96 protein-coding genes and 1 pseudogene (1 of these 97 running past the window's edge) are annotated in these 112118 nt (G+C 74.1%); 47 read left to right on the top strand and 50 right to left on the bottom strand.

Annotated features, from left to right (window positions below):
• The 5 genes from ACZ6Z8_RS16495 to ACZ6Z8_RS16475 all read left to right on the top strand — a co-directional run.
• On the top strand, positions 1 to 3096 hold the 3' portion of the coding sequence (locus ACZ6Z8_RS16495) for a hypothetical protein (protein WP_465610262.1). Its footprint begins 1974 nt before the window's first position; 3096 of the gene's 5070 nt are visible here — the last part of the coding sequence; the start codon falls outside the window, past its left edge; it ends in the stop codon at positions 3094 to 3096.
• Complete coding sequence (locus ACZ6Z8_RS16490) at positions 3093 to 4247, top strand: ATP-binding protein (RefSeq protein WP_465610260.1); 1155 nt, start codon at positions 3093 to 3095, stop codon at positions 4245 to 4247. Before ACZ6Z8_RS16495 ends, ACZ6Z8_RS16490 begins: the two co-directional genes overlap by 4 nt.
• A gap of 2 nt (positions 4248 to 4249) precedes the next feature.
• A complete protein-coding gene (locus ACZ6Z8_RS16485) occupies positions 4250 to 7984 on the top strand; it encodes a DUF5682 family protein (RefSeq protein WP_465610258.1) in 3735 nt (1244 codons plus the stop codon).
• Entirely contained in the window at positions 7981 to 10035 is a 2055-nt protein-coding gene (locus ACZ6Z8_RS16480) for a hypothetical protein (protein ID WP_465610256.1), read from the top strand. The genes ACZ6Z8_RS16485 and ACZ6Z8_RS16480 overlap by 4 nt, the downstream gene beginning before the upstream one ends.
• 218 nt (positions 10036 to 10253) lie before the next feature.
• Entirely contained in the window at positions 10254 to 10706 is a 453-nt protein-coding gene (locus tag ACZ6Z8_RS16475) for a MarR family winged helix-turn-helix transcriptional regulator (RefSeq protein WP_402815603.1), read from the top strand.
• A 45-nt stretch (positions 10707 to 10751) separates the two neighbouring features.
• On the opposite strand, the gene ACZ6Z8_RS16470 is transcribed toward ACZ6Z8_RS16475, so the two are convergent.
• The 5 genes from ACZ6Z8_RS16470 to ACZ6Z8_RS16450 form a co-directional block, all read right to left on the bottom strand.
• The gene (locus tag ACZ6Z8_RS16470; RefSeq protein WP_030280204.1) at positions 10752 to 11327 is read right to left on the bottom strand and encodes a GTP-binding protein; all 576 of its coding nucleotides are present in this window, start codon (positions 11325 to 11327) and stop codon (positions 10752 to 10754) included.
• 87 nt (positions 11328 to 11414) lie between these two features.
• The gene (locus ACZ6Z8_RS16465) at positions 11415 to 11798 is read right to left on the bottom strand and encodes a DUF742 domain-containing protein (RefSeq protein ID WP_465610254.1); all 384 of its coding nucleotides are present in this window, start codon (positions 11796 to 11798) and stop codon (positions 11415 to 11417) included.
• The gene (locus ACZ6Z8_RS16460; RefSeq protein WP_465610252.1) at positions 11795 to 12229 is read right to left on the bottom strand and encodes a roadblock/LC7 domain-containing protein; all 435 of its coding nucleotides are present in this window, start codon (positions 12227 to 12229) and stop codon (positions 11795 to 11797) included. Before ACZ6Z8_RS16460 ends, ACZ6Z8_RS16465 begins: the two co-directional genes overlap by 4 nt.
• The gene (locus ACZ6Z8_RS16455; protein ID WP_465610250.1) at positions 12229 to 14394 is read right to left on the bottom strand and encodes a sensor histidine kinase; all 2166 of its coding nucleotides are present in this window, start codon (positions 14392 to 14394) and stop codon (positions 12229 to 12231) included. The genes ACZ6Z8_RS16460 and ACZ6Z8_RS16455 overlap by 1 nt, the downstream gene beginning before the upstream one ends.
• 414 nt (positions 14395 to 14808) lie before the next feature.
• A complete protein-coding gene (locus ACZ6Z8_RS16450; RefSeq protein ID WP_465610248.1) occupies positions 14809 to 16173 on the bottom strand; it encodes an acyl-CoA dehydrogenase family protein in 1365 nt (454 codons plus the stop codon).
• A gap of 430 nt (positions 16174 to 16603) precedes the next feature.
• Between ACZ6Z8_RS16450 and ACZ6Z8_RS16445 the strand changes: the two genes are divergently transcribed.
• The 3 genes from ACZ6Z8_RS16445 to ACZ6Z8_RS16435 all read left to right on the top strand — a co-directional run bounded on the left by ACZ6Z8_RS16445 (position 16604) and on the right by ACZ6Z8_RS16435 (position 22078).
• The gene (locus ACZ6Z8_RS16445) at positions 16604 to 17680 is read left to right on the top strand and encodes a GAF domain-containing protein (RefSeq protein ID WP_465610246.1); all 1077 of its coding nucleotides are present in this window, start codon (positions 16604 to 16606) and stop codon (positions 17678 to 17680) included.
• A gap of 359 nt (positions 17681 to 18039) precedes the next feature.
• The gene (locus ACZ6Z8_RS16440; protein ID WP_465610552.1) at positions 18040 to 19668 is read left to right on the top strand and encodes a lipase maturation factor family protein; all 1629 of its coding nucleotides are present in this window, start codon (positions 18040 to 18042) and stop codon (positions 19666 to 19668) included.
• Between the two features lie 205 nt (positions 19669 to 19873).
• Entirely contained in the window at positions 19874 to 22078 is a 2205-nt protein-coding gene (locus ACZ6Z8_RS16435; RefSeq protein ID WP_465610244.1) for a hypothetical protein, read from the top strand.
• A 114-nt stretch (positions 22079 to 22192) separates the two neighbouring features.
• Here the strand turns inward: ACZ6Z8_RS16435 and ACZ6Z8_RS16430 are convergent, their stop codons facing one another.
• Together ACZ6Z8_RS16430 and ACZ6Z8_RS16425 are read right to left on the bottom strand one after the other, a co-directional pair.
• A complete protein-coding gene (locus ACZ6Z8_RS16430) occupies positions 22193 to 23215 on the bottom strand; it encodes a transglycosylase SLT domain-containing protein (protein ID WP_465610242.1) in 1023 nt (340 codons plus the stop codon).
• Between the two features lie 57 nt (positions 23216 to 23272).
• Positions 23273 to 24163, bottom strand: a complete 891-nt coding sequence (locus tag ACZ6Z8_RS16425; RefSeq protein ID WP_465610240.1) for a helical backbone metal receptor — start codon at positions 24161 to 24163, stop codon at positions 23273 to 23275.
• Positions 24164 to 24316: 153 nt separating this feature from the next.
• On the opposite strand from ACZ6Z8_RS16425, the gene ACZ6Z8_RS16420 reads away from it, so the two are divergent.
• Genes ACZ6Z8_RS16420 through ACZ6Z8_RS16410 form a run of 3 tightly spaced genes read left to right on the top strand, consistent with a single transcriptional unit; the run spans position 24317 to position 27324 of the window.
• Positions 24317 to 25390 carry an ABC transporter substrate-binding protein gene (locus ACZ6Z8_RS16420; RefSeq protein ID WP_465610238.1) on the top strand — a complete coding sequence of 358 codons (1074 nt, stop codon included), beginning with the start codon at positions 24317 to 24319 and terminating at the stop codon, positions 25388 to 25390.
• A 3-nt stretch (positions 25391 to 25393) separates the two neighbouring features.
• Positions 25394 to 26485, top strand: a complete 1092-nt coding sequence (locus ACZ6Z8_RS16415; RefSeq protein ID WP_465610236.1) for a FecCD family ABC transporter permease — start codon at positions 25394 to 25396, stop codon at positions 26483 to 26485.
• Complete coding sequence (locus ACZ6Z8_RS16410) at positions 26482 to 27324, top strand: ABC transporter ATP-binding protein (RefSeq protein ID WP_465610234.1); 843 nt, start codon at positions 26482 to 26484, stop codon at positions 27322 to 27324. The genes ACZ6Z8_RS16415 and ACZ6Z8_RS16410 overlap by 4 nt, the downstream gene beginning before the upstream one ends.
• Here the strand turns inward: ACZ6Z8_RS16410 and ACZ6Z8_RS16405 are convergent.
• From ACZ6Z8_RS16405 to ACZ6Z8_RS16390, 4 genes are all read right to left on the bottom strand, one after another.
• The gene (locus ACZ6Z8_RS16405) at positions 27309 to 28313 is read right to left on the bottom strand and encodes an L-tyrosine/L-tryptophan isonitrile synthase family protein (protein ID WP_465610231.1); all 1005 of its coding nucleotides are present in this window, start codon (positions 28311 to 28313) and stop codon (positions 27309 to 27311) included. The two genes, ACZ6Z8_RS16410 and ACZ6Z8_RS16405, sit on opposite strands and share 16 nt — an antisense overlap.
• 101 nt (positions 28314 to 28414) lie before the next feature.
• Complete coding sequence (locus ACZ6Z8_RS16400; RefSeq protein WP_465610229.1) at positions 28415 to 29857, bottom strand: cytochrome P450 family protein; 1443 nt, start codon at positions 29855 to 29857, stop codon at positions 28415 to 28417.
• Positions 29858 to 29899: 42 nt separating this feature from the next.
• Positions 29900 to 31195: an MFS transporter gene (locus ACZ6Z8_RS16395; RefSeq protein WP_465610227.1), complete on the bottom strand. Its 1296-nt coding sequence runs from the start codon at positions 31193 to 31195 to the stop codon at positions 29900 to 29902.
• 355 nt (positions 31196 to 31550) lie between these two features.
• A complete protein-coding gene (locus tag ACZ6Z8_RS16390) occupies positions 31551 to 32114 on the bottom strand; it encodes a sigma-70 family RNA polymerase sigma factor (protein ID WP_465610226.1) in 564 nt (187 codons plus the stop codon).
• Positions 32115 to 32208: 94 nt separating this feature from the next.
• Between ACZ6Z8_RS16390 and ACZ6Z8_RS16385 the strand changes: the two genes are divergently transcribed.
• Positions 32209 to 32475, top strand: a complete 267-nt coding sequence (locus ACZ6Z8_RS16385; RefSeq protein ID WP_465610224.1) for a zf-HC2 domain-containing protein — start codon at positions 32209 to 32211, stop codon at positions 32473 to 32475.
• Between the two features lie 337 nt (positions 32476 to 32812).
• Here ACZ6Z8_RS16385 and ACZ6Z8_RS16380 read toward each other — a convergent pair whose 3' ends face one another.
• Entirely contained in the window at positions 32813 to 33739 is a 927-nt protein-coding gene (locus ACZ6Z8_RS16380; protein ID WP_465610222.1) for a hypothetical protein, read from the bottom strand.
• 226 nt (positions 33740 to 33965) lie between these two features.
• Between ACZ6Z8_RS16380 and ACZ6Z8_RS16375 the strand changes: the two genes are divergently transcribed.
• A complete protein-coding gene (locus ACZ6Z8_RS16375) occupies positions 33966 to 35225 on the top strand; it encodes a cytochrome P450 (RefSeq protein WP_465610220.1) in 1260 nt (419 codons plus the stop codon).
• Positions 35226 to 35315: 90 nt separating this feature from the next.
• Here ACZ6Z8_RS16375 and ACZ6Z8_RS16370 read toward each other — a convergent pair whose 3' ends face one another.
• A complete protein-coding gene (locus ACZ6Z8_RS16370; protein WP_465610218.1) occupies positions 35316 to 36008 on the bottom strand; it encodes an N-acyl homoserine lactonase family protein in 693 nt (230 codons plus the stop codon).
• Positions 36009 to 36213: 205 nt separating this feature from the next.
• On the opposite strand from ACZ6Z8_RS16370, the gene ACZ6Z8_RS16365 reads away from it, so the two are divergent.
• Together ACZ6Z8_RS16365 and ACZ6Z8_RS16360 are read left to right on the top strand one after the other, a co-directional pair.
• Positions 36214 to 37641, top strand: a complete 1428-nt coding sequence (locus tag ACZ6Z8_RS16365; RefSeq protein WP_465610216.1) for a CoA transferase — start codon at positions 36214 to 36216, stop codon at positions 37639 to 37641.
• A gap of 144 nt (positions 37642 to 37785) precedes the next feature.
• The gene (locus ACZ6Z8_RS16360) at positions 37786 to 38430 is read left to right on the top strand and encodes a DUF6461 domain-containing protein (RefSeq protein WP_465610215.1); all 645 of its coding nucleotides are present in this window, start codon (positions 37786 to 37788) and stop codon (positions 38428 to 38430) included.
• A 50-nt stretch (positions 38431 to 38480) separates the two neighbouring features.
• On the opposite strand, the gene ACZ6Z8_RS16355 is transcribed toward ACZ6Z8_RS16360, so the two are convergent.
• The gene (locus ACZ6Z8_RS16355; RefSeq protein WP_465610213.1) at positions 38481 to 39080 is read right to left on the bottom strand and encodes an HdeD family acid-resistance protein; all 600 of its coding nucleotides are present in this window, start codon (positions 39078 to 39080) and stop codon (positions 38481 to 38483) included.
• A gap of 148 nt (positions 39081 to 39228) precedes the next feature.
• On the opposite strand from ACZ6Z8_RS16355, the gene ACZ6Z8_RS16350 reads away from it, so the two are divergent.
• Positions 39229 to 41151, top strand: a complete 1923-nt coding sequence (locus ACZ6Z8_RS16350; RefSeq protein WP_465610211.1) for an NAD-binding protein — start codon at positions 39229 to 39231, stop codon at positions 41149 to 41151.
• Between the two features lie 146 nt (positions 41152 to 41297).
• Here ACZ6Z8_RS16350 and ACZ6Z8_RS16345 read toward each other — a convergent pair whose 3' ends face one another.
• The 4 genes and pseudogenes from ACZ6Z8_RS16345 to ACZ6Z8_RS16330 form a co-directional block, all read right to left on the bottom strand.
• The gene (locus tag ACZ6Z8_RS16345; protein ID WP_402815578.1) at positions 41298 to 42083 is read right to left on the bottom strand and encodes an enoyl-CoA hydratase; all 786 of its coding nucleotides are present in this window, start codon (positions 42081 to 42083) and stop codon (positions 41298 to 41300) included.
• A 353-nt stretch (positions 42084 to 42436) separates the two neighbouring features.
• Positions 42437 to 42760 (bottom strand): annotated as a pseudogene (locus ACZ6Z8_RS16340) (pyruvate dehydrogenase (acetyl-transferring), homodimeric type); the annotation flags it as partial.
• Between the two features lie 76 nt (positions 42761 to 42836).
• Positions 42837 to 43895 carry an enoyl-CoA hydratase/isomerase family protein gene (locus ACZ6Z8_RS16335; protein ID WP_465610209.1) on the bottom strand — a complete coding sequence of 353 codons (1059 nt, stop codon included), beginning with the start codon at positions 43893 to 43895 and terminating at the stop codon, positions 42837 to 42839.
• A 199-nt stretch (positions 43896 to 44094) separates the two neighbouring features.
• Positions 44095 to 44763 carry a TetR/AcrR family transcriptional regulator gene (locus ACZ6Z8_RS16330; protein WP_465610207.1) on the bottom strand — a complete coding sequence of 223 codons (669 nt, stop codon included), beginning with the start codon at positions 44761 to 44763 and terminating at the stop codon, positions 44095 to 44097.
• A gap of 110 nt (positions 44764 to 44873) precedes the next feature.
• Between ACZ6Z8_RS16330 and ACZ6Z8_RS16325 the strand changes: the two genes are divergently transcribed.
• The gene (locus ACZ6Z8_RS16325; RefSeq protein ID WP_465610205.1) at positions 44874 to 45647 is read left to right on the top strand and encodes an SDR family oxidoreductase; all 774 of its coding nucleotides are present in this window, start codon (positions 44874 to 44876) and stop codon (positions 45645 to 45647) included.
• A gap of 133 nt (positions 45648 to 45780) precedes the next feature.
• Here the strand turns inward: ACZ6Z8_RS16325 and fahA are convergent, their stop codons facing one another.
• From fahA to ACZ6Z8_RS16300, 5 genes are all read right to left on the bottom strand, one after another.
• The gene (fahA, locus tag ACZ6Z8_RS16320; RefSeq protein WP_465610203.1) at positions 45781 to 47001 is read right to left on the bottom strand and encodes a fumarylacetoacetase; all 1221 of its coding nucleotides are present in this window, start codon (positions 46999 to 47001) and stop codon (positions 45781 to 45783) included.
• Positions 46998 to 47900 carry a hypothetical protein gene (locus tag ACZ6Z8_RS16315; protein ID WP_465610201.1) on the bottom strand — a complete coding sequence of 301 codons (903 nt, stop codon included), beginning with the start codon at positions 47898 to 47900 and terminating at the stop codon, positions 46998 to 47000. The genes fahA and ACZ6Z8_RS16315 overlap by 4 nt, the downstream gene beginning before the upstream one ends.
• On the bottom strand, positions 47897 to 49099 hold the full coding sequence (locus ACZ6Z8_RS16310; protein ID WP_465610199.1) for a cupin domain-containing protein: 1203 nt from the start codon (positions 49097 to 49099) through the stop codon (positions 47897 to 47899). Before ACZ6Z8_RS16310 ends, ACZ6Z8_RS16315 begins: the two co-directional genes overlap by 4 nt.
• A 169-nt stretch (positions 49100 to 49268) precedes the next feature.
• Complete coding sequence (gene hppD, locus ACZ6Z8_RS16305; RefSeq protein ID WP_402815571.1) at positions 49269 to 50483, bottom strand: 4-hydroxyphenylpyruvate dioxygenase; 1215 nt, start codon at positions 50481 to 50483, stop codon at positions 49269 to 49271.
• A 270-nt stretch (positions 50484 to 50753) separates the two neighbouring features.
• The gene (locus ACZ6Z8_RS16300) at positions 50754 to 52124 is read right to left on the bottom strand and encodes a phosphoribosyltransferase family protein (RefSeq protein ID WP_465610197.1); all 1371 of its coding nucleotides are present in this window, start codon (positions 52122 to 52124) and stop codon (positions 50754 to 50756) included.
• Between the two features lie 352 nt (positions 52125 to 52476).
• On the opposite strand from ACZ6Z8_RS16300, the gene ACZ6Z8_RS16295 reads away from it, so the two are divergent.
• The 3 genes from ACZ6Z8_RS16295 (at position 52477) to ACZ6Z8_RS16285 (ending at position 54321) form a co-directional block, all read left to right on the top strand.
• The gene (locus tag ACZ6Z8_RS16295; protein ID WP_465610195.1) at positions 52477 to 53274 is read left to right on the top strand and encodes a hypothetical protein; all 798 of its coding nucleotides are present in this window, start codon (positions 52477 to 52479) and stop codon (positions 53272 to 53274) included.
• 120 nt (positions 53275 to 53394) lie between these two features.
• On the top strand, positions 53395 to 54057 hold the full coding sequence (locus tag ACZ6Z8_RS16290; RefSeq protein WP_465610193.1) for a hypothetical protein: 663 nt from the start codon (positions 53395 to 53397) through the stop codon (positions 54055 to 54057).
• 57 nt (positions 54058 to 54114) lie between these two features.
• Entirely contained in the window at positions 54115 to 54321 is a 207-nt protein-coding gene (locus ACZ6Z8_RS16285; RefSeq protein WP_465610191.1) for a hypothetical protein, read from the top strand.
• A gap of 166 nt (positions 54322 to 54487) precedes the next feature.
• On the opposite strand, the gene ACZ6Z8_RS16280 is transcribed toward ACZ6Z8_RS16285, so the two are convergent.
• A complete protein-coding gene (locus tag ACZ6Z8_RS16280) occupies positions 54488 to 56584 on the bottom strand; it encodes a sensor histidine kinase (RefSeq protein ID WP_465610189.1) in 2097 nt (698 codons plus the stop codon).
• A gap of 344 nt (positions 56585 to 56928) precedes the next feature.
• Here ACZ6Z8_RS16280 and ACZ6Z8_RS16275 point away from each other — a divergent pair, with 344 nt between their 5' ends.
• A complete protein-coding gene (locus tag ACZ6Z8_RS16275) occupies positions 56929 to 57624 on the top strand; it encodes a response regulator (RefSeq protein WP_465610187.1) in 696 nt (231 codons plus the stop codon).
• A 116-nt stretch (positions 57625 to 57740) separates the two neighbouring features.
• Here the strand turns inward: ACZ6Z8_RS16275 and ACZ6Z8_RS16270 are convergent, their stop codons facing one another.
• Positions 57741 to 59441: an acyl-CoA dehydrogenase family protein gene (locus ACZ6Z8_RS16270; protein ID WP_465610185.1), complete on the bottom strand. Its 1701-nt coding sequence runs from the start codon at positions 59439 to 59441 to the stop codon at positions 57741 to 57743.
• A gap of 175 nt (positions 59442 to 59616) precedes the next feature.
• Positions 59617 to 60219, bottom strand: a complete 603-nt coding sequence (locus tag ACZ6Z8_RS16265; protein WP_465610183.1) for a PadR family transcriptional regulator — start codon at positions 60217 to 60219, stop codon at positions 59617 to 59619.
• Between the two features lie 186 nt (positions 60220 to 60405).
• Between ACZ6Z8_RS16265 and ACZ6Z8_RS16260 the strand changes: the two genes are divergently transcribed.
• Positions 60406 to 60903: an SPW repeat protein gene (locus tag ACZ6Z8_RS16260; protein ID WP_465610181.1), complete on the top strand. Its 498-nt coding sequence runs from the start codon at positions 60406 to 60408 to the stop codon at positions 60901 to 60903.
• A gap of 90 nt (positions 60904 to 60993) precedes the next feature.
• On the opposite strand, the gene ACZ6Z8_RS16255 is transcribed toward ACZ6Z8_RS16260, so the two are convergent.
• Both ACZ6Z8_RS16255 and ACZ6Z8_RS16250 read right to left on the bottom strand, forming a co-directional pair.
• A complete protein-coding gene (locus ACZ6Z8_RS16255) occupies positions 60994 to 62400 on the bottom strand; it encodes a class II fumarate hydratase (RefSeq protein ID WP_465610179.1) in 1407 nt (468 codons plus the stop codon).
• 207 nt (positions 62401 to 62607) lie between these two features.
• Positions 62608 to 63360: a carbon-nitrogen hydrolase family protein gene (locus tag ACZ6Z8_RS16250; RefSeq protein ID WP_465610177.1), complete on the bottom strand. Its 753-nt coding sequence runs from the start codon at positions 63358 to 63360 to the stop codon at positions 62608 to 62610.
• A gap of 356 nt (positions 63361 to 63716) precedes the next feature.
• Between ACZ6Z8_RS16250 and ACZ6Z8_RS16245 the strand changes: the two genes are divergently transcribed.
• Entirely contained in the window at positions 63717 to 65687 is a 1971-nt protein-coding gene (locus ACZ6Z8_RS16245; protein ID WP_465610175.1) for a cholesterol oxidase substrate-binding domain-containing protein, read from the top strand.
• A gap of 162 nt (positions 65688 to 65849) precedes the next feature.
• On the opposite strand, the gene ACZ6Z8_RS16240 is transcribed toward ACZ6Z8_RS16245, so the two are convergent.
• Positions 65850 to 66443, bottom strand: a complete 594-nt coding sequence (locus ACZ6Z8_RS16240) for a helix-turn-helix domain-containing protein (protein ID WP_465610173.1) — start codon at positions 66441 to 66443, stop codon at positions 65850 to 65852.
• 166 nt (positions 66444 to 66609) lie between these two features.
• Here ACZ6Z8_RS16240 and ACZ6Z8_RS16235 point away from each other — a divergent pair, with 166 nt between their 5' ends.
• Both ACZ6Z8_RS16235 and ACZ6Z8_RS16230 read left to right on the top strand, forming a co-directional pair.
• A complete protein-coding gene (locus tag ACZ6Z8_RS16235; protein WP_465610171.1) occupies positions 66610 to 67371 on the top strand; it encodes an AzlC family ABC transporter permease in 762 nt (253 codons plus the stop codon).
• Positions 67371 to 67679, top strand: a complete 309-nt coding sequence (locus ACZ6Z8_RS16230) for an AzlD domain-containing protein (protein WP_465610550.1) — start codon at positions 67371 to 67373, stop codon at positions 67677 to 67679. Before ACZ6Z8_RS16235 ends, ACZ6Z8_RS16230 begins: the two co-directional genes overlap by 1 nt.
• Positions 67680 to 67799: 120 nt before the next feature.
• Here ACZ6Z8_RS16230 and ACZ6Z8_RS16225 read toward each other — a convergent pair whose 3' ends face one another.
• On the bottom strand, positions 67800 to 68114 hold the full coding sequence (locus tag ACZ6Z8_RS16225; protein ID WP_465610169.1) for a hypothetical protein: 315 nt from the start codon (positions 68112 to 68114) through the stop codon (positions 67800 to 67802).
• 141 nt (positions 68115 to 68255) lie between these two features.
• Here ACZ6Z8_RS16225 and ACZ6Z8_RS16220 point away from each other — a divergent pair, with 141 nt between their 5' ends.
• The 6 genes from ACZ6Z8_RS16220 to ACZ6Z8_RS16195 all read left to right on the top strand — a co-directional run bounded on the left by ACZ6Z8_RS16220 (position 68256) and on the right by ACZ6Z8_RS16195 (position 74255).
• Positions 68256 to 69443 (top strand): acyl-CoA dehydrogenase family protein, encoded by a 1188-nt coding sequence (locus tag ACZ6Z8_RS16220; protein WP_465610167.1) that lies wholly within the window; start codon positions 68256 to 68258, stop codon positions 69441 to 69443.
• Between the two features lie 96 nt (positions 69444 to 69539).
• Positions 69540 to 69917 (top strand): hypothetical protein, encoded by a 378-nt coding sequence (locus ACZ6Z8_RS16215; RefSeq protein ID WP_465610165.1) that lies wholly within the window; start codon positions 69540 to 69542, stop codon positions 69915 to 69917.
• Positions 69914 to 70717, top strand: a complete 804-nt coding sequence (locus ACZ6Z8_RS16210) for an ATP-grasp domain-containing protein (RefSeq protein ID WP_465610163.1) — start codon at positions 69914 to 69916, stop codon at positions 70715 to 70717. Before ACZ6Z8_RS16215 ends, ACZ6Z8_RS16210 begins: the two co-directional genes overlap by 4 nt.
• Before the next feature lie 163 nt (positions 70718 to 70880).
• Positions 70881 to 71759 (top strand): alkaline phosphatase family protein, encoded by an 879-nt coding sequence (locus ACZ6Z8_RS16205; protein WP_465610161.1) that lies wholly within the window; start codon positions 70881 to 70883, stop codon positions 71757 to 71759.
• 438 nt (positions 71760 to 72197) lie between these two features.
• Positions 72198 to 72680 (top strand): hypothetical protein, encoded by a 483-nt coding sequence (locus ACZ6Z8_RS16200; RefSeq protein ID WP_465610160.1) that lies wholly within the window; start codon positions 72198 to 72200, stop codon positions 72678 to 72680.
• 222 nt (positions 72681 to 72902) lie between these two features.
• Complete coding sequence (locus ACZ6Z8_RS16195; RefSeq protein ID WP_465610158.1) at positions 72903 to 74255, top strand: multidrug effflux MFS transporter; 1353 nt, start codon at positions 72903 to 72905, stop codon at positions 74253 to 74255.
• A 134-nt stretch (positions 74256 to 74389) separates the two neighbouring features.
• Here the strand turns inward: ACZ6Z8_RS16195 and ACZ6Z8_RS16190 are convergent, their stop codons facing one another.
• The 11 genes from ACZ6Z8_RS16190 to ACZ6Z8_RS16140 all read right to left on the bottom strand — a co-directional run bounded on the left by ACZ6Z8_RS16190 (position 74390) and on the right by ACZ6Z8_RS16140 (position 86208).
• On the bottom strand, positions 74390 to 76444 hold the full coding sequence (locus ACZ6Z8_RS16190; protein ID WP_465610156.1) for a glycosyl hydrolase family 18 protein: 2055 nt from the start codon (positions 76442 to 76444) through the stop codon (positions 74390 to 74392).
• Positions 76445 to 76766: 322 nt separating this feature from the next.
• Complete coding sequence (locus ACZ6Z8_RS16185) at positions 76767 to 76988, bottom strand: hypothetical protein (RefSeq protein ID WP_465610154.1); 222 nt, start codon at positions 76986 to 76988, stop codon at positions 76767 to 76769.
• Between the two features lie 175 nt (positions 76989 to 77163).
• A complete protein-coding gene (locus ACZ6Z8_RS16180) occupies positions 77164 to 77745 on the bottom strand; it encodes a hypothetical protein (RefSeq protein ID WP_465610152.1) in 582 nt (193 codons plus the stop codon).
• A 186-nt stretch (positions 77746 to 77931) separates the two neighbouring features.
• Positions 77932 to 78879, bottom strand: a complete 948-nt coding sequence (locus ACZ6Z8_RS16175) for an ABC transporter substrate-binding protein (RefSeq protein WP_465610150.1) — start codon at positions 78877 to 78879, stop codon at positions 77932 to 77934.
• Positions 78880 to 78930: 51 nt separating this feature from the next.
• Positions 78931 to 79608 (bottom strand): ABC transporter permease, encoded by a 678-nt coding sequence (locus tag ACZ6Z8_RS16170; RefSeq protein WP_465610148.1) that lies wholly within the window; start codon positions 79606 to 79608, stop codon positions 78931 to 78933.
• The gene (locus ACZ6Z8_RS16165; protein ID WP_465610146.1) at positions 79605 to 80273 is read right to left on the bottom strand and encodes an ABC transporter permease; all 669 of its coding nucleotides are present in this window, start codon (positions 80271 to 80273) and stop codon (positions 79605 to 79607) included. Before ACZ6Z8_RS16165 ends, ACZ6Z8_RS16170 begins: the two co-directional genes overlap by 4 nt.
• On the bottom strand, positions 80263 to 81465 hold the full coding sequence (locus ACZ6Z8_RS16160) for an ABC transporter ATP-binding protein (protein ID WP_465610144.1): 1203 nt from the start codon (positions 81463 to 81465) through the stop codon (positions 80263 to 80265). The genes ACZ6Z8_RS16165 and ACZ6Z8_RS16160 overlap by 11 nt, the downstream gene beginning before the upstream one ends.
• 282 nt (positions 81466 to 81747) lie before the next feature.
• On the bottom strand, positions 81748 to 82125 hold the full coding sequence (locus tag ACZ6Z8_RS16155) for a rhodanese-like domain-containing protein (protein WP_402815546.1): 378 nt from the start codon (positions 82123 to 82125) through the stop codon (positions 81748 to 81750).
• The gene (locus tag ACZ6Z8_RS16150; protein ID WP_465610142.1) at positions 82119 to 82709 is read right to left on the bottom strand and encodes a cysteine dioxygenase; all 591 of its coding nucleotides are present in this window, start codon (positions 82707 to 82709) and stop codon (positions 82119 to 82121) included. Before ACZ6Z8_RS16150 ends, ACZ6Z8_RS16155 begins: the two co-directional genes overlap by 7 nt.
• A 185-nt stretch (positions 82710 to 82894) precedes the next feature.
• On the bottom strand, positions 82895 to 82972 hold the full coding sequence (locus ACZ6Z8_RS16145; protein ID WP_101948289.1) for a putative leader peptide: 78 nt from the start codon (positions 82970 to 82972) through the stop codon (positions 82895 to 82897).
• A gap of 125 nt (positions 82973 to 83097) precedes the next feature.
• Positions 83098 to 86208 carry a hypothetical protein gene (locus ACZ6Z8_RS16140; protein WP_465610140.1) on the bottom strand — a complete coding sequence of 1037 codons (3111 nt, stop codon included), beginning with the start codon at positions 86206 to 86208 and terminating at the stop codon, positions 83098 to 83100.
• A 457-nt stretch (positions 86209 to 86665) separates the two neighbouring features.
• Here ACZ6Z8_RS16140 and ACZ6Z8_RS16135 point away from each other — a divergent pair, with 457 nt between their 5' ends.
• From ACZ6Z8_RS16135 to ACZ6Z8_RS16120, 4 genes are all read left to right on the top strand, one after another.
• Positions 86666 to 87508: a nitrilase-related carbon-nitrogen hydrolase gene (locus ACZ6Z8_RS16135; protein ID WP_465610138.1), complete on the top strand. Its 843-nt coding sequence runs from the start codon at positions 86666 to 86668 to the stop codon at positions 87506 to 87508.
• Positions 87509 to 87519: 11 nt separating this feature from the next.
• Entirely contained in the window at positions 87520 to 88950 is a 1431-nt protein-coding gene (hydA, locus tag ACZ6Z8_RS16130; protein ID WP_465610136.1) for a dihydropyrimidinase, read from the top strand.
• 120 nt (positions 88951 to 89070) lie between these two features.
• A complete protein-coding gene (locus ACZ6Z8_RS16125) occupies positions 89071 to 90084 on the top strand; it encodes a TIGR03842 family LLM class F420-dependent oxidoreductase (protein ID WP_465610134.1) in 1014 nt (337 codons plus the stop codon).
• A 26-nt stretch (positions 90085 to 90110) separates the two neighbouring features.
• Entirely contained in the window at positions 90111 to 91655 is a 1545-nt protein-coding gene (locus ACZ6Z8_RS16120) for an NCS1 family nucleobase:cation symporter-1 (RefSeq protein ID WP_465610132.1), read from the top strand.
• A 79-nt stretch (positions 91656 to 91734) separates the two neighbouring features.
• On the opposite strand, the gene ACZ6Z8_RS16115 is transcribed toward ACZ6Z8_RS16120, so the two are convergent.
• Entirely contained in the window at positions 91735 to 92976 is a 1242-nt protein-coding gene (locus ACZ6Z8_RS16115; protein WP_465610130.1) for a glycosyltransferase, read from the bottom strand.
• Positions 92977 to 93161: 185 nt separating this feature from the next.
• Here ACZ6Z8_RS16115 and ACZ6Z8_RS16110 point away from each other — a divergent pair, with 185 nt between their 5' ends.
• Positions 93162 to 93428, top strand: a complete 267-nt coding sequence (locus ACZ6Z8_RS16110; protein WP_030280319.1) for a GlsB/YeaQ/YmgE family stress response membrane protein — start codon at positions 93162 to 93164, stop codon at positions 93426 to 93428.
• Between the two features lie 136 nt (positions 93429 to 93564).
• Here the strand turns inward: ACZ6Z8_RS16110 and ACZ6Z8_RS16105 are convergent, their stop codons facing one another.
• From ACZ6Z8_RS16105 to ACZ6Z8_RS16090, 4 genes are all read right to left on the bottom strand, one after another.
• A complete protein-coding gene (locus ACZ6Z8_RS16105) occupies positions 93565 to 94470 on the bottom strand; it encodes an ADP-ribosylglycohydrolase family protein (RefSeq protein WP_465610128.1) in 906 nt (301 codons plus the stop codon).
• A 201-nt stretch (positions 94471 to 94671) separates the two neighbouring features.
• A complete protein-coding gene (locus tag ACZ6Z8_RS16100) occupies positions 94672 to 95259 on the bottom strand; it encodes a TetR/AcrR family transcriptional regulator (RefSeq protein WP_465610126.1) in 588 nt (195 codons plus the stop codon).
• Between the two features lie 83 nt (positions 95260 to 95342).
• Positions 95343 to 96356: an aldo/keto reductase gene (locus ACZ6Z8_RS16095; RefSeq protein WP_465610124.1), complete on the bottom strand. Its 1014-nt coding sequence runs from the start codon at positions 96354 to 96356 to the stop codon at positions 95343 to 95345.
• A gap of 214 nt (positions 96357 to 96570) precedes the next feature.
• Positions 96571 to 97353, bottom strand: coding sequence for a class I SAM-dependent methyltransferase (locus ACZ6Z8_RS16090; protein WP_465610122.1), 783 nt, complete (start codon positions 97351 to 97353; stop codon positions 96571 to 96573).
• Positions 97354 to 97596: 243 nt separating this feature from the next.
• Here ACZ6Z8_RS16090 and ACZ6Z8_RS16085 point away from each other — a divergent pair, with 243 nt between their 5' ends.
• The 8 genes from ACZ6Z8_RS16085 to paaE all read left to right on the top strand — a co-directional run bounded on the left by ACZ6Z8_RS16085 (position 97597) and on the right by paaE (position 105903).
• Positions 97597 to 98925, top strand: a complete 1329-nt coding sequence (locus tag ACZ6Z8_RS16085) for a sensor histidine kinase (protein WP_465610120.1) — start codon at positions 97597 to 97599, stop codon at positions 98923 to 98925.
• Complete coding sequence (locus ACZ6Z8_RS16080) at positions 98922 to 99581, top strand: response regulator (protein WP_465610118.1); 660 nt, start codon at positions 98922 to 98924, stop codon at positions 99579 to 99581. The genes ACZ6Z8_RS16085 and ACZ6Z8_RS16080 overlap by 4 nt, the downstream gene beginning before the upstream one ends.
• Before the next feature lie 649 nt (positions 99582 to 100230).
• Positions 100231 to 101580 carry a M20 family metallopeptidase gene (locus ACZ6Z8_RS16075; protein ID WP_465610116.1) on the top strand — a complete coding sequence of 450 codons (1350 nt, stop codon included), beginning with the start codon at positions 100231 to 100233 and terminating at the stop codon, positions 101578 to 101580.
• A 290-nt stretch (positions 101581 to 101870) separates the two neighbouring features.
• Entirely contained in the window at positions 101871 to 102869 is a 999-nt protein-coding gene (gene paaA / locus ACZ6Z8_RS16070; RefSeq protein ID WP_465610114.1) for a 1,2-phenylacetyl-CoA epoxidase subunit PaaA, read from the top strand.
• A 2-nt stretch (positions 102870 to 102871) separates the two neighbouring features.
• Positions 102872 to 103165 carry a 1,2-phenylacetyl-CoA epoxidase subunit PaaB gene (paaB, locus tag ACZ6Z8_RS16065; RefSeq protein ID WP_030234269.1) on the top strand — a complete coding sequence of 98 codons (294 nt, stop codon included), beginning with the start codon at positions 102872 to 102874 and terminating at the stop codon, positions 103163 to 103165.
• A complete protein-coding gene (gene paaC / locus ACZ6Z8_RS16060; protein ID WP_465610112.1) occupies positions 103149 to 104084 on the top strand; it encodes a 1,2-phenylacetyl-CoA epoxidase subunit PaaC in 936 nt (311 codons plus the stop codon). The genes paaB and paaC overlap by 17 nt, the downstream gene beginning before the upstream one ends.
• A 53-nt stretch (positions 104085 to 104137) precedes the next feature.
• The gene (gene paaD, locus ACZ6Z8_RS16055) at positions 104138 to 104719 is read left to right on the top strand and encodes a 1,2-phenylacetyl-CoA epoxidase subunit PaaD (RefSeq protein ID WP_465610548.1); all 582 of its coding nucleotides are present in this window, start codon (positions 104138 to 104140) and stop codon (positions 104717 to 104719) included.
• Between the two features lie 2 nt (positions 104720 to 104721).
• Positions 104722 to 105903: a 1,2-phenylacetyl-CoA epoxidase subunit PaaE gene (paaE, locus tag ACZ6Z8_RS16050; RefSeq protein ID WP_465610110.1), complete on the top strand. Its 1182-nt coding sequence runs from the start codon at positions 104722 to 104724 to the stop codon at positions 105901 to 105903.
• Between the two features lie 189 nt (positions 105904 to 106092).
• On the opposite strand, the gene ACZ6Z8_RS16045 is transcribed toward paaE, so the two are convergent.
• Together ACZ6Z8_RS16045 and ACZ6Z8_RS16040 are read right to left on the bottom strand one after the other, a co-directional pair.
• Positions 106093 to 107220 carry an NAD(P)-binding domain-containing protein gene (locus ACZ6Z8_RS16045; RefSeq protein WP_465610108.1) on the bottom strand — a complete coding sequence of 376 codons (1128 nt, stop codon included), beginning with the start codon at positions 107218 to 107220 and terminating at the stop codon, positions 106093 to 106095.
• A 152-nt stretch (positions 107221 to 107372) separates the two neighbouring features.
• Positions 107373 to 107744: a YbjQ family protein gene (locus tag ACZ6Z8_RS16040; RefSeq protein WP_465610106.1), complete on the bottom strand. Its 372-nt coding sequence runs from the start codon at positions 107742 to 107744 to the stop codon at positions 107373 to 107375.
• Positions 107745 to 107869: 125 nt separating this feature from the next.
• On the opposite strand from ACZ6Z8_RS16040, the gene ACZ6Z8_RS16035 reads away from it, so the two are divergent.
• The 3 genes from ACZ6Z8_RS16035 to ACZ6Z8_RS16025 all read left to right on the top strand — a co-directional run bounded on the left by ACZ6Z8_RS16035 (position 107870) and on the right by ACZ6Z8_RS16025 (position 110334).
• Positions 107870 to 108799, top strand: coding sequence for a hypothetical protein (locus ACZ6Z8_RS16035; protein ID WP_465610104.1), 930 nt, complete (start codon positions 107870 to 107872; stop codon positions 108797 to 108799).
• Positions 108800 to 108867: 68 nt separating this feature from the next.
• Positions 108868 to 109467, top strand: a complete 600-nt coding sequence (locus tag ACZ6Z8_RS16030) for a hypothetical protein (RefSeq protein WP_465610102.1) — start codon at positions 108868 to 108870, stop codon at positions 109465 to 109467.
• A gap of 138 nt (positions 109468 to 109605) precedes the next feature.
• A complete protein-coding gene (locus tag ACZ6Z8_RS16025) occupies positions 109606 to 110334 on the top strand; it encodes an aminoacyl-tRNA hydrolase (RefSeq protein ID WP_465610100.1) in 729 nt (242 codons plus the stop codon).
• A 106-nt stretch (positions 110335 to 110440) separates the two neighbouring features.
• On the opposite strand, the gene ACZ6Z8_RS16020 is transcribed toward ACZ6Z8_RS16025, so the two are convergent.
• Entirely contained in the window at positions 110441 to 111187 is a 747-nt protein-coding gene (locus tag ACZ6Z8_RS16020) for a hypothetical protein (protein ID WP_465610098.1), read from the bottom strand.
• 23 nt (positions 111188 to 111210) lie between these two features.
• Positions 111211 to 111951, bottom strand: a complete 741-nt coding sequence (locus ACZ6Z8_RS16015) for a hypothetical protein (protein WP_465610096.1) — start codon at positions 111949 to 111951, stop codon at positions 111211 to 111213.
• Positions 111952 to 112118 lie beyond the last annotated feature (167 nt).

The following is a 112118-nucleotide window of genomic DNA, read 5'->3' as shown; positions in this document are numbered from 1 at the left end:
TCCAGCCGGCCGGAGCAGACCTTCGAGCTGGAGGGCCCGAGGATCGCCGGGTACTACTACGGCGAACGCCACCCGGAGGCGCCGTCCCTCCCCGTGGCCGGCGGCGGCCGCACCACCGGCACGCGCCCGCTGCACCCCGGCGACACCCGGCTGCCCGAGGAGCACCCCGTCCTCGGTGACGGCACCGGCCACTGGACGGTGCGGCACGCCCACGACGGCCCCGTCCTGCGCGAACTCGACCCGGCCACCGGCACCCTGGGCCGCACCGCCGAGCCGCCCCTGATCGCCGCCACCGCCGAGGCCGGCCGACTCGTCCTCGACAGCACCCGGCTGCTGCCGCTGCAGCCCGGCCTGGAGAGCACCCCGCTCGGCACCGACGGCACCGTGCTCGGCAGCTGGGTCCGCACCGAGCCCGGCCGCGCCGTCACCACCTTCACCGCCGACGGGCAGCGCATCGTCCTGCCGCTGAACGGCCGCGACGACACCCACGTCCTCCCGGTCGGCCGGCTCGCCCTGCCCGGCGCGCACGGCCCGGTGGTCAGCCGCACCGGCGAGCACCTCGCCCTCAACCTGCCCGACCCCGCCGACCGTTCGGACCGCACCACCGAGCTGCACTCCTGCCGGGCGGGCGGCCTCGCCGCCGCCGGTACGGCGCTCGTCCCGCCGTACGACCACTGGCACGCCCTGCGGCCCCGCGACGAGGCCGGCTCCCGGGTGCTGCGCGCCCTGACCACCGAGCAGGCCGCCCGACTGATCGACCTCGCCTGGCCCGCCGACACCGAACCCGTCCCGGAGGACGAACAGCGCTGGCTGACCGTCCAGGGCATCCGGCGCCCGCTCGCCCAGCGCGGCGAGGCCCGCAACAGCCTCCCCGTCGAGGCGGTCGGCGCCGCCCTGCCCGGCGTCACCCACCCGCTGCTGCTCGCCGGTGTCGCCGGTCTCGCCCGCGCCGCCGCCGACCTGCTCGACCGGGCGGCCCGGTTCCTCCCGCAGCCCGACGCCGAACGACCCGCCGAGGCCGAAGCCGCCGAGTACCGCCCCGAGCGCGGCCGCGACCACGAACTGCGCGCCGCCGTCGACGCCGTGCTGCCCGGAACCGGCGGCTTCGGCGGCTGGGGCAGCACCGACCGCTACTGGACGCTCAACAACCTGCGCGCCGTCAGCGCCGTCCTCGCCGATCCGCCCGCCGCGAGCGGCGAAGGCTGGAGCACCCCGGCGACCGTCACCGTGCGGGGCGGCGACGCCAACCACGGCTGGCTGCACCTGCTCGGCCGCCTGGACGTCCTGGCCCACGCCGCCGCCGCGCCGCTCACCGAACAGGCCCACCGCTCCTCGCTGGTGCTGCTGCTCGGCGAACTGACCAAGGGCCCGCTCGCCGACCGCGGCGCCACCCTGCGCGAGATCGTCCTCGCCGAACCGGCCGACACCACCAGGGACAGCCGGCCGGCCGGCCACCGCGCCGGAGAGGTGCTGCGCCGCGGCGACCGCACCGTGGTCATCCTCGGCCACCGCCGCCAGTTCACCGACGGCACGGTGCACTGGCTCGCCGTCGACCACGACCCGAGCGGCGAGTTCGGCCCGGTCGCCCACTTCACCACCGTCATGGAGCGCGGCACCGAGGAACGGCTCAGCGCCGCCTGGACCACCAAGTTCTGGCGGCTCACCATCCTGCGCCGGGCCGTCCCCTGGGACGAGTCCCGTGCCGCCGCCTTCGCCGAACTCACCGGCATCGGCACCGCCCGCGCCACCCTGCTGCTCAGCCCGCCGCCGGGCCTCCTCCAGTGGGGCAACGCCCAGGTGCCCGCCGAGTACGGCCTCAAGCCCGCCGAGGTCAAGGCCGCCCAGCACTGGCTGCGCGGACACGACCACGACGGCATCGCCGCCGTCTGGGGCGCCCTGGTGCCCGGCGACGACCCGAAGCGGCTGTGGACCGAGGGCCCCGACCTCGCCGCCGGCGCCGAGGCCTGGATCCGCCACTTCGGACGCCTCGTCACCCTCCCCGAGGACGCGCAGGCCACCGTCCAGGGCGTGCCCATCACCACCATCGAGGCCGTGCTCAACCCCGGCCACACCCCCTGGCTGAACGGCACCACCACCTTCCGGCTCACCGACGACGGCCACGGCACCCCCCGACTGGCCCCCGAGGACGCCTCCGCCGTCCCCGCCTCCGGCGCCCTGGACACCACCATCCGCGCCCTGCGCTGGCTCGCCTACCACCTGCCCGCCGACAGCCCGCTGCGCCCGCTGATGCCCCGGGCCGCCACCGCGCTGCGCGAACGGCTCGCCGATCCGGAGCTGCTGCTCGACCTCGACCTCGTCCGCACACCCAAGGGTGCCTCGCTGGCCGCCGTGCTGCGCCCCCACTTCGGCCTGCCCGCCGAGGGCGGCGCCGACCCGGACGGCCTGGTCCGCTGCGGCCCGGCGCTCGTCCTCACCCCGTACCACAACGAGTTCGAGCGGGTCTGGCTGCGCCCGGCCGCCCTCACCGGCCCGGACGACCCGCTGCTCGAACTGCTCGACGGGCTCTCCGACAGCTACTGGTTCGGCACCGAGCGAGCCTCGATCCAGTCCGTCCTGCGCGGCGAACCGGAGCGCCTGGCCGCCTCCGCCGCCGCGCTGACGGCCACCGGTGACGGCCCGGCCTGGCTGCAGAACCCGCAGCTGTCCGCCCCCGAGCTGGTCGCCGAAGCGGCCCGCACCCACGGCCTCGGCGAGGACGCGGCCGCGCTCCACCTCCAACTGCTCGCCCTGCCCGACCCGACCGACCGCAACACCGCCCGCTGGACGGGCTGGAAGCCCGCCCGGCTCAAGCGCGCCCGCGCCGAACTCGCCGCCAGCGGACTGGTTCTGGAGGCCAAGCGGGCCCGGGCCGGCCGCAGCCTCTTCCTGCCCGGCGGCTGGCAGGAGGCCAAGTCGCCCGCCCTGCCGGTGGAGACCTGGAAGGCCGGCCTCTACGAACTGCCCACCCACCAGCCGGTGCTGCCGCACCTGCCCGTCCCGGAGCTGTTCGCCCTCGCGTGGCAGCGCACCGTCGACGGCGACGCCCCCGGCTACGAAGAGCTCCAGACCGGCAAGCGCAGGAAGGCCCGCCGATGACCACGACGACCACCACCACCGCCACCGACTCCCCGGTCCGGCAGATCGTCCCGCCCGAGGAGAAGTACGCCGCCGAACTGGAGTTCCTGGCCGCCCACGACGGCGGCCCGCGCCCGCCCGGCTGGCGCCTCACCCCGCGCGCCGCCGTCACCTTCGTCATGGGCAGCGGCGGCGAGAAGCTCAAGGCCGGTCGCCGCAGCCTGGCGATCGAGCCCAAGTTCGTCGGCGAACGCGCCCTGGTCGAACGCTGCGTCGTCACCCTCGCCGGAGAGCGCGGCCTGCTGCTCGTCGGCGAACCCGGCACCGCCAAGTCGATGCTCTCCGAGCTGCTCGCCGCCGCCGTCTGCGGCACCAGCGCGCTCACCGTCCAGGGCACCGCCGGCACCACCGAGGACCAGCTCAAGTACGGCTGGAACTACGCCCTGCTGCTCGCCAAGGGCCCCAGCCGCGAAGCCCTCGTCCCCTCCCCGGTGCTCACCGCGATGACCACCGGGGCCGTCGCCCGGGTCGAGGAGGTGACCCGCTGCCTGCCCGAGGTGCAGGACGCCCTGGTCTCCCTGCTCTCCGAACGGCGCATCGCCGTCCCCGAGTTGGCCGGTACCCCGGACGGACAGCTGCACGCCGCCGCCGGCTTCACCCTGATCGCCACCGCCAACCTGCGGGACAAGGGCGTCAGCGAGATGTCCGCCGCCCTCAAGCGGCGGTTCAACTTCGAGACGGTCGGCCCGATCAGCAGCCTCGCCGCCGAGGTCGAACTGGTCCGGCGCCAGTCCACCACCGCCGTCGCCCGGGCCGGCGCCGGCTACGCCGTCGACGACGCGGTCCTGGAAGCCCTGGTCACCGCCTTCCGCGACCTGCGCACCGGCCGCTCCACCGAGGGCTGGGACGTCGAGCGCCCGTCCACCGTGATGAGCACCGCCGAAGCCGTCTCCGTCGCCACCGCGCTCGGCGTCACCGCCGCCTACCTGCCCGACGGCGGCGACCTCCTCGGCCGCCTCCCCGGTCAACTCCTCGGCGTCGTCCGCAAGGACGACCCGGCGGACGCGGCCCGGCTGCTCGGCTACTGGGACGGCCCGGTCCGCCGCCGCGCCGAACAGGGCGCCGCCACCTGGCGCACCCTGTGGGACCTCCGCTCGGCGCTGGAGGCCTGACGATGACGAGCAGCGCGGTGAAGCCCACCCCGGACGGCCCCCTCGGGGCCGGCGCACGACCTGCCACCGACCTCGACGTCCGCGCCGAGGCCGACCGGCTGGCCGGCTCCGGCACCGACCGTCCCGGGCCCTACCTGATCGGCGTGCGTCACCACGCGCCGTCCCTCAGCGCGGTCCTCCCCGCGCTGCTCGACGCCGCCCGTCCCGAGGCGGTCCTGGTCGAACTGCCCGCCGAGTTCCAGCCCTGGCTCGACCGGCTCGCCGACGAGGCCACCGAGGCCCCGGTCGCCCTCGCCGCCGCCCCGGCCGGCCCGGACGACTCCGGCCGGCTCGCCTTCTACCCCTTCGCCGACTTCTCCCCGGAGCTCGTCGCCCTGCGCTGGGCCCGGCGCAACGGCGTCGAGACCATCGCCTGCGACCTCCCGCTCGCCCACCGCACCGGCCCCGGCGGCCCCAGCGGCCCCAGCGGCCCCGGCGGCCCGGGCGGTGCGGGCGGCGCGGACGGTGCCGCCGGCGCGCGCGACCGCCGTCAGGGCGAGGGCCCGGGGGCTCCGGGCGTGGCGGACGCCCTGCGCCACCGCCTCACCGGCCGCGACTCCGACGAGGACCTCTGGGACCGCCTGGTCGAGACCGCCGCCCCCGGCTCCACCCCGGACGCCGTCCGGCGCGCCGCCCTCCTGGTCGGCTGGGCGCTGCGGCACGACGCCGAGACCGGCCCCGGAGTCGACCCGTACGACCTGCGCCGCGAGGCCTGGATGCGCGCCCGCATCCGGGCCGCCTCGGCCGACGGACGCCGGGTCGCCGCGGTCGTCGGCTCCTTCCACGCCCCCGCCCTGCTGGACGGTCCGATCGCCCCCGAGGCGTCGCTCGGCCCCGAGGACGCCGGGCACGTGCTCTCGCTGATCCCGTACACCTACCCGCTGCTCGACGCCCGCTCCGGCTACCCCGCCGGCATCCGCGACCCGGAGTGGCAGCACACCGTCCTCGACGCCGGCGGCGACCCGGAGCGCCTCAGCGAGGCGCTCACCGCCACCGCCGTCCGGATCTGCGCCGCCCTGCGCACCCAGGACCACCCCTCCGGCCCGGCCGACGCCCGCGAGATCGTCCGCCTCACCGGCGACCTCGCCAGGCTGCGCGGCCACGCCGCCCCCGGCCGCGGCGAACTCGTCGAAGCCGTCCAGACCGTCCTCGCCCAGGGCGAACCCCTCGGCCGCGGACGGGCCGTGGCCCGCGCCCTGGAACAGGTCCTGGTCGGCACCCGCACCGGGCGCCCCACCCCCGCCGCCCCGCGCAGCGGACTCGCCCCCGCCGTCGAGACCCTGCTCGCCGAGCTCGGCCTGCCCGCGCCCACCGACCCGGGCCCGCGCGAACTGCGCCTCGACCCGCTGCGCAGCCCCCTGGACCGCCGCCGCGAGGTCCTCCTCCACCGGCTCACGGCCTGCGGCGTCCCCTACGCCGAGCCCCTCGCCACCACCGGCCCGGGCGGCACCGAAACCCTCGGTACCCGCTGGCGCCTGCACTGGACCCCGGCCGTCGCCGCCATGCTCACCGTCGCCGGCACCCGAGGTGTCACCCCGGCCCAAGCCGCCGAGGGCACCCTCCGCACCCGCCTCGGCGACGACCCCACCCCCCGCGAGATCATCGACGGCCTCACCGTCGCCGCCTCCTGCGCCCTCCCCGATCTCACCGCGCTCCGCCTCACCCAGCTCACCGCCGTCCTCCCCACCACCGCCACCCTCCCCGACCTCCTCGACGCCCTCACCCTCCTCGACCGCCTCACCGCCGGCCACTTCCCCGGTCTCACCGGGGGTACGGCGCCCTCCACCGAGCCGACGGCCGTCTCCGGCCGGGCAGACCCAACACCCCGGTCCGGCAGTGTCGTTGTCGAAGAGCGCCCCGCCGCCCCCCTCCACGCCGCCGTGGAGCTGCTGACCGCCGCCGCGGTGCGGCAGGTGGAGGGGTTGGGCGGGTCGGACGATCCGGCGGATGCGCGGGCACTGGTGGAGCTGGCCCGGCGGGCGGATCGGCTGGGCGGGGTGCGGCTCGCGCACGTGCTGGGCGAACTCGCGGAGCGGGGCAGCCCGTTGGTGCGGGGTGCGGCCGGGGCGGTGCGGGTGCTGCTCGGGCAGGAACCGGCCGGGGTGTTCGGTGGCCGGGCCGCGTCCTGGGTGGACGGGGCGACCGACGTACGGGCGCGGCAGTCGCTCGGGCGGGCGCTGGTCGGGTTGTTGACCGCCGCCGAGGGGCTGTTCGACAGCGCGCCCGAGGCGCTCGAACCGGTGCTGGAGCGCGTGACGTCACTGTCCGACACCGCCTTCCTGGACCGGCTGGCCGCGCTGCGCGGCGGTTTCGACACGCTGAGCCCGGCCGCCCGTGACCGGCTGCTGGCCCTGGTCGAGGAGCGGCTAGGTACCCGCCTCGCCGCCCTGCCGGAGGCTACCGACCCCGCCGTGGTGGCGAGCTGGGTCCGCGCGGACCTGGCCGCCCGCGCGGTCCTCGCCCGTCGGGGGCTGGCGCCACAGGCACCCGCGGACCAGACCCCCACCCCCCAACCAGCGCCCGCACCCACACCCATGCCAACGCCCACGCCCATACCCGCACTCACGGCCCAGCCCCTGGGCACCGGCCCCCACACCCTCACCCCCGCCGAGCGCTGGCGCCTCCTGCTGGGCCGCCCCGGCACCGCCGGCCTGTCCGGCCGCAGCGCCCGACTCGCCACCGCGCTCGACGAGTTGTACGGCAGCGGGCACGGCGAGGGTTCCGGCCCGGGCCTCGGTGACCGGGGCGGTCGCGAGGCGCCCTTCCCCGGGGTGCGCGAATGGGCCGAGGAACTGGAGGCGCTGTTCGGCCCCGGCCTGCGGGAGGAGGTGCTCGCGGCCGCCGTCGCCCACGGCCGCACGGACGTCCTGGAGGCGATCGACCCGTCCGCCGTCCGCCCGTCCGTCGACCTGCTGCGGACGGTGCTGGACCACGCGGGAGGCCTGCCCGAGGCCCGGGTGGCGCGGCTGCGCCCTCTGGTCCGGCGGCTGGTGGACGAGTTGAGCCGAGAGCTGGCGACCGCCCTGCGCCCGGCGCTGACCGGGATCAGCGTGCCGCGCCCCTCCCGGCGTCCGGGCGGCGGGCTGGACCTGCACCGGACCATCCGGGCCAACCTCGCCACCGCCCGTCCCGCCCCGGACGGCTCCGGCACGCTGATCGTGCCGGAGCGCCCGGTGTTCCGGACCAGGGCGCGGCAGGCCCACGACTGGCGGCTGATCCTGGTGGTGGACGTGTCGGGGTCGATGGAGGCGTCCACGGTCTGGGCGGCGCTCACCGCCTCGATCCTGGCCGGGGTGCCTTCGCTGAGCACCCACTTCGTCGCCTTCTCCACCGAGGTCCTCGACCTGACGGAGCGGGTGACGGATCCGCTGAGCCTGCTGCTGGAGGTGCGGGTCGGCGGCGGTACCAGCATCGCCACCGGGTTGCGCTACGCGCGCGAGCTGGTGACGGTGCCGTCGAGGACGCTGGTCGTGGTGGTCAGCGACTTCGAGGAGGGCGGCCCGGTCAACGGGCTGCTCGCCCAGACCCGGGCACTGGTGGACTCCGGCGTGCACCTGCTCGGCTGCGCGGCACTGGACGACACCGGGACGGCCCGGTACTCGAAGGCGGTCGCGGAGCAACTGGTCGCGGCCGGCATGCCCGTGGCGGCGCTGAGCCCGCTGGAACTGGCCCGCTGGGTGGGGGAGAAGGTGCGATGAACGCGACGACGCAGGAGAACGGCTGGCCGGGCGTCCGGCCCGAGGTGGTCGCCGAGGTGGTGTCCGGCCTGAGCGCCCGGCTGCAGAAACGGCTGGACGGCGCGGCGGCGAAGCTGGCGCAGCGGCCGCTGTCCCGGGAGGGCGACGAGTGGCGGGTGCAGGTGGACGAGGAGGCCCTGCTCGTCCTGCACGCCCCGGGCGGGGTCGTCGCCGACCCGGCCGGCGTCCGGTGCGGCTGCCTGCTGGCCCCGGCCTGCGTCCACCGGGCCGCAGCCGTCACCCTCTGCCCTCTGGCGGAGCCGACCGAGGCCGACCTCGACTCCTCGGACGCCCCCGAAGCCGGGCCCCCCGAGGCCGGGGCCGCCGAGGCCGGGGCCGCCGAGGCCGGGGCCGCCGAAGCCGCGGCCGCCGGAGCCACGGCACCCGAGGGGCCGCCAGAACCGGATTCGGCCTCCCGACCCGAACCCGCCGCCCTCACCCCGCCCGAACTCGCCGCCGCCCGGCACCTCCACCGGGCCGCCTGCTCCCTGCTGGCCGCCGGGATCAGCGGTGCGGGCGCCGTCTCCCAGGCCGAACTGCTGCGCGCCGCGCACCGGGCGCGCGTGGCCGGGCTGTACCGTCCGGCCGCTGCGGCGATCACGGTGGTGACCAGGCTGCGCGCGGCACGTTCCGGCGCGCCCGACCACCGGCTGGCGGACCTGGTGTCGGCCCTGCGCGAGCTGCTCGGTCTCACCGTGGCCCTGAGCACGCCCCTCGACGCCCCCGACCCCACCCCGCTCCCCGCGCTCCGCGGCACCGCCCGCCAGGCCTACGCCGAGGAAGGCGGCCTGCGGCTGTACGGGTTGTTCGCCGAGCCGGTGCTCACCGCGACCCACGCGGGCGCGGTGACCTGGGCGGTGGAGGCCGGAGGCCGGCTCAGCACGGTCGCCGAGGTGACCCCGCACGGTGACGCCGCGACCGCCGCCCCGCTGGCCGTCGGGGCGGGCAACCGTACGGTGCGGCTGGGGGACACCGCGCTCAGCCACCGCGAGTTCAGCCGCGCCGGGCTGGCCGTCCAGGGCGCGACGCGGTCGGCCACCGGACGGCTGGGCGCCGGAGCCTCGGTACGGGCGGTCCGCGCGGCCGGGGCGGACTGGACGGCGGAGCCGGTGGCCCGGCTGTGGTCCGAGCCGCCCGCCACGCAGGTGGCGCGAGCCCTCGCGGCGCAGGAACTGCCCTACGAGAGCCGCCCGGCCGGGAGCGACCTGCTGTTCCTGGACGTCACCCTTCTCGGCACCGCCCCGACCGGCCCCGGCGGAGCGCCCCAGCTGCTCGCCCGCGCCGCCGGGAGTGACCTGGTGATCGCGCTGCGCCCGGGGCACGAGCACCCCGACCTGGCCTTCCGGGCCAACCTCGCCCTGCTCGCCACCGCCCCCGGCCTGCGGCTCCGGCTGATCGGCCGCCTGGAGCGGGCCGACCGACCGCAGCTGCGCCTGCTCGCGCTCGGCACACCCCCGGACGCCTCCGACCAGCCCGCCTCCGACCAGCCCGGGTCCGTGCACCTGGCCCTCGCCGCCGACCGGGCCGGCCGGGCCAACCTCGGCCTGGAGCGCCTGCAGACGGCCGACCTCCGATCCACCGGCACCCAGCCCACCGGCATCCAGCCCACCCACACCCCGGCCGATCACCCGGCAGGGTCCCCGTCCCAGCTCCCCACCGCACCCCCGGACGGCCCGCCCGTGCACGTGCTCGGCCGCCGGGTGGAGCAGACGGTGACCACCGGCAGGTCCGCCCTCGCCCCGAGCGCGGCCACGGCGGCGGCCGACCGGAGCCTGCTGCGCGCCGCAGGGCTGGCCACCGCCGCCCAGCTCCTGGACGGTCTGCGGGCGGCCGCGGTGGACCAGGGGCGGGACGTGTTCGGCCGGGTCGTTGCGGATGACCACGACGCCTTCGCCACGGCCTGGCTGGCCGCCGCGGACTACACGGAGGCGCTGGCCACCGCGCTCTGCTCGGCCGCGTGGGGAGCCGACGGAACCGCGATCGAGGAGGCCCGGCAGACCGCACACCTGTAGGAGAAGCCGACAGGACAGCGCCGTGCCCATGTCCGCCCGTCCAGCGGCTCGTTGACGCTGCGTGATCAGTGATCACCTACCGGCGCATCCGAGCCTTGTGCCGGCCCCTCCATCCAGGTCGAAGTATTTGCAGAGACCGGTTATCGGCGCCAACTGGCATACTTGTGGGAGAGGAGACACCACAGGGCACACGGAGCAGGGTGAAGGGAAGGCGAGCCATGTCCATCCGCGACGACGCGGCCGAGGTTCGGGCCAGTGGCTGGCGGACGCTCGCCGCACTGCACGGGTTGATCGATGCCGCGCTGGAGAAGGCGCTCCAGGCGGAGCACAGGCTCTCGGTGGTCGAGTACACGGTGCTGGAGGCGCTCTCCCGGCAGGACGGCTGGCACATGCGGATGCAGCAGCTGGCCCGCGCGGCAGCGCTGAGCAGCAGCGCGACCACCCGGCTGGTCAGCCGCCTGGAGGACCGCGGCCTGCTGGGCCGCTACCTCTGCGCGGACGACCGGCGCGGCATCTACACCGAGCTGACGCCGGAGGGCCGCGCCCTGCTGGAGGCCGCCCGTCCGGTGCACGACGCCACCCTGGAGGCGACCCTGACCCAGGCCGCCGAACTCCCCGAGCTGGCCCCGCTGGTGGACGCGCTCGCCGAACTCACCCCGGCCAAGTCCTAGCCAGAGCCCGTCCGCCGGGTCACTGCCGCCGGGTCGGCGCGGCCCTCACCGCCGTCCGGCGGCCAGCGCGTCCCGGTGCACCCGGTCGAGCAGGGCGAGCAGCAGTTCCTTGCTGGACGCCCGCTCCCGGACGTCGCACAGCACCACCGGCACCTCCGGCCCGAGGTCGAGGGCGCGGCGCACGTCCTCCGGGGTGGCTTCGCGGCGGCCGTGGAAGCAGTTGACCCCGATGGCGAACGGGATGCCGCGCTGCTCGAAGAAGTCCACGGCGGCGAAGCTGGATTCGAGCCGCCGGGTGTCCGCGAGGACGATCGCGCCGAGGGCGCCGAGCGCGAGGTCGTCCCACATGAACCAGAACCGGAACTGCCCCGGCGTGCCGAAGAGGTAGAGCACCAGGTCCTCGCGGACGGTGATCCGGCCGAAGTCCATCGCCACCGTGGTGGTGGACTTGTCCTGGACGCCTTCGAGGCTGTCGACCCCGATGCTGGCTCGGGTCATCCGCTCCTCGGTCTGCAGCGGTTCGATCTCGCTGACCGAGCCGACCATGGTGGTCTTCCCGACGCCGAAGCCGCCGGCGACGAGGATCTTGACCGCGCCCGGCACCAGGCTCTGCGTCGTCAATTCGGGTCTCCTGGAAGGGAACTCGGAGTTTCGAGGAGGGGAGGGGAGAGGGGCGAGGGGAGGGCGGATCCGGGCCGTCGCCGTCCGTCAGAGCCGGCGGACGCCCTCGATCACCGCCTGGATCAGCGAGATGTCCGGCGCCTCGGCGAGCTGGACCGGGGCCCGGGTGAGGATCAGCCGGGCCTCCGCCAGGTCGTCCAGCAGCACCTTGACCACGCTCACCGGCAGGTCCATGGTGGCCGCGATCTCGGCGACGGCCAGCGGGCGTTCGCGGCACATGTCGAGGATCGCGGCCGGTTCGGGGGCTAACCGGCTGGTGTCGGTGCGCGGGTCGGCGGTGACCACCAGGGTGATCAGCGCGAACCCGTCACGGACCGGGCCGGTGCGCCCGTTGGTGATCGCGTAGGGGCGGACCAGGTGGCCGGCGTCCTTGTCGTAGAACCAGCCCTCGTCGGCGTCGGCGATGGTCACGCACCGCCACCCGTGCCGACCTGGCCCGCGTCGATGCGCGGCGCCGCGGTGAGGTACTGGCCGACCTGCTTGACCAGCATGTTGATCTCGTAGGCCATCAGCCCGGCGTCCACCTGCTCGCTGGTGAGCACGGCGAGCCGGGCGCCCTGCCCGGCGGTGGTGACGAACAGGAACAGCTGGTCCATCTCGACGACGGTCTGGCGCACCCGCCCGCCGTTGAAGCGGTGCCCGGCGCCGCGGGCCAGGCTCTGCAGGCCGGAGGCGACGGCGGACAGGTGCTCGGCGTCGGCCCGGTCGAGGCCCTGGGACATGCCGACCAGCAGGCCGTCCTCGGAGAGGACGATGGCGTGGCGGGTCTCGGGTACCCGCGCCACCAGCTGGTCCAGCAGCCAGTTGAGGTCGCGCTGGGTGTCGGTCTGCTGCTGCGTCATCACTGCTGTTCCTTGGCTTCCTGAACGGCGGAGGCTTCCGCGGCTTCCTCGGGGGCGGAGGCCGCGGCCGGGTTGGGGGCGGTGGCGGGCGCGTCCGGTGCGGACCCGGCCGCGCGGGCGCTCCGGGTGCCGCGCTGGATGGCGGCCATGGTGGCGCGGGACCGCGCCGGCGAGGGGTCCTCGGCCTCACCGAACCGCGGACCGGCCGGGGCGGCGGACGGCGACGGCGGCGGGGCCGGCACGGCCGACGGCGGGATCATGCCGCTGGGCGCGTGGGCCTCGCGGAGCTGCTCGGCGAGGCTGGCGTTGCGGACCCGCTGCGGCAGGACCCGCGGGGTGCGCAGCTCGCCGTCCGGGCCGTGCTCCACGTGGTCCTCCTGCGGGCGTTCGTGGGTGGGCGTCGACCGGTCGGCGGGAACCCCGTCGAACCCGGCCCCGGAGTCCGCGAGCGGCCCGGTCGCGTCGCGGTGGGCGCCGGCGTCACCGTGGGCGCCGGCGTCACCGGCGTCACCCGCGGGCCCGGCTGTCGGCCCCGGCGCGACTCCCGATGCCACTCCCGGTGCCCTTACCGATGCGAGCCCGGCGACGAGCTCCGCCGACGGGTCGGTCGGCAGGTCGTACGGACGCGGCAGCGTGGGCCGGGGGACCACCACGGCGCCGGGCAGTCCGGGGATCTCGGCGCCGACCGGCAGTCCGGCGTTCTCGGGGGCGGCCCCGCCGACCACGCCGTCCTGCCGCCCGAACAGCTCACCGGTGGCCACTCCGCCGCCGTGCTCACCGGAGGCCGGGGACGCGGGCACCGCGCCGTCAGCAGCCCCACCGTCAGCGGCCGTGGCCGCATCGGTGCCGGCCACAGCCCCCGCCGGATCCCCCGGACCGGCCGGTCCGGCGCCGAGCAGCCCACTGAGCACTCCCGCCAGCGCGCCCGACAGCTCCCCGTCGATCTCGCCCGGGTCGCCGTCCGACGGCCGCGGCTCGGGCGCCGGGGTCCGGGTGACCCGGGCGCCGGACGGCAGCCCGGGCACCGCGGCCGGCTGTTCGGCCTGCTCCAGCAGCATCGAGGGCACCAGCACCACGGCCCGGGTGCCGCCGTACGGCGAGGGCCGCAGGGTGACCTGGATGTCGTGCCGGGCGGCCAGCCGCGCGACCACGAAGAGGCCGAGCCGCAGGTCGTCCCCGAGCGCGGAGACGTCCAGCTCGGGCGGGTTGGCCAGGTACTCGTTGAGCCGCTCGTACTCCTCCTCGGTCATGCCGAGGCCGCGGTCCTCCACCTCGACGGCCAGGCCCTTGGGGACCTCCTGCGCGGAGACCTGCACCTGGGTGTACGGCGGGGAGAAGGTGGTGCCGTTCTCGATCAGCTCGGCGACCAGGTGGATCACGTCGGCGACGGCCTGTCCGCTGAGCGAGGCGCGCGGCACGCCCTGGACGACGACCCGGGCGTAGTTCTCGGTCTCGGAGACGGCGCTGCGCAGCACGTTGACCACGGGCACGGCGTTGCGCCAGCGCCGGGCGGGCAGCGCGCCGCCGAGGATGACCAGGTTCTCGGCGTTGCGCCGCATCCGGGTGGCCAGGTGGTCGACCGCGAACAGTTCGCGCAGCAGCTCTGGTTCCTCGTGCTCGCGCTCCAGCGCGTCGAGCATGCTGATCTGCCGGTGGATCAGGATCTGGGTGCGGCGGGCGATGTTGAGGAAGACCTTCTTGGTCCCCTCACGGCCCTGGGCCTGGTGGACGATGGCGGCGACGGCGGCCTGCCGGACGGCGGCCAGCCCGTCGGAGGTCTGCTGGACCTCGTCGCCGACCCGCCGCGACGGCGTCCAGGTGGGCGGGGTGGGCACCGGCTCCCCGGCGCGCAGCCGCCCGACGACGTCGGGGATCTCCTGCTGGGCGAGGGCGAGGGTGTCGCTGCGCAGCCCGCCCAGCCGGGCGGACAGCGTCCGGGCGACCCGGATGCCCCGGATCAGGCTGATCAGCAGCACCACCGCGACGACGGCGGTGCCGGCCACCAGCGCGGTGCGGTTCCCGGCGTCGCGCAGCAGGTAGGCGGCGTAGCCCCAGGCGGCGGCGAGGCCCAGGCTGGGGACCAGCACGAGGGCGAGGAGCGAGCCGCGGAGGGAGCCGGACCGGCCGGCGCGGTGGCCCGTGCGGGGGGCCGATATGCCTGGCATCTGATTCCTTGTTGCAGGGCCGAGTTGCAGGCCGGGTCTCGGGTCCGAACGGCGGATCGGCCCGAGCGGCCCGGACGGGCTTCAGGGCGCCGGGGCCGGGGGTCGCCGGACGCGGTGACGCGGTGTCACCGTCCGGGCGCGGTGGTGCAGCACGGCCGCCGACGGCAGGAAACCTATCAGTCCCGGGTGGCCTCATCGCAACATCAACTGACGATATGTGAGCGACCGATGGCAGTGCCGACCGGCCGCGACCGGAGTGTTCGTCGACGGAACGCCGCAGGTCGGCGCGGGTGCCGCCAAGCGGAGACGGCTCCTCGGGAGGCCGGGCGGGCCTCCCGAGGAGCCGTCAGGAACAGGTCAACCGTCACCGCGCCGGGGATTCGCCACCGTCCGGGCGGCGGTTCCTCCGGTGGATCAGCTCGCCGCGGAGAGCGGCACCACCCGGCCGTACCGCTCGTGCCGCCCGTCCGCCGGGGAGGCCACCGAGGTCGCAGAGGCCGCAGGGGCCGCGGAGGCCGCGGGGCTCACGAAGCCGGTGGGGACCGCGGACGCCGAGGCGGCCTCGGCCTCCAGCTGGTTGAGCTCGGTCCATGCCCAGCTCGCCAGGTCGGACAGCTCGGCCGACCACTGCTTGCCGTACGTGCCCGCCGCCACCTGTCCCAGCCGCAGCTTCTGCACGTCCGAGGTGCCGGCCGGGGCGTAGATGTGGGTGGCGTCCCGCAGGTAGCGGATGACGTTGTGCTCCTCCTGGGTGCCGCGCGCGGCGAAGATCTCCATCGCCTGGCGCGCCGAGTCCATCGCGTACTCGGTGTTGATGAGCTTGGCGTTCATCAGCTCGGCGTCGCAGGCCTTGCCGTGGTCGAGCAGGTGCGAGGCGTGGTAGGCGGCCAGCTTGGCCGTCATCAGCCGGGACTGCATCTCGCCGAGCTTCAGCGCGATGCTGTTCAGCTGGCTGATCGGCCTGCCGTAGAGCGCCCGCTCCTCGGCGTAGCGCACGGTGTCCTCCACCACGGCGACGTGGATGCCGAGCGCGACGGCGCCGAGGTTGAGCCGCCCGTACAGGGTGGAGGAGGAGTACGCGACGTCGAGGCCCTGGCCCTCCTCGGCGAGCCGGTTGCCGACCGGGATCCGGCAGTCCTCGAAGACGAGCTCGCCGAAGCTGAAGCCGTGGAGGCCGCCCTGGGTGCCGATCGCGCCGGCGCGGAAGCCGGGCCGGTCGCTCTCGACCAGGAAGGCGGACAGGCCCTTGCTGCCCGTGTCGGTGCGGAAGACCACCCCGTGGACATCGCCGATGTGCGAGTTGCCGACGAACACCTTTCGGCCGTTGAGTACGTACTCGTCGCCCTCGCGGCGGGCGGTGCCGGCCATGCCGAGCACATGGCCGCCGGACTCCGGCTCGGTGACCGCGATCGTCGGCAGGGATTCGCCGGACGCGAACTTCGGCAGCCAGGCGCGCCGCTGGGCGTCCGAGCCGAAGTGGATGACCTTGGCGACGCCGAGCTGCGAGGCCTGCGCCATCGCGCCCATCGCGCCGCTGACCCGCGCCAGCTCCTCCACGATGATGGTCTTGGCCAGGTGCCCCAGGCCCAGGCCACCGAACTCGCGCGGGATCGTGACGCCGATCCAGCCGCGGCGGGCGATCTCCCGTGAGAGCTCGAACTCGACCTCCCGGTCGGCCTCCATTCTGGCCACCTGAGGACGCACCTCCTTCTCCGCGAACTCACGGACCTCCGCCCGGAGGCTCTCGTGTCGCTCGTCGGTGAAGTAGTCCATCGCCATGCTTGGTCCTCTCGTTCCGGTGGGTGTCGTGCCTCCGTTCACGCCGTAGATGCCGCTCCGGCCGCGCCCCCTGCGAGATGAGGGTGGGGGTGTGGAGGTGTGGCGGCGCCGATCGCGTCGAAAGCCATCGGTGCATGCGGACCTTGGACCGGTGCCTCCCGTGGGGCTGGGAAACTACCGTCCGTGTCTTCGGCAGGGCTCATTGTCATATGTGCACATGGACTCCACACATAGTGGATCTTGAATTGGCGGGATTCGGCCCGTCAAGTCGGCGACTGGTTTCACCACCGTGCCGGATGGGGATAGACCGTGCCCCGCTCCGGCGGTGTGCCGCGGGGCCGCTCACATGCCGCTTTGACTGTTCATCAGCAAGGGCGGCGATCGGTCCCGATAGCACCGTGGCGCCCGGATGTCTGATTACATGTGCGCCATGACTGATGTGATGAGCACTCAAGGCCAGTTCCCGGGTGCTGCCGGGGAATCCGAGCGGACCCGCAGGCTGCGCAGCCTGGGTCTCAACGAACCCTCCGCGGACGAGGCCTTCGACCGCTTCGCCCACCTGGCAGCCAGCATCACCCGCGCTCCCATCGCGATGGTCAACTTCATCAACGACGAGCGCCAGATGTTCCGGGGGCTCTACATTCCGCCAAACTCGGCCGAGGTCGCGGCCGAAGAAGGCGCCTCCTGGGCGGATCGGGGCATCGCCTTCGACCTTCCCACCCGGCAGATGCCGATGAGCCACGGCTTCTGCCCGCACGTCGTCGCCCAGCGCTCACCCCTCGCGCTGGACGACATCCTCGCCTACCCCCGCTTCGCCGGGAACCCCGTCGTGGACGAATTGGGCGTCCGGGCCTACCTCGGAGCGCCCCTCGTCGACGACACCAACACCGTCATCGGCACCGTCTGCGTCCTCGACCGGGAACCCCGGCAGTGGGGGCGCGAGCGCCTGCGCGACATCCAGCACCTCGCCGAGGCGCTGCTCTCCGAGATCCGGCTGCGCGACAACCTGCTCGCCCAGCAGCAGGAGATGTTCGCGGCCTTCGACGGCTCCCCGTTCCCCATCATGCTGACCGACGGCCCCGGCCAGGAGATCCGCTACGCCAACGCCCAGCACGCCGACACCTTCGGCGCCCCGGTGGCGTACGGATCGATCGGCACCGCCTACCCGCAGCTCGGCGCGGCCGGCCTCCAGCAGGCCGTCTCGGAGGCGTACCACACCGGCCGCGCCACCGTCCTCAACGACGTCCGGGTCCAGTCCGGCCGCCCCGAGGCGCAGCGCATCCAGCAGATCTTCAGCTTCACCTGCACCCCGCTGCGGGTCGCGCGCACCGGCCAGGTCAACGGCGTCCTCACCGTCGGCATGGACGTCACCGCCCAGTCCCGCACCGAGGAGGAGCTCGGCACGCTGGCCGCGCTGCTGGTCGACCGGCTCCAGCAGAGCGGCGCCGCCACCTCGACCGGCCGGCCGGGCGTCGCCGGCGGGTCCGGACTCGTCCTGCCGAGCTGAGCGGCCTACCGTCGCCCGTGCGCGGCAGCGCGGCCCGCGGGGGCACCAGCCGTCCGCACCGTCCGTACCCGCAGTTCCGTCCGTTCCGTCCCCACCGTCACCACCGTCCGTACTGTCCGTGCCGTCCACCACCGTGGCGGGGCGCCTCTCACCCCCGAGGAGAGGCTCCCCGCCACTCTGTCGTCCGGGCCCGCACCCGCCGCCTGTCGTGCCCGCACCCGCCGCCCGTCGTGCCCGCACCCGCCGCCCCTCGTGCCCGCACCCGCCGCCCGGGCCGAGCGGGTGAACCGTCCGCCGACCCCGCCCCGGCCGGGCCCCGCAGCCGCCCGCCGATGGTAGGCATGGGCCGCATGGACTGGATGGACTGGTTCGCCGCCCCCGACTACTGGCTGAGCCGACTGCTCGTCCAACGCCTGCTCGCCGGCCTCTATCTCATCGGATTCCTGGCGGCCGCCGCGCAGTTCCGCCCCCTCATCGGCACCGACGGCATGCTGCCGGTGCCCCGCTTCACCGCCCGGGTGCCCTTCCGCCAGTCACCCGGGATCTTCCACCTCCACTACAGCGACCGCTTCTTCGCCGCCGTCGCCTGGAGCGGCGCCGCGCTGTCCGCCGCCGTCGCGGCCGGGCTCGCGGACGCCGTCCCGCTCTGGGCCTCGATCCTGCTCTGGGCGGCGCTCTGGCTGCTCTACCTCTCCATCGTCAACGTCGGACAGACCTGGTACTCCTTCGGCTGGGAGTCGCTGCTGCTCGAAGCGGGCTCCCTGGCCGTCTTCCTCGGCAACGCCGACACCGCACCGCCCACCCCCGTGCTCTGGCTGATGCGCTGGCTGGTCTTCCGGGTCGAGTTCGGCGCCGGACTGATCAAACTGCGCGGCGACAGCTGCTGGCGCGACCTGACCTGCCTGCGGTACCACCACGAGACCCAGCCCATGCCCGGACCGCTCAGCTGGTTCTTCCACCACCTGCCCGACCCGCTGCACCGGGTCGAGGCGGCGGCCAACCACCTCGTCCAACTCGTCGTCCCGGTCGGCCTGCTGCTCCCGCAGCCGGTCGCGACCTACGCGGCCTGCGCCGTCGTCGCCACCCAGCTGTGGCTGATCGCCTCCGGCAACTTCGCTTGGCTCAACTGGCTGACCGTCGCCCTCGCCCTCGCCGCCGTCGAACCGTCCCGCCTCGGACTGCCACGCCACGCCCACGACCTCCCCGGCGCCCCCGTCTGGTACCAGGCACTCGTGGCCGCCGTGACCGCGGCCGTCCTGGTGCTCAGCTACTGGCCGGTACGGAACATGCTCTCGCGCGGCCAGGTGATGAACCGCTCCTTCAACCGGCTGCACCTCGTCAACACCTACGGCGCCTTCGGCAGCGTCAACCGCCTCCGCCAGGAGGTCGTGGTCGAGGGCACCGACGAAGCCGTCCTCACCCCGCACACCGTCTGGCGCGAGTACGGCTTCAAGGGCAAGCCCGGCGACGTGCGCCGCCTCCCGCGCCAGTACGCCCCCTACCACCTGCGGCTGGACTGGCTGATGTGGTTCGCCGGCATCTCCCCGGCCTACGCCCGCCCCTGGTTCCTGCCCTTCGTCGCCCGCCTGCTGACGGGCGACCGGGCGACCCTGCGGCTGCTGCGCCACAACCCCTTCCCCGACGCCCCACCGACCCACGTCCGGGCGACCCTCTATCTCTACCGGTTCACCGGATGGCGCGAACTGCGGGAAACCGGCGCGTGGTGGCACCGCACCGCGCTCCACGAGTACCTCGCGCCGGTCGACCTGCCCACCCTCGGACGGGCCGGCTTCCGTCCGCCGCTCGGCCGCCCGGCCCGCGGCGTCCGCGACGTCCCGCTGGACCGGCTGCGGCGCCCGCGCCCGCGCCCGCGCCGGGCGGAGCGGCCCGGCGAGCGGTCGGGTCGACCGACCGACCAGCTGGCCGACCGGCCGTCCGACCACCCGTACGGACCAGGGCCGGACCACCCGGGCGGACCTCCCGGGTAGCGGCCAGGCGGGCGGTATGGCACACGACACCGGCCCGTCCGGCGGTGGGTGCGTGCAAGGCTCGAACGGGCACCCGTATTCTGGGCCTCCACAACCGGCAGCCCGCCCGCGTGCCCCCGTGTCCCGCCCCAGGGGCACCCCGCGCAACCGGTCCGCCGCCCCCTCGCCGCCAGCCCCGCCGTCGTCGCCCAGAACCGGACCTCACATGACAGTGCTTCACTCGCGCAACGCCGACGCAGCCGACCCGGCGGACGTCGCCGACGCCGCAGACGTCAAGGACCCCCAGGACGCCGCCGCGGAGCCCGACCTCCGCGAAGACCTCGGCCGCTACGCCGAACTCGGGGCCTTCACGCTCAGCGCCGACACCCACGCCTGGTACGCGGCCGTCGACACCGTCGCGACCCCGGAGGACGCCCGCGCCGCCTCCACTGCCCTCGCCGAACTGCGTGGCCGCGACCTGCAGCAGACCTGGGAAGCCGTCACCGCCCTGGCCGCCGAGGCCAAGCTGGACGAGCCCGACACCGTCGCCAAGGCCGCGCTGCTGGTCGAGATGCTCCAGCGCGTGCACCGCACCTCCGCCACCCTCAGCACCGCCGCGTACGACGCCGACCTCGTCGCCCTCGCCGCCGCCACCGCCGACAGCACCTGGCGCCGCGAGAACGGCGTCAAGCTGTCCTGGCTGCGCGGCCGCTCGCTGCGCAAGCAGGCCGCGGCCCTCGCCCACGACCGCAAGGTCCGCCGCGAGGACCTGCACGAGGCGCTCACCTCCGCCGAGATCGAGCGCCGCGCCTGGGCCGCCCTCGCCCCCGCCGGCAGCCTCCCGAGCGTGCCCGCCGACGGCGACCTCGTCGAGCGCACCGCCCAGGCCTTCGAACCGATCAACACCGGCCTGCGCGGCCTCGCCCGGCTGCTGCCCGACCACGACCTGGACGGCCTCGCCTTCGCCGAACTGGCCGAGCTGGTCGAGCGCCTCGCCGCCGACGAGGGCACCCTCTACCGCCTGCCCACCATCCGCAGCCTGCGCGCCACCCTTGAGGAGGCCGGCCTCGCCGACCTGCTCGCCGAACTCACCGCCGCCAAGGCCGACCGCCGCGCCGCCGAGGCCGCGTACGCGGCGCGCCAGGCGCTGGCGGGCGGGCAGCGGGACGGGCTGGCGGCGGAGCCGGTTGTCGGGGAGGCCGAGGCCGGGGTCGACGTCGATGTCGATGTCGATGTCGACGCGGACGCCGAGGCCGAAGCCGAAGCCGCTGCGCGTCAGGCGCTGGCCGGTGGGCAGCGGGACGGGCTGGCGGCGGAGCCGGCCGCCGAGGCCGCTGAGGCCGACACCGAGGAGCTGGTTGCCGAGTCGGCCGCTGACACCGAGGCCGACGCTGAGACCGAGGTCGAGAGCGGCGTCGAGACGTCGGACGCCGAGCTGACCGAGGGCGGTGCCGAGGGCGAGGCCGTTGAGGCGACGTCGGGCTCGGACGTCGACTCCGCCGAGACCGAGCCGGATTCGGTTGCGGTTGCGGCGGAGGAGGTGACGGAGGAAGCCCCGGCTGCCGTGGTGTCCCTCCCGGCACCCTCCCCGGCCGCCGACGACCTGGTCGCCGCCGCGACGGCCGCGCTGGCCGAGGCCGCAGCGGCGGACGAGTCGGTGGACGAGGCCGCCGAGGTCGAGGCCGAGGAGCCCGTCGCCGAGGTCGAGCTCGAAGCCGTGGCGGACGCCGAGGTTGAGGCCGAGGTCGAGGCCGAGACGGTGGCCGTCGAGGTTGAGGCCGCTGTGGAGGCCCCTGCCGTTGAGGTGGAGCCGGTGACCGAGGCGGAGACCGTCGAGGAGGCTCCGGTCGCCGAGGTCGAGGAGCCCGAGGTCGTCATCGTCACCGAGGAGCCCGCCGTCGAGGTGGAGACCGCCGCTGAGGTTGTCGAGGAGCCCGTCGCAGAGGCCGAGGCCACTGAGGCTCCCGCCGCCGAGGTCGAGGGCACCGTCACGGAGCCCGAAGCCGTTGAGGAGGCCCCCGTCGCCGAGGTAGAGGAGCCCGCCGCCGAGCCCGAGGTGGTCGTCGAGGCCGCCGTCGCCGAGCCGGAGCCCGTCGTCGAGGCCCCCGTCGCCGCCGAGGAGTCCGCCGTCACGGCCCCCGCCGTCGAGGAGCCCGTCACCGAGGCCCCCGCCGTCGAGGAGCCCGTCACCGAGGCGCCCGCCGTCGAGGCCGCCGGCCGTCCCGCGAAGCCGGACTTCACGCCCGGCCGCCCCGTGACCGCCTACTCCGCCGACGAACTGCTCGCCGTCGTCCGATGGATCGACGCCGACGGAACCGAGCGGAGCGACGAGGAGCTGCTCCGCGCGGCCATGAAGGAGCTGGGCTTCGCCCGTCTCGGCCCCCGGATCAAGGAGGCGCTGGGCGCCGCCGTCGCCGCCGCGCGCGGCTGACGCCGGCCGGCCGCCGTACGACGCAGGGCCCGGGACGCGAGTGCGTCCCGGGCCCTGCGTCATGCGGGGGCCGTAGCGGCCGCAACCGACAGAAGGACGAAGGGAAGAAAGGGGTCAGCCGGCTTTGTTCCACGGCTGGCCGGCCATCAGCGCCTTCACGTTGGAGACGTACTTCTGGTTCGGGATGTCCAGGCTGCCGACGACCTCGCCCGTGGTCGGGTCGGTGACGGCGTTGTAGTGCACGTTGCCGGCGCCCGCGTTGTACGCCGAGATGACCAGGTCGAGCAGCGGGGTCTTGCCGGTGGCCGGGTCGGGCGAGAGGTCGTACTTGCCGCCGAAGGAGGAGTCGCCGTAGTAGGCGACCAGCCAGTCGAGCAGCTGGGTACCGAGCTGGACGTTCCCGTTGAGCGTCTTGGGGTCGGAGTTGGTGCCGTACTTGCCGTTCATCCAGCTGACGGTGTTCTGCATGACCTGCATGGTGCCGATGCCGCCGTCGCAGGCGAGGATGCCGGACTGCCAGCCGCTCTCCTGCCAGGCGATGGCCTTGACCAGGTTGACCGGCAGCGGCGGGAGCTTGTCGGTGCCGCCCGAGCTGAGGGTGAGCACCCGGGACTGCCCGGCCGCCGCGGTGAGGGCCGCGCCGACGGTCGCCTTGGGCTCGTCGGGCTGGGGCTTGCTGGGCTGGCAGCCGCTCTGCAGCGGGGGCACGTGCGGGACGGGCGGCGCGGGCGGCGGCGGGAGGGCCACGGCGCCGGGCTTGGCGGTGGGGACCGGCGCGGGGATGGCGGGCTTCTCGACCGGCGGCTGGGTGGCGGGTGCGCCGGCCGCGTTGCCGCCGCCGCTCCTGGCGTTGCCACCCTGGGCGCCGGGCGTGGCCTTCGCTGACTTGCTCGGGCCGGCGCTCGGGCTGTGCGAGGCCCCGGCGGACGCCGAGCCGGTGGGCGTCGGGGTGGCGCTCGCGGACGGGCCGGCGCTCGCCGTCCCGCTGGGTGCGGCGTCGGCGGCCGTGAGCGTGGTGCTCACCGCCGCGTCCGGGTGCTTGTCGGCGCTCTGGGTACCGCATCCCGCCAGGACGGCGGTCGAGACGGCGACGGCGGAGGCCAGTACGGTCGTCCGCCGGGTGGTGCTCAACTTCATGGTTCGTCCCCCCACTTGCCCCCGGGAATCCGATGATCCCGGCGAGTGGCGGTCATCCTACGATGAGGCCCCTCCTCCCGGTGCGAACGGGTGGTCGACCGCCTGCCGGAGGACGGACGGAGCGGTCACCAGGGAGGGCCCGTACCAGGTCAGGTGCCGTCCGCTGACCAGCGCGACCGGGATGCCGGGGAACGCTTCCGGGCCGTCCTCGGCGGTGAAGCGGTACGGCTCGTCCGGCAGCACCACCAACTCCGGTCGGGTCGCCAGCAGTTCGGGCAGCGGCACGGCCGGGTAGCGCTCGGGGTGGTCGGCGTGGACGAGCCGCAGGCCGAGGCGGTGCAGCAGGTCCCCGGCGAAGGTGTCGCGGCCGAGCACCATCCAGGGGCGGCGCCAGATCGGCACGATGGCCCGCGGGCCGTCCGCCGCTGTTGGCTGTAGGCCCCCGGTGGCCGCCGCCGGCCGTACGCCCCCGGTGGCCGCCGTTGGCCGTACGCCCCCGGTGGCCGCGACCGGCCCTACGTCGTGCCAGGCGGCTTCCGCCCGGTCCAGCCAGGCCGGGCGCGGCAGTCGGCAGGCGACGGTGAGCAGCCGGTCCAGGGAGCGGAAGGCGCCGTCCAGGGTGCGGATGTCGGTGACCCACACCGGCACCCCGGCGGCCCGCAGCGCGTCCAGGTCGGGGCGGCGGTTCTCCTCGGCGTTGGCGATCACCAGGTCCGGGGCCAGCGCGAGGATCCCCGGGAGGTCCGGGTTCTTGGTGCCGCCGATCCGGACCACGGCAAGGTCGGCGGGGTGGCTGCACCAGTCGGTGGCGCCGACCAGCAGACCGGGTGCGGTGGCCGCGACGGCCTCGGTCAGCGAGGGCACCAGCGAGACCACCCGGCGCGGCGGGAGCGGACCGAGCGGTACCGGCAGGTCGAGGTCGTCGCGCGGGTCGGTGGGATCGGCCATCCGGCCACCCTATGCGTGCTCCGCCGGACGGGCCGTCCGAGGACCGTAAATCGCCGGGCGATCCGCGGGAACCCGGCGCGGACCCGGCCCGACTACCTGATCCGGGTCCGCAGCGCGGACCCCCGGCACGGTCATCCCACCAGGAGAGTTCTCATGCGCCCTCGCGTCGTCTGCGGCATCGCGGCCGCCGTCGCCCTGTTCGCCACGGCCTGCGGAAGCGGCGGCGGCAGCGCCTCCGTCGCCGTCCGGCCCGTACCGGCGGGAGGCTTCCCCGTCACGGTCACCGACTGCGCGGGCAAGGAGACGACCGTGGCCAAGGCCCCGGCCAGGATCGTCACCAGCAACGCGGCGAGCCTGGAGATGCTGCTCCAACTCGGTGCGGGCGACCGGGTGATCGGCACCGGCTTCCCGCCCGGCAAGGGCACCCTGTCGTCGGCGCTGGCCGAGCAGGGCGCCAAGGTGCCGGTGCTCGGGGACAAGGCGATTCCCAAGGAGAAGCTGCTCGGCTCCGGCGCCGACCTCTACGTCGACACCTTCGGCGCGATGCCGATGATGGGCGGCGGAGCCACCGGTCCCAGCGAGGCGGAGTTCGCGGCGGCCGGCATCCAGCACGTCTACCTCCTCTCCACCGCCTGCGCCGGCACCCCGAAGGCCCCCAAGGCGCCGCGCACCGACCTCGCCGGGATCGAGGAGGACATCCGCCGCCTCGGCGCCGTCACCGGCACCGCCGCCCGCGCCGAGGAACTCGTCACCGGGATGGAGAAGCGGGTCGGCGAGGTCCGCACCGCACTCGCCGGCGTCCCGGAGGACAAGCGGCCCGGCTACTTCGTCTTCGACTTCGACGCCGGGACCAAGCAGCCGGTCGCGGTCTGCGGCCGGCAGGTCGCCAACGCCGTCATCACCCAGGCCGGGGCCCGCAACGTGTTCGCCGACTGCGACGCCGACTTCAAGCCCGGCTCCTGGGAGGACGTCGTGGCCAAGAACCCGGACTGGATCCAGCTGGCCGTGCGCAACCGGGGCAGCGAGGAGGCCACCCGCAAGGCCTACGACGACGCCGAGGCCTTCCTGCGGGGCTTCCCGGCGACCCAGGGCCTGAAGGCCGTCCAGGAAGGACACTTCGTGCGGCTCGGCTCCGAGGTGACCACCATCGCGGGGGTGCGCAACGCCGACGCCGTCCGGCAGATCGCCGCCACCGTCCACCCCGACCTCGTCAAGAACGGCCAGTAGACGGTGACTTCGGCCCTTCGCGCCGGGCACGACCGGGAGACCGGCCGCCCGGCCCGCACCCTGCGGGCCGGGCCGCTGGCCACCGCGCTGGCCGTCGCCCTGCTGCTCGCGCTGACCGCCGCCGTCTCGCTCGGCCCGGTGGACCTCCCGCCCGGCGAGGTCTGGTCGGTGGTCGTCCACCACCTCACCGGCCGCGCGCCCGAACCCGGCACCCGCGACCTCATCGTCTGGCAACTACGCGTCCCACGGGCGCTGTTGGCGGCCGTCGTGGGTGCCGGACTCGGGCTGGTCGGCACCGCCGTCCAGGCCCTGGTCCGCAACCCGCTCGCCGACCCCTACCTGCTGGGCATCTCCTCCGGCGCCTCCCTCGGGGCGGTCGCCACCATCGTCCTCGGCACCGCCCTAGGCCTGGAACTCTCCTTCGGCAGCGCGCTCGGCCTCACCGTCTCCCTGGCGGCCTTCGCCGGAGCGCTGGCCGCCTTCTCCCTGGTCTGGCTGATGGCCCGGCGCGGCGGCGGCTTCTCGCCGCTGCGGCTCGTGCTGGCCGGCATCGGCATCGCCCAGTTCCTCGGCGGCATCACCAGCTACCTCGTCCTGCAGACCAGCGACGAGCAGCAGACCCGGGGAGTGCTGTTCTGGCTGATGGGCAGCCTCGGCGGCGCCGTCTGGGCCCAACTCGCCGTCCCCGCCGCGGCGGTGGCACTCGGACTGGCCCTGCTCCAGGCCCGCGCCCGCGGCCTCAACGCGATGCTGATGGGCGACGAGACGGCCGCCGGGCTCGGCGTGGACGTCACCCGGCTGCGCCGGGAGGTCTTCGTCGTCACCAGTGTGCTCACCGGAGTACTGGTCGCCGTCTCCGGAGCGATCGGCTTCGTCGGGCTGATGGTGCCGCACGTCTGCCGGCTGCTCGTCGGGGGCGACCACCGGCGGCTGCTGCCGCTGTCCGCCCTCACCGGGGCGGTGCTCCTGGTCGTGGTCGACACCGTGGCCCGCACCGCCCTGGACGGCCAGGAACTGCCGATCGGCGTGGTCACCGCCGTGCTCGGCGCCCCCACCCTGCTCTACCTGCTGGACCGACGACTGGAGCGCAGTTGAGGATCGCCGTCGAGGACCTGAGCGTCGCCCTGGCCGGACGCACGGTGGTGGCCGGAGTCCACCTGGTCGCCGAGGAAGGGGAGATCGCCGGGCTGGTCGGGCCCAACGGCAGCGGCAAGTCCAGCCTGCTGCGCACGGTCTACCGGCACCTGCGGCCGAGCGCCGGGCGGGTGCTGCTGGCCGGGCAGGACCTGGCGGCGCTGCGGCCCGCGCAGTCCGCCCGGCACATCGGCGCGCTGCCCCAGGAGCGCGGCGGCGACTTCGAGTTGAGCGTGCGCGAGGTGGTGGCGATGGGCCGCACCCCGTACAAGCGGGCGTTCGCGGCCGACGACTCCGAGGACCACCGGATCACCGCCGAGGCCCTGCACCGGGTCGGCATGGCCGACGCCGCGGAACGCCGGTTCGCCCAACTGTCCGGCGGCGAACGGCAGCGGGTCCTGCTGGCCCGGGCGCTCGCCCAGCAGCCGGACGTCCTGGTGCTCGACGAGCCGACCAACCACCTCGACGTCCGCCACCAGGTCGAACTCCTCGCCCTGCTGCGGGAACAGCGCCGCACCACACTGGTCGCGCTGCACGACCTCAACGCCGCCGCCTCGGTCTGCGACCGGCTGCACGTGCTGCACCGCGGCGCCCTGGTGGCCTCCGGGGCGCCGCGCGAGGTGCTGACCGCCGACCTGCTGGCCGAGGTCTTCGGCGTACGCGCCGCGGTGGTCGACCACCCCCTCACCGGCGACCCGTTGATCGCCTTCGACCACCGCTCCCCGGCCGGCGCCGCCCCCGAGCCGCTCCGCCGGCCCGGTCCTCCGCCCGGGGCGGTCCGGCCTCAGCTGCTCTCGTAGTGGCTCGGCCGGCCGCCCCGCTCCACCGGCCGGCCGAGCCGGGCGGCCTCCTCGCTGCGGAGCAACTCCCAGCTGCCGTCCGGCCGGTGGAGCACGGCCGAGTGCCAGGGCGTCATCCAGGCGTCGGCCGCCGCCAGCAGCCGGATGCCGAACTTGGCCGCACCGGCGGGCTGCGGGTGGATGGACAGCCGGACCGCGCGGGGGTGCCGCTCGGCGATCAACTCGCCCCAGGCCCTGCTGCGTTGGATCACCCCGTAGGCGCGACGGCGGCACTCCCGCTGCAGGGCGGACCGGGTGCCGGGAAAGCCCGTGCTGTCCTCGGTGAGGAAGCGGGTGATGCCGCGGTAGAGCCGCAGGGCCTCCTGCTCGGTCAGCACCTGCTCGCGCAGTTCCTCGACGCTCGGCGCGTACCGCTCGTGCACCCGGGCGCGTTTCTCGTCGTACGGCAGGTCGCCGAGCACCGCCCGCAGGTCGAAGATGTCGAGGTGGCGCAGGCCCTCGCGCTCGATCATCGCGGTCAACTCGTCCGAGTACTCGTCGATGTGGTCGTCGGGGACGTTGATCAGGTCGCCGAAGATGTGGCCGTCCGAGCAGATCAGGATGCATGCGCCGGGCGGGTGGACCCGGCCTATCCGGGCGCAGAGCTCGTCGAGGAAGGTCAGGGACAGCCGCTCGCCCTCGTCCGGCAGGTGGCCGAGCACCTTCGCGGGGTTCGGCGACTTGCACGGGAAGCCCGGCAGGGTGAAGACGATCGGCTCGCCCGCGTCGATGAAGTCCGCCAACTGCGCGAGCTGGAGCGGGAAGTGCTCGGGGCGGGCGTCGAACTCCGGGTCGGCGGCGCGGCGGTGCGGGAGCAGCATCCCGAGGACGCGGGCGGCGAGCCGCTCCGTCGACCGCTGCTCGGGGGTGCCGGTGATGCCGGTGATGCCGGTGATGCCGGTGTCCAAAGGGGTGGCGGCGGTGACGGGGGCGGTGCCGACGGGCGGCATGGTGGTTCTCCTCCAGGAATGGGCGGGCGTACGGGCTCCGGGCAGGCGGAGCCGCGGGTGGGACCGGTCGGACGGCCGGGTGGGCGGGGAGCTCGTCGTGCTCAGTCGCGCCGGTCGTAGGCGACCGGCAGCCGGTTGACACCCCGGGCCAGAACCGCGGGGATCCAGGCGAGTTCGTCCAGGCCGTCCCCGGGCGCGACGGCCGGGCGGAGCCCGGGCAGCCGGGTGAGCAGGGTGCCGACGGCGATCTGGAGTTCGGCCCGGGCCAGTGCCGCGCCGGGGCAGTAGTGGATGCCGTGGCCGAAGGCGAGGTGGGTGTTCGGCGTGCGGTCGAGGTCGAGGTGGTCGGCCCCGGCGAACTGCTGCTCGTCGCGGTTGGCGGCGCACAGCGAGACGATCACCGAGTCGCCCGCCGGAACGGTGGTGCCGAACAGGTCGCTGTCCTCGGCGAAGAAGCGCCAGGTGGTGAGCTCGAACGCGGCGTCGTGGCGCAGCAGTTCCTCCACCGCCCGGGCCAGGCGGCCGGGCTCGTCGAGGCCCGCGCGCAGTTCGGCGAGCTGTTCGGGGTGGCGCAGCAGGGTGATCAGCATGGTGGTGATCTGGTTGGTGACCGGCTCCTGCCCGGCGACCAGCAGCTGGAACACGATCGAGTCCAGCTCCTCGCGGCTCAACTCGCCCGCGTCGTGGGCCGCCACGAGCCGGCCGAGCAGGTCCTCGCGCTCGTCCCAGCCGGGGGCGAGGTGGTCGGCGCGCTTGCGGGCGACCACCTCGGCGATGTACGTCTGCAGGCCGCGCAGCCGCGCCTCGTACGCCGGGCGCCCCGGGTCCTGGGGGCCGACCGGCTGGACCACCTTGCCCCAGTCGCGGTCGAATCGGGCGGCCAACTCGGCGGGCAGGCCGATGACTTCGGCCAGCACCCGGAAGGGGTAGTGGGCCGCGAAGCCCGCCACCAGATCGGCGCCGCCGGTGGCGGGCAGCCCGTCCACCAGGGCGTCGGCCAGCTCCTGCAGCCGTGGGCGCAGCGACTCCACCCGGCGCGGGGCGAAGGCGTCCAGCACCAGGCGGCGCATCGCGGTGTGCTTGGGCGGGTCCTGGTGCAGCAGGTGGACCTGGAGCTGGGAGTGCTGGGGCTCCGGCATGATCGAGGCGAGTCGGCGCCAGTTGTCGTTGCCCAGGGCGTGGTTCTTGCCGAGCCGTGGGTCGTTGAGGGTGGCGTGGGCGGCCTGGTAGCCGGTGACCAGCCAGGCGTGGATACCGCTCGGGAACTCCACCCGGTGCACCGGCCCGGCCTCGCGCATCCGGCGGTAGAGGGGGTACGGGTCGGTCTTGTAGTCCGGGCCGTACAGCGGGACGGGGCTGGGCAGCCGGTCGTGGCCGTACGGGCAGCGCGGCGCTCCGGGCGTGGGACCGGTCCCGGGTTCGGTCGTGGTCGTGGTCGTGGTCGTGGTCGGGGCGTCGGCTTCGGTTCCGGTTCCGGTTCCGGTTTCGGTTCCGGTTCCGGTTTCGGCCCCAGCCGGGGGCGGGGTGCGGACGGGGTCGGTCATGTGGGGTCCTCCGAAGGGGCGGGGGCGGATCTCGGGCGGCTGTCAGGACTGCGGGCGGCGGTACCGGGCGAGCAGGACCACGGCGGTGGCCGCGACCAGGGCGGCCAGGGCGATGCCCGCGTGCGTCCCGGCGCCGGGCCGGTCGCCCGCCAGGGCGGCGGCGGTGGCCAGGGCCGGACCGAGGGCGAAGCCGAGGCTGCGGGAGAGCTGGACGGCGGATCCGGCGGTGGCGAGCTTCCCGGGTGGGGAGGCGGTCATCACCAGCGCCTGGGTGGGGCCGCCGTTGAGGCCCATCCCGGCGCCGGCCAGGGCGAGCCGTGCGGCGATGTCGGCGGTGGACCAGTCGGCGCCCACCGGGACGAGCAGTGCCAGACCGCAGGTGGTGAGGACGGCGCCGGTGAGCGCGGTCGGCCGGGCACCCCAACGGTCGGCCAGTCGGCCGCCGACTCGTCCGGCCAGCACCATGCCGAGCGGGAAGGCCAGCATGGTCAGCGCGGTGGCGGTGGCGCTCTCAGCGCGCGGGCCGCGCAGGTACTGGACGAGCAGGTACTGGCAGGCCGCGAAGCCGGCGGCGAGCGCGAGCACCGAGGCGTTCACCCCGGCGGTCCCGGCGGTCCGCAGCACCTCCGCGACCGGCCGACCGCCCGGGCGGCGCAGCCAGAGCCGCACCAGCGGCGCGGCGGGCAGCGCGAGCAGCAGCCACTGCGGGGCCTTCGGCGCCAGGGTGAGTCCGAGTAGGACGGCGGCGACCGCGGCGCCGATCAGGGCGGCGTCGCCCAGCGAACCCCGGTCGGGCAGGCGCAGTCGGCCGCTTCGCGGGGCGTTCCGGCGCACGATCAGGACGGCGACCAGGCAGACCGGCAGCTTGACCAGGAAGACCGCCCGCCAGCCCGGGTGGTCCAGCAGCAGGCCGCCGACCACCGGGCCGGTGACGGCCCCGAGCGGACCCAGCGTCGCGGGCACGCTCATCGCCCGCCCGCGCAGCTCGGGCCGGACGGACGTCGCGGCCAGCACCGGCATCAGGACGAACAGCACGGCACCGAAGGCACCTTGCAGCAGGCGTGCCGTGATCAGCCAACTCGCCCACGGCGCAAGGGCGGCCAGCACACTGCAGGTCGCGAAGCAGCTGACCGCGAGCAGCAGCGCGGACCGGGCGCCGACCTGGTCCAGCCATCGCCCGGCCGGCAACAGCAGGGCGACCAGGGGGAGTTGGTAGCCGAGAACGGCCCACTGGGCGACTCCGGCGGAGACGTGCAGGCCGGAGGACATGTCGGTGAGCGCCAGGTTGACCACGTTCATGTCGAGCATCGCGACGAACGAGAGCAGCCCGGCGGCCACGACCAGGCTCCACCGGTCGACATGCCCGGCCTGACTTGTCGTCAGTTCACCGATGCGTGACTGGTTCCGCGCCCGCACGAAGGTCCTCCGCTCCCGCTGTTGTGCCGGGCGCCGCCTCGGCGGCGGCGTCCGGTACAGCAGTCGGGGGCGCGGGGGCCCTGGTTCCGAACACTTGGGGGAATTTTCCCGGGCGAACAACTTTCAGCGAACGGATAACAGATGACAGATTTCGAAATCTGTCATCCGTTCGCTGTCATCTGTCGCCCGTCCGCTGCCAGGCAGCGGGGCAGGGGCAGGGACAGGGGCTGCGGGGCCGCGGGGCGTCATCCACTGGCCCGCCCGCCGGCCCCGCCGCTCAGCAGGCCGTCGCGAGCTCCCCGGCCTCGGCCGCCCGCAGGCGCGCTATCAACTCCTCGCGCGCCCGGGCGACCCGGGAACGGACGGTGCCGACCGGGCATCCGGCGACCTCGGCCGCCTCGGCGTAGCTCAGGCCGACCACCTGGGTCAGTACGAAGGCCTCCCGCCGCTGCGCCGGTACCCGTTCGAGCAGGTCCCCGAGGGCGATCCCGTCCTCGAACCCGGCTGCCGGGGTGCCGCCCTGCCGTTCCGCCGCCTCCTGCCAGTCCGGCAGCGCCGCGCAGCGCGGCCGGGCTGCGGCCATCCGGTAGCGGTCGATCACCGTGCGCCGGGCGATCGACAGCAGCCAGGTGCGGGCCGAGGAGCGCCCGGCGAAGGCCGGGAGGCCGCGCAGCGCCCGCAGGAAGGTCTCCTGGGCGAGGTCGTCGGCGGACTGGACGTCGGTCAGGTGGGCGACGAAGCGCCAGACGTCCCGTTGGGTGGCCCGGACGAAGGCCTCGACGTCGGCGGCCCGCCCCGACCGGGCGGTCAGTGCGAGCGCGGTGAGCTGGTCGTCATCCACGGCGGCCTCCGATGCTGACGATCCCGATCTCGCGAGCTTCCCCGGAGGTGACCCGTCCGGTCCCGGCCCGGCAACCGTGCGGGACGATGGTCGTATGAGATGCGCGCAGTTTCGTACCGCTCTGTCCGCCCGGCTCGACGGCGAACCGAGCGGCCTGCCCGGCACCCGGCTGGACAAGCACCTGGCGCGTTGCACCGGCTGCCGGGAGTGGCTGGAACGGGCCGAGCGACTGCGCGACCAGGTGTCGGCGGTCGCCGTCGACGGACCGTCGGAGGCGTGGACGGCCGGGCTGCCGGCCCGGCTGGGCGTGGGCGCCCCGGTCGGTCACGCGCCGGAGGGGCCGCAGACCGCGGAGCGGTAGGACGGTGGCGCCGGTGCGAACCGGTGCGCCGTCGAAGTGAGGCATGGGAAGGTCCCGGGAGGAAGGCTGGGAGCGGCGCCGCACACGGCGGCACCGCAGGCGTCCATGGGCCGAGCGCGCGGCACACCGCACCTCCCGCGAAGGAGGTCGGCGGACGCGGACAGCGGCCCGAGCCCTGACGGCACGGCGGCGCGAGGCGCGAGGCGCGAGGCGCGACGGCACTGGACGTGACGGCGCTGGGCGCTGGGCGCGGCGGTGCGGCAGGGCGACCTGCCCGACGCGGAGGTCCCAGGGGCGGCCGGAGTCCGGCCGGAGGGGGAGGAGCGCGGCGGGCGCGTCAGCAGGCGAGCGCGAACGCCGGCGGCCCACGCCGGACGACGGCATGGGTGAGCAGGACCGACCGGAGCGGCCGGGCCGGCCGGTCGGCGGGCCGGGGCGAGGCGGGTGGCCGGTACCCGAGGGGGCGGGCGAACAGTGCCAGCAGCGGGAGCAGCAGCGCCCCCGCGACCACCGTCCCGAGCGCGGCGAGCAACTCGAAGACCCGGACCAGCGCGGCGTCACCGCGCCAGAGCAGCAGCGCACAGGCGAGCGCCGCCATGACGTGGGCGAGGGCCATCCCGGTCGACATGCCGTGCGACATCCCGCCGGGCATCCCGTCGGCCATCTGCCCGGAGATGTGACCGGACATTCCGGCGGACATCCGGTGCGGTATGCCCGAAGGCATACCCGGCATCCCGGTCATCTCCGGCATGCCCGGCATGCCCGTCGCCCCCGACAGACCCGTGTCCACGGCCGTCCCGTCGACCGATCCCACCGCCCCGTGGTGCATCCCCGCCATCGGCCGCAGGCTGCCGCCGGCCGGCGGGACGTCCGGGTCGATGCCCGCCATCCGCGCCAGCTCGACGGGCGAGATCCCGCCGCCGGTCCGGTCCGGGTTGCAGAGCAGCAGGGCGGCCCAGTCCGTTCCGGCGAACCGGCCGAGACCGGCGCCCCCGCGGCCGACCGTCCCGGCCTGTTGGAACAGCAGGTGCAGCGCGCCCTGCGCCGCGACCATCCAGATGCCGATCACACCGATTCCGCGCCGCTTCCCGGCCAGCAGCCAGGTCAGGCCGAGAACGGCCCCGAACGCGCCGAGCAGCACCGGCGGCGACACTCCGGCCCCGGCCATGGTGACGTGCGCCGTGGCGGCCATCGCCACGCACAGCGCGGCGAAGACCGCGGCGCGCAGCAGGCGGATCCGGTCGGTCATCACGATGGCACTCATCGTCGCACCCGCCGCCTCCCGGCCGGACCGCACCCTCCGGTCATGGCCGGATCCGGCCCGTGAGAACATGCCCGGCCCGTCGGGTCGACCGATCAAAGGCTTTTAGCACGGTTTCACCCGGTCGACCAGCCGACTTGACACGCCAACCTTCCGCTCACTACATGTGCACACTCCAGCACAGAACGTACGTGTCGAAACGGACCGATCGGAAGCAGGAGGCGCGGCCATGAACACTCCGACGGAGGTCCCGACCCCGGCGGCGGACACCCCGGACCTCGCCGACCCCCGCTTCTGGCGGTTGCCGCCACCCGACCGCGCCGCGGCCTTCGCAGAGCTGCGCCGCCGCCCCGCCCCGGTCTACTTCGGCGACCGTGCCACCGGCCGGGGCTTCCACGCCCTGGTCCGGCACGCCGACGTGGTCGAGGCGAGCCGGACCCCCGCCGTCTTCCGCTCCGGCCCCGGCGTGACCACCCCGGAACCGCCCCGCTGGGTCCGGCTGCTGTTCGGCGACTCGATGGTCAACCTGGACGACCCCCGGCACTCCCAACTGCGCCGGATCGTCTCCCGGGCCTTCACCCCGCGCCTGCTCGGCCGGATCGAGGAGGACATCCGCCGGATCGCCGCCGCCCTGGTGGACGAGGTCGAACGCGACCGGCCCGAGGACTTCGTCGGCACGGTGGCCGCCGAGCTCCCGTTCCAGGTCATCTGCTCCATGATGGGCATCCCCGAGGAGCCCCGCCGCACCATCCTCGACCTGGTCAACCGCACCTCCGAGGGCACCGGCGTGGCCCGGACGCGGCGCGGCCGGATCCGGGTGCCCGGGCGCGGACTGGCGGCACTCGCCCGGATGCAGGGCATCGTGGCCGCGATCGGCCGCGAGCGCCGCCGTCGGCCCGCCGAGGACCTGATCTCCGCGCTGGTCACCGCCGACGTGGACGGCCGCCGGCTGACCGGCCGCGAGCTGGGCGCCTTCTTCAGCCTGCTGCTGGTCGCCGGGGTCGAGACCACCCGCAACGCGCTCGCCCACGGTCTCCACCTGCTGACCGCCCACCCCGAGCAGCGCGCGCTGCTGCTCGCCGACCTGGACGGACGGATCGACGGCGCGGTGGACGAGATCGTCCGCCACGCCACCCCGATCGTCCAGTTCCGCCGCACCGTCGCCGTCGACCACGAGCTCGGCGGCCCGGGCGGTCCGCTGCTGCGGGCGGGGGAGAAGGTCGCGCTGTACTACGGTTCGGCGAACCGGGACGAGACGGTGTTCCCCGACCCCGAGGCCTTCGACATCAGCCGCACCCCCAACCCCCACCTCGGCTACGGCGGCGGCGGGCCGCACTACTGCCTCGGGGCGTACCTGGCCCGGCAGGAGATGACGGCGCTGTTCCGCGAACTGTTCACCCGGCTGCCCGAGGTGCGGTCGCTCGGCGAGCCGGTGCTCGTCCCGTCCAGCTTCGACCACCGGGTCGGCGCGCTGCGCTTCACCTTCTGAGCCCTCCGACGGCCTCCGAACCCGGCCCTCTGAGCTCTCGGAAAGAAACTGCGGTCCTGCGGTCCTGCGGTCCTGCGGTCCTGCGGACCGTCAGGCGGGCTCCCAGACCGCGTGGTCGTGCGCGAAGAGCACCCGGCGCGGCGCGTACTCCGCCACCCGGTCCAACCAGGCCCGGCAGCCGGGGAGCGGCGCGGCCACCCCCTCGCGGGCGGCCTGCCGGGCGAGCAGCGCCTGCCCGTACTCGGTGGCGAAGTCGTACGCCTGCCCGGCCAGCAGGACGGTGCAGTCGCCCAGTCGTTCGACCAGCAGCGACTGGTGGCCGTCGGTGTGCCCGGGGGTGGGCAGCACCCGGACGCCGGGCCAGATCTCCGTCTCGCCGTCGAGCTCGCGGTGGACGGCGCCGGGGAAGTCGACCAGGCCGTCGATGGTGTAGTCACCGCGCCGGGCGGTGGCCAGCTCGCTCGACTGGACGAGGACGGGAGTCCCGGCGAACAGCGGGTTGCCGCCGCAGTGGTCGAAGTGCAGGTGGCAGTTGACCACCAGGTCGATGTCCGAGACCGAGACGCCGGCCGCGGCGAGCGCCTGGGGCAGCGGGCGGCGGACCGGGCGGTAGTGCGCCTCGGTCTCCGGCGAGCCCGCGCCGATCCCGGTGTCGAACAGCAGCAGCCCCTGCGGCCCCCGGACGAGGTACGCGAGCACCGGCTCCACCCGCGGCTCGGGGCCGCCCACCTCGGAGGCCGGCCGGACGATGTAGCCCAGGTCGAGACGGCGGACCGTGTGCATGCTTCCCCCTTGTCACTCAGCCCCCGTGCGCCGGCCGCGACGGCCGCTCCTTCGCACCCTACCCGCCGGTTGGCACCCGCCCGGACGGTCCCTCGGACCTGCCGCCGCAGGGGCGGTGAGCGGGTGAGCGGGCAACGCGCGGGAACGGACGGGGCGGTGGCCTGCGTCACGGCAAGCGGACCGGATGCGGAGCACAATGCCCGCCATGACCGATCGTCCGACACCGCCCGAGGCCGCGGCCCGGCCCACCCCCGGGCCCGGCGACCGCCCCATCGTCGACCGCCCCATCGCCGACGTCTGGGCCGCCCTCGGCGGACCGGCCGAACTGCTGGACCGGGTGAGCTTCCACGGCCCGCAGGACGGCCTGCCCTCCGGCCTGCCGGTGCGCCGACTGGCCCGCGCGACCGTGGCCGCCTGCGCGCTGGCCGCTGCCGAACTCGCCGCGCACCGCGGTGGCGGGCCGGTCCCCGCAGTGCGGGTGGACGAGGGCGCGGTCGCCACCTCCTTCGTCAGCGAGCGGCACCTGGAGGTCGACGGCCGCAAGCCCGTCAACTTCGCCCCGCTGTCCGGCTTCTGGCGCACCGCCGACGGTTGGGTCCGCACCCACGCCAACTACCCGCACCACCGTGCCCGGCTGCTCGCCGTCCTCGGCCTCGCCTCCGACGCCGGGCCCGAGCAGCTCGCCGAGGCGCTCGGCAAGCTGCCGGCCGAGCAGGTCCAGGAGCGCGCGTACGAGGCGGGGGCGCTCGCCGTGGCGGTCACGCCGGTGAGCAAGACCGTGCACCCCCTGATGGAGTGCCGGGAAGTCGGCGCCGCGCCCGTCCGGCCCCTCCCTGCGGCCCCGGTGGACCGGCCCGCCGCCGGGATCCGGGTCCTCGACCTCAGCCGGGTGATCTCCGGACCGGTCGCCACCCGCACGCTCGCCCTGCTCGGTGCCGACGTGCTGCGGATCGACTCGCCCCGGCTCCCCGAGGCCGACGACGCCCACGCCGACACCGGCTTCGGCAAGCGCTCCGCCCGCCTGGACCTCGCCGACCCGGCCGACCGGGCCACCTTCGAGAGCCTGCTCGACACCGCCGACGTGGTCGTCAGCGCCTACCGCCCCGGTGCTCTCGACGCCCACGGCCTGGCCCCCGAAGCGCTGTTCGCCCGCCGTCCCGACCTGATCCTGGCCCAGCTCTGCGCCTGGGGCTGGACCGGCCCGCGGGCCGGGCGCCGCGGCTTCGACAGCCTGGTCCAGGCCGGCGTCGGCATCGCCGCCCACGAGGCGTCGCCCGACGGCCGCCCCGGCGCGCTGCCCGCCCAGGCCCTCGACCACGGCACCGGCTACCTGCTCGCCGCCGCCGTCCTGCGCGCCCTCACCGAGCAGCGCACCCACCGCCCCGGCGGCCGCCACCTGCGCTTCTCCCTGGCCGGCACGGCCGCCTGGCTGCTGCACGGAATCCCGCCCGAGCCGACGACCGCGCCGGGCCCGGACACCGAGCCGTACGAAGCGGCGCACTGGCTCACCGAAACCGACTCGGCGTACGGACGGCTGCGGTACGCCCGGCCGCCGATCGGCTACGACGGCGCGCCCGCCGACTGGGCACGCCCGCCCGGGCGCTGGGGGACGGACGCGCCGGTCTGGCTCTGAACGGCGACGGGGCGGCGGACGGGGCGACGAAGGGGCGGTGGCGGGATAGCGGCGGGGCGGCGAGGCGCGGCCAGGGATGCCGGGATGCCGGGATGGCCGGGGGTGCGGCGGGCGGTGTCAGAAGGGTCTGGCAACATCCTGGGCATGACCGCCGCACACGCCACCGCCACCGACTACACCTGGTTCGACCAGCGCTACCCCGTCCTGGGCGAGGCCTACTGCCTCACCCACGTCCAGGGGATCGGCACCGACGAACTGCTCCGCCGATTCGACGCCCTGACCGGCCGGGAGGTGACCGGCCTGGACGCGGTGATCGCGGCGTGGGAGACCTTCGACGACGGGGAGGACGAGGAGGCCGAGGCGCTGTTCGACCTGTACGAGGACCGGCTGCTCGTCGCCGTCACCGAGCTCGACGGCTGGGCGCTCGCCGTCGAGCCGTACGGCTACCTCGGCAGCCTGCACGAGGTCATCCCCCGGCTCGCCGAGGGCGCCCGGCTGGTCTCGCACTTCCGGAACGCCAACGCGGTGGACCACTTCAACTGGTGGGAGCACGGCTCCTGCCGGCTGCAGTTCGAGCCGCTCTTCGCCGACCAGCGGCACGGCTCGGACGCCGACGCCCCCGGCATCGTCGAGCTGCTGACCGCCTGCGGCTTCCGGCCGGACGGCGAGCGCCCCGCGCTGCACACCGAGGCGGCCTTCGCGCTCGCCGAGCGGCTGACCGACGTGCGTCTCGAACCGGAACGGCTGGAGGCCGCCACCTTCCGGCTCGGCTACGCCCCCCGGCCGTAGCAGGCGGGCAGGGCCCGGACGGTGACGGCCTCCGCGGCGGTGGCGCCCCGTCAGACCCCGGCCGGGATCCGCTTGGCCCGGCCGCGTACCTGGACGGCGGTCGCGATCTCCACCACGCCGAGGATCACCAGCCAGCAGCCGGCCAGCACGGTCAGCGCGGCGATCGACCCGACCGGCCAGACCATCAGCAGCACGCCGGCCAGGGTGTTGGCCACGCCGGCGAAGGCCTGCCAGCCGCGGGCGGGCATCAGCGGGTCGGAGATCGCGGCGGCGAGCTGGGTGATGCCGCGGAACAGCCAGCCGATCCCGATCCAGAGGGCGAGCAGCAGCAGCGACTGCACCGCGCTGCGGAAGCAGAGCAGCCCGAGCAGCACGCTGATCGCGCCGCTGATGAAGGCCAGCACCCGCAGCGCGGTGGTGGTGTGGGTGCCGAACGCGGCGACCAGCTGCACGACGCCGATGAGCAGCAGGTAGAGGCCGAACAGCACCCCCACCACCAGCAGTGTTTCGCGCGGCCACACGAAGACGACGATCCCGAGGCCGAGCGAGGCCACGCCTGCGGCCAGCAGGACCTGCCAGGCGGCCTTGGCGAGCAGACCGAGCGGGCCCTGGACCGGGGCGCCTTCGGGGGTGATGATCGGAGGGGCCACGGCGGCGTACTCCTCGGGTCGGGGGCGGAGAGCGAACCCCAGCCTCTTCGTACCGCCGTCGGCCCGCACGGTGGGTACGTCCGTTCGAGTCGTCCAGGCTGCCGGAACGACATCCTCCGGCCACCTGTCGTCGATACCATCCGGCGGTATGACTTCTGAAGGGTGGGGGACCCCTCCGGTCGAGCCGATCAGCCAGCACTACGTGGTCTGCGGGGGCAACGCACTGGCCCACCGGCTGGTCCTGGAACTCGTCGAGCACTACGAAGTCCCGGTCGTCGTCCTGGTCGCCGACCGCACCCGCGACCACGCGCCACAGATCGAGCAGATCACGGGCGTCGCGGCCGTGGTCGAGTACCCGAACCTCACCGAGGAGGCGTTGCGGGCGGTGTCCATCGACACCGCCCGCGGCCTCGCCCTGGTCGAGGGCAGCGACCAGGACAACATCCACGCCGCGCTCAGCGCCCAGGGCCACAACCCGGACATCCGGATCGTGTTCCGGATGTTCAACCAGCGCCTGGGCGAGAACATCGAACGGCTGCTCAGGAACGGCGCCGCGCTCTCCGGCTCCGCCACCGCCGCCCCGGCCTTCGCCGCCGCCGCGCTGGGCCGGCCCAACTCGGTCGAGATCGACGGCCGCTACCTGCACATCGCGTTCGACGACGCCATCACCGCGGACCGGATCTGCGTGGTCGCCGACCACATCGACCGGCAGGACCTCAGCAAGATCCGCTTGCTCCCGGAACAGGAGGGCGATTCGGCCCAGTTCGTCCGGCTCGCCCGGGAGTTCGGCGACGACGGACCGGTCCGGCCGGGCGGGCTGCGCCGCGCACCGGCGCCGGAGCCCGCGCCTGCTGCCGAATCCGAGCCCGCTGCCGAGCCGGAGACCGAGTCGGCTGCTGAGCCCGAGCCCGAGCCCGACCCCGAACCCGAGCCCGAGCCCGAGCCCGAGGCCGAGGCCGAGGCGGCGCCAGGCGGGGTCGCGGCACTGCAGGCGCTGCGGATGGAGCCCCGGGAACCGATCAGCTGGGTACGGCGGCTGCGCTGGCGGGTTCTCGACACCATGCGCTTCCTCACCAGCGCCCGACTGCGGGTGGTGCTGCTCATCGCGCTCGCCGCGGTGCTGATGGCCTTCGCCGTGCTCTGGTACCTCAACCGGGACTTCGGCTGGACCGTCTACATCTCCCTGCTCGACCTGGCCGGCGCCGCCCAGCCCGACCAGCAGGCCGACATCGCCGCCGGGACCGGCACGGGCGGGGTCTGGCAACGAGTCGCCCAGGTGGTGATCACCATCTGCGGGATCACCTTCGCACCGGTCGCCACCGCCATCGCGGTCGAGGTGCTCGGCTCCGGGCGGCGCGGCCTGCCGCGCAACCCGAGCGCGGGAACCCGGGACCACGTGATCGTGGTCGGACTGGGCAACGTCGGCACCCGGGTCGCCACCCAGCTGCACGAGATGGGGGTACCGGTGGTCTGCGTGGAGCGCGACCCCCAGGCCCGCGGCATCGCTGCCGTCCGGGCACTCGGCATCCCCGTCGTGCTGGGCGACGGGCCGTTCGAGGACCAGCTGCGCCGGGCCCGGCTGAAGCACAGCCGGGCGGTGATCGCGCTCAGCGGCGACGACGCCACCAACCTGGAGGCGGCACTGGAGGCCCGCCACGGCAACCCCGACGTCCGGGTGGTGGTCCGGCTGTTCGACGACGACTTCGCCGGCCACTTCTACCGGACGCTGGACAACGCGGCTTCCCGCTCGGTCTCCTACCTGGCCGCGCCCGCCTTCGCTGCCGCCCTGATGGGCAGCGAGGTGCGCGGCACGCTGTCGGTGTTCCGGCACGTGCTGCTGATCGCCGAGCTGACAGTGGAGGACGGCAGCGGACTCATCGGCCTGGACCGGCACGACCTGGAGGACCCGGGCGGCGTCCGGGTGATCGCCGCCCGCTTCGCCCGCAGCAGCCACCTGCAGTGGGGCTTCGCGGACCGCACCCGGCGGCTGGCCCCGGGCGACCGAATCGTGGTCGCCGCCACCCGCAGCGGGCTGGCCCGGCTGAACACGGTGTTGGTGGAGGAGAGCTGACGGGAGAGCGGGGGTGGAGGCGGCGCGCGGAACGGCCGACGGGTGACAGATGACAGCGGCCGGATGACAGCCGACAGATAACAGCTGACAGATTTCATCATCTGAAATCCGTCAGCTGTCAGCTGTCAGTTGTCATCCCCCGCCCGTCAGCGGTTCTCGAACTTCGCCGCCCGCTTCTCGGCGAACGCCGCCATGCCCTCCTTCTGGTCCGCCGTCGCGAACACCGAGTGGAACAGCCGGCGCTCGAAGCGGACGCCCTCGGCCAGCGTGGTCTCGAAGGAGCGGTTGACGCTCTCCTTGAGCATGATCGCCGCCGGGGTGGACATCGCGGCGACGGTCTCGGCGGTGGCCAGCGCCTCGGTCAGCAGCTGGTCGGCCGGGACGATCCGGGCGACCAGACCGGCCCGCTCGGCCTCCTCGGCGTCCATCATCCGGCCGGTCAGGCACAGGTCCATCGCCTTCGCCTTGCCGATCGCCCGGGTCAGCCGCTGCGAGCCGCCGATGCCCGGCAGCACGCCGAGCTTGATCTCCGGCTGCCCGAACTTCGCGGTGTCCGCGGCCAGCAGGATGTCGCACATCATCGCCAGCTCGCAGCCGCCGCCCAGCGCGAACCCGGCCACCGCCGCGACGACCGGCTTGCGCAGCGCACCGATGCGGTCCCACGGGCCCAGCCAGTCGTCCAGGTAGACGTCCGGGAACCGGTTGTCCTGCATCTCCTTGATGTCGGCTCCGGCCGCGAAAGCCTTCTCCGAGCCGGTGATCACCAGACAGCCGATCTCCGGGTCCCGGTCGAAGGCGGTGGCGGCCGCCACCACCTCGTTCATCAGCTGGGTGTTCAGCGCGTTGAGCGCCTTGGGCCGATTGAGCGTGATCAGCCCGACCCGGCCCTTGCGCTCGACCAGGATCGTCTCGTAGGTCTCGGTCTCGGTCATCGCCGTTACTTCCAATCCGCTGCTCGGCCATTCCACTGCTCGGCGCCGCGCGGGCGCGCCCTGACCACCCAACGATCTACGACGCGCCCCGCCTCGCGCCAGTCTTGACATGCGAGACACCGGTCACCAGCCGGCTCCCGGCCGGTCACCGGCTGGTCGGTCACTCGGCTGGTCGGTCACCGCCGCACCGGTCACCCGAGAGCAGCGGAGAGCTCAGAGCCGGACGCCGTGGCGCTCCGCCGCCAGCCGTACGGTCTCGGCCGTGACCTCGCCCCGGCGGGCCAAGGCGACGAATGTGCCGACGGTCAGCTCCGTCCAGGACCGGTGCGGGCCTGCAACACGCCGACGGCCACCCCGGCGGTGGCACCGATCAGGAATCCGCGGCCCAACTGGTCGGCCGGTGCCCGCATCTGGTCGGGGGTGCGCTGCCGGCCGGACACCGAGTAGAAGGTGCAGAAGGGGATGACCGGCTCGCCGTGGGGCGCACAGGGGGTGGCGGCGGCGGTCGGCGAGGCTGTCGAACCGGCTCCGGTGATGCCTTCGTTGAGGATCTGGCCACTCACCGACTCCCTGTAGTGCAGGAGTCGGTCTCGGTCGACCGCTTCGTAGGTCTGCCCGAGCGGGGAGTAGGCCCCGGCGCTCGGGCAGAGCGACTCCATGCCGAAGGACAGCGCCTCGCGTACCGGCGCCTGGCTGACGTTCAACTCGGCTGCCGGGCGCCGCTCGTGATCGGCGGGATCGGCCCGGGCCCGGTCAGGCCAGACCCAGCTCGTCGCCCTCGCGCAGGGCGAAGAAGCGCGCGACGTCGGCCTCCGTCACGCCGCTCAGCGTACGCGGCGACCACTGCGGGTTGCGGTCCTTGTCGATCACCTGGGCGCGGATGCCCTCGACCAGGTCGGGGCCGTCCAGCGCGGCGCAGGAGATCCGGTACTCCTGGTCGAGCACGGCCTCCAGCGAGCTCAGCGTACGGGCCCGGCGCAGTGCGGCCAGGGTGACCTTGACGGCGGTGGGGGAGTTCCCGAGCACCAGTTCGGCGGACTCCTTCGCCTCCGGCACACCGGAGTTGAGCAACCGCTCGACGATCTCCTCCACGGTGTCGGCCGCGTAGCAGGCGTCGATCCAGTCGCGCTGTCCGGCGAGTCCGGCGGGCGGCGCGGGCTCGGCGTGGGCGGCGACGGTCGCGGCCGGGTCGGTGCTGCGGGCGAGGGCGTCGAGCAGTTCAGGGAGGCGCGCGGACGGGACGAAGTGGTCCGCGAAGCCGCACAGCAGGGCGTCACCGGGGCCCATGGAGGCGGACGTCAGGCCGAGGTGGGTGCCCAACTCGCCCGGGGCGCGGGCGAGCAGGCGACTGCCGCCGACGTCCGGGACGAGGCCGATCCGGGTCTCGGGCATCGCGATCATGGAACGCTCGGTGACGACCCGCAGCGCGCTGTGGGCGGACAGCCCGATGCCGCCGCCCATGGTGATGCCGTCCATCAGCGCCACGAAGGGCTTCGGGTAGCGGGCGATCAGGGCGTTGAGCCGGTACTCGTCGCGGAAGAAGGCGCGGGTGCCGGCTCCGCCGGCCCTGACCTCGTCGTGCATCGCGCGCAGGTCCGCGCCCGCGCACAGTCCGCGTTCACCGGCGCCGGTCAGCACGACGGCTCGAACCCGGTCGTCGGCGATCCAGTCGTCCAGGGTGGCGCGGATGGTGGTGATCATGCCGTGGGTGAGCGAGTTGAGCGCCCGCGGGCGGTTCAGCACGATCCGTCCGAGACCGCCGTCGCCGTCTCCGTCCAGGACCGTCCGGACCTCCGCCACCTCTGCGCCCATCGGAACCGCTCCCGTCCCCTCGGTGATCTCGCCTTCCGCTGTCCACCGTACCGGGGCGCGTGGGTGGCCGTGATCGCCGGACCGGTGTGATCGCGGTCCCGCGCTCGGGGCGGTGGGCGGTCGGTCGGGTGGTGCGGTTGGTCGGCCGGCCGGCGCGGGCGGGTGGCGCGGCCGGCCCGGGTGCGCGGCGGCGCGGTCGTCACGGCCAGGCGCGCAGGGCGAGGTCGGCGACGCGGGTCAGGTCCTCGGTGGTGGCGCCGTCGCGGGCCTGCTGGGACATGCCCTGGATGACCGTGGCGAGGAATCCGGCCAGCGCTTCCGGATCGGCGCCGGGCGGCAGTTCACCCTCCTGCTGGGCGGTGCGCAGCCGGTCCGCGAACACCTGCCGGTTGCGGTTGCGCAGTTCGCGCAGGTGGGCCTGGACCCCGGCGTCCTGCGGGGTGACGTTGGTGGCGGCGGTGATCACCAGACAGCCGGCCGGGTGGGACGGGTCGGGGTAGATGGCGGCGGCCTCGCGCAGGATCCGGGCGAAGGCCGCGCGGGCACTCGCCTCCTCGGCCAGTGCGACGCCGACGAAGGCGCCGACGGGGGAGTGGCCGTAGCGGCGGACCACCTCCTCGAAGAGCGTGCGCTTGTCGCCGAAGGCGGCGTAGAGGCTGCCCGGGCGGATGCCCATGGCGATGGTGAGGTCGGCCACGGAGGTGGCCTCGTAGCCGCGCTCCCAGAACAGCCCGGTGGCGGCCGCCAGCGCCTCGTCCCGGTCGAACGCCGGCGGGCGCCCGCGCCTGGGGCGGGGGGCGGGGTCGGCCGTCCTGCTCTCGGGGGTCGCGTTGCTCTCGGGGGTTGCGGCTTCGGTCACGTCCGTCATGGGGTGGATTTTAGAGCAGTCACTCAAGAAGTGTGTGCTACGTTCTTTCTTGATCGATCGCTCAATAATTGGCCGAGGCGAACCTCGGCCCAAGAGGAGGGGGCTCCGTCATGGGCACGTACGGGCTTCGCGGCAAGGTGGCGCTGGTCACCGGCGGCAGCAGGGGCATCGGCCGGGCGATCGCCCGCCGGCTCGGGCGGGAGGGGGTCGCCGTCGCGGTCGGCTACGCCCGGAACGAGGCGGCGGCGCGCGAGGTGGTCGAGGGGATCCGGGCCGACGGCGGGCGGGCCTTCGCGCTGCGCGCCGAGCTCGGACGGCACGGTGACGCGGCTGCGCTGTGGGCTGCCTTCGACGCGGCAGTTGGGGCGCACGCGGACGGCGGCGGGGTCGACATCATCGTGAACAACGCGGGGATCGGCCGCAGTCCGGACCTCGCGACGCTGACCGAGGCGGACTTCGACGAGGTGTTCGCGGTGAACGTCAGGGCGCCGTTCTTCGTCGTGCAGCACGGATTGGAGCGGCTGCGGGACGGCGGGCGGATCATCAACATCTCCAGCGGCGCCGCCCGGCTCGCGATGCCGGAGATCATCGCCTACGGCGCCACCAAGGGCGCGCTGGACACCTTCACGCTCAACCTCGCCAAGCAGCTCGGCCCGCGCGGGATCACGGCCAACTCGGTCGCGCCGGGCGTGGTGGACACCGACGTCAACGCGGGCTGGCTGCGCGGCAACCCGGAGGCGGAGGCGTACGCGGCGTCGCTCGCCGCGCTCGGCCGCGTGGGGCGGCCGGAGGACATCGCCGACATCGTGGCCTTCCTCGCCTCGGACGACGCGCGCTGGGTCACCGGGCGGGTCATCGACGCCACGGGCGGCGCGGGGCTGTAGGCGCGAGGGCGGCGGTGGGAAAACGAATAACAGCTGACAGATTTCAGATGATGAAATCTGTCAGCTGTCATCCGTCAGTTGTTACTTGTCAGCCGCCCGCCGACAGCCGGCGCCCAGCGACGACTCGGTCCCGTCAGCCCCACACCCGCCCCGAGACCTCGCCGAACCCGATCACCGCGCCGTCCGGCCCCGGGGCCGTCGCCGTGATGACGACCTCGTCGCCGTCCTCCAGGAAGGTCCGGGTCGTCCCGTCCGGAAGCTTGAGCGGCTCCTCGCCGTTCCAGGTCAGCTCGATCAGCGCGCCGCGGGTGTCCGGCTCCGGCCCGCTGACCGTACCCGAGGCGAACAGGTCGCCGGTGCGCAGCGAGGCGCCGTTGACGGTCATGTGGGTCAGCTGCTGCTGCGCCGTCCAGTACATCCCGGCGAACGGGGGGCGCGAGACGAGGTGCCCGTTCAGCCGGACCTCCATCGCCAGGTCCAGGCCCCACGGCTCGCCGCCGCGGTCGTCCAGGTATGGCAGCGGTTCGACGTCGCGCCGCGGCGGGGTGACCCGGGCGTGCTGCAGGGCGTCCAGCGGCACGACCCACGGCGAGACCGAGGTCGCGAAGGATTTGCCCAGGAACGGCCCGAGCGGCACGTACTCCCAGGCCTGGATGTCGCGCGCCGACCAGTCGTTGACCAGGCAGACGCCGAACACGTGCTCGCGGAAGTCGTTCAGCGTGACCGGCCGGCCCAGCTCGGACGGCGTGCCGACGACGAAGCCGACCTCGGCCTCGATGTCCAGCCGACGCGACGGCCCGAAGCTCGGTGCGGCGTCGGCGGGCGCCTTGCGCTGTCCGTGCGGACGCACCACCGGGGTGCCGGACACCACGACCGTGCCCGCCCGGCCGTGGTAACCGATCGGCAGGTGCTTCCAGTTGGGGGTGAGCGGCTCCGATCCCGGGCGGAAGATCCGGCCCAGGTTGGTGGCGTGGTGCTCGGAGGCGTAGAAGTCGACGTAGTCCGCGACCTCGAACGGCAGGTGCAGCTCGACTTCGCCGGCCGGCAGCAGCGCCGGCGACAGCGGCTCGCGGAAGGACTCGTCCGTCAGCCAGGTGGTGAGGTCGGCCCGCACCTGCGTCCAGACCGAACGCCCGGCGGCCATCAGCGGGTTGAGCGAGTCCGCGTCCAGCAGCACGGACGGCGCGCCGGCCGCGCGGGCGGCCGCCCCGGCGTCCAGCACGAAGTCCCCGATGCGCACACCGATCCGGCGCTGCCCGGGCCGGTCGGCCGCGGTGAAGACGCCGTACGGCAGGTTGTGCACGCCGAACGGCGAGTCCTGGGCGCTGGTGAGCCAGCTGCGGGGGGTGCTCAACGGTCCTCCTGGACAAGTGGACTGGGCGACAGCAGGCCGAGCGCGGCCAGGTCGTCCAGGGGTTCGGCGACGCTGCAGGTGCCGAACGCGGTGAACGAGTTGCGGATCACCGTAACCTGGTGCCCGCTCAGGGCGCGGACGGCCTTGGCCAGCACCTCGCCGTCGCGCTCGGCCAGTACTTCGGCGGCCGTGGCGCGGTCGGTCTCCTGGGCGGCCAGCAGCACGTTGAGGAAGCCGTGGTGCTCGAAGCCGGTCTCCGGATCGGTGTGCCGGACGGCGTTGTGCAGCCCGGCCGTGCACTTGTACGGCAGGCCGCGCCGGGCGCAGCCGGTGAGGAAGGCGGCCAGCTCGTCCTCATCCGGGAACGCCTCCGCGACGAGCCCGCCGGTGCGGAACTTCGCCCGGTAGGCGCTGTCGACCAGGACGTCCAGCGTCTCGTCCAGTCCGTCCCCGCGCAGGAGTTCGCGCGGGAGTTCGACGGCGGCGGGGATGTCCGGGGGCAGCAGCCGGTCCAGCTCGGCGACCGCCTCGGCGGCGTCCCGGGTGGCCAGTTCGACCCCGGCGAGCTCGAAGGGCGCGGCGGCGGCGAGCGCCGGCCCGAGCTCGGCGCTGCCCCCCGGCAGCACGAGCCCGACCCTGAGCGGCCCGGTGCCCTCCACCGCCGCGGCCAGTTCGCCCAACCGGCCCGCCCCGCAGAGGAACGGGCCGACCGCGTCGGCGTACCAGGCCGTACGGTGGGCGCGGTGCGCGGGCACCGCCTCGACGACCGGCAGGTTCCCCGGCGGGAACACCGCCGCGTCGTCGAAGAGCCCCCGGAACAGCTCCGGGACGGTGAAGGCCCCCTCGGAGGAGCCCCCGGAGGGACCCGAGGAGGGGAACGCGGGAGTGCCGGAACTCATCGCCCCGGCCCCCGACCCGCCCACGTCCAGGCGTAGTTGGAGTCCTCGCTCGCCCGTCCGCCCTCGCCGAGCTCCAGCGGGCGGAAGGTGTCCACCATGACCGCCAGCTCGTCGAAGAAGTCCACGCCGATGCTGCGCTCGTACGCGCCCGGCTGCGGCCCATGGGTGTGCCCGCCCGGATGCAGCGAGATGGAGCCCTGGCCGATGCCGGAGCCCTTGCGGGCCGCGTAGTCGCCGCCGCAGTAGAACATGACCTCGTCGCTGTCCACGTTGGCGTGGTAGTACGGCACCGGGACGGACAGCGGGTGGTAATCCACCTTGCGGGGAACGAAGTTGCAGATCACGAAGCCGTTGCCCTCGAACACCTGGTGGGCCGGCGGCGGCTGGTGGATCCGCCCGGTGATCGGCTCGAAGTCCCGGATGTTGAAGGCGTACGGGTAGAGGCAGCCGTCCCAGCCGACCACGTCGAACGGGTGGTGCGGCACGGTGTAGCGGGTGCCCGAAACCCCGCCGGGGCCACGGTGCTTGACCAGTACGTCGACGTCCCCGGGGGTGTCGACCACGAGCGGCCCGACCGGTCCGCGGAAGTCCCGCTCGCAGTACGGCGCGTGCTCCAGCAGCTGTCCGTACTTGGACAGGTACCGCTTGACCGGGGTGATGTGGCTGTTCGCCTCGATGCAGTAGGCGCGCAGCGGCTCGTCCCCGGAGGGCACCCAGCGGTGGGTGGTGGCGCGCGGGATGATCACGTAGTCGCCCTGGCCGACCTCGATCGAGCCGAAGACCGTCTCGACCGTGCCCGAGCCGGACTCCACGTACACGCACTCGTCGCCGAGCCCGTTGCGGTAGAGCTCGCTGGGGGCCCCGGCGGCGACGTACGAGATCCGCACGTCGCCGTTGCCGAGGACCAGGCGCCGGCTGCCGACGACGTCCGCGGACTTCCACTCCTGGTCCGCGAACAGCTCGTGCAGCTTGAGGTGGCGGGGGAGCAGGGGATGGTTGGGCACCGTGGACTGGTCGGGCAGCTCCCAGGGGGCCGCGTCGACCACCGCCGAGGGGATGCCCCGGTGGTAGAGCAGCGACGAGTCGGAGGAGAACCCCTCCTCGCCCATCAACTCCTCGTAGTACAGCCCGCCTTCGGGTGTGCGGTGCTGGGTGTGCCGCTTGGGCGGGATGTTGCCCAGCTGTCGGTAGTACGCCATCTCCGTGCTCCTCCTCGACCGTCCGTGAGCCGGCCGTCCGCGAGTCGACCGTGAGTCGGCCGTCCGCGAGTCGACCGTGAGTCGGCCGTCCGCTGGTCGACCGTGAGTCGGCCGTCCGCTGGTCGACCGTCCGTCAGGGTGTCCCGACCGCCGTCAGGGCTTTCCGACGTTACAGGTTGCCGCGACGGTCCTGCTCGCGCTCGATGGACTCGAAAAGCGCCTTGAAGTTGCCCTTGCCGAAGCCCAGCGAACCGTGCCGCTCGATGAACTCGTAGAAGACGGTCGGACGGTCGCCGATCGGCTTGGTGAAGATCTGCAGCAGGTAGCCGTCCTCGTCGCGGTCGACCAGGATGCCGCGCTTCTTCAGCTCCTCGATCGGCACCCGCACCTTGCCGATGCGCTCGCGCAGCTCCGGGTCGTCGTAGTAGGCGTCCGGGGTGTTGAGGAACTCCACGCCGCGGGAGCGCAGCACGTCCACGGTGGTGAGGATGTCGTTGGTGGCGAGCGCCATGTGCTGGCAGCCGGGGCCGGTGTAGAACTCCAGGTACTCGTCGATCTGGGACTTCTTCTTGGCGATGGCCGGCTCGTTGAGCGGGAACTTCACCCGGTGGTTGCCGCTGGCGACGACCTTGGACATCAGGGCGGAGTACTCGGTGGCGATGTCGTCGCCGACGAACTCGGCCATGTTCACGAAGCCCATGACCCGGTTGTAGAACTGGACCCACTCGTCCATCCGGCCCAGCTCGACGTTGCCCACGGCGTGGTCCAGGGCCTGGAACAGGCGCTTGGGCGAGCCCTCCGGGTGGGTGACGGTGCTCTTGGCGACGACGTAGCCCGGCAGGTACGGGCCGCTGTAGCGGGAGCGGTCGATCAGGGTGTGGCGGGTCTCGCCGTAGGTGGCGATGGCCGCGCGGCGCACGGTGCCGTTCTCGTCCGTGACGTCGTTCGGCTCCTCCAGGACGGTGGCGCCGCTGGCACGGGCGTGCTCGATGCACTTGTCGACGTCCGGGACCTCCAGGGCCAGGTCGACCACGCCGTCGCCGTGGCGGCGGTGGTGGTCCAGCAGCGGGCTGTCCGGCTGGACGCCGCCCTTGATCACGAAGCGGCAGGAGCCGGAGCGCAGCACGTAGGACTTGCGGTCGCGGCGGCCGGTCTCCGGGCCGGAGTAGGCGACCAGCTCCATGCCGAACACGACCTGGTAGAACTGGGCCGTCTGGGTGGCGTTGCCGACCACGAACACGACCGCGTCCTGGGCGGTGACCGGGAACGGGTCGGAGGCCTGGTCGTGCTCGACGAGTCCGACGAGGCGGCGCAGCTGGTCGGCGTCGAGGCCGGCCTCGCGCTCCTCGGGGGTCAGCTCAAGGGCGTGGGACTGCGTGGTCATCGCTCGTTCCTCCACTCAGGGCCTCGGCGTTGAGGCTTCCGGGGGTTTCCGCGGGGCTTTGGGGCTTCCGGTCGGATCGCGTGGATCGCTGCCGCACGGCGAACGGGTGGGCGGTGCGGTTGCGGAGAGCTTGCTCCTGTCGTGAGGGTTGGGCAACAGGTCGATTTTTCACTGCTCAATGTGTACAAGCTGATCAGGAATTCCCAGCCCGGGCTGCACAATATGCGCTGCCCCGGGACGGTGCTCGCACGAAATCTGCGCAACCGGTGACTAGCGGCCGTCGGCCCGCGGGCCGTCGGTGGGCGGGAGGTGGCGCAGGAACCAGTCCCCGGCCAGCTCAGCGGCCTGGTCGAGGGTGCCCGGCTCCTCGAAGAGGTGGCTCGCGTGCGGCACCACCGCCAGCTTGCTCCTGCCCCGCAGCCGGGCCCGCGCCTGCCGGTTGAGGTCGAGCACGGTGGTGTCCAGGGCACCGACCACGAGCAGCGTCGGGGCGTCCACCCGGCCCAGGACGTCGGGCCCGGCGAGGTCCGGGCGCCCGCCCCGGGAGACCACGGCGCGCACCGCCGGGCCCAGCTCGGCGGCGGTGTGCAGCGCGGCGGCCGCGCCGGTGCTGGCACCGAAGAGACCGAGCGGCAGACCGCGCGCCCCGTCGGTGCGCTCCAGTTCCCGCGCAACGGCGGTCAGCCGGGAGCCGAGCAGTCCGACGTCGAACACCTTGCGCCGGTCCGGCTCCTCCGCCTCGGTGAGCAGGTCGAACAGCAGAGTGCCCAGCCCCACCCCGTTCAGGTACCGGGCGACGTGCCGGTTGCGCGGGCTGTGCCGGCCGCTGCCGCTGCCGTGCGCGAACACCACGACCCCGCGCGCCCCGGCCGGCACGGTCAGCCGGCCCGCCAGGCGGACCCCGGCGACGGACAGCAGCAGCTCGCGGTCGACGTCCTCCGGCGGGTCCCCGGGTGCTCCGCCCCCGGGCCCTGCGCCCCCGTGCCCCTCCCGGCTCCGGGCCTCGGCCAGCAGTCGCAGCACCTCTTCGTCGCCGGTCTGCGAGAAGTCGGCGTAGAACTCGCCGATCGCGAAGAACGGGGACGGCGTGTCGACGCAGACCAGCTCGTCGGCGACCTCGGTCAGCCGGTCCGTCCAGTCCCGGGGCGCCACCGGCACGGCGAGCACCACCCGGGCCGCGCCGCGCGCCCGGACGATCCGGCAGGCCGCCCTGGCCGTGGAGCCGGTGGCGATGCCGTCGTCCACCACGATCACCGTGCGCCCGCGCAGGTCGAAGGCCGGACGGTCGCCCCGGTAGCGGCGGGCCCGGCGCGCCAGCTCGGTGCGCTCGCGCCGCTCCACCTGCGCCAGCTGCTCGTCGTCGACCCCGGCGAGCCGCAGGACCTGCTCGTTCAGCACCCGGACGCCGTCCTCGCCGATCGCGCCCATGGCCAGCTCGGGCTGGTACGGCACACCGAGCTTGCGGATCACGCAGATGTCCAACGGCGCGTCGAGGGCCGTCGCCACCTCGGCGGCCACCGGCACCCCGCCGCGGGGCAGGGCGACGACCACGGTGTCGGGGCCGGCGAGCTGGGCGAGTCGGGCGGCCAGCCGGTGGCCCGCCTCGGTGCGGTCGGTGAAATGGGTTCCGGTGACGTGCATGACACGGCCTCCCAGTTCCACCGTACGCCGGTCGTGGCGGGTCGGTACGGGGGGCGTTGCGGCGCCCGCCGGAGGCGTCCCGGGCGCTCGCCGGTGGGGTCCCGGGCCGTCGGTCGGGCGGGTCCCGGGTGGCCCGGCCGGTGGGTCCCGGCGCCGGTCGGACGGGTCCCGGGCGCCCGGCGGGTCGGTCCCGGGTCGGTCCCGGGCACTCGCGCGCCGGAACGGGACGCGGCCGCCGCTCGGCCGGGAGCGGGACGGGACGACACCCCCGTGTGGCCGGGACGGCGGGCGGCGGACGGTGGTTCACAGAGGCGGCCCGCCGAGCCCGCCCACCACCGAAGGAGCGTCCGCCATGCCGGGCACCGTCATCACCGACCTGCGCCGCCGCGGCGCCGTCGACCCCGGCCGCCTGCTCGCGGGCCCGCTGCGCGCCGTCGGCCTGCAGTGGCTCGAACCGGGGCACAGCGCCGAGGTCACCGCCGAGGGCGCCGAGCACGCGCTGTACGTCACCGCGGGCTCCGGCCTCGGCGCACTGCCCGAGGACGTCGTGCACCCGGACCACCCCGAGCGGGCCGTTGCCGGCCTGCCGCTGATCGAGGGCACCGCCGTCGTGCTGCCGCTCGGCTCCCGGACCGTCCTGACCGCCGGGACGGCCGGGCTGGAGTACTTCCACGCCGTCCTGGCCGTCCCGGCCGTCGAGCTCTCCCCCGAGGAGGCCGGAGTCGCCGAACCCGCCCAGCTGGTCGTCACCACCGACACCGGCTCCGCCATGGTCCTGCTCGGCCGCGACGGCGCGCGGGTGCGGATCCGCTCGCTGGCCCGCCGCGCCATGAGCACCAGTGCCTGCGAGGCCTTCGACCAGCTGCGGCTGAGCCCCGGCGCCCACCACGTGCTGCCCGGTCGGCCCGACGCCGAGACCGCTCTGCACGTGCTGCGCGGCGCCGCCGCCATCGGTCAACACCCGGACGAGCCGGACCATTTGGCCTCGGACGGCGACCTGCTGCTGGCCCGCCGGGGCCGCACCCTGCACCTGGAGGCCGGTCCGCTCGGCGCGGAACTGCTCTGCCTCGCCCTGGCCGTGCCCCGCCACCGCGCCGGCACCAGGGCGGCCCTCGCCCGGCGCCGCGCCGAACGCTGCGACCGTCCCTGACCGCCAACGCCCCCCTGCCCCGCCCTTGCCCCAGCCCCCACCCTTGCCCCAGCCCCCGCCGCGCCCTGCCCCCGCCGCGTCCCCTGTCCTCGCCCCCGTCGAAATCCCCAGGAGTCAGCCGTGATCCTCGTGCCCGTCGCCGTCCCGCGCACCGCGCCCGCCTTTCGGCGGGTGATCGACCCCGAACAGCGGCCGTCCGTCCGTGCCGGGCTGACCGTCGAGACCCTGCCGCCCGGTGTCCGGGTCGATCAACTTCCCTGCGAGTCCGTCGAGTCGGCCACCGTGGTGCTCGCCGGCCGACTGTCCGCGGGCGGTCGGATCCTCTCCCCGGGCGAGGTGCTGCACCACCCGCCCGGCAGCAGCCACCGGCTCACCGCCCTGCGCGGCGCGCCGACCGCCGTGCTCACTGTCCGCCCCGTCCTGCCGCCCGCCAAACTCCCTGTGCAGCGCACCGGTTCACGCCCGGCGGCCGGGCCCGCGCGGCGGATCACCGTGGAGACCGTCGTCCTCGCCCCCGGCGGGACCTGCGAGCCGTCCACCGAGGCCGCGGCGGACACCTTCCTGCTGCCGCTCTCCGGCACCGGCGCCCACCTGGACGCCGAAGGCGGCGAAGTGCCGCTGTTCCCCGGTGACTTGGTGTACCTCCGGGCGGGCGAACGGTACCGCCTGCGGGCCGGCCCGTCCGGCCCGGTGACCGTCCTGCGCGGCCGGGTCGGCGCGCTTCCGGGACCTGAACGGGACCTGGAGCCCATGCACTCGGGGCACGCCGGTCCGCACAGTTGAGTACAGAGCGGTCGGTCGATCGGATCGGCCGCTCGGAAGAATCAGGAGTACCACCTCATGGCTATGAACACCGCGACCAAGGCGATCTGCGCTGCCGGAGCGCTGACGGGCGCGATCGCGGCGGCCCTGGCACTGCGCAACGCCTGCTCGTTCTCCACCTCCTCCGCCTCCGCCGCCACGCCGGAGTCCGGCGACGGGTCGACGTCGCCCTCCGGTGGCGGAGTGAAGCCGTTCTGCGCCTTCGGGTGCGGGCCCGGCCGGTGAGTCACCACCTCCGACCGCACCCGTGAACGGAAGCCCCCAGCCCGACCATCGATCCGATCAACCCCTGACGCCCCGGCGCCGGGGGTTGCGGTCTGTTCCGTGACGGCCCGCTCCGGCAGGGGCTGAGCGGAACGAGCGGTGTCCGCGAGGGCGTCCGCAGGCATTCCTACCGGTCCGCCGCGGCCGAGCGCGGCAGCACCGCCAGCACCTGTGTCCCCCGGTCCCGCGACAGCGGCTCGACGGTGCAGCGGCCGCCGATCTCCGCCGCCCGGTCGGCCATCGACCGCAGGCCCACCCCGCCGCCCTCCTGCCCGTCGTCGGGCTCCACCCCCCGGTACCCCACGCCGTCGTCCCGCACGGTCAGCGTCAGCGCCTCGTCGTCCACCCGCAGCGTCACCCGAGCGGTCCGGGCCCGGGCGTGCCGCAGCACGTTGTTGAGCGCCTCTGCCGTGATCCGGTACGCCGCGACCTCCACGGCCGCCGCCAGCTCCGGCAGCGGCTCCGGCGAGACCTCCGCCGTCACGCTCAGCCCCGCCGCGCTGAAGTTGTCCGCCAGCTGCCGGACGGCCCGGGCCAGTCCGAGTTCGCGAAGCGGTGCCGGGCCGAGCCGGTCGGTGATCCGGCGGACCTCCTGGATGGCCATTCCGAGGCCCTCGGACACCGTGCGGAGCGGGTCCGCGAGCCCGCCGTCCGCCGCCGAGGCCGCGTTGTCCACCTGGAGCCGCAGCCCGGCCAGCGCCGGTCCGAGCCCGTCGTGGATGTCCCGTCGCAGCCACCGCCGCTCCTCCTCCCGGGCGGCGATGATCTGTTCCCGGCTGGCCAGCAGGTCCTCCTGGAGCTGCAGCGACGCGACGGCCGGCGAGGCCTGGTCGGCGAGCGAGCGCAGGATGTCGACGTCGGTGGCCGCCAGCCGCTCCTCGCCCGCCCGCAGCCCGACGGTCAACTCGCCGATCGGCAGCCCGTTGTGGACCAGCGCGAAGCCCTGGCTGCGGCCGTCCAGCCGTCCCGCGGTGGCCAGGGTGCGCCGCCCGGCCCGGGTGGTGACGGTCAGGGTGACCCCGGGCAGCTTGAGCTCCTCGGCGACGGTCGCGCACAACGCCACCGGCAGTTGCTCCGGGTCGACGACCTGCCGCACCCGCTCGGCGAGGATCCGCAGCACCTGGTACGGCTGCGCGCGTTCGCCGTAGTACAGCCGGTCCACCACGGCGACGACCCGCTGGGCCGCCCGGGGCAGGGTGGCCCCGAGCGCGTACACCAGGGCGATCAGCACCAGGGCCGCACCGCCGCGCCCCGGCAGCAGCCAGCCGGACAGGACGGCCGCGGCCACCACGAACAGCCCGGTGACCCCGGTGCCCAGCAGCAGTCCGATCAGGACGTTGCGGGCGGCCCGGTCGAGCCGCCAGCCGTGGTCCCGGATGACCAGGAAGCCGATCGCGACCGCCCAGACCACCCCCGCCGCGGCGAACGGCCAGTAGCTGAGCCAGTAGTGCTCGGCGCGGTTGCGCATGTAGAAGTCCTGCAGTCCGACCCAGAGCAGGTACGCGCCGAGCATCGCCGCCACCCGCAGTCGGTGCCGACGGTTGCCGCCCGCGCCACCGGCCGGATCGGTCGACCGCAGCAGGCGCGACAGCAGGACCAGCGTGACCAGTCCGAGCAGGCACTCGCTGATCAGCAGGTCGTGGCCGCCCAGGCCGCCGTCGACGGCCCGGAGGAAGTGCGCCGGCCCGCCGGCGGCCAACGGATTGGGCCGTCCGAAGGCCGTCGGCTCGGCGAGTTCCTGCGCCACCTCGGCCGTCACCCACAGCGACACCGCCCCGATGTACCACCACCAGTGACGGGTCGTCAGGCGTCCGAGCGGCAGCCAGAGCGGCAGCACGTAGATCAGCGACACGTTGACCGCGCTCAACAGTACGTCGAAGGCCAGTGCGGCGCCGACGATGCCCGGGTCGCTCACCTCGACCCAGATCGGCGCCTCCACCGCGCTGGGCAGGACGTCGGTGAGCGCGTACAGGAGCATCACCCAGCCGAGCGGGCTGCCCGGGCGGTGCGCGTGCAGCAGCATGCCCGCGGCAGCGGTGGGCAAGGCATAGACCAGGATGGCGAGTTGGTCGCGTGGATGGGACGCGCCGGGTTCGCCCAGGTGGACGAGGACGTAGCAGATCCACAGGGTCGCGGCGACGAAGCAGACCGCGGTGGCGAGCGCGGCGGCGGTCAGTTGGCGCTCGGCCCAGGTGCGGCGCGGGGGAGACGTCACCGTGATCATGGCACCACCTCGATCTGGGCGGCGGGTGTTCCGCCGGCCGCGCTGTGGACCGCCGGCGCCTCGCCCCCGGTGCTCGGGCCCCGGTGCTCGGGCCCCGGTGCCCGGTTCCCCGGCGTCCGGTCCCCGGTGTCCGGCCTCCGGCGTCCGGCTTCCGGCGTTCGATCCCAGTGTGGGCGGCCCGGTGTCCCGGGCGCCTGAGGCAGTGGTCACGCATCTCGCGCGGGACGCCGGGGCGGCCCCGGGCCCGCCGACCCCGTCGGCGCTTCGTGTACGGCCCCGCCGTGCGGACGACCCCCGGGCATGTCACGGAGAGTCACGTCCCCCTCGCTGCTAGTGTCGGCCGGGTGGATGAACAGCAGCTGGTCTCACCTTCGGATCCGGCAGGCGGGGCGGCGCCCGTGCGGGTACTGATCGTCGACGACCACCCCCTCTTCCGTGAGGGGCTCAAGGCGGCGCTGGAGAGCGCCGAGGGCGTCTCCGTGGTGGCCGAGGCCGAACGGGTCGCCGACGTGCCGGAGGCGGTCGCCCGGCACCGCCCCAATGTGGTGATCATGGACCTCTCCCTGCCCGACGGCTCCGGGCTGGAGGCCGTGCGCCGGCTCTCCGCCCAGGAGCAGCCCCCGCCGGTGCTGATGCTGACCATGTCGGACGACGACGGCAACCTGCTCGCCGCCCTCCAGGCGGGCGCCCGCGGCTACCTGGTCAAGGGCGCGGGGCGGGAGGAGGTGCTGCACGCGGTGCGTACGGTCGCCGCGGGCGGCGCGGTGTTCGGAGGTGAGGTGGCCGGGCGGATCACCGCGCTGCTGGCCGGGGCCAAGATGCGCGAGGCGGGGCAGCTCTTCCCCGACCTCACCGCCCGCGAGGCCGAGGTGCTGGATCTGGTCGCGCGCGGCCACGACAACCGGAGGATCGCCCGGGAGCTGGTGGTCGCGGAGAAGACCGTCCGCAACCACGTCACCCACATCTTCGAGAAGCTGCACGTGGCGACCCGCGCCGAGGCCGTCGCCCGGGCCCGCGACATGGGCCTCGGCGACGGCTGAGCGGGCCCGGTTCCCGGCCCCGGGGGCCGCAGGGGCGTGGGCGCGGTCCGGGGAAGTGGTCCGGGGGTGCCGGTCCGCCGACCGGCACCCCCGGGGTCTTGCAGGCCCTACCGGACCTACGGCTGCATCTCGTACGCGCCCGAGAGCGCCTCGACCCGGGCCCACACCTTCGCGGCGCGCTCGGCGTCGACCACCGGGCGGCGCACGTTCGCCAGCGCCCAGGCGGCCTGCTCCTCGGTGGTGGAGGCCTTGCCGTGCAGCTCGGTCGCGTGCGCGGAGAAGTCGCGGACCAACGCGTCGAAGATCTGGTCCAGGACGTCCGCGTCCAGACCGGTCAGCTCGGCCTGCTCCAGCACGAGCTGGCCGTAGACGATCAGCGCGAACAGCTGGCCGATCTCCAGCAGGAAGTCCAGGTCCGCCTGCTGCTCCTTGCTCGGCGCGTGCTTGAGCAGCAACTCGCAGAAGCCATCGGCCTGTTCGCGGAAGCGGGCGACGTTGGCCAGGTGGGCGTGCTTGTCGTAGGCGGTGCGCCAGTCGTGGAAGCGGATCGCACCGAGACCGCGGGCCGGCCCCTGCTGGAACAGGAAGACGTCGTCGGTGGCGTCCAGCCGGGTCGGCACCGGAGCGTAGTCGGCGGGCGCGAACAGGTAGTTGGCCATGAACTTGAGGATCAGCGCCAGGTTGACGTGGACGGTGCCCTCCAGCTTCGGCAGGCCGCGGATGTCCTTGGCGGCCTTGTCGAAGTAGGTGTCCGCCTCGAAGCCCTTGGCCGCGATGACGTCCCACATAAGGTCGATGACCTTCTCGCCCTCGGTGGTGACCTTCATCTTGGTCATCGGGTTGAAGAGCAGGTAGCGGCGGTCCTCGGCGGAGGCGGTGCGGAAGTAGTCGACGGCCCGCGCGCTGAACAGCTTCATCGCGACCAGGCGGGCGTAGGCGTCGGTCAACTCCCGCCGCACGTGCGGGAAGTCGGTGACCTTGCGGCCGTACAGCACCCGGTTGTGGGCGTGCGTGACGGCCTCGTACATCGCGTGCTCGCAGATGCCGACCGAGGCGGTGCAGAGGTTGAACTTGCCGACGTTGACGGTGTTCAGCGCGGCGTCGAAGGCGGCCTGGCCGGTGTGCAGCACGTCCTCGGCCCGGACCGGGTAGTCCTCCAGGCGGAACTCGCTGACGTACATCTGGGCGTTCACCACGTTCTTGACCAGGTGGTACGCCTCGTGGCGGCTGTCGGCGGCGAAGAAGACGTAGCCCTCGGGGCCCTCGACGTCCGAGCGGCGGCCGAAGACCGAGACCAGACCGGCCACGTTGCCGTTGCCGATGTAGTACTTGGAGCCGGTCGCGGTGAAGCCGCCCTCGCCGTCCGGGGTGAGGATCATGTCGGTGGAGTAGATGTCGGCGCCGTGGGTGCGCTCGGACAGACCGAAGGCCATCACGTGGCCCTCGGCGAGGAGCTTGGCGGTGCGGGCCCGGACGGCCTCGTTCTCGCTCTGCCAGACCGGGCCGAGGCCCAGGATGGTGACCTGCCAGGTGTACCAGTAGCCGAGGCCGTAGAAGCCGAGGATCTCGTTCAGCTCGGCGATCCGCGCGGTGTCCCAGCGCTTGTCCGGGTCGGCCGCGGACGGGGTCAGGAACTCGGCGAACAGGCCCTCCTGCGCGGCGAATTCGAGGAAGTCGGCGTACCAGGCACGGTCGATGTAGGTGTCGATGAGCGCCTTCTTGCCGCGGGACTCGAACCAGTCGACGGTCGCGCGCAGCAGCCGCCGGGTCGGCTCGTCGAACTGCGCGGGGTCGTAGGTGCGCGGGTTGAAGAGCATCAGGGCTCCCTGGGGTCGAGGGTTTCGAGAAGATCGAGGAGGAGTGCGGGTTCGAGTTCGAGCGTGCCGAGGCGTGAAGGCACGGCGAAGCGGGCGCGGCCGAGGACGGGGTTCAGCGAACAGAAGACAGACTTCAGCGAACAGATTTCAGCGGACAGATTTCAGATAACAGATTTCAGACTCTGTCAGCCGGTTTCTGTTCGCCGTCTCCGGTTGCCCGCCCCCGCCCGTCCGCGAGTCGGCGCAGGGTGGTGAGCACGTCGTCCAGCCACGCGAGGTTCATCCGCTCGAACTCGATGCCGCCGCGCAGCACCACGTGCTGCAGCTCCTGCTGGACGTCCAGCGCGTCGAGGTCGGGGAAGTCCCGTTGCTCGCCGTGCAGGTAGCGGGCGAGCAGGGCGGCATGGCTCTCGCGGTGCCGTTCCACCTCGGAGATCAGCACGGTCAGCGCGGCCGGGTCGTCGAAGGCGGCGGCCCGGATCTTGACCGCGAGCTCGTGCCGGACGGTCTCCGGCTCGACCGGTTCACGCAGCCAGTCGGCCAGCGCGGCCCGCCCGGGTCCGGCCGCCGAGTACACCTTCTTGTCCGGGCGGCCGTCCTGCGTGACCTCCTCGGCAGCGACCCAGCCGTCCGCCTCCATCCGCCGCAGCACCCGGTAGATCTGCTGGTGGGTGGCGGTCCAGAAGCGTCCGATGGAACGGTCGAAGCGCCGGGCCAGTTCGTACCCGGAACCGGGCTGCTCCAGCAGCGAGACGAGGATCGCGTGCTCCAGTGCCATGCCCGCATCCTGCTATGCAACGAGTTGCATAGGCAACGTCCATCGGGAGTGTTGAGACGCAGGTCACCGGCGTGATCGGATGGTTATCGGCCAATGCGGACAATCGGGTGTAAAACCTTTGAGAAGGGCACAATAGGTACGGGGTACGCCCCATTCCATGGTCCGGAACCACAGGAGGTGGTATCGGTGGCAACCCATTTGCCCACGGGCATGGAGCACCACCCGGACATCGTCGAACTCCGGGAACACTACGAGCGGGTCACCTCGACCCCCCGCGCCCAGGGCATCGAAGCCCTGGCCGTACTGGCCGGTCTCTTCCTGGCGGCATCGCCTTGGATCGTCGGCTTCACCGCGTTCAGCACCCTGACCGTGACCTGCCTGATCGTCGGGCTGGCCTACACGGCACTGATGGCCGGCTACGGGCCCGCCTACGAGCGCACCCACGCGCGGGCTTGGGCCGCCGCCGCGCTCGGTGTCTGGACGATCATCTCTCCCTGGGTCGTCTCGGGTTCCGTCGCGCACGGCAAGAACATCGTCACCTGCGTCATCGTCGGTGCGGTGATGTTCCTGCTCGGCCTCGCGGCGCTCTCGATGGCCACGATCACGTCGAACGGAGCAGCGATGCGGCTCGGCCGGGCCGGCCGGGCTGAACGAGTCGGCCGCGCAGGCCGCGACAAGGGCTGATCTTCCCCGCAGCCCGCGTCCGGGGCGCGGAGGGCGCGTGTGCCCGCCGCGCCCCGGCACGCGTCCAGGGAAGTCCCGACAGGTACCGGGTTACGGGTGCGTCATCCGCAGCACGTCCAGCGCCCGGTCCAACTGTTCCTCGGTGAGCTCGCCCCGCTCCACGTAGCCGCGCTCCAGCACCACCTGACGGATCGTCTTCCGCTCGGCCAGCGCCTGCTTGGCGACCTTCGCCGCCTCCTCGTACCCGATGTACCGGTTCAGCGGCGTCACCACCGACGGCGAGGACTCCGCGTACTCGCGGGCCCGCTCCACGTTCGCGGTGATGCCGTCCACCGTCCGGTCCGCCAGCAGCTGGGCGCTGTTGGCGAGCAGCCGCACCGACTCCAGCACGTTGCGGGCGATCACCGGGAGCATCACGTTCAGCTCGAAGTTGCCGCTCGCGCCGGCCAGGGTCACGGTCGAGTCGTTGCCCACCACCTGGGCGGCGACCATCAGCACCACCTCGGGCAGCACCGGGTTCACCTTGCCCGGCATGATGGACGAACCGGGCTGCAGGTCCGGCAGGTTGATCTCGCCCAGCCCGGTGCGCGGGCCGGAACCCATCCACCGCAAATCGTTCGCGATCTTCGTGAACCCCACCGCCACCGTGCGCAGTTGGCCGCTCAGTTCGACCAGCGCGTCCCGCGCGCCCTGCGCCTCGAAGTGGTCGCGGGCCTCGGTCAGCGGCAGGCCGGTGGCGCGGGCCACCTCCTCGATGACTGCCGCCGGGAAGCCCGGCGGGGTGTTGATGCCGGTGCCCACCGCCGTACCGCCGAGCGGCAGTTCGGCGACCCGGGGGAGCGTGGCCAGCAGCCGCTCCCGCCCGTGCCGCACCTGGGCCGCGTAGCCGCCGAACTCCTGGCCGAGCGTGACGGGCGTGGCGTCCATCAGGTGGGTGCGGCCCGACTTGACCACCTGCGCGAACTCGACGGACTTGCGCTCCAGCGCCTCCGCCAGGTGCTCCAGCGCCGGGATCAGGTCGTGGGTGACGGCGGCGGTGGCGGCGATGTGGATCGAGGAGGGGAACACGTCGTTGGACGACTGGCTCGCGTTCACCTGGTCGTTCGGGTGGACCGGCCGCCCCAGCCGCTCGCCGGCCAGGGTCGCGATCACCTCGTTGGCGTTCATGTTGGACGAGGTGCCCGAGCCGGTCTGGAAGACGTCCACCGGGAACTCGCCGTCCCAACGGCCGTCCGCGACCTCCTCGGCCGCCGCCGCGATCGCCCCGGCCGTCTCCTCGTCCAGGACCCCGAGGCGGGCGTTCACCCGGGCCGCGGCCGCCTTGATCCGCGCCAGCGCGGCGATGTGCGCGCGCTCCAGCCGCTGGCCGGACACCGGGAAGTTCTCCACCGCCCGCTGCGTCTGCGCCTGCCACTTCGCGGCGGTCGGCACCCGTACCTCGCCCATCGAGTCGTGCTCGATCCGGTACTCCTGCGGCTTCTCCCGCTCGTCACCCATCGTGCGCTGCACCTCCTGTACGGGCCCGCTCGGCCCGGTCACCGGTCTTCCGATCACGACAGCCGCGCACGGGCCCCGGGTATTTCCGCCCGGGGCCGGTGATCCCCGAACGGGAGGACAACGGGGTGCGGCACGGTTACGGCCGGGGGCGCTCGGCGCGGCCCGACCCGGCGCGGACCAGGTCGGCGCGGACCAGGCCGGTGCGGTTCAACGCGGCGCGTGCGACCAGGTGCCGTTCAACTCGGCGCGGACCAGCTCGCCCGGTTCGGTGCCGGCCTGGGCGACCGTCGACCCGTCGGGCGCCCAGACCCCGGAACCGCCCGAGCTGTCCGGGAACACGCCGGTGGGCCCGGCGGAGGTGGACAGTACGACCCAGACCCCGTGCTTCGTGGCCCGGTCCCGGCAGTGGCCGTCCCGGCGCTCGGCCTGCGCGGCGCCCGGGCCGTACAGCGTGGAGGCGACGTAGGCGTCGATGCCCAGCGGGGCGGTCTCCTCGGCGTGCGTGGGGTCGGCGACGTCGGCGCAGACCGCGAGGCCGAGCCGCAGGCCGTCCAGCTCCAGCACGACGGGCTTCTCGCCGGCGGTGAAGCGGTCGGGCTCGCCCTCGCCGTGCAGACGCATCTTCCGGTAGACGACGGCGGCGCCTTCGCCGGTGACCGCCAGGGTGGCGATGGCCTCGCTGCCGTCGGCCTCCGCGACCGGCGCGCCGACCAGCGCCAGCGTGCCGGTGGCGGCGCAGGCCTCGACCAGCGGGGCGAGCCGCGGGTCGGCCGGGTCCACGGCGGGGGCCGCCAGGTCGTAGCCGGTCAGCGACAGTTCGGGGAACACCACCAGGCGGGTTCCCGCGGCCCGGACGGCCTCGGCATGCCGTTCGACGTTCACGGTCAGGGTGTCGGGGCGGCCGCGGTCGGCGCAGAGGGGCTGGGCGACGGCGACGGTCAGCGGCGCGGACGAGGGCACGGCGGGGCCTCCGGTCGATGGGGGTCCGTGGTCAAGATCAACCTATGCGGCCGCCGAAGAGCCGGGCAAGCGCCCGGACCAGGATGAGTCCTCGCCGGCCACCCGCTCGCCGGGTCCCCAGGACGGCCCGACCAGGACGATGCCGCCACCGGTCGGCCCTGCCGCAGCGGGGGCACGGACGGAGTGGACGGTCCTCAGCCGTTCGGGCCATGATCACTCGAACGAGTGAGATCCCGGCCGGATCGCTTCAAACGGTCGTACGGCACTTCGTACGCTCCTGACCGGGTCGGGTGGACACCGACCGCCCCGGAGCGCCGCGGCCCGGCCCGGGGAACCGACGCAGGGGGGCGGACCGGATGACCACAGCACACGACCACGACCGTACGAACGGCGCAGCCGACGCGAATCCCACGAACGACGTGAACGGCGCGAACGACGTGGACGGCGCGGCCGGTGCGCCGGACCGCCGGGGGAGCGGCTGTGACGCCGGACGCGGGCTGACCAGGCGCCAACTGCTCGGCGCCTCCGCGGCGCTCGGCGGCGCGGCCTGGCTGCTGCGCGGCACCATCGGCCCGGACAGCGCGCAGGCCGCCACCCCGGTGCCGCCCGGCCTGCCCGCCGGCACCGAGCTCTACCAACGGGTCTTCGAGAACTGGTCCGGAGAGATCCGCACCGACCAGCTGTGGACCTGCGCGCCGCGCACCCCGGAAGAGGTGCCGGCCCTCGCCGACTGGGCGCACGCCAACGGCTGGCGGCTGCGCGCCTCCGGCTACCGGCACACCTGGGCACCGCTCACCGTCGCCAACGGGACCGCGGACAGCGCCCGCGTCCTGATCGTGGACACCAGCCGCTACCTCACCGCCATCACCGCCGACTCGCCCACCACCGTCCGGGCGCAGGCCGGCGCCGCCATGGAGGCGCTGCTCGCCCACCTGGCGGACCGCGGCCTCGGACTGACGGCCTGCCCGGCGCCCGGCGACCTCACCGTCGGCGGCGTGCTCGCCATCGGCGGCCACGGCACCGCCGCCCCGGCGCACGGCGAACTACGGCCGGACGGGCACGGCTACGGCTCGGTCAGCAACCAGGTGGTACGGCTCACCGCGGTCGTCCTAGACCCGGCCACCGGCCGCTACGCGCTGCGCACCTTCGACCGCGCCGAGGCCGACAGTGCCGCCTTCCTGGTGCACCTGGGCCGGGCCTTCCTCACCGAGGTCGTGCTGCGTGCCGGCGCCGACCGGCCGCTGCGCTGCGTCAGCCGACTGGATATCCCGGCGAGCGACCTGTTCGCCCGCCCCGGGACCGCCACGGGCGGCGGCGGCCTGCTCGGCGGCCTGCTGGGCGGCGGCGACGGCCCGCGCACCCTCACCGAGTTCGTCGAGCGCGACGGCCGGGTCGAGGCGATCTGGTTCGCCTACACCGACTACCCGTGGCTCAAGACCTGGACCGTCAGCCCGACCAAGCCGCTCGCCTCCCGGGCCGTCGACCAGCCCTACAACTACCCCTTCTCGGACAGCGTTCCGGAACCCGTCGCCCGACTGGCCGGCCAAATCGTCTCCGGCGCCTGGGGATCAGCCCCGCTGTTCGGCCAACTCCAGTACCTCGTCGCCAAGGTGGCGCTCACCGGGGACCTCACCGACGTGCTGCTCTCCGGCGGAGTGCTGCGCGACCTGCTCTCCGGCGACCTGATCACCCACCTGCTCGCCGGCGGCCTGCGCTCCGACCTCTGGGGCCCCTCACGCACCGTGCTGCAGTACGTGCGGCCCACCACTCTGCGGGTCACCGCCAACGGCTACGCGATCCTGACGAAGCGCGCCGACCTGCAGTGGGTGGTCAGCGAATTCGCCGCCCACTACCGTCAGTTGCTCGCCGAGTACCAGGCCCGGGGCGAGTTCCCGGTGAACGGCGCGGTGGAGATCCGGGTCACCGGCCTGGATGACCCGTCCTACTCCGGCGTCCCGGGCGCCCGGCCGCCGCTGCTGTCCGCGCTGCGGCCGCGGGCGGACCGGCCGGAGTGGGATACCGCGGTCTGGCTCGATGTTCTGGCCTTCCCCGGTACGCCCGGGCTGGAGCGCTTCGCCCGGGACCTGGAGCAGTGGCTGCTGCGCACCTTCGACGGCACCCGGGCGGGCATGCGGGTCGAGTGGTCCAAGGGCTGGGCCTACACCGCCGAGGCGGCCTGGTCCGACCAGGACCTGATCGGGCGGGTCATCCCCGACAGCCTGCGCGCCGGGGGCGGACCCGGCTGGGACGAGGCGGTCGCCGTCCTGGACCGCCACGACCCGCACCGGGTGTTCGGCAACCCGTTCCTCGACGGGCTGCTGAAATAGGCGCTCCGGAAGGGGTGACGGCGAACGGGAAACAGATGACAGCGAACAGATGATGAAATCTGTTCGCTGTCATCTGTCATCTGTCATCTGTCATCTGTTCGCTGCTCGGCAGCGAGCAGCGAGCAGCGAGCAGCGAGAGCGCCAGGCGCCGGCGCCGGAGCGTCAGATGTGCTCCATCACGATCACCGCCAGGGTGTCCGCCGCCAGCGCGCGGAACACGTGGGGGGCGTCGCCCGGGTAGCTGATGTAGTCGCCCGGGCCCAGCTCGACCGGCGCCTCGCTCGGACCCACCAGGGCCCGGCCCGAGCCGATCATCACATGCTCGACGGTGCCGGGCATGTGCGGGTCGGAGGCCCTGGTCTCGCCGGGCTGGGCCTCGATCCGGTAGATGTCGCGCCGGGCGTTCGGCGGGCAGGAGGAGAGCACGGTGGCCGCGTAGTTGGCCTGCTCGGAGTGGGTCACCGGACCCTCTCCGGCCCGCAGAACCTTGACGGTCGGGCGCGGCGGGTCGACCAGCCGGCTGAACGGCACGTTCAGCGCCACCCCGAGCGCCCAGAGCGTCTCCACGCTGGGGTTCCCCGCGCCCGACTCCAGCTGTGAGAGCGTCGACTTGGCGATCCCGGCGCGTCGGGCCAGCTCGGCCATCGACACTCCGCTCCGTTCGCGTTCGCGCCGGATGGACGCGGCGATCTGTCCGATCAGTTCCGCGCCGTTGCTGCCGTTGGCGCCCTCGGGCCTGGCGGTCCGGTCACTCATGCTCGCCACTCACTCTTTCCCAGGCTCCTTCGGCCGGCTTCCCACTGCTGGTGCCGTTCATGCTGCCATGGTCCGGCCCCCGGAAGGCCGGGGCGATGGTCGTTCGGTCTGTCGGTCGCCCTGTTCGCCTTGACGAACCCATTCCCTCGGGTTCACTCTGATGGACATGCGTTCGCTACTTCGAACACTGGAGCACGCCACCCTCCGCGACATCGCCCTGGTCTGTGTCGCCGACGCACTCGTCGGCGCCTCCTTCGGTGCGATCAGCGTGTCCGGCGGCCTGCCCCTGTGGGTGCCGATGGCCCTCTCCCTCTTCGTGTTCGCGGGCGGCTCGCAGTTCGCGGCCGTCGGCGTGGTGCTGTCGGGCGGGAGCGCGCTCGCGGCCGTCGCCACCGGGCTGGTGCTCAACGCCCGGCTGCTGCCGTTCGGGTTCGCCGTCGCCGATGTGCTCCAAGGCCCCTGGTGGAAGCGGCTGTTGGGGGCGCAGCTGCTCACCGACGAGAGCGCGGCCTTCGCGCTGCAGCAGCACGAACCGCGCCGGCGCCGAGCGGCCTTCTGGATCTGCGGGGTCTCCCTCATCGTGGTCTGGAACCTCGCGGTGCTGCTCGGGGGCCTCGCCGGCGGGCTGATCGGGGACACCGACGTGCTCGGCCTGGACGCGGCCTTCCCGGCGGTGCTGCTCGCGCTGGTGCTGCCCTCGCTCAGGGACCGCGGGACGCGTACGGCGGCGCTGACGGGTGCGGCGGTGGCCGTCGCGGTCACCCCGTTCGTCCCGGCCGGTCTGCCGGTGCTCTTCGCCCTGGTCGGGCTGCTGTTCGCCGGACGGCCGGGGGCGTCGCCGCAGGCCGAGGAGGCGGGAAAGGCGGCCGCGACGCGGCCGGGTGAACCGGAGGCCGCCGTCCCGGCCGTGAAGGAGGAAGTCCGATGATGCCGCTGTACGCCGTACTGCTGCTGGCCGCCGGGACGTACGCCTACCGGGTGGCCGGACCGCTGCTCGGCCACCGGCTGGCACTCTCCGACCGGCTGCGGCATCTGCTGGCCGTCGCGGCGGCGGTGCTGCTGGTCGCGCTGGTGGCCACCGGCGCGCTGACCCAGGGGCACGGCTTCGTCGGGTGGGCCCGACCGGCGGGTGTGCTGGTCGCGGGGCTGCTCGCGTGGCGCCGGGCGCCGTTCCCGGCGGTGGTGGTCGCCGGCGCGGCGACCACGGCGGTCCTGCGGCTGTGCGGGGTGGGCTGAACGACGGCGGGCAGCCGCCCGCCGTCATCCCTCATTCCTGCGCCGAAAACCGCTGGCCGCCACCCGCTGGCCGCCACCCGCTGGCCGCCACCCGCTACCGCCTACCGCCACCCGGTACCGTCACCCGTCCTCGCCCAGCCGCTCCGCCTGCACCTCGGGCCGCTTGCTGTCCCACAGCATCTCCCACACCTTGAACACGCAGTGGTAGTCCCGCATGCTCCCCTGCGAGATCAGCAGGTAGGTGTCCCCGTCCCGGAGGAGCGTCTGCCGCCGGCTGCTCATCGGGTGCTCCGGCGTGAAGGTCGGGACGATCCTCCGCAGCTCCGCGACGGCCTCCTCGCGGGTGCCCTCGACCTCGCCGAGCACCTTGCTGCCCCAGGTCCGGTCCCTGCCGACGCCCACCGTCTCCTCGACGACCAAGGCCCAACGCGCCATGCCCCGCCTCCCCTTCCGTGTCCCGTTCCGGCGGTCCCCGCGGGCGCGACATGTCGCCTTCCTCACTCGTTCCCGCCGGTCCGGGCCGGGGAGGGTTGCGGAATACTCGCCGGTGTCCCGCCGAGACTACAAGGAGCTTCAATGTCGAAGCCGACCCGGATCGACCCGTCCGACCTGCTCGCGGTCGGCGACCTCCTCTCCGACGAGGAGCGGCTGATCCGCGACACCGTCCGCCGGTTCACCGAGGAGCGGATCCGCCCGCACATCGGCGACTGGTTCGAGCGCGGCGTCTTCCCGGCCCGCGAACTCGCCCCCGAACTGGGCGCCCTCGGCGTGCTCGGCATGCACCTCGACGGTTACGGCTGCGCGGGCGCCGGCGCCGTGGCGTACGGGGCGGCCTGCATGGAACTGGAGGCGGCCGACTCCGGGCTGCGCAGCTTCGTCTCCGTCCAGGGCTCGCTCGCGATGCGCTCGATCCACGCCTTCGGCTCGGAGGAGCAGAAGCAGCGCTGGCTGCCCGGCATGGCGGCCGGTGAGCTGATCGGCTGCTTCGGCCTGACCGAACCCGACTTCGGCTCGGACCCGGCGAACATGCGCACCCGGGCGGTCCGCAAGGGCGGCAAGGACGGCGACTGGGTGCTGTCCGGCACCAAGATGTGGATCACCAACGGCAGCATCTCCGACGTCGCCGTGGTCTGGGCCCAGACCGAGGAGGGCGTGCGCGGCTTCCTGGTCGAGCGCGGCACCCGCGGCCTGACCGCGACCGACGTGCACGGCAAGCTCTCCCTGCGCGCCTCCGTCACCAGCGAGCTGGCCTTCGACGACGTGGTGCTGCCCGCCGACGCCGCACTGCCCGGCGTCACCGGCCTGCGCGGCCCACTCTCCTCGCTCAACGAGGCGCGCTACGGCATCCTCTGGGGCACCGTCGGCGCCGCCCGCGACTGCTACACCGCCGCCCTCGACTACGCCAGGACCCGGATCCAGTTCGACCGCCCGATCGCCGGCTTCCAGCTCACCCAGCAGAAGCTGGTCGAGATGATGCTGGAGGTCGAGAAGGCCTACCTGGTGGCGCTGCGGATCGGCCGGCTGAAGGAGCAGGGCGAGGCCCGCGCGCCGCACATCAGCTTCGGCAAGCTCAACAACGTCCGCGCCGCGCTGGAGATCGCCCGCAGCGCCCGTACCGTCCTCGGGGCCAACGGCATCACCACCGAGTACCCGGTGCTGCGGCACGCCAACAACCTGGAGTCGGTGCTCACCTACGAGGGCACCAGCGAGATCCACACCCTCGTCCTCGGCGAGGCCATCACCGGCGAGTCCGCCTACCGCTGACGGCCCGTCCGGTTCCGTCGCGACGGCGGAACCGGAGCGGGAGAGCCGGCGAAAACCGGTGGCCGGGCCCGTCGCGGCCCGGCTACCGTCCCCGCCATGACCAGCCAGCCCGTCCAGCCGCCGCCCCCGACCACCACCCTCTGGCGCCCCACCGGCCCGCAGGAGCTGGCCCTGGTCGAGGCCGCCGACCGGCGTGCCTGGCCGCCCCGGCTTCCCGAGCAGCCGATCTTCTACCCCGTCCTCAACGAGGACTACGCGATCCGGATCGCCCGAGACTGGAACGTGCCCGCCTCCGGCGTCGGCTACGTCACCCGATTCGAGGTGGAGACGGAGTTCCTCGCCCGCTACCCCGTGCAGCGGGCAGGTGGGCGGACGATCCTCGAACTGTGGGTGCCCGCCGAGGAGTTGGAGGAGTTCAACCGGCACATCGTGGGCCGCATCGAGGTCGTCCACGAGTTCCGGCCGGAGCGGTGAGCGCCGTGCGCCCGCCCGTCCTGCTCACCTCCGCCCAGTCGACCGGCACCACCGCCCTGCTCACCGGGGCCGCCGCCCGCCGCGGCCTGGCCACCGCCGTGCTGACCGGCCCGGACACGGTCGAGACGCTCGCCGGGCGGCCGGTCCACTGGTACGGCGGCCCGCTCGCCGCGGCCCGGATCGCCGCGCCGCTCGGCCTCGCCCTGCTCGAACCCGAGGACGACTGGCTCGCCCGCCTCCCCGAGGAGTTCACCCGCCGCCGGATCGAACTCACCACCCTCGCCGAGGCCTGGACGCTGCGCCACCCGGCCTTCGTCAAGCCGCCGGCCGACAAGTCGCTCCCACCCGCGGTCTACCCGGACGGCTCCCGGCTGCCCCGCACCGGCGAGCGGATCGGCCCGGACACCCCGGTCCTGGTCAGCGAGCCGGTGACCTTCGCCGCCGAGTACCGGCTGTTCCTGCTCGACGGCGAGGTCCTCACCGGCAGCCGCTACGCCCGCTTCGGCCGGCTCGACCCGGCGCCGCTGACCGCCGCCGCCACCGCCTTCGCCCGCCGTCTGCTGGACGCCGTCGGGGACACCCTGCCCAGCGCCGTCGCCCTGGACGTCGGCCCGCTCGCCGATCCGTACGACCCGGCCGAGCACTGGGCCGTGGTCGAGGCCAACCTGCCCTGGTTCGCGCACTGCTACGCCGCCGACCCGGACCGGGTCCTGGACGTCGTGCTGCGCGCGGCCGGACCGGCCGCCCAACTCGCCGGGCCCGACCGCCGCTTCGTCCGGACGGTCCGCACGATCGGCTGACGACGGGAGGACCCCCGCGACCGGTCGGCCCCCCGACACCTCGCGGACACCCGCCGTTCGACGGCCGGACGCCGAACGGTACGGCGGGCCGTGAAGCATGGCGCGGTCGGCGGCGCCCTCGGCGGGCGCGGCCGGGTGTGCACGACCGAAAGGAAGCCCCACCATGTCCGCAGCCCAGTGGCCCCGCCCCCGCGTGCTCGTCGTCGGGATCGACGGAGTCCGCCACGACTACCTGGCGCAGGTGCCGATGCCACGCCTCCAGGAGGTCGCCGAGGCCGGGTTCCTGGTGCCGGTCACCGTCGCGGAGACCACGCCCACCATGTCCGGCCCCTGCTGGGCCACCATCGTGACCGGCGTCGAGCCCGCAAAGCACGGCGTCTGGGGCAACCACCTGGGCGGCAACCGGCTGGATGTCTTCCCCGACTTCGCCACCCGCCTCAACCGCCGCGACCGCCGCCGCACCTTCGTCGCGGCCGGCTGGGACCCGCTGATGATCAACGAGTCCGGCGGCCCGCTCTTCCGCGCCCCCGGCCGGCTCTCCTACATCGCGCCGGCCGAGGACACCCCCGAGGCCTGGGAGACCGTCGACGAGGAGGTCACCCGGGAGGCCGTCCACGTCCTCGGCACCGCCGACCCCGAGGCCTCCTTCGTCTACCTCGGCGCCGTGGACGAGACCGCCCACTTCCTCGGCTGCGGAGAGGAGTACCGCGCCGCCATGCGCACCGCCGACGAGCGCCTCGGCCGCCTGCTCGACGCCGTCCGCGGCCGGGCGACCCACGCCGAGGAGCAGTGGACCGTCATCGTGGTCACCGACCACGGGCACGTCGACGCCGGCGGCCACGGCGGCCGCACCGCCGAGGAGCGGACCGCCTGGGTCGCCTGCGCCGGGCACGGCATCCCGGCCGGCCCGCCGACCGGCGAGATCCGCCACCCCGACGTCGCCGCCCAGGTGTACGCCTCGCTGCTGCGCCCGATCGACCCGCACTGGACCCTCGACGGCCGCCCCTTCCCGGTCGCCCGTCCGGTGCCCGCCGCCGTCTGACGGCTGGTCGACACCCGCCCCGTACGGCCCGGTTCCGCGCTGCCCGTTCCGCGCCTCCCGCTGCCCGCCGATGCTCCGGGTGCAGCACGCCGGGCTGCGGCGGAGCGCCGGTTGAGTCAGGCTCGATCGGGGTTCGGATCGGACGCGGGACGGGCGTGTCGGCCTCGGCGCCGGGGCGGCACGTACCTCGGGGCCGGGTCCGCGGACATACGCCGGAAGGTGGAGACCGTACCCCGTGGGTCGGATGCAAGATCGCGACCTCGTGGTGACGCTCCGGCACGGCGGCCCGGGCCACGATGGTTACACCCGACCGGCGGACCGCCCGCACGGACGGGCCGCGGATGGCCGCGGACGCAAGGACGACGGACGCGACGGACGGACCGGCAACGGACCGGCAACGGCCTCGTCGGCGAACGGACACGGAGAGGGCAGTCAGGCATGAAGGGCATCGTGAGCAAGGTCGCGCTGGGAGTCGCGGGCACCGGCATGGCCGTCGCCGTGGCGGCCGTGGCAATCGGCCCGCGGGTGTCCGAGTGGTACGACGGGCGCCACCAGGAGCAGGCCTCGTACGACACCGGCTCGCAGGCCAAGGCCGAGCACCGTTCGGTGCCGGCCTGGCTGCCCGACAACGCCTCCTCGGTGAAGTACCTGATGTCCACCACGGGCGACGACCGGCTGCTGCGGGCCACGCTGCCCGAGGGGCGGCTGCCCGCCGGCTGCAGCACCGGAGTGGCGGCCCGGGGCCCGCACCCGCTGCCGGTCTCGCTCAAGGCGGGCTGGTTCCCGGAGGGCGTCGCGTCCAAGGCCGTCGGCACCTGCGGGCACTACAATGTGACGCTCACCGGCAACCAGCTCTACGCGTGGCAGGACGGCGCGACGTTGCAGGCGGCCCTGCGGGCCGAGCACGTCGCCAAGCACTGAGGGTGCTGATTCGGGCGCTGACCGCGGATCAGCCGTCCTGGCCAGGGAACGAACGGCCCGCCGGGCACCGGAAGGTGCGGGCGGGCCGTCGTCGTGCGCGTGCTGTGGATCGGCCGGTGGACGGATCCGTCCCGGTGCAACCCTGCCGTCGTCCGCGCCCACCGGGCTGCGACAGGACGGATCGTGAACGAACACCACGTCACCGCGTCCGTGAGGAGACCCATGCCCGGCCCGACCGTCGGCCCCGCCGATGACACGCCGACCGCTTCCGCCCCGACCGCTTCCGCCCCGACCGTTTCCGCCCCGACCAGCGCCACCGCCCCCACCAGCGTCGCGACCCCGTCCGTCGGCACGGCACCGGCCGCCGGACCGACCGGCCCCGGCCGGGCCACGATCGCGGTCCTCGGCGGCCTCGCCGCGCTCGGCCCGCTCACCACCGACCTCTACCTTCCCGGCCTGCCCGCGATCGCCGACGACCTGGCCGCCGAGCCGGCGGCCGTCCAGCTCACCCTGACCTTCTCGATGTTCGGGGTCGCGGCCGGGCAACTGCTCTTCGGGCCGCTCAGCGACCGCTTCGGGCGCCGCCCGCCGCTGCTCGCCGGGCTGGTCGTCTACACCCTGTCCAGCGTGGTGTGCGTGCTCGCACCGAACCTCCCGGTGCTGGTCGCCGCCAGGTTCGTCCAGGGCGCGGCCGGGTCGGCGGGACTGGTCATCGGGCGCGCCGTCGCCCGGGACCGCTTCCAGGGCGTCGCGATGCTGCGCTTCCTCGCCTCGATCGCGCTGATATCCGGGCTGGCGCCGATCCTCGCCCCGATCATCGGGGCGCAGCTGCTGCGGTTCACCTCCTGGCGGGGCACCTTCGGCGCGCTCACGGGCCTGGGACTGCTGCTCGCCCTGGCCGCGTTCGGCGCGCTGCGCGAGACGTTGCCGCCGCGGGCCCGGAACGGCGGCGGGGTGGGCGCGGCGCTGCGCGCGATCGGGCGGCTGCTCCGCCACCGGCCCTTCCTGGGGCTGGCGTTGACCAGCTCGCTGGCCTTCGGCGCGCTGTTCGGGTACATCAGCGGGTCGTCGACGGTGCTGCAGCACGTGTACCAGGTCTCGCCGCAGACCTACAGCCTGCTGTTCGGGCTGAACTCGGTGGCCATCGTGGTGATGACCCAGGTGAACGGGCGAGTGCTGGCACCGCGCTTCGCGGCGCGGTCGCTGATGCTGGCCGGGCTCGGGGCGGCGGTCGCGGCCGGGGTGGCGCTGGTGCTGCTGACGACGGTGTGGGACTACGGGCTGGCCGGGTTCTGCCCGCCGCTGTTCGTGCTGATGGGCAGCCTCGGGGTGGTGCTGCCGAACACGGCGGCGCAGGCGCTGAGCCTGGTCGAGCCGCAGAGGGCCGGGACGGCCTCGGCGCTGCTCGGGACGGGCAACTTCCTGTGCGGCGCGGTGGTGGCGCCGCTGAGCAGCCTCGGCGGACGGCCGTCGGCGGTGCTGCTGGCGGTGGTGGTGCTGGGCTGCGGGTCGCTGGCGCTGACGGCCTACCTGACGCTGTGCCGCCCGGGGCGGCTGCGGGAGGCGGCGGGGTGAGGGGGGCGGACGCCTGACGACGAACGGATAACAGCTGACAGATGTTGAAATCTGTCAGCTGTTATCCGTCATCTGTTATCTGTTACCTGTCATCTGTTCGCCTGTGCACTGTCGGCCCTCGGCCGTCACCGCCCTCAGGCGATCGAGAAGTCGTCCCCGTACACGCTGCCCTGCCCGTACCAGCCGTGCAGGTACACCGTGACGGTGCCGGAGGCGCCGGTCGTGAAGGGGACGGACAGCTGGGTCCAGCCCGAGGAGTTGGCCCAGGTACTGGCGGTGGCACCGCCGCTGACGCCCAGGTAGGCATAGGCGCCCTGCACCCAACCGCTCAGCGTGTAGCTGGTGTTGGGCTTCAGCGTCACGGTCTGGGTGCACTCGCCGGTCTGGCTCGCGGAGGCCGCGGCCTGCAGCGCGTACGAACCGGAGTGGACCGGAGTGGAAACCACGGTGCCGCCGCTCTGGCAGGTCCACGGGGCCAGGCCGCCGGTCTCCAGGCCGCCGTTGACCAGGCCGGTCGACGGGGTCGCGCCGGTGACGGTCAGCGAGTAGGTCGCGGTGTGGGTGCCGGAGGGCGCGGTGGCGGTGACCGTCAGCGGGTAGGTGCCCGCCGCGGCGGCCGAGGTGGTGGCGATGTTCAGGGTCGCGCCGTTGCCCGCGGTGACGCTGCCGGGGGTGACGGTGGCGGTGACGCCGGCCGGCGCGCCGCTGACCGAGAGGTTGAGGTTCTGCGCCGACCCGGCCGTGACCGCCGTGGCGATGGCCGCCGAGGCGGACGAACCGGCCGCCGCCGTGCCGGAGTTCGGGTTCACCGCGACCGAGAAGTCGTTGCCGGGCTGGGTGCTCTTGACGTTCAGCGTGAAGACGCTGCCGTGGCTTCCGGAGGCCGCGCTGCCGGTGACCGTCAGCGGGTAACTCCCGGGCGCCACCGAGGAGCTGGTGGTGACGTTCAGGGTGGCGCTGCCGCCCGCGGTGACGCTGCCGGGGGTGACGGTGGCGGTGACGCCGGCCGGGGCGCCGCTGACCGAGAGGCTGACGCTCTGCGCCGACCCGGCCGTGACCGCCGTGGCGATGGCCGCCGAGGCGGACGAACCGGCGTTCACGGTGGCCGAGTTCGGGTTCACCGCGACCGAGAAGTCGTTGGTCACCGTCGAGCCGCTGGTGAACGGGGCGAAGATGTGGGTGAAGTCCCAGGTGTTCTGGTTGATGCCCGAGCAGGAGTCGTCCCCGCCCTTGCCCGCACAGTTGCCGTTGTCGCGCTGGAGTGCCCAGAACGACAGCGTGTTGATGCCCTTCGACACCGCCCAGTTGTACACGGTGGTGGCGTTGGCCACCGTGAAGGTCTCGGCCGCGCCGAAGTCGTCGATGCCGACCATCTCGGTGATCCCGATCGAACCCCACAGCTGCGCCGGGGTCTTGGACGGGTAGAGCCTGGCCAGCTGGTTGTACAGGCCCTGCGCCGAGGTCTGGGTGTCGGCCGCCATGTCGTGGGTGGCGTTGTCGTAGTAGTCGAAGGTCATCATGTTGACGACGTCGATCCGCGCGTTGTTGCTGACCGCGTTGCGCAGTACCGCGAGGCCGCTGTCGGCCAGCCCGCCGGTGGTGGTCGGCAGCGTGTAGGAGAACTGGACGGTGCGCCCGTTGGCCGCGGCCCAGTCCTGCACGGTCTTGATCGCCTTGTTGCGGCGGTCGATGCCGGCCGTGTTGGTCAGCGAGTTGTCCTCGATGTCGAGGTCGATCCGGCTGATGTCGTAGGTGGTGATCAGGTTCTCGTAGGCGGCCGCGATCTGGTTGACGTCGGTGCAGCTGTCGGCCAGTTCGGTGCCGGTGTTGTCGGCGGTGTAGCCGCCGAAGGAGGGGATCACGTCCCCGCCGTTGGCGCGGATGGTGGCGATGTCGGCGCCGAAGGTCGAGGAGGCGACCGGCTTGGAGGTGTCGCCGTTCCAGTAGGGGGTGCAGGAGCCCTTGGTGGCGGCCTGCAGGAAGGCCATCGTGAGGTACTTGGCGCCGGACTGCGCGGCCAGGGTGGCGGGGCTCTGGCCGGTCCAGGACTCGAAGTAGGGCGCGAAGACCCGGCTGGGGAGCGGGGTGGCGGCCTGGGCGGAGCCCGTCCCGGCGGCGACCAGGCCGGCCGAGGCGGCCAGCGTGGCGCAGGCCGTCAACGCGGCCTGGACGGTTCTGCGAAGACGCATGGATTCTCCAACGGAGGTGGTGGGGGCTGGGCGTTGGGGAGGTGCTGGGCGGTCCGGGGCGTCGGCGGCCGTGTGGGGTCGGCCGCGTGGGCCCTGGTCCGGAGGTTCGGTGCGGACACAGGGGCGTGCGGAACCCACCGACTCGCGTGGAGGCGGGCGACGGTGCGAGCGTGACGCGCGCCGTACGGAGCGGGGGTGGTGCGGAGCAGGGCAGGGCGGTGCCTCAGCCGCCGGTGGTCACACCCCCACAGTGCATCCCGGTCGGATCGACATGCTTATGTTTGGACTAGACCAGTGGTCTGTCAAGGGACCTAACAGTTCGTCAGCATACGGCCCCGTCGGCCGAAGGGAGGTGATCGGCGAACGGGGCGCTGCGGTCGTGGCGGAGGCGGGTGGTGGCGCTGCGGGCGGATGCCGCGGACTCGTGGCGGGGCCGCCAGCCGGTGCGGCGACGCAGGTCGCCGAGCGTCTCCTCGACCATGTGCAGGGCGGTGGTCTCCTGGTGGCAGCGCAGCGGCGCGAGCTCGCCGACGGCCCAGGTCAACCGGGCGCGGTCGCCCAGGAGTTCGGTTCAGCGTGCGGTGGTGGGTGTGGTGCGCGCACCATTTCGATGAAGCGTCGTCCACGGACGCCGATGGCCGCGCACCCGGCGGGCGGGGCGCGGCCACGGCTGCCCGGAGCTCAGGACACCGGGCGGTTCGGGGGTGCGGCGGAGGGTGTCAGCGCTGCGGCGGGCAGAGGGTGGCGCGCAGTGCGTCGTTGATCTTCGCCGAGGTGTCCGGGCCGAAGCCGTGGGGGTGGTCGGGCGAGGTGAAGTGCTGGTCGGCGAGCTCGACCAGCTTCGCCGTGTCCTTGGGGAACCGGTACATGGCCTGGCACTGCTTGCGGGCCTGCTCCACCGCCTGGTCGGGCTTGCCGCCGACGATCGCCGGGTCGATCGCGTTCAGTGCGGCGACCACCTTGCCGGTCAGGTCGGCGTCCGGTTTGGCGGGCAGTCCGGCGTCGGCGGGCGGGGCCGGCTTGGCCGGGGCCGACCCGTCCGCGCCGGGCGCCGAGGGGTCGGACGGTGCGGGCGTGCCGGCTGCGGTGGGCGCCGAACCGGTCGAGCCGGCCGTGCCGGTGCCGGACGGGGCGGTGCCGGGCGCGGTGGTGGCGGCGACGGTGGGGGCGCCGGCCGCGGCGGTGGCCCTGTCCGAGCCCGGAGCAGAGCCCGGAGCGGGGCCCGAACCGGAGCTGGAGCAGGCAGCGAGGCTCACCGCGGCGAGTGCCGTGAGGGAGGCGGCGAGGAGACGAGTGCGCATGGCGTCACCCTGTCATGTTCGCGGCGTGGAAGGGAAGGTCCCCTGCGGCGGGCGTGACGCGGCCCCGGACGCGGCGAACGCCGAACGGCGGCGTGCGGAGAGGATCCCCTCCGCGCGCCGCCGCCCGCCGCCCGCCGCCCGCTGCCCGTCGCGGCCGGTCAGGCCGTCAGGCGGGTCCGTCGGCCGTCAGGCGAGCCCGTTGGCCTTCAGCCAGTCCTTGGCCACCGTCGACGGGTCCTCCTTGTCGACCGAGACGCGCTTCATCAGCCCGGTCAGCCCGGCGGTGTCGAGCTTGGCCGACACGGCGTTGAGCGCCGCCGTCGCGGTGGCGTCCACGCCCGCCTTGTTGACCAGCGGGGTGATGTTCTGCGCGCCGAAGACGTTCTTCGGGTCGGTCAACGGGACGAGCTTGTACTGGACGATCTTCGGGTCGGTGGTGAACACGTTGCCGACCTGGATGCTGCCGTCCTTGAGCGCGTTCGCGGTGGTGTCGGCGGTGGGCTTCCACTCCTTGAAGGTCAGCCCGTAGACGTCCTTGAACTGCTGCTCGCGGCGGGACTTGAACTCCGGCGGCCCGCCGATGGTGAACTCGCCGGCCTTGGCGGAGAGGTCCGCGATGCTCTTGAGGTTGTACTTGTCGGCGGTCTCCTGGGTGACGCTGAGCGAGTCCTTGTCCTCGGCGGGGGAGGAGTCGAGGACCGCCAGCGAGGAGGGCAGCGCCTTGGCCAGTGCCGCGTTCACGTCCTGGGTGGTGACGGCGGTGTTCTTAGCGTCCAGATAGGCGAGCAGCGCGCCGTTGTACTCGGGCAGGACGGTCAGGTTGCCGCTCTGCAGCTGCCCGTAGAGGACCTCGCGGCTGCCGATGTTGAACTTCTCCTCGACCTTGACGCCCTTGGCCTTGAGCGCCTGCGAGTAGATCGAGCCGAGGAGGACGTTCTCCGGGAAGTTCGCCGAGCCGACGACCACCGTCCCGCCCGAGCCGCCTCCGGTGGCGGCGGAACCGGCCCCGGAGGACGTGGCGCTCGGCCCGCCGCCGAGCGGGTTGTTGCTGCTCGCGGAGGAGCTGCAGGCGGTGGCGCCCAGGGTCAGCGCGGCGAGGGTGCCGAGGATGACGGCGCGCCTGCTTCTCTTCATTGTCGACATGGTGACAGTTGTCCTTCCGGAACGGATGGGAGAGGAGTGGCCTCAGCGGGCCCGGGTCTGGGCGCGCACCCCGGACGGGAGCGCGAACCGGGCGAGCAGGGCGAAGAACAGCTGGGCGCCGACCGCGAGCAGCACCACCAGCAGCGCACCGCCCACGGTCACCGCGTACTGCCGGGTGGCCAGTCCGTCGATGACGTAGCGGCCGAGGCCGCCCAGCCCGACGTACGCGGCCACCGTGGCGGTCGCGATCACCTGGACGGTCGCGGTGCGGAAGCCCGCCAACAGGGTCGGCGAGGCGGAGGGCAGGCAGACCTGGAAGAGCACCTGCGGGTGGGTCAGTCCGATCCCGCGCGCCGCGTCCCGCACGTCCGGGTCGGTCCCGCGCACCCCCTCGACGGCAGCCACCAGCAGCGGTGGCGCGGCCAGCGCGACCAGCGGGAACAGTACGGCGGTGTCGCCGACCCCGGCGAGCAGCACCGCGAGCGTCACCAGGCCGAGGGTCGGCAGCGCGCGGGCGGCCCCGGCGAGCGCGGTGACCGCGGTGACGCCGCGCCCGGTGTAGCCGATCAGCAGCCCGAGCGGGACGGCGAGCACCGCCGCGTAGAGCAGGGCCTCGCCGGAGAGCAGCAGGTGCTCGGAGACCCGGTGCACGATCGAGTCCGGGCCGCTGCGGCGGTCCGGGTCGGAGAAGAAGTCGCTCAGCCAGTTCAGCCAGTTCACGAGCCCGCCCCCTGCTCCCGGACGGCCCAGGGCGCGAGCAGCCGGCGGGCGGCCACCAGCAGCAGGTCGACGGCCAGCGCCAGGACGGCGATCAGCGCGATGCCGGCCACGATCGGGGTCGGGAAGGTCCGCTGGAAGCCGTCGATGAACAGGTAGCCGAGCCCGCCGCGCCCGACCAGCGCGCCGACGCTGGCCAGCGAGATGCTGGACACCGCGGCGACCCGCAGCCCGGCGATCAGGTACGGCACGGCGGCGGGCAGTTCGACGGCGGTCAGCCGGTGCCACGGCCCGTACCCCATCGCGGTGGCGGCCTGCCGGACGGCGTCCGGGACGGCGCGCAGGCCGTCCACGGTGGTCGGCAGCAGGACGGCGAGGGCGTAGAAGGTGAGCGGGATCATCACCGTCGCCTGGGTGGCGAGCCCGGTGTACGGGATCAGCACCACGAAGACGGCCAGCGAGGGCAGCGCGTAGACGATGTTGAAGACGGCGGACAGCGGCTGGTACAGCCGGGGGAAGCGGGCGCAGGCCAGGCCGAGCGGGACGGCCAGCAGCAGGCCGATGAGCACCGGGACCAGGGCGATCACAGCGTGGTCGGCGAGCAGGTTGCCGAGGTAGCCGAGGTGGTCGCCGATCCAGTACCAGCGGACGATCGGTTCATCGTCCACCGTCGGCTCCGTCCGCCGTGCCCACCGCGTCGGCCGTGCCCGCCGCGTCGGCCGTTCCCGCCGCGTCGGCTGTTCCCGCCGGGTCCGCCGTTCCCGTCGGGTCGGCCGTTCCTGCGGCGTCGGCCGCACCCGGCTTCCGCATGCTGACGGGTCCGCCGTCGGTCGGCGTGAGCGCGGCGAGGACCGCCTCGCGGCTCGCCGTGCCGATCGCCCGCCCGTCGGCGTCCAGCGCGACCGCGACCCCGGCGGGGGAGAGCACGGCGGCGTCCAGGGCGGCGCGCAGGGTGTCGGTGTCCGGGCGGAAGCCGGCGGCGGGCTGCAACTCGGTGCTGCCCGCGCCTCGGTCGATCCAGCCGATCGGGCGGCGCTCGTCGTCCAGGGCCAACTCCCAGCCGGCTTCGCGGTGTCCGCCGCCGACCGGGCGCAGCTCGACGGCCTTCGCGGGCCGCAGGCCGAGGCCGCGCAGGCCCCGGTCGCGGCCGAGGAAGGCGGCCACGCCCTCGTCGGCGGGAGCGGTCAGCAGGGTGTGCGGGTCGGCAAGCTGGGCGATCCGGCCGTGCTCGCGCAGCACCACGACCTGGTCGCCGAGCCGGACGGCCTCCTCGATGTCGTGGGTGACGAACAGCACCGTCTTGTGCAGCTCGGACTGCAGCCGCAGCAGCTCCTCCTGGAGCCCGGCCCGCACCACCGGGTCGACGGCGCTGAACGGTTCGTCCATCAGCAGTACCGGCGGGTCGGCGGCCAGCGCCCGGGCCACGCCGACCCGCTGCTGCTGGCCGCCGGACAGCTGGAACGGGTAGCGCTTGGCGGTCTCCGGCGCGAGTCCGACCAGTTCGAGCAGTTCGGCGGCCCGGGCGCGGGCCTTCTTGCGGTCCCAGCCGAGCAGGTACGGCACGGTGGCGATGTTGTCGATCACCTTGCGGTGCGGGAAGAGCCCGGCCTGCTGGATCACGTACCCGATGCCGCGGCGCAGCTTGGCGGGCTCCAGCTTCGCGACGTCGGTGTCGTCCAGCAGCACCCGGCCCGAGGTGGGCTCAACCATCCGGTTGACCATGCGCAGTAGGGTGGTCTTGCCGCAGCCGGACGGTCCTACCAGGACGGTTATCCGACCGGTCGGGACCTCCAGGTCCAGGCCCTCGACCGCGACGGTGCCGTCGGGGTGGCGCTTGCCGGCGCCCTCGAATCTGATCACTGAGTGTTTCCTCGTCAGGGCGCCCCGGCGAGGCGGCGCCTGTGTCTGTCGATCGGCTCGTCTGGCTCTTGGAGCTCGTTCGGTCGGCTCGTGGCTTGTTCGGCTCGTGGCTCTTTTGTTCGGTTGACGGCGGTTGCACCGCCCGGGCGTTCTTCCGCCCGCGTGGTTGCCCAGCTTCGGACCGGCGGAAACTCTGATCAGACTATGACCTGCATCATCTCCTGTCTCTGATTTACGGCCCGGCACGCGGCGTGACGCCATCTCAGCCGCCGGGGTGGGGTGTCAGCGGGTCGGCAGTCCCGCCGCCGCCCAGCCGACGAATCCGCCGTCCAGGTCGGTCGCCCGGTGCAACCCCAGTTCGCGCAGCGAGGCCGCGGCCAGGCTGGAGGCGTAGCCCTCGGAGCAGACGACGATCACCTCGACGTCGTAACCCGAGGCCTCGGGGATGCGGTGGCTGCCCGTCGGGTCGAGCCGCCACTCCAGGACGTTGCGCTCGATGATCAGTGCGCCGGGGATCTCGCCCTCGGCCGCCCGCTGCGCCGCCGGACGGATGTCCACCAGCAGCGCGCCGTCCAGCTGGGCCTGGTACGCCTCCCGGGCGCGCGGGCGGTGGACGCCCTCGCGGGCCCGCTCCACCAGGTCGTCGATCGTGGTCACCACTGCTCCGGTCCTTCCTCCGAGGTGCGGACGAGCCCGCCGGCCCGCAGGTCGTAGTGCGCCATCGAGCTGAGCGGGGGTGAGTAGGCGTGCAGGGTGACGGCCGGGCCGGGGGCGGTGTTGCGGACGTCGTGCACGTACTCCGGGCCGAAGGCGCGGGCGGTTCCGGCCGGGATCCGGCGGATCAGCAGGCCCTGGTCCGGGCCGCCGAGGGACAGCTCCTCCAACTCGCCGAGGGCGACGGTGAACGCGCCGCGCGAGCCGCCGTGGTCGTGGAAGCCGGTCGACTGGCCGGGCAGCCAGCTGATCAGCCAGACCTCGTGGTCGTCCTCGGCGACCAGCCGCTGGTACCAGCGCTCGTCGGTGGAGAGCCGGACCAGGTGGATCCACTGCTCGGGCCGCTCGGCCAGCTCGCGGACGACGGTCCGCAGGGCGTTCGGACTCAGCGGGGTGCTCGTGGTGCTTGTGGTGCTCGGGCTGTGCGGGGCGTCGGCGTCGTGCGGGCTCTGCGGGGTGCTCGGGGTGTGGGGGGCGCGCGGGGCGTGCGGCGCGTACGGCGGGGTCTCGGAGACGAGGTCCGGGCTCATGGGGCGTCCTCGGGTGCGGCGGGAACGTCGGCAGGGGTGCGCCCGGGCCGGTGGCGTGGCTGCGGAGCGACCGGTCACGGCACGCACGGGTGCCGCCGGGCGGGCGGGTTCAGGACTGCGGGTGCGGGTGCGCGGTACGGGCCCTGGCAGAGGTCACAGGGCGGGACCGGCGGAGCGGAGCGAGGTCAACAGGCACAGATGGAACTCGCCTGGCGTCGCAGATCGACGTGCAGGCGGCAAACCAGAGTGGTGCCGGAGTCCATGCACCGGATCCTTTCCGAGCCGGTCGGACGAAGTCAAGCCGGGGCGCCCGCCTGTTGCGCCCTGTTAACGACCCGGCTGGCCCGCCCGTCCGCTCGCCGGCCCGACCGCGACGGGAGGCTCCGACTCACCCCTCCGCGGGACGGCGCGGCGCCGGCGGGGTCGCCGCCGACTGGCCGGGCGCCGTCGCGGACGGATTCTCCGCCGGCTGCGCGGGAACGGAGGGCTCGGAGCCGTTCGCGGTGGCCGCGAGGGCCTGCTCGATCACCGGCCCGGCCTGGTCGCCCAGGTAGCGGCCGAGCGTCTGGTAGGCGTCGAACTGCTGGTGGTCGAACCACTGGTCGCTGGTGCCGTCGTTGGGGAAGGCCCGGTTGGCCACCGCGTAGGAGTGCAGCTCGTAGGGCATGTCGGCGGTCAGCACCGCCTGGAGGACGATCAGGGTGCCCTGCCGTTCGGAGTCCGGCTCGCCGTCGACGGCCGGGTAGTGGATGTCCCCGGTGACCACGCCCCGGGCCGAGAGCCGGTCGGCGAGCTGGGCCGCCAGCCCCTGCAGGAGTGGGGCGTCCGCGCCCAGGTCGGCGGTGGCGCTGCCGGGGATCAGCCGCTCCGGCCGGTGCAGGGTGATGACGATGCCCAGCTCCTCCCGGGCCAGGGTGATCGCGGCGGCCAGGTTGCCGGCGTAGCCGGAGTCTCCGCTGGCGTCGATGCTCACCGCCGTCCGCACCCGGTGCCGCAGCAGTTCGACCAGGCCGAGGTTCTCGTAGTGCCCGCCGTCGGTGGTGAGCAGGAAGCGGTCGTCCACCGGGAACCGGCCGGTCAACTCCCGGAGTTGGTACGGGAGCCGGCGGACGGCGGGCTCCCCGGCGCGACGCCAGTCGGGAGTGCCGGACCAGGCCGGACCGAGCTGCGCCGGGTTGGGCAGCCACGTCCCGAGCCGGGCGTTGGTCACCGCGAACAGGCCCTGGTAGACACGGGACTGACGACCCATCGCGGCGGAGAAGGCGGCACCGGAGACGGCCATCGCCGACTGGACGGTGAGGTCCCGGGCGATGTGCCGGCGGGTGCGCCGCTCCAGCAGGTCGGTGCGTGCGTACCCGACGTCCGGACCGCCCACGTAGTCGTGGGAGAGCGAGAAGGAGACCGCCCGACGGCCGGGCGGCGTACGGGAGTTGCCGGACAGGTTGGCCGCGGCCGAGAAGATCACCTGCGGGAAGTCGGGGTGCCGGGCGGCGTAGTGGCTCAGCCAGGTCTGTTCCCGGTGGAAGTCGTACCGCCGGGCCAGCGTGCGGCCGCCCTCGGTGACCCGGCGGACGGCGAACGCCGAGGCCAGGCGCAGCCGGTAGAACGGGTGCAGGCTCATCCAGGTCTGGTCGAGGTTGAGCCCGACCGCGCCGAGCACCAACGGCAGCAGCACCTGGACGGCCGTCGGCCAGGCGTACCCGGTGGCGACCGCCCAGCCGAGGGCCAGCAGCGCGCCGGCCGTCAGCGCGGCGAGGGCCGCCCACACCACGAGGTACTGGGGGAGGTCGGTGGCCAGCCCGCCGCCGAGGCGGCCCGCGCCGCGCAGCGCCCCGCCGAGGGCGCCCACGCCCCGGCCGATCGCCCGGCGGTCGCGCCACAGTATGCCGACCAGCAGGGCGCCGTAGCTGAGCACGACCGTCAGGCTGAGCCCGGCGCCGGTCAGCTGCGGGCCGGCCGCCAGCGCCTGCTGGAGCCGGACCGCGCCCCAGGCCAGGCCCGGCACGGCCAGCACGCCGACGGCCAGCAGCCCGGCCAGCGCGAGCGCGGCGTGGTTGAGCCGGCGCAGCGCGCGCGGCAGCAGCGCGTGCCAGCCGAGCGGCGGGAAGGCCAGCAGCCACAGCAGCCAGCACCCGGCGGCGGTCGCCAGCAGTGCGCCGAGGGCGGCCAGCGCGGGCGCCCGGAACGCCAGGGCGCCCGGTGCGGCGCCCTGGTGGCGCAGGCCGGCGGCCGCCAGGGCGTCCAGGTCGGTGACCGGGACGGCGTGGTAGAAGCGGCTGAGGCCGAGGCCGAGCGCCAGGACGGCGGCCAGCAGCAGGGTGAGCGCGGACAGCAGGCCGCGCAGCAGCGTCCCGAGGGCGACCAGCCACTCGCCGGCGCCGTCGGCGATGTACTTGCTGTGGCGGCGGAGGTGGTCCTCCTCCGGGGAGCCGGGTTCCATCACGGTGTCGGCGGTCAGGCCCGAGACCGCGTGCACCGGGCTGCCGGGCGCGGAGTCGCTGAGCGCGAGCTGCAGCGCGCCCACGGTGTAGCCGCCGCCGGAGACGGAGACCAGGTAGCGCGCGCGTTTCAGCCACGGGCGCAGCGCCTGCAGCGCACCGAGCGTGACGCAGGCCGAGCGGATGCCGCCGCCGGAGGCGCAGAAGCCCAGCTCGGCGGGCTCGCGGCCGGGCGGCACCCGACCGGCGTCGCGCCAGCGGGTGTGGGCGCCGGGGACGTCGGCGACCGGTGCGTCCCGCTGCGGAGCTCCGTGCCGCGGCCGACCGTGCCGCGGGGCCACCGGCCAGGGTGGGATCAGCGCCGGGCGGTGCGGGTCGGCGTCCTCGGCGGGCTTCGCTGCCCGGGGCCGGAGGCCGCGCACCGCCCGGGCGGCCGTCACCGCCAGCAGGCCCGCGCCGGCCGCTCCGGCGGGCAGGAGCAGCAGCCAGGCGACGGTGGCGAGCGCCGCCGCCACCGCGAACGGGGTGTCGGAGCCGCCGTGGTCGAGCCCGAGGCGCAGCAGGACGTTCGCCGCGAGGTCGCAGCCCGCGGCGAGCAGACCCGCGGCCCCGACCGCGAGCGCCGGGGCGAGCCGGAGCCGCCGCCCGAGCACGTACCCGCCGAGCAGTGCGGCGGCGGCCAGCGTCAGCCCGTAGCCACCGATCAGCCAGGGTTCCGCGCGCAGGGCGGCCCGGTACGCCGAGGGGTGCTCGCCGAGGACCGCCTCGGCGGCCGCCCGGGAACCGGCCAGCTGCAGGGCGGTCAGACCGGCCCGCGGCGCCGGTGACCGGCTCAGCAGGAGGCCGAGGACGAGCGGCAGCAGGGCCGCGAGCGAGAGCAGCAGGCCCGCCCAGGCGGGCAGGGCCGGCGGCCGCCCCGCCGGGCCGTCGCCTCCGGCCGTCGAGACCGTGCCGGCCGGCCCGGAGGTGCCGGCCGCCTCGGCCGTTCCGTTCGGCGCCGACCCGCCCGTCGGTGCCGTGGTGCCCGCCGTACGTTCCTCGTGCCCCTCGACCGCTGCCATCCGTACCACCCCCCCGTTCGGCCTCCTGCCGACCGTCGACCCCTGCGCCTGATCCCCGAACGATCCCTGATCCCCGAAGTGGCGCCGTAGCGCCGTCAGATGACGGTCCGTCGAAGCGCTCACGCGCGTCTTACCCTGCCGTGGCCGGTTCCGCACTCGCGGTGACCGCTTTCACTCGAATGAGTAGGGAGGTCATGTTCGGGGTAGATGAGCGTTTCATCCCACTCAGGACTGATCGCGTGTCCGCGTAACGAGATCGCCCCAGACGCGTTACCGCCGACGTATTGTCAGGCCACCGAGGCCCGGCCTACCGTCTACAGATCGCTTTCTACGCACGTAGACCCATCACGTAGACCCCCGCGGTTCCCGAGCGGACCCGCAGGGCGAGACCCGCCCCGTCAACCCTCAGACCGCGGGCCCGGCCGTCCGGCCGGGACGCGGAGTTGCGGAGGTACCCATGTCGCAGATCGTCCGTGCCGCGCTCGTCCAGACCCGCTGGACCGGCGACCAGGAGAGCATGATCGCGCTCCACGAGCGGTACGCCCGCGAGGCCGCCGCCCAGGGAGCCCGGATCATCGGCTTCCAGGAGGTCTTCAACTCCCCGTACTTCTGTCAGGTCCAGGAACCCGAGCACTACCGCTGGGCCGAGGCCGTCCCGGACGGCCCGACCGTGCGCCGGATGCAGGACCTCGCGCGCGAACTCGGCCTGGTGATCGTCGTCCCGGTCTACGAGGAGGAGCAGACGGGGGTGTACTACAACACCGCCGCGGTGATCGACGCGGACGGCAGCTACCTCGGCAAGTACCGCAAGCACCACATCCCGCAGGTCAAGGGCTTCTGGGAGAAGTACTACTTCAAGCCCGGCAACCTCGGCTGGCCCGTCTTCGACACCGCCGTCGGCAAGGTCGGCGTCTACATCTGCTACGACCGGCACTTCCCCGAGGGCTGGCGCGCCCTGGGCCTGGCCGGCGCGCAGATCGTCTACAACCCCTCCGCCACCAGCCGCGGCCTGTCCGCCTACCTGTGGCAGCTCGAACAGCCCGCCGCCGCCGTCGCCAACGAGTACTTCGTCGCCGCCATCAACCGGGTCGGCACCGAGGAGTACGGCGACAACGACTTCTACGGGACCTCCTACTTCGTCGACCCGCGCGGGCAGTTCGTCGGCGACGTCGCCTCCGACAAGGAGGAGGAACTCGTCGTCCGCGACCTCGACCTCGGGCTGATCGAACAGGTCCGCCAGCAGTGGGCGTTCTACCGCGACCGCCGACCCGACGCCTACGGACCGCTCGCCGAGGCCTGAGGAGCACCGCGATGACCACCCGCGACCCGCAGCAGCGCACCGTCGTCCGCGGCGGCCTCGTCATCACCGCCACCGACGAGCTCCACGCCGACGTCCTGATCGAGGGCGAGCGCGTCGCCGCCTTGGCCGCCACCGGCAGCGCCGCCGCCGAGGCCTGGACCGCCGACACCGTCATCGACGCCGACGGCCACTACGTCATCCCGGGCGGCGTCGACGCCCACACCCACATGGAGCTGCCGTTCGGCGGCACCGCGGCCTCCGACACCTTCGAGACCGGCACCCGCGCCGCCGCCTGGGGCGGCACCACCACCATCGTCGACTTCGCCGTCCAGCCGGTCGGCGGCGCGCTGCGCGAGGGCCTGGACGCCTGGCACGCCAAGGCCGAGGGCAACTGCGCGATCGACTACGCCTTCCACACCATCGTCTCGGACGTCAACGACGCCGTCCTCAAGGAGATGGACGCGCTGGTCGACTCCGGCGAGTCCACCTCCTTCAAGCTCTTCATGGCCTACCCCGGCGTCTTCTACAGCGACGACGGCCGCATCCTGCGGGCCATGCAGCGCGGGGCGGCCAACGGCGGGCTGATCATGATGCACGCCGAGAACGGCATCGCCATCGACGTCCTGGTCGAACAGGCCCTCGCCGCCGGGCACACCGCCCCGCGCTTCCACGGCGAGGTCCGGCGCGAACTGCTGGAGGCCGAGGCCACCCACCGGGCGATCAAGCTCGCCCAGGTGGCCGGCAGCCCGCTCTACGTCGTGCACGTCTCCGCCGCCTCCGCGCTCGACGAGCTCGCCCGGGCCCGGGACGCCGGGCTCAACGTCTTCGGAGAGACCTGCCCCCAGTACCTCTTCCTCTCCACCGACAACCTCGCCGAGCAGGGCGCGGACGGCTTCGAGGGCGCCAAGTACGTGTGCAGCACGCCACTTCGGCCGCGCGAGCACCAGGAGGCGCTCTGGCGTGGCCTGCGCACCAACGACCTCCAGGTGGTCTCCACCGACCACTGCCCGTTCTGCTACGTCGGGCAGAAGGAGCTCGGCCGCGGCGACTTCTCGAAGATCCCCAACGGCCTCCCGGGCGTGGAGAACCGGATGGACCTGCTGCACCAGGCCGTGGTGGACGGGCACATCAGCCGGCGCCGCTGGGTCGAGATCGCCTGCACCACGCCGGCCCGGATGTTCGGGCTGCACCCGCGCAAGGGCACCGTCGCACCGGGCGCGGACGCCGACCTCGTCGTCTACGACCCCACCGCCGTGCAGACCGTCTCCGCCGCCACCCACCACATGAACGTGGACTACTCGGCCTACGAGGGCCGCCGACTCACCGGCCGGGCCCGGACGGTGCTCTCGCGCGGCACCGTGGTGCTGGACGACGGCCGCTGGCTCGGCCAGGCCGGGCACGGCACCTTCCTGCGCCGCGACACCTGCCAGTACCTGACCTGAACCGCTCCCCGCGTTCTCCATCCCTTCCCCCGAGCCCCGCGCCCCGGGCCCTGGGTCGTGCCACGCGCCGTGCGTGCCGGCCCCGGGGCCGCCCTCCCACCCCTCTCCCCGGAGCCACCCATGGACATCGGCCTCGTCCTGCAGACCGACCCGCCCGCCCGCCTGCTCATCGACCGCATGATCCGCGCAGAACAGGCCGGGTTCAGCCACGGCTGGACCTTCGACTCCTGCGTGCTGTGGCAGGAGCCCTTCGTCATCTACAGCCGCATCCTCGCCGAGACCGAGCGCCTGACCGTCGGCCCGATGGTCACCAACCCCTCCACCCGCACCTGGGAGGTCACCGCCTCCCTGTTCGCCACGCTCAACGACATGTACGGCAACCGTACGGTCTGCGGCATCGGCCGCGGCGACTCCGCCATGCGCGTCGCCGGACGCCGCCCCGCCACCCTCGACCGGCTCTCCCAAGCCATGCACGCGGTCAAGGAGTTGGCCGAAGGTCGCACCGTCGAGGTGGACGGCACCGAGATGCACCTGCCGTGGGTCGGTCCCGGCGCCTCCCTGCCGATCTGGATGGGCGCGTACGGGCCCAAGGCGCTCGCTCTGACCGGCCGTCAAGCCGACGGATTCATCCTGCAGTTGGCCGATCCGTACCTCACCGAGTACATGGTCAAGGCGGTTCGGAAGGCGGCCGTCGAGGCGGGCCGGGACCCGGCCTCGGTCACCATCTGCGTGGCCGCGCCCGCGTACGTCACGGCGGACGACTCGCCCGCCGTGCTCGCCCACGCCCGCGAGCAGTGCCGCTGGTTCGGTGGGATGGTCGGCAACCACGTCGCCGACCTGGTCAGCCACTACGGCGAACACTCCGACCTGGTGCCCGACGCCCTCACCGACTACATCAAGAACCGCCAGGGCTACGACTACAGCCACCACGGCCGCGCCGGGAACCCCGACACGGCCTTCGTCCCGGACGAGATCGTCGACCGCTTCTGCCTGATCGGGCCGGTGGAGACCCAGCGCGACCGGCTCGCCGAGCTCCGCTCGCTCGGCGTCGACCAGTTCGCCGTCTACGCCATGCACGACGCGGTCGAGGCCACCATCGACGCGTACGGAACGGACGTCATCCCCCACCTCTAGCCCCCTGCGGCAGACGGGAGTTGCCCATGGCCGACACCGCGACCGGCAGCGGAAGACAGCGGCAGCACTCCGACGGTCGGGTCGAACTCGACCCGGCCGACGGGGCGTTGCCGTCCAACGGCTTCACCAGCGACGACCTCCGGCCGGTCCCGGTGCGGCAGCGCACCTGGACCACGTACAACTTCCTCGCGCTGTGGGTCGGCATGGCCCACAACATCCCGTCCTGGACGCTGGCTTCGGGCCTGGTCGCGATCGGCATGGACTGGAAGCAGGCGGTGCTGACCATCGCGCTCGCCAACCTGATCGTGCTCGCGCCGATGCTGCTCACCGGGCATGCGGGCACCAAGTACGGCATCCCGTTCCCGGTGTTCGCCCGGGCCTCGTTCGGACTGCGCGGCGCCAACCTGCCCGCGCTCATCCGAGCGGCGGTGGCCTGCGCCTGGTTCGGCATCCAGACCTGGATCGGGGGTGAGGGGATCTTCCTGCTGGCGGGCAAGCTGTTCGGCGAATCCTGGCGCACGGCGACGGAGTTCGGCGGTTACCCGTGGACGCAGTGGGCCTCCTTCCTGCTGTTCTGGCTGGTCGAGATGGTCATCATCGCCCGGGGGATGGAGGCGCTGCGGCGCTTCGAGAACTGGGCGGCGCCGTTCGTCATCGCCGGCGCGCTCGCCCTGCTGGGGTGGATCGCGGTCAAGGCGGGCGGCCTGGGGCCGCTGCTCGACCAGCCGTCCAGGCTGGGCTGGGGCGGTGGGTTCTGGAAGGTCTTCTTCCCGTCGCTGATGGGGATGATCGGTTTCTGGTCCACGCTGTCGCTCAACATCCCCGACTTCACCCGCTTCGGCGGCAGCCAGCGCGCCCAGATCCGCGGCCAGGCGCTCGGCCTGCCGACGACGATGACGCTCTTCGCGCTGCTGTCCGTGCTGGTCACCTCCGGGTCGGAGGCGGTGTACGGCGAGCCGGTGTGGGACCCGATCAAGCTCGCCGCCAAGATGGAGAGCCCGGTCGCCCTGCTGTTCGCGCTGCTGACCGTCCTGGTCGCGACGCTCTCGGTGAACATCGCCGCCAACGTCGTCTCGCCGGCCTACGACCTGACCAACCTGGTGCCCCGGTTCATCAACTTCCGTACCGGGGCGCTGATCACCGGCGTGGTGGGGATCGCGATCTTCCCCTGGAGGCTGACCGCCGATCCGCACGTCTACATCTACGTCTGGCTGGGCGTGGTCGGCGGTCTGCTCGGAACGGTCGCCGGGGTGCTGATCGCCGACTACTGGGTGCTGCGCCGCACCCGCCTCCAACTCGTCGAGCTCTACCGGCCGTTCGGTGCGTACTGGTACTCGGGCGGCTGGAACTGGCGGGCGGTCACCGCTCTGCTGGTCGGCGGTCTGCTGGCGATCGGCGGCTCGTACTCCTCCCTCGACGACCACGGCGCGAAGCAGGGCCCGTTCCCGGTCGACGGGGTGGTTCCCTTCCTCAAGCCCCTCGCCGACTACGGCTGGGCGGTCGGCTTCGCCTCCGCTTCGGTGGTGTACCTGGCGCTCAGCGGGCCGGCGCGGCGGGCGAGTAGCAGATGATGGATGACGGATGACAGCTAACGGATGACAGATTTCATCATCTGTTATCTGTCAGCTGTTTTCTGTTAGCTGTCAATCGTCAGCTGTTCGCCGCCGCGTCCACGGCGGCCAGGACCTTGGTCGTCCCGTCCTCGGCGGCGAGGGCGGCCGCGACGGACTGGGCGCGGCAGCGGTAGCGGGGGTCGTCCAGGGCCTGGCGGATGGCGGTGGCGAGGCGGTCGGGGGTGAGAGTGCGCAGGGGGAGCGGGCCGGGGGAGGTGCCGAGCGCGGTGAGCCGGGCGGACCAGAAGGGGGCGTCGAGCAGGACGGGCACCGGGACGGAGGGGGTGCCGCAGCGGAGGGTCGCGGCCGTGGTGCCCGCGCCCGCGTGGTGGACGACCGCGGCCGTGCGCGGGAACAGCCACTCGTGCGGGGTGTCGCCGATGCTGAGGACGGACTCCGAGTCCTCGGCGGCCAGTCCGCTCCAGCCGGACTGCAGCAGCAGGCGGACCCGGGCGGTGCGGGCGGCGGTGAGGACGGTCGCGGTGAGCCGTTCGGGCTCGGGCACGACCATGCTGCCGAAGCCGACGAGGACGGGCGGCGGTCCGGCGGCCAGGAAGTCGAGGAGCCGCTGCGGCGGCTGCCAGTCGGGCCGCTCGGCGGGCCACCAGTACCCGGCCACGTCCAGTCGCGGGTGCCAGTCCGTAGGGCGGGGGACCACCCGCGGCGAGAACCCGTGCAGCACGGGATGGTTGCGCCGGGACCGGGCGATGCCGAGCGGGGGCAGGCCGAGCCGTCGGCGCAGCGCGCGGACGGCCGGGGCGAATAGCTGGTCGGTCGCGATCTGGACGGCGTGCCCGGCGAGCAGGTTGCCGGATCGCCCGAGCGAGCGGGTGCCGGTGGCGGCGGGCGCGAACTCGCGTGTGGGCGCGAGGGGTTGGAGGTGGAGTCCGATGGTGGGGATGCCGGCCGCCTCGGCCGCGACCTGACCGAGCGCGCTGGTGGTGCTGGTGGTGAGCAGCAGGTCGGTGCCGAGAGCCGTGGCGTCGGCGATGCCGTCGCCGAGGGCGGGCATGAACCTCCGCCCGAGACGAAGGAGTTGCAGCACGGTGGCGGGCCCGCTGGCGGCCCGCAGCAGCCGTCGGCCCTGGTCGGAGGCGAGTTCGGCGCGCGGGTCGACCGGCAGGGGGCGGAACTCCAGTCCGGCGGCCCGTACCGAGTCGGCGAAGGTGGTGTGGGTGGCGACGGCCACCTGATGTCCGGCCGCCTGCAGGCGGACGCCGAGCCCGGTGAAGGGGGCCACGTCGCCCCGGGAGCCGGCGGTGGCGATCAGGATGCGCATGGCCGCAGTATTTCGGCGGTTACGTCCGGTTCGGAAGGACGCCACGCGCGGACCGGTCGGCTCCGGGTGGCCGGAACGCACCGCTCGGCCCGGCCGGTCGGAACCGGGCCGGTGGGGGACGGCGTCCTTCGGGGCAGGGTGCGCGGGACGGGGCCGTCGCGCCACGGACGGGAGGGATGGGTCGGATGAGCATCATCGCGTGGATCGTGCTGGGCCTGGTGGCCGGAGCCCTGGCGAAGCTGCTGCTGCCGGGGCGGGACCCGGGCGGCCTGATCGTGACGACCCTGATCGGGATCGCCGGTTCCTTCGTCGGAGGCTGGATCGCGTCGCACTTCATGCACCGCTCCATCACGGCCCGCTTCTTCGACGGGCCGACCTGGGTGTCCGCGATCGGCGGTGCGCTGGTGCTGCTGATCGCCTACCGGCTGCTGTTCGGCAACTCGCGCCGCTGACGGCGACGTCGGGAGCCATCGGACGGCCCAGGTGACCTGGGGCGGCTGCCGGGCCGGCCCGCCGGCCGCGGACGGTGGGCGCGCGGTGGCGTGCTCCGGTCCAGCGTGTCCCGGAAGGCCGTGCGCGTCTCGGCGCCTACAGCTCGGCCACCCAGTCGGGGAGGTCCTCGCAGGCGGTGAGCCAGGAGGCCGGGACATCGGCGAGTCCGGTGCGGGCGGCGACCACGCCGGCGGCGATGGCGCAGGTGGTGTCCATGTCGCCCCAGCCCTCCAGGGTGTGCCAGATCGCCTCGGGCAGCGAGTCCAGTTGCCCGGCGGCGGACCAGAGAGCGAACGGGACGGTGTCCGGGGCGGAGATCAGCAACCCCGAGCCGAGCACGGTGGCGGCGTGCCGGATGCTGGTGTGCTCCGGCAGCCGGGCGGCGGTCCGCAGTCCGGAGCGGACGTCGCTGTCCGGCAGCCGCTCGGCGACCTCGCTGAGCAGCTCGGCCCGGCCGGGCGGACGCTCGCCCCGGCTCCGGACGGCGAGTGCAGCGGCGAGCGCGACCGCCACCGCCCCGGCCACCGCCTCCGGATGGAAGTGGGTGGTGAGCGCCTGGAGTTCGGCCTGCCGGGCGACCTCGTCCAGGTCTTCGGCGAACCAGGCACCCAGCGGGGCGACCCGCATCGCGGCGCCGTTCCCGTACGAGCCCTGGCCCTCGAACTGGCCCGAGGTGATGGCGCGCCAGTCCCCGCCGGTGCCGATCCCGCGCAGCACCCGGTGCATGGAGGGGCCGTACTTGCGCTGGTACTCGCGGGCGTACTCGGCCGCGAACTCCCCGGCCAGCGCGTCCTGTCGGACCTCGCCGTGGACGGCGAGGTGGCGGACCAGGACGAGGGCCATCGCGGTGTCGTCCGTCCAGTGCCAGGGCGCCGGGCGGGCGAGGCGGGCGGCCAGGTCGGCGGGGGCCTCGTCGACGGGGACGGAGAACCACCGGTCGCCGAAGGCGTCGCCGAGCGCGAGCCCTCGCAGGCTGTCCAGGACCGGGCCGGTCGTCCGCATGTCATCCTCCAGGTGAGATCAACTGTGGGTGGCAGTCTGCCGGAGGCGGCGAGGCGCCGGCGACCGGATTACGCTCCGGTCGTCGGCGCCTCGATGACCCGATCCGACGATCCGACCCGACCCGACCCGACGATTCGATCCGACCCGTCGACCCGTCGATTCGATTCGAGGATTCGATTCGAACGGGTCGGATCGGGTCGGCTACTTGGCCTTCAGTCCGCCGAGGACCAGCTTCCAGACGGCCCGGAAACGCTCGTCCGCGGTCGGTTCGGACCAGGTGGACGCGTAGGCGGGGTCGTGGAAGGGAGCGGTGGCGTCGAAGACCGCGCGGGCGGTGTTGAGGATGTGGCCGAGCTTGAACTCCCCGCTGTCCAGGCCTTCCTGGAAGATCTCGGCGATCTGCCCGACCAGCGTGTCGATGTGCGCCTCGACGGTGCTGCTGTTCTCCTCGACGAGCACCATGTAGGTGGCGAACAGCTCCGGGTCGTCCAGGGCCTTCTTCCGCTTGGCCGCGAACAGCATGGTCAGCCAGCGTTCGAGGTGCTCGGTGGCGCTGCCGCCGTCGAGCATGACGGACTTCAGCTCCCCCTGGGCCTGGTTGAGCCAGCGCTGGGTGACCGCCTCGCGCAGGGCCGCCTTGCTGGGGAAGTGGCGGTAGACGCTGCTGTGGCTGACGCCGAGTTCCCGGGCGACGTCCACGACGGTGGCCTTGGTCGGGCCGAACCGCCGGAGGACTTCCTCCGCCGCGAGGAGGATCTGCTCGGCGGTGAGTGCGGTGTCCGTGGTCACGGGGGCCGTCCTTAGGGTCGTGCGGTCGGGGTGGCGCGGAGGGTTTCCGCTGGTCGGCGGGGGCCCGGTCAGCGTGGGCCGGGTCAGCGTTCGCTGTCCAGGCGCGCCATCTGCGCGGCAGCGTACCGGTCGCCGGCGGCGGCACCGGCGGGGACGGCGGCCTCGATGGCGGTGAGGTCGGCCGGGGTCAGGGTGACGTCCAGCGAGCCGAGGGCCTCGGCCAGCCGGTCCCGGCGGCGGGCGCCGACCAGGGGGACGACGTCCTCGCCGCGGGACGAGACCCAGGCGATGGCCACCTGGGCCACGCTGGCCCCCTTCGCGTCGGCGACCGTGCGCAGGGCCTCGACCAGCGCGAGGTTGTGGGCCAGGTTGTCGCCCTGGAAGCGCGGGCTGTCGCCGCGGAAGTCGGTGTCGGCGAGCGAGCGGTCCGGGTTCCAGTGGCCGCTGAGCAGGCCGCGGGAGAGCACGCCGTACGCGGTGATGCCGATGCCCAGCTCGCGTGCGGCGGGCAGGATGGCGGCCTCGATCGAGCGGGTGAGCAGGGAGTACTCGATCTGCAGGTCGCTGATCGGGTGGATGGCGGCGGCGCGGCGCAGGGTGTCGACGCCGACCTCGGACAGCCCGATGTGGCGGACGTAGCCGGCCTTGACCAGGTCCGCGATGGCGCCGACGGTCTCCTCGATCGGGACCTTCGGGTCGAGTCGGGCCGGGCGGTAGACGTCCACGTGGTCGGTGCGCAGGCGGCGCAGGGTGTAGGCGAGCGCGGTCTTGGTGGCGGCCGGGCTGCCGTCGTAGCCGAGCCACTGGCCGTCCGGGCCGCGCTGGGCGCCGAACTTCACGCTGATCTGCACGCTCTCGCGGTCGCGGCCGCGCAGGGCCTCGTGGATCAGCAGCTCGTTGTGACCCATGCCGTAGAAGTCGCCGGTGTCGAGGAGGGTGACCCCGGCGTCGAGCGCGGCGTGGACGGTGGCGATGCTCTCGGCCTCGTCGGCGGGGCCGTAGAGGTCGGACATGCCCATGCAGCCGAGGCCGAGGGCGGAGGTGACCGGCCCGGAGGCGCCGAGGCGGCGCTGGGCGGGGCGGGTGGTCGAGGCCATGGGAACTCCAGGGGCGAGTGCGGCGCCGGGCGGCGGAGGGCAGTGTGACCCGGGTCTCACTATGGCACTGCAGCGAACAGATTTCAAAATCTGTTTTCTGTCTTTTGTCATTTGTTCGCACTGGAGCCTCGGTGGGGCGGCCTTCGCCGCCGGGACGTTTCCGCGCCGGTCGCTTCTGCTGCCGCGGACGCTTCCGCCGCCGGGGCGGCTTCCGCTAGGCGTACGGTCCGGGTGAGCGCAGCAGGTGCGCCCGGGCGGGTGGCAGGTTGCGCCACACCGTGCGTTCGCCCAGTCCGTACGTGGCCTCGAAACGGCGCAGCAGTCGCACCACCGCCCGGTGGCGGGCTCCGCGGCGCGGTCCCGCGGCGAGCGTGCGCGCGGTGGTGGTGCCGAGGTAGCCGAAGTAGGTCAGCTCGCCCCCGGGAGTCAGCAGTCGCAGGTAGAGGTCGAGGATGTCCCGGACCAGGGCCGGCTCGAAGTTGGTGAACGGCAGCCCGGACACGATGACGTCGTACCGCCCGCCGCCGTCCTGGCCGTGTCGGCCGCCCTGGCCGCCCTGGCTGCCCTGGCCGTCCCGGTCCGCGACTTCGGTCGCCTCCGGAAGGTTCTCCACCCGGCACGCCGACAGCCTTAGCCCCACCCCCGGGCGGCGCGCGGCCAGGACCGGGTCCCTGCGCAGCCGGTCGGCGAACCGGGGGTTCGCCTCGACCACGTGCAGCCGGTCGCCCGGGCGCAGCACCCGGGCCAGCCGGCGGGTCACCACGCCGGTCCCGGCACCGACCTCCAGCACCGAGATCGGCCGGTTCGGGCGACTGGTGGCCGGCACCACGAGCGCGTTCACCAGATCGGGCCCACTCGGCGCCAGCGCACCGGTGTCGTGGAAGGTGCGCAGCGCCTCGGCGAGGAACAGCAGGCGGTCCCCGCCGTGCCGAGAGGGGCGCGAACGCCGCGGCTGGGGAAGGGAGTCGGGGGCGGGGCGGAGCTGCTCGGTCGTCATGTCGTCGACGCTAGGGAGACCGCGACGCCCCGGGATCGGCCGGTGAGCGGCGCCGACCCCCGACGAAAGTCGAGGGAGCGGCTGCCCGCGAGGAGGGGGCACCGGACCGGCGCCCGCCCGTAGCATCGAGCGAGCGGATGCGAACGGGCGCGAGGGGAAGGAGATGTGAACGGGCGCGGGCCGATACGGATGGGCGCGACCCGGCCTCAACGGGCAGGGTCCAAGCGGACGGGAGCGAGTTCGATGCGCACAGGCCTGCTCGACTGGTACGGCCCGGACAGCCGGCCGTGGCTGGACAGTCTGCTGATGTTCGGCATCCTCGTGCTCACCGCCGAGGAGGGCCTCTTCCAGTGGCTGCACGCCGACGGCCCGCTGCGCCCGTACCGGACCGTGGTGGCCGCGCTCGCCGCGCTCTCGCTCCTGTTCGCCCGTCGCTACCCGGCCGCCTCGGCAGTCCTGCCGGTGCTCACCAGCAGCCTGTTCAACCGGGCCTTTCCCGGCCTGTTCAGCGTCGCCCACCTCGCCTCCCTCGGTCGCACCGGCCCGGCGGTGGCCGCTGGCGCGGTCATCGTGCTGGTCAGCGCGGCCAGGGCCGACTCCTTGAGCGGATGGGCGGGCACCACCGGCTCCCAACTTCTCCTGCAGGTCGCCGTGTTGTCCTTCGGGCTGTGGCTCCACGGTCGCCGGGCGCTGATCCGCGCCCTGCACGCCCAGGTCGAGAACCTGCGCCGGGAGCGGGAGTTGCGGGTCGAGCAGGCCCGGTCCGCCGAACGCGCCCGGATCGCCCGGGAGATGCACGACGTGCTGGCCCATCGGTTGAGTCTGCTGGTGCTGCACGCCGGAGTGCTGCGCGACCAGGTCCGGGCCGGTACCGTCCTCGCCGATCCGGACCGGCTCACCCATCGGCTCGAACTGCTGCGCACCACCGCCGCGCGCTCGCTCGACGACCTGCGCGACGTGCTCGGGGCCCTGCGGGCCGAACCACCGGAGCGGCCCGCCGACGGGGAGGGGCCGCTCGTGCCCGCAGGGCAGGTGCCCACCCCGCCCGCGCCCGTCCCGGCGCCCGCCCTGCGCGACCTCACCGACCTGGTCGACGAGGCGAACCAGGCCGGGCAGCACGTCCAACTCGCCCTCTCCGGTGACCCCGAGACGGTGCCGACCACCCACCGGCTGGCCGTCCACCGGGTCGTCCAGGAGGCGCTGACCAACGCCCGCAAGCACGCGCACGCCGCGCCCGTCAGCGTCCGGGTCGGCTACGGCGCACCGGCGACCACCGTCGAGGTCCGCAACGGCCCCGGCGACGCCCCGCCGAACGGGCCGGGCACCGGCGGCGGGTACGGGCTGGTGGGGCTCGGCGAACGGGTCGGAGCGCTCGGCGGCCACCTGGACGCCGGCCCGGACGGCGCCGGCGGCTTCCGGCTCTCCGCCCGGCTGCCCGCGCCGGGCCGTCCGCAGCCTTCGCGTCCGCAGCCTTCGCGTCCGCAGCCTCCGCGCCCGCAGCCTCCGCGTCCGCAGTCCCTGAGCACGCAGGTTCCTCATCCCCAGCCCCCGCAGCCGGAGGACGCCGCATGATCCGCACGATGGTGGTCGACGACGACGCGCTGGTACGCCTCGGACTGGTCGACCTCCTCGCCCAGGACCCGGCGCTGGCCGTGGTCGCCGAGGCCGCCGACGGACTGCAGGCCGTCGAGCTCGCCCGCGGCCACCGGATCGACGTCGCGCTGATGGACATCCGGATGCCCCGGCTCGACGGGATCGCCGCCACCCGCCGCCTGCGCCAACTCCCCGATGCCCCACGGGTGATCGCGCTCACCACCTTCGACCTGGACGAGTACGTGTACCAGGCGCTCGCCGCCGGGGCGGACGGCTTCCTGCTCAAGGACACCCCGCCCGCGGAGATCGCCCGGGCCGTGCACGTGGTCGCCTCCGGGCAGGGGATGCTGCACCCGGCGGCGGCGCGGCGGCTGATCGACCGGTACCACCGGGTCGGCGCGCCCCGGGCGGTGGCCGCCCGGTGCCGGATCGCCGGGCTCACCCCGCGTGAGACCGACGTGCTGCGTGAACTCGCGGACGGCCTGTCCAACGCGGAGATCGCGGGCGTGCTGGGGATGCGGGAGAGCACCGTCAAGGCGCACGTCAGCCGGATCCTGACCGCGCTCGCGGTGGCCAACCGGGTCCAGGCCGCGCTGCTCGCGCGTGATGCGGGGCTGGTCGGGGACGGTGCGTGAGGGCGGGCGCTCGCGAGGGCAGGGCGGGGCGCAGCGTCGGACGGCGTCCACGGGGACGTTCCCCGGAGGTCGGCTCGGGCTGCGGTGCGGGCTTCCCTGAGCCGTCGCGTGCCTCCGGTTGGTACCGCCCGCTGAGCCGTTGTCACCCATCCGGCGTGGAAATGCCGTGCCTTGCCGGTTTGCGCTGCCGAACTTGGGCGGCGGGTCCATGGTGGAGATGGGCGTGATCCGGCGACCGCGCCCGCGCGCCGATCCAGGCCCGCGCGCCGAGCGCCCGCCGCTTCCTCCGACGGGTGACCGAGGCCGGGGCCCGTACCGGCACGCTGGGAACAGGGCCACCTCGCAGGAAACCGAACGGTTCTTCTAGGCTCACATCTCGGCTTCCCTGCGGCGGTCGCGCCACTGCGCCCGCCGCGAGGAAGCCGCCGTGCACGGGGCTCCGGGCGGACCGGGGCGCCGGATCGAGCGAGGAGGACGCAATGCCAAGCATGCCGCCCAGCCGTTCCACCGCACTTGGGCCAGACGGGCCGTTCCGACGGGCCGTCCGACCTCCGGGCCGGCCGGTGCGGTCCGGCCGGGCCTGGTACCCGGGCGGGAGCGGTCGGCCGGTCCGGCCGCTGAATACCGGCTGCGGCCGCGGAGGCGAGCGTTGAGTCCCCAGATCGTCGGGCCGCCGGCCGCGCCGGGTGCTGCCGCGGAGCCCGACCGCGTACCCGTGGCGGTCCCGGCCGCCGCCGACGGTGAGGCCCTGGCCGCCGCTGCCGGTCCTGCGCCGGGCCCGACTGCCGCTCCTGTCACGGGCGCCGTCGCCTCCGCTACCACCGCCGCGCTGCCCGGGCTGCCGCAGGCGCTCAGCGCCCGGGCCCGTACCCTCGCGGGTGCCGTCCGGCGGCGCTGCGTGGACCTGGCCCGGATGGAGTCGCCGAGTGGCGACGCTTCCCGACTCGACGCGCTCGCCGAGGAGTTGGCCGCAGGATTCCGTGCCACCGGGGCCACCGCCCGCCGCGAGCCAGGCCCGGCCGGTGACCACCTGGTGATCGAGTGGAAGGGGCGGGACGAATCCCTGCCGCACCTGCTGGTCGTCGGCCACCACGACACCGTCTGGCCGGTCGGCACCCTGGCGGACTGGCCGGTGACCGAGCAGGACGGGCGGCTCACCGGGCCAGGAGTGGTCGACATGAAGGGCGGACTCGCGGTTCTGGAGGGCGCGTTGGCGCTGCTCGCGGACCTGGGGGAGCGGCCGCACCGCACCGTGCGGCTGGTCGTGGTCTCCGACGAGGAGGTCGGCAGCCCGGACGGACGGAGCCTGGTCGAGCGCCAACTGCGCGGTGCGGCGGCCGTCCTGGGGCTGGAACCGCCGCATCCGGACGGGCGGCTGAAGACCGCGCGGCGCGGCAGCACCCGGGTGCGCCTCACCGTCACCGGGCGGGAGGCCCATGCGGGCAACGACGCCCACGACGGGGTGTCGGCGGTGGACGAGCTCGTCGACCAGCTGGTACTCGTCCGCGGCCTCGCCGGCCAGCCCGGTACGGAGCTCAACGCCGGTCGGATCAGCGGGGGTTCGCGGGCCAACGTGGTCGCCGGACGGGCCGAGGCCGAACTCGGCCTGCGGTTCTCCACCGTCGAGGCGCAGCGTCGAACGCTCGACAACCTCGCCCGGCTGACCGCGCTGCGGCCGGGCGCCCGGGTGCGTACGGAGGTGCTCTCCAGCCGGCCGGCCTGGCCCGAGCGGACCGGCAACCCGCTGCTACGGCATGTGCGTTCGCTCGCGGCGGTGCTCGGGCAGCAGGTGGACGGCGCCCCGGCAGGCGGGGCCGGGGACACCAATCTGCCCGGGTCGCGCGGTCTGCCGACGCTGGACGGCTTCGGCGCGGTGGGCGCCGGTGCGCACGCCCGGCACGAGTACATCCGGCTGGACCAGCTCGCCCCGCGGATCGCCCTGCTGGCGGCGCTGCTGGCCGTTCCGCTGCCCCGGCTGCGGGATCGCGGGGAGGGGTGAGCCGGGCGGCGGCCGGCTGAGGACGGCCGGCGGATGCGGGCTGACGGCTGACGGCTGGCAGTACACAGGCAGCGGAAGACAGCGAACAGATAACAGATGACGGATAACAGCTGACAGATTTCAGATTCTGTCAGCTGGTATCCGTTTTCCCGCTCCCTTGCCATCCCTCCGTCCCGCTGCGCAGAATGGTACCGACCGAACGGTCAGTCGGTTGGCGCCCCGGCGCCAGTGCACGGAGTCGGTGCACGGAGCCGGCGCAGGGAGCCAGAGCAGGGACACGAGAGGGGACCGTGGTGACAGCAGAGGTGGCCGAGGCGGTCCCGGCGCAGACGCCGGAGGACCGGTTCGACGCGGTGATCGCCGCCGAGCAGCGGATCGAGCCCAGGGACTGGATGCCCGACGCCTACCGGGCCACCCTGATCCGCCAGATCGCCCAGCACGCCCACTCCGAGATCATCGGCATGCAGCCCGAGGGCAACTGGCTCACCCGGGCCCCCTCGCTGCGCCGCAAGGCCATCCTGTTGGCCAAGGCCCAGGACGAGGCGGGCCACGGCCTCTACCTCTACGCGGCCGCCGAGACCCTCGGCGTCGACCGGGCCGAACTCACCGAGAAGCTCATCAGCGGCCGCCAGAAGTACTCCTCGATCTTCAACTACCCCACCCTCACCTTCGCCGACGTCGGAGTGATCGGCTGGCTGGTGGACGGCGCCGCGATCTGCAACCAGGTCCCGCTCTGCCGCTGCAGCTACGGCCCGTACGCCCGCGCGATGGTGCGGATCTGCAAGGAGGAGTCCTTCCACCAGCGCCAGGGCTACGAGCTCCTGATGACCCTGATGCGCGGCACCGAGTCCCAGCGCCGGATGGTCCAGGACGCGGTCGACCGCTGGTGGTGGCCGTCGCTGATGATGTTCGGTCCCTCGGACGCCGAATCGCCGAACACCGCTCGCTCGATGGCCTGGCGGATCAAGCGCCACACCAACGACGAGCTCCGTCAGCGCTTCGTCGACATGACCGTCCCGCAGGCCGAGCACCTGGGCGTCACCCTCCCCGACCCCGAGCTGCGCTGGAACGAGGAGCGCGGCGGCTGGGACTTCGGCGAGCCCGACTGGTCCGAGCTGACCAGGGTCATCCACGGCCAGGGCCCCTGCAACGCCCAGCGGGTCGACCGCCGCCGGGCCGCGCACGAGGACGGCGCCTGGGTGCGCGAGGCGGCCGTCGCCTACGCCGCCAAGCGCGCCGCCGAACAAGCCGCACCCGCCGAGCGGCCCACCCCCGAACAGGAGAACTGAACGTGACCGAGTCCAAGGCCGGCTGGCCGCTGTACGAGGTGTTCGTCCGCCCCCGGCGCGGCCTGAACCACGTGCACGTCGGCTCGCTGCACGCCTCCGACGACCGGATGGCCCTGCTCGCCGCCCGCGACCTGTACACCCGCCGCAACGAGGGCGTCAGCCTCTGGGTGGTCCGCTCGGACGCGATCACCGCCTCCACCCCGGACGAGCGCGACCCGTTCTTCGAGCCCAGCGGTGACAAGGTCTACCGCCACCCGACCTTCTACGACATCCCCGAGGATGTCCCGCACATCTGACGGGGGAGCCACCGTGCACGACCACACCACGTCCACCACCGAGGACGACCACGTCTACCTCAGCCTCGCCGGAGCCACCCCCGGCCCCGAGGGCGAGGGCCGCTGGGCGTACGGGACGGGCTTCGCCGACCCGCTGCTCGGCGTGGACACCGCCCTGCCCGCCGGCCTGGACGGCGACGACCTCGCGGCCTACTGCCAGATGCTCGGCGACGACGCGCTGATCCTCGCGCAGCGGCTGATCGAGTGGTGCACCCGGGCGCCCGAGCTGGAGGAGGAGGTCGCGCTCGCCAACCTCGGCCTCGACCTGCTCGGCCAGGCCCGGCTGCTGCTCACCCGGGCCGGCCAGGCCGACGGCTCCGGCCGCACCGAGGACGACCTGGCGTACTGGCGGGAGGAGCACCAGTTCCGCAACGTCCGCCTGGTGGAGACCCCGAACGGCGACTTCGCGTACTCGATCGCCCGGCTGCTGCTGTTCTCCACCGCCCGCGGCGCGCTGTACGAGGCGCTGGGCTCGCACCCCGACCCGGTGGTGGCCGCGGTCGCCGCCCGGGGCGTCAAGGAGCTGGCGTACCACCGCGAGTACGCCACCGCCTGGACGCTGCGGCTCGGCGACGGCACGCCGTACTCGGCGGAGCGGATGCAGGCCGGGCTGGACGCGGTCTGGCCGCTGCTGGAGGAGCTGTTCACCGCGCACCCGGTGGAGCTGCGGGCCGGCGTCGACCCGGCGCAGCTGCGCGAGCCGGTGCTGCGCGAGCTGGCCGCCGTGATCGCCGAGGCCGGGCTGACCGTGCCGGACGTCCCGCCGCTGGCCACCGTGCTGGGCCGGGCCGGCCGGGACGGGGTGCACACCGAGGCGCTCGGCCCGCTGCTCGCCGAGCTGCAGGTGGTGGCCCGCGCACACCCGGGGGCGACGTGGTGACCGGCACGGCCGGGACCGTCGGCACCGCCGGGACCGTCGGCACCGCCGGGATCATGGGCTCCACGGCGACCACCGGGACCGTCGGCTCGACCGGGACCGTCGGCGACACCGGCACCGCCCGCGACCTGGCCTGGTCGGTCGCCGCGGCCGTCCCGGACCCGGAGCTGCCGATGCTCACCCTGGCCGACCTGGGCGTACTGGCCGCGGTCGAGGTGGACGGCGGCAGCGGCGCGGTGACCGCCTGGCTGACCCCGACCTACTCCGGCTGTCCGGCCGTCGCCGAGATGGCCGCCGACGTCGACCGCCGGCTGCGTGCCGCCGGGTACCCGGACGTACGGGTGCGGCTGCGGCTGGACCCGCCGTGGTCCACCGACCTGATCACCGCCGAGGGCCGCCGCAAGCTCGCCGAGGCGGGCATCGCCCCGCCGCGCCCGACCTCGGCCGTGGCGCCCGGATCGGGGCCCGTTCCGCTCACCCTCGGCCCCACCCGCACGGGAGCCGCCGCCCCGGTGCCCTGCCCGCACTGCGGCGGCACCGACACCGAGGAGCTGTCCCGCTTCGGCTCCACCGCCTGCAAGGCGCTCTGGCGCTGCCGCGCCTGCCGCGAGCCGTTCGAACGCGTCAAGGAGATCTGAGAATGCCCGCCGCCTCGCCCGCACCCGCCGCAGCCACGGATGCCACGGCGTCCGCCGATCCCGCGGTTTCCACGGAGGCCGTCCGCCCGGCCCGCCGTCCGACCTTCCACTCGCTGCGGATCGAGCGGGTGGAGCGGCTGTGCGAGGACGCCGTGGCGGTGACCTTCGCGGTGCCGGACGGTCTGGCGGCCGCCTACGCGTTCCGGCCCGGGCAGACCCTGACCCTGCGCAAGGTGGTGGACGGCGCCGACGAGCGCCGCTCGTACTCGATCTGCGCCCCTGTCGGCGGGCCGTTGCGGATCGCTGTCCGCGAGGTGCCCGGCGGGCTGTTCTCCCGCTGGCTGGTGCGCGAGGCCCGGCCCGGCGAGGAGGTCGAGGTGCTGACCCCGTCCGGTCTGTTCACCCCTGAACTCGGCGTCCCCGCCGACCACGTGCTGCTCGCGGCCGGTTCCGGCATCACCCCGATGCTGTCCATCGCCGCCTCGGTGCTGGCCGCCGACCGCCGCTCCACCGTCACCCTGCTCTACGGCAACCGGCGCAGCGACACCGTGATGTTCGCGGACGAACTGGCCGACCTGAAGGACCGCTACCTCGGCCGGTTCCAGCTGGTGCACGTGCTCTCCCGGGAGACCAGGGACGCCGAACTGCTCAGCGGACGGCTGGACCCGGAGCGGGTCCGGGCGCTGCTGACGGCCCTGGTGAACGTCGGCGGCGTCGACCACTGGTGGCTCTGCGGCCCGTTCGGCATGGTCGCCGGGGCGAAGGAACTGCTCGCCGAACTGGAGGTGCCGGGCGAGCGGGTGCACCAGGAGCTGTTCCACGCCGAGGACGAGCCGCTCGTCGAGCGCGACGAGGACTGGGACCGCACGGACCGCGCGGACGGCGACACCGAGGGCGTGCCCGGCGAGCGCAGCGAGGTGACCGTCGTCCTCGACGGGCGCGGCAGCACCCTCACCCTCCCGCGCGACCGCTCGATCCTGGACGGCGCCCAGCGCTCCCGGCCCGACCTGCCGTTCGCCTGCAAGGGCGGCGTCTGCGGCACCTGCCGGGCCCTGGTCACCGAGGGCGAGGTGGAGATGCGCCGCAACTTCGCCCTGGAGGAGAAGGAGCTGGCGGCCGGCTACGTCCTCACCTGCCAGGCCCGCCCGCTCACCGACCGGGTCACCGTGGACTACGACCGCTGAACGGCCTTCATCCGCCGGGCGGTGCGGTGGGTGGACGCGGACGCGTCCGTGAGCGTCGTCGGCTCCCCTGCGCGCCGCCGCCCGCCCGAGCAGCCCGGCGGGCAGGGCCGGCGTCCGCGAAGTCGGACGAGTCGACGCGTGTGCCGGAGACGGGTCGTGCCCGCCTCGGTGGGTGGACGGCGCCGGCGGTCAGACCGTGGCCGGGGCGGGCCGTTCGGCCGGGTCCCCGAGCAGCTTGACCAGGTCGTTGACGGCGGCGCGTCCGGCCCGGTTGGCGCCGATCGTGCTCGCGGACGGGCCGTAGCCGACCAGGTGGACGCGCGGGTCGGCGGTGGCACGGGTGCCGGTGAGCGCGATGCCGCCGCCGGGGGAGCGCAGGCCGAGCGGGGCGAGGTGGCCGACCTCGGGACGGAAGCCGGTCGCCCAGACGATCGCGTCCACCGCCGACTCCTCGTCGCCCCATGCCACCCCGTGCTCGGTGAGCCGGTCGAACATCGGCCGGCGGTGCAGAGCGCCCAACTCCCTTGCCCGGCGGTAGGCGACGGAGGGGCCGAGGCCGGTCACGCTCACCACGCTGCGCACCGGCAGCCCCTGACGGACGCGCTCCTCGACCTTGGCGACCACCGCGCGACCGTACTCGGGGGTGAACGGACCCTCGTGGTAGACGGGTTCGGAGCGGGTGACCCAGATCGTCCCGCCGACCGCCGCGACCTCCGACAGCACCTGGATCGCCGAGGCACCGCCGCCCACCACGAGGACGCGCTTCCCGGCGAACTCCTCGGGGCCGCGGTACTCGGCGTAGTGCAGCTGGCGGCCCGCGAAGTGGCCCGGGTAGTGCGGGAGGAAGGGACGGGTCCAGGTGCCGGTGGCGTTGATCAGCGCGCGGGCGGACCAGGTGCCGCGGTCGGTCTCGACCAGCAGCCGGGAGTCGGAGCGCTCGGACTCGGCGCGTACGGCGTGAACCGCGACGGGGCGTACGACCGGGAGCGCGTGACGGGCCTCGTACGCCGCGAAGTACCCCGGCACCACCTCGCGCGCGCGGGCCTCGGGGTCGGGCGCCGGGAGCTCGGCGTCCGGGAGGTCGTGGAAGCCGTGCACGGTGGCCATCCGCAGGGACGGCGAGCGGTGCGCCCAGGCGCCACCGGGGGTGGCGTTGGCGTCGAGGACGACGAAGCCGCCGTCCACACCCTCCCGGTAGGGGGCGAAGCCGCGGCGGCGGAGGTGGTAGGCGGCGGACAGCCCCGCCTGCCCGGCGCCCACCACCAGGACGTCCACGCGCCGCTGTCCGGTCTCGTTGGTTGCACCGTAAACAGTCACGCCCGTGAAACATCGGGAGGACGGGCGGCTGTTCCCGGCCGGGGGCGGCGGTGCCGGGCGGTCAGTGGGTGGCCGGCGGCCGGCGGCGGGAGCGGGAGCGGGAGCGGGCGGGAAGGCGGCGGGAGCGGGCCGGTGGCGGTGGGCGGTGGGCCTCAGCCGATCGGGGAGATCACCGCGGCGGTGCCGTACGCGCACACCTCGGTGCCGACGTCCGCCGCCTCGGTCACGTCGAAGCGCATCATCAGGACGGCGTTGCCGCCGCGCGCCTTGGTCTGCTCGACCAGCCGCTGCATGGCCTCGTTGCGGCTCTCGACCAGGGTCTTCGTCAGGCCGCGCAGCTCGCCGCCGATCAGGGACTTCAGCCCGGCACCGATCTGGCTGCCGAGGTGCCGGCTGCGGACGGTCAGTCCGAAGACCTCGCCGATCACGTGGTCGACCCGGAAACCGGGAATGTCGTTGGTGGTCACGACCAGGACGTCGGCGTTCGGGCCCTGCCCGCCGCCGAACTCGTTGATGTCAGCCATGGGGCCCATCCTGCCGGGGTGGTGCGTCCGAGTGACAGAGGCGCGGCGGGGAGGTGGCCGAGAAGGTCTCCGGAAGCTGGTTCAGACCGGTGATCGGGCGGCGGAAAAGCCGTACCGTTAGCCCCATGGGCGAGCGAAGCGATCATCCGCAGGGGCCGGGCGCGGCGGAGTACTCCGGCGCGTCGGAGATCGAGGCGACCGTGGTGCTGGGCCTGCGGATCACCGACTGGCCGGCGCTGCGCGCGGCCGCGATCAGGGCCGTCGAGGAACTGGACTTCGAGGGCATCGACCCGGCCGGCCAGCGCCGCGAACTGCTGCGCGAGGTCGCCGAGGACGCCAACGCGGCGCTCGGCGCGCTGCTGCACCCCGACCGGCTGGTCGCCGCGATCCCCGGCGTCGAGGCGGTCGGCGGCACGCTGGAGATCAGTGTCACCGAGGACTTCACGCCGGACTTCGCCGAACTGTTCCCGCTGGACGGCGAGGACGAGGACGGCGGCGCGGGCGCGGACTGGACCCTCACGCCGCGCACGGCCTGCCTGCTTCACGCCCAGCTGCTCGGCCTGGCCGACGCCGCCTACGACGACCTCGACGAGCACGGGGACGATCCGGTCGTCGACGGCGAGGACGTGGACTGGACGGTCTTCGCCAGGCTGCCCCAACGCACTTGGCGGCTCCACCGGAGCTGGCGGCGCGCGATGGCCCGCACCTTCGACGACCTCGCCGACGACCTCGCCCTCGGCGAGTGGCCGCTGCCTCGCTGCCTGGCCGAGGAGCTCGCGCTGCGGATGGCGCTGGTGGACGCCCGGACGCTGCTCGGCTCCCAGCCCGAGTCGGTGGCCGACATGATGGGCGACCTGCCGGCCGACCTGTACGACTACGACTGGGACGGCTGCCACGACGAACTGTTCGGCGTGTACGGGCCGGACGACGGGGACCCGGAGCTCGACGCGGAGCAGCGCACCGAACTGCTGCTGGCGGCCACGCATCCCGAGGGATGGTTCCTGATGTACGAGGACGCGGAGGAGCGGGACCCGCAGCGCGGGTACCGTCGCTGAGCGGACGTCGGGCCCTCGCGCGGTTCGCGGTCCGGGCGGGGTGGTCGGTGGGCGGCTAGGCTGCGGACATGTCCGATGTGTCTGGTATGGGAGGTGCGTCCTCGGGGGAGTCGGCGGGTCGGGGGCCAAGGCCGGGGCCGGGGCCAAGGCCGGGGCCGGGGCCGGGGAGGTCAGGGGGCTCCGGACCGGACTCCTCCGGCTCGGAGCGGTCCGGTGCGGAGGAGCCGGCGCTGGGTCGGATCGCGCTCGGGCTGGACGGCGTTCGGGCGGCGCAGCTCGGGCGGACCGCCGAGGCGCGGGCCAGCTTCGAGGCCCTGTGGGAGGAGCTGGGGGAACGGGACGTCTTCCACCGCTGTGTCCTGGCGCACTATCTGGCCGACCTCCAGGACGACCCCCGGGCCGAGTTGGAGTGGGACCGGCGGGCCCTCGCGGCGGCCGACTCGCTGACCGCCGAGCGGGCCGCGACGTACGAGTCCGCCCTCCAGGTCCGGGCGTTCTACCCTTCCCTGCACCTCAACCTGGCCTCCGACCATCTCAAGCTCGGCGAGCCCGACCTCGCGCGCGAGCAGCTCGAACGGGCCGTGCGGAGCCTGGACGCGCTGCCGGAGGACGCGTACAGCGCGGGGATCCGGACGGCGGTGGACGAGCTGCGGCAGCGGCTGCGCTGATCCCGGCCCTCGGGGCGGCGCGGTCGCTGGGGCCTTTCGGAGCGGGCCGAAGGGGGCCCAGGGGCGGGCCGGGGTGGGCCGGGATGGTGGCCCGGGGGCGGGCCGGGTCGGTGGGGGCGGGGCTGGCATGCTGGACGGGTGACTTCTCCGTTCGATGCCCCGGCCGCCGTTCCCGCCTCCGACGATGCACCCGACCCCGCGGACCGCGACGCGCTGCCCCAGTACGTGCTGCCGCTGGTCGTCCGGCTGGAGCGGGCGACGCCGCCGGGACGGACGGACGCGCTGGAGACCTCGGCACGGGCGGTGCTGACGCTGCTCGCCGACTCCCGGGTGACCGAGGTGGACGGCGAGTGGGCGGAGCGGGTCGCGGCCTGGGAGGACGCCCGGATCCGCAAGGTCGTCCGACGGGCCCGGGGCGGGGAGTGGCGCCGGGCGGGGGAGCTGCCCGGCATCACCGTGCGGGGGCGGGAGGCGGAGGTGCGGGTGTTCCCGCCGATCCCGCTGGACGGCTGGCCGAAGGAACTGGCCAGGCTGCAGGTCTCCGGGACGGATCTGGAGGAGAACGCCGAGGCCGGCGCGCCCGAGCCGGGGGTACCGGTGTTGTGGCTCAACCCGGAACTGGAGATGAGCGCGGGCAAGACGATGGCCCAGACCGGGCACGCGGCGCAGCTCGCCTGGTGGCGGCTGGACGAGGCGCAGCGCAAGGAGTGGGCGGAGTCGGGCTTCGCACTCGCCGTCCGCACGGCTGCGCCGGAGGCGTGGGAGGAACTGGTCCGCAGCGGGCTGCCGGTGGTCCAGGACGCGGGCTTCACCGAGATCGCGCCGGGCAGCTGCACGGTGATCGCGGAGCACCCGGCGCTGCGGTGACGGGACAGCTGGCGCAGAACGACGAACAGCGAACAGCAAACAGATAACAGCGAACAGATGACAGATTTCGAAATCTGTCATCTGTTCGCTGTTATCTGCTACCTCCTCACTCGCCCGAGGCCTGGTAGCGCCGCATCGCGCGGAGGCCCCCCAGCACCGCCGCAGTCGTCCACAGCGCCATGATCAGCAGGCCCGTCCAATGGCCGTAGTGGATCCCCGCCTCCGCCTGGGTGCGCATCGCGTACAGGCCGGCCCGATCGGGCAGGAACTGGCCGACCTCGCGGACGCCGGGGATCGCGGCCAGCCAGGTGGTGCCGAGGAACACCATCGGGGTGAGCAGGCCGAGCGCCGCGCTGAAGTTGCCCAGCATCGCGGTCAGTCCGAGGCAGATCAGCACCATCATCGGGTGGTAGAGCACGCCGGCCAGGAAGCTGCGGGCCAGCCCCGGGGTGGAGAAGTCCAGGCCGACGGTGGCGTCGACGGCGAGGAAGCAGCCGACCGTGGAGACCAGTCCCACCAGCAGACCCAGCCCGGCGCCGATCGCGAGCTTGGCGCCGTACAGCCGACCGCGCCGGGGAACGGCGGTGAGCGAGGTGCTGATCATCCGGGTGCTGAACTCCTGCCCGACCAGCAGGATCCCGAGGCAGGCCAGGGCGACGTGGCCGAACAGCAGGCCGTAGTAGATCCCGCCGGCCGGGTCCTCGCCGGGAGTGTGGTCCTTCGCTCCGTAAGCGGCGTTGACGGCCGCGGTGACGCCGACGGTCAGTGCCACCGCGGTCAGCGGCGCCGCCCACTGCGAGGGCAGCGTGGTGAACTTGATCCGTTCGGCCCGCAGGGCGTTGCCGATGCTCATGCTCAACTCTCTTCCGCTCAACATCACTTGGTTCGCCGCTGCATCGCGCGCAGCCCGCCGTACGCGGCAAGTGCCGTCCACAGCGCCATGATCGCCAGTCCGGTCCAGTGTCCGTACGCGAGCTGCGGGTCGTCGGCGTAGTGCAGCGCGTACTGGCCGGCCCGGTCGGGGAGGAACTGGAACACCTCGCGCAGGCCGGGCACACCGCCGAGCAGCGGGGAGAGCAGGAAGACGGTCGGGGTCAACAGACCCATGGCGGCGGTGAGGTTGCCGAACATCGCGGTCATCCCGAGGCAGAACACCGCCAGGAAGGCCGGGTACAGCACCCCGGCCGTGGCCGCGCGGGCGAAGGCCGGACCGTGCCAGTCGGCGGGGACGGTGGCCGCGTACCCGGCGTAGGCGCCGGCCGTGCCGACCGCGCCCGCGCCGAGGCCGATCAGGGCGGCCAGCGCCAGCTTGGCGCCGTACAGCCGGCCGAGCCGGGGGACGGCGGCGCGGGAGACGTCGATCATCCGGGTGTTGAACTCCTGCCCGATCAGCAGGACCCCGAAGGCGACCACAGCCGCCTGGCCGAAGTTGAGCCCGTAGAAGACGCCGACGCCGGGGTCGTCGGTGATGCTGTGCTCCTTGCCGCCGAGTGCCGCGCCGACGGCCGTGGTGGCCCCGGCGGTGAGCAGCACGGCGAGCAGCGGTGTGACCCAGAGCGAGCGGAGGGTGGTGAACTTGATCCGCTCGGCACGGAGGGCCTGCGACACGGGACTCATGCGCCCACCTCGCTGCGCTCGGCGAGGGCATTCGCCCACGCGCACCTTCCGATGATTCGCTCGCTACGCTCGCTCATGCGCCCACCTCGCTGCGCTCGGCGAGGGCATTCGCCCACGCGCACCTTCCGATGATTCGCTCGCTACGCTCGCTCATGCGCCCACCTCGC

The organism is Kitasatospora sp. NPDC101108, from assembly GCF_055584725.1.
This window is presented reverse-complemented; position numbering and strand designations above follow the sequence as displayed.

Excerpts from the sequence above, each read along its gene's own strand:
- ACZ6Z8_RS16325 (WP_465610205.1), top strand. The coding sequence starts at position 44,874 with ATGGGCACGTACGGGCTTCGCGGCAAGGTGGCGCTGGTCACCGGCGGC.
- hydA (WP_465610136.1), top strand. The coding sequence starts at position 87,520 with ATGACCACCCGCGACCCGCAGCAGCGCACCGTCGTCCGCGGCGGCCTC.
- ACZ6Z8_RS16310 (WP_465610199.1), bottom strand. The coding sequence starts at position 49,099 with ATGGCGTACTACCGACAGCTGGGCAACATCCCGCCCAAGCGGCACACC.
- ACZ6Z8_RS16085 (WP_465610120.1), top strand. The coding sequence starts at position 97,597 with ATGCGCACAGGCCTGCTCGACTGGTACGGCCCGGACAGCCGGCCGTGG.
- ACZ6Z8_RS16450 (WP_465610248.1), bottom strand. The coding sequence starts at position 16,173 with ATGGCGATGGACTACTTCACCGACGAGCGACACGAGAGCCTCCGGGCG.
- ACZ6Z8_RS16360 (WP_465610215.1), top strand. The coding sequence starts at position 37,786 with ATGACCGCCGCACACGCCACCGCCACCGACTACACCTGGTTCGACCAG.
- ACZ6Z8_RS16380 (WP_465610222.1), bottom strand. The coding sequence starts at position 33,739 with ATGAGTGCCATCGTGATGACCGACCGGATCCGCCTGCTGCGCGCCGCG.
- ACZ6Z8_RS16285 (WP_465610191.1), top strand. The coding sequence starts at position 54,115 with ATGGCTATGAACACCGCGACCAAGGCGATCTGCGCTGCCGGAGCGCTG.
- ACZ6Z8_RS16135 (WP_465610138.1), top strand. The coding sequence starts at position 86,666 with ATGTCGCAGATCGTCCGTGCCGCGCTCGTCCAGACCCGCTGGACCGGC.
- ACZ6Z8_RS16455 (WP_465610250.1), bottom strand. The coding sequence starts at position 14,394 with ATGCCAGGCATATCGGCCCCCCGCACGGGCCACCGCGCCGGCCGGTCC.
- ACZ6Z8_RS16140 (WP_465610140.1), bottom strand. The coding sequence starts at position 86,208 with ATGGCAGCGGTCGAGGGGCACGAGGAACGTACGGCGGGCACCACGGCA.
- ACZ6Z8_RS16335 (WP_465610209.1), bottom strand. The coding sequence starts at position 43,895 with ATGGGCGCAGAGGTGGCGGAGGTCCGGACGGTCCTGGACGGAGACGGC.
- paaC (WP_465610112.1), top strand. The coding sequence starts at position 103,149 with ATGTCCCGCACATCTGACGGGGGAGCCACCGTGCACGACCACACCACG.
- ACZ6Z8_RS16365 (WP_465610216.1), top strand. The coding sequence starts at position 36,214 with ATGACCGATCGTCCGACACCGCCCGAGGCCGCGGCCCGGCCCACCCCC.
- ACZ6Z8_RS16330 (WP_465610207.1), bottom strand. The coding sequence starts at position 44,763 with ATGACGGACGTGACCGAAGCCGCAACCCCCGAGAGCAACGCGACCCCC.
- hppD (WP_402815571.1), bottom strand. The coding sequence starts at position 50,483 with ATGACCACGCAGTCCCACGCCCTTGAGCTGACCCCCGAGGAGCGCGAG.
- ACZ6Z8_RS16095 (WP_465610124.1), bottom strand. The coding sequence starts at position 96,356 with ATGGCCTCGACCACCCGCCCCGCCCAGCGCCGCCTCGGCGCCTCCGGG.
- ACZ6Z8_RS16420 (WP_465610238.1), top strand. The coding sequence starts at position 24,317 with ATGCGCCCTCGCGTCGTCTGCGGCATCGCGGCCGCCGTCGCCCTGTTC.
- ACZ6Z8_RS16485 (WP_465610258.1), top strand. The coding sequence starts at position 4,250 with ATGACGAGCAGCGCGGTGAAGCCCACCCCGGACGGCCCCCTCGGGGCC.
- ACZ6Z8_RS16035 (WP_465610104.1), top strand. The coding sequence starts at position 107,870 with ATGGGCGAGCGAAGCGATCATCCGCAGGGGCCGGGCGCGGCGGAGTAC.
- ACZ6Z8_RS16270 (WP_465610185.1), bottom strand. The coding sequence starts at position 59,441 with ATGCTCTTCAACCCGCGCACCTACGACCCCGCGCAGTTCGACGAGCCG.
- ACZ6Z8_RS16175 (WP_465610150.1), bottom strand. The coding sequence starts at position 78,879 with ATGAAGAGAAGCAGGCGCGCCGTCATCCTCGGCACCCTCGCCGCGCTG.
- ACZ6Z8_RS16375 (WP_465610220.1), top strand. The coding sequence starts at position 33,966 with ATGAACACTCCGACGGAGGTCCCGACCCCGGCGGCGGACACCCCGGAC.
- ACZ6Z8_RS16195 (WP_465610158.1), top strand. The coding sequence starts at position 72,903 with ATGCCCGGCCCGACCGTCGGCCCCGCCGATGACACGCCGACCGCTTCC.
- ACZ6Z8_RS16345 (WP_402815578.1), bottom strand. The coding sequence starts at position 42,083 with ATGACCGAGACCGAGACCTACGAGACGATCCTGGTCGAGCGCAAGGGC.
- ACZ6Z8_RS16090 (WP_465610122.1), bottom strand. The coding sequence starts at position 97,353 with ATGACGACCGAGCAGCTCCGCCCCGCCCCCGACTCCCTTCCCCAGCCG.
- ACZ6Z8_RS16435 (WP_465610244.1), top strand. The coding sequence starts at position 19,874 with ATGACAGTGCTTCACTCGCGCAACGCCGACGCAGCCGACCCGGCGGAC.
- ACZ6Z8_RS16040 (WP_465610106.1), bottom strand. The coding sequence starts at position 107,744 with ATGGCTGACATCAACGAGTTCGGCGGCGGGCAGGGCCCGAACGCCGAC.
- ACZ6Z8_RS16190 (WP_465610156.1), bottom strand. The coding sequence starts at position 76,444 with ATGCGTCTTCGCAGAACCGTCCAGGCCGCGTTGACGGCCTGCGCCACG.
- ACZ6Z8_RS16030 (WP_465610102.1), top strand. The coding sequence starts at position 108,868 with ATGTCCGATGTGTCTGGTATGGGAGGTGCGTCCTCGGGGGAGTCGGCG.
- ACZ6Z8_RS16385 (WP_465610224.1), top strand. The coding sequence starts at position 32,209 with ATGAGATGCGCGCAGTTTCGTACCGCTCTGTCCGCCCGGCTCGACGGC.
- ACZ6Z8_RS16315 (WP_465610201.1), bottom strand. The coding sequence starts at position 47,900 with ATGAGTTCCGGCACTCCCGCGTTCCCCTCCTCGGGTCCCTCCGGGGGC.
- ACZ6Z8_RS16265 (WP_465610183.1), bottom strand. The coding sequence starts at position 60,219 with ATGGCACTGGAGCACGCGATCCTCGTCTCGCTGCTGGAGCAGCCCGGT.
- ACZ6Z8_RS16245 (WP_465610175.1), top strand. The coding sequence starts at position 63,717 with ATGACCACAGCACACGACCACGACCGTACGAACGGCGCAGCCGACGCG.
- ACZ6Z8_RS16370 (WP_465610218.1), bottom strand. The coding sequence starts at position 36,008 with ATGCACACGGTCCGCCGTCTCGACCTGGGCTACATCGTCCGGCCGGCC.
- ACZ6Z8_RS16440 (WP_465610552.1), top strand. The coding sequence starts at position 18,040 with ATGGACTGGTTCGCCGCCCCCGACTACTGGCTGAGCCGACTGCTCGTC.
- ACZ6Z8_RS16295 (WP_465610195.1), top strand. The coding sequence starts at position 52,477 with ATGCCGGGCACCGTCATCACCGACCTGCGCCGCCGCGGCGCCGTCGAC.
- ACZ6Z8_RS16205 (WP_465610161.1), top strand. The coding sequence starts at position 70,881 with ATGTCCGCAGCCCAGTGGCCCCGCCCCCGCGTGCTCGTCGTCGGGATC.
- ACZ6Z8_RS16235 (WP_465610171.1), top strand. The coding sequence starts at position 66,610 with ATGCGTTCGCTACTTCGAACACTGGAGCACGCCACCCTCCGCGACATC.
- ACZ6Z8_RS16020 (WP_465610098.1), bottom strand. The coding sequence starts at position 111,187 with ATGAGCATCGGCAACGCCCTGCGGGCCGAACGGATCAAGTTCACCACG.
- ACZ6Z8_RS16150 (WP_465610142.1), bottom strand. The coding sequence starts at position 82,709 with ATGAGCCCGGACCTCGTCTCCGAGACCCCGCCGTACGCGCCGCACGCC.
- ACZ6Z8_RS16240 (WP_465610173.1), bottom strand. The coding sequence starts at position 66,443 with ATGAGTGACCGGACCGCCAGGCCCGAGGGCGCCAACGGCAGCAACGGC.
- ACZ6Z8_RS16110 (WP_030280319.1), top strand. The coding sequence starts at position 93,162 with ATGAGCATCATCGCGTGGATCGTGCTGGGCCTGGTGGCCGGAGCCCTG.
- ACZ6Z8_RS16490 (WP_465610260.1), top strand. The coding sequence starts at position 3,093 with ATGACCACGACGACCACCACCACCGCCACCGACTCCCCGGTCCGGCAG.
- ACZ6Z8_RS16400 (WP_465610229.1), bottom strand. The coding sequence starts at position 29,857 with ATGACCGACCCCGTCCGCACCCCGCCCCCGGCTGGGGCCGAAACCGGA.
- ACZ6Z8_RS16255 (WP_465610179.1), bottom strand. The coding sequence starts at position 62,400 with ATGGGTGACGAGCGGGAGAAGCCGCAGGAGTACCGGATCGAGCACGAC.
- ACZ6Z8_RS16280 (WP_465610189.1), bottom strand. The coding sequence starts at position 56,584 with ATGATCACGGTGACGTCTCCCCCGCGCCGCACCTGGGCCGAGCGCCAA.
- ACZ6Z8_RS16460 (WP_465610252.1), bottom strand. The coding sequence starts at position 12,229 with ATGACGCAGCAGCAGACCGACACCCAGCGCGACCTCAACTGGCTGCTG.
- ACZ6Z8_RS16145 (WP_101948289.1), bottom strand. The coding sequence starts at position 82,972 with ATGGACTCCGGCACCACTCTGGTTTGCCGCCTGCACGTCGATCTGCGA.
- ACZ6Z8_RS16115 (WP_465610130.1), bottom strand. The coding sequence starts at position 92,976 with ATGCGCATCCTGATCGCCACCGCCGGCTCCCGGGGCGACGTGGCCCCC.
- ACZ6Z8_RS16300 (WP_465610197.1), bottom strand. The coding sequence starts at position 52,124 with ATGCACGTCACCGGAACCCATTTCACCGACCGCACCGAGGCGGGCCAC.
- ACZ6Z8_RS16200 (WP_465610160.1), top strand. The coding sequence starts at position 72,198 with ATGAAGGGCATCGTGAGCAAGGTCGCGCTGGGAGTCGCGGGCACCGGC.
- ACZ6Z8_RS16430 (WP_465610242.1), bottom strand. The coding sequence starts at position 23,215 with ATGAAGTTGAGCACCACCCGGCGGACGACCGTACTGGCCTCCGCCGTC.
- ACZ6Z8_RS16125 (WP_465610134.1), top strand. The coding sequence starts at position 89,071 with ATGGACATCGGCCTCGTCCTGCAGACCGACCCGCCCGCCCGCCTGCTC.
- ACZ6Z8_RS16015 (WP_465610096.1), bottom strand. The coding sequence starts at position 111,951 with ATGAGTCCCGTGTCGCAGGCCCTCCGTGCCGAGCGGATCAAGTTCACC.
- ACZ6Z8_RS16105 (WP_465610128.1), bottom strand. The coding sequence starts at position 94,470 with ATGCGGACGACCGGCCCGGTCCTGGACAGCCTGCGAGGGCTCGCGCTC.
- paaD (WP_465610548.1), top strand. The coding sequence starts at position 104,138 with ATGGGCTCCACGGCGACCACCGGGACCGTCGGCTCGACCGGGACCGTC.
- ACZ6Z8_RS16350 (WP_465610211.1), top strand. The coding sequence starts at position 39,229 with ATGACTTCTGAAGGGTGGGGGACCCCTCCGGTCGAGCCGATCAGCCAG.
- ACZ6Z8_RS16080 (WP_465610118.1), top strand. The coding sequence starts at position 98,922 with ATGATCCGCACGATGGTGGTCGACGACGACGCGCTGGTACGCCTCGGA.
- ACZ6Z8_RS16180 (WP_465610152.1), bottom strand. The coding sequence starts at position 77,745 with ATGCGCACTCGTCTCCTCGCCGCCTCCCTCACGGCACTCGCCGCGGTG.
- ACZ6Z8_RS16475 (WP_402815603.1), top strand. The coding sequence starts at position 10,254 with ATGTCCATCCGCGACGACGCGGCCGAGGTTCGGGCCAGTGGCTGGCGG.
- ACZ6Z8_RS16220 (WP_465610167.1), top strand. The coding sequence starts at position 68,256 with ATGTCGAAGCCGACCCGGATCGACCCGTCCGACCTGCTCGCGGTCGGC.
- ACZ6Z8_RS16425 (WP_465610240.1), bottom strand. The coding sequence starts at position 24,163 with ATGGCCGATCCCACCGACCCGCGCGACGACCTCGACCTGCCGGTACCG.
- ACZ6Z8_RS16215 (WP_465610165.1), top strand. The coding sequence starts at position 69,540 with ATGACCAGCCAGCCCGTCCAGCCGCCGCCCCCGACCACCACCCTCTGG.
- paaE (WP_465610110.1), top strand. The coding sequence starts at position 104,722 with ATGCCCGCCGCCTCGCCCGCACCCGCCGCAGCCACGGATGCCACGGCG.
- ACZ6Z8_RS16405 (WP_465610231.1), bottom strand. The coding sequence starts at position 28,313 with ATGCCGCCCGTCGGCACCGCCCCCGTCACCGCCGCCACCCCTTTGGAC.
- ACZ6Z8_RS16120 (WP_465610132.1), top strand. The coding sequence starts at position 90,111 with ATGGCCGACACCGCGACCGGCAGCGGAAGACAGCGGCAGCACTCCGAC.
- ACZ6Z8_RS16445 (WP_465610246.1), top strand. The coding sequence starts at position 16,604 with ATGACTGATGTGATGAGCACTCAAGGCCAGTTCCCGGGTGCTGCCGGG.
- ACZ6Z8_RS16225 (WP_465610169.1), bottom strand. The coding sequence starts at position 68,114 with ATGGCGCGTTGGGCCTTGGTCGTCGAGGAGACGGTGGGCGTCGGCAGG.
- ACZ6Z8_RS16480 (WP_465610256.1), top strand. The coding sequence starts at position 7,981 with ATGAACGCGACGACGCAGGAGAACGGCTGGCCGGGCGTCCGGCCCGAG.
- ACZ6Z8_RS16230 (WP_465610550.1), top strand. The coding sequence starts at position 67,371 with ATGCCGCTGTACGCCGTACTGCTGCTGGCCGCCGGGACGTACGCCTAC.